The organism is Streptomyces sp. NPDC050164 (assembly GCF_044459945.1).
GTDB classification, from domain to species: Bacteria; Actinomycetota; Actinomycetes; order Streptomycetales; family Streptomycetaceae; genus Streptomyces; species Streptomyces coeruleorubidus_A.
In genome coordinates this window covers 113,322-215,830 of sequence record NZ_JBITJK010000010.1, presented here as the reverse complement: position 1 = coordinate 215,830, position 102,509 = coordinate 113,322, and the positions used below count along the sequence as shown (strand labels likewise).

Genomic DNA, 102,509 nt, shown 5'->3' with positions numbered 1-102,509 from the left:
TCCTCCGCCTTGCAGAGGCACGCACCAGACCCCGCTCGCCGGCACCGAGCAGAACAGTCGCTTCCCTGCGACCTGATCCAAACGACAGACCCTAGCGTGGCCCCATGACCGCACACCCGAAGCAGACACCGGCCGCGGGGGCCGTCACCGCCTTCGCCGAACTCCACCACGCCGACGAGCCCCTCCTGCTGCCCAACGCCTGGGACTGCGCGTCCGCCCGGGCCCTCGCCGGGCAGGGCTTCCGGGCGATCGCGACGACGAGCCTGGGCGTCGCCGCGGCCGCGGGACTGCCCGACGGCGAGGCGGCGACCCGGGAGGAGACGCTCCGGCTGGCCTGCGCCCTCGGCTCGGAGCCGTTCCTGGTGTCCGTCGACGCCGAGGGCGGCTTCAGCGACGACCCGGACGAGGTGGCGGAGTTCGCGCGCGAGCTGCACGCCGTGGGAGTCGTCGGCATCAACCTGGAGGACGGACTCGGGCCCGCCGACCGGCACGCGGCGAAGATCGCCGCGGTCAAGGAGGCTGTCCCCGGCCTCTTCGTCAACGCCCGCACCGACACCCACTGGCTCGGCGACGGCGACGCCACGGACACGCTCGCCCGGCTCGACGCCTACCAACAGGCGGGCGCGGACGGCGTGTTCGTCCCCGGCCTCACCGACCTGCGGCAGATCGCCACCCTGGTGCGCCACGTCCACGCCCCCCTCAACGTCCTCTATTCGCCGGGTGGCCCCTCCGTCCCCCACCTCGCCGATGTCGGCGTACGCCGGATCAGTCTCGGCTCGCTGCTGTACCGGCGGGCGCTGGGCGCGGCCCTGGAGGCGGTGGCGGAGATCCGGGCCGGCCGAACGCCGGCGGGGCCGACACCGTCGTACCAGGAAGTGGCCCGTCAGGTCGCTCCGTAGGTTGTTCCGTAGGTTGTTCCGCAGGTCGCTCAGTCAGGCGTCGAGCGCGGCGACCAGCAGCGACACGGCAGCGAGGTCCGGCAGGCCGCGCAGGCACGCGACGACCTGGTCGCCCGCGAACGCGCGCTGCGCGGCGGTCACGGCGGGATCGACGGCCGTCTCCGCCTGCACATGGATGTAGTTCAGGTCCGTGGCGAAGAGCATCGAGAACGACTCCGGGCCCGTGACCACGGCCCGGCCCCCGGCATCCCGGTAGGCCCGGGCCAGGCGTCGGGCGGACGCGATGCCCACCTCGTTGCGGCCCGACCACACGTAGACGGCCCGCGCGAACTCCCGTTCCGCCGAGATCGGCCCGGCGTTGTCCCAGTCGAGCAGGACCGGCCCGTCCGGGCCGACCAGGACGTTCTGGGGCTGGAGGTCGAGGTGCGAGGTCACGAGTTCGCCGGGGGCCGACGGTGTCACCCAGTGCGCCAGCCGGGGCGCTGACGTGGCGATGAACCGGCCCAGTTCGTCCGCCCACGGCAGGCCGGCGTCCCGCACCTTCTTGAGGACGTCCTCCCAGTCGGCGTCGTCAGGGCACCGCTCGTACCAGTCGCTGGGCGTCTCGACGGCGCCCTCACCGGCCTGGTGCAGCAGCGCCATGGTCCGGCCGAACCAGTCCAGGATGTCGGGGTCCGACGCGTCCGCCCGGGTGCCGTCGACCCAGTCGTACAGCTTCACCCAGGACCCGGCCGGGGAACCGAGCCGGGAGACGTGCGCGCCCTGCCCGTCGGGGTGGAGACGGGGCGAGGCGATGCCCAGGTCCGCGGCAAAGTCCCGGAGCGCGGCCTCGCGGCGGACCTGCGCTTCGTCGCAGCCGAAGAGGAGCTCCTTCACGGCCCACGAGGACCCGTTTCCGGTGAGTTTCCAGATCTGGCCCAGCGCGCCCCGGGTGACCGGTGTCATGGTCCAGGGCCCGGCGCCGAGTGCGTAGCTCCGCGCTATGGAGTCGGCTGTGTCACGCATCGGTCGTCCTCTGTTCGCGGGGCCAGTTCTGAAGAAGTACGTGCAGGGCGTCGATCGCCCTGTCCCAGGACGCCTGTACGTCACGGGGGGCGCCGAAGGCGCCGGTGGACTCCAGGGCGCAGTAGCCGTGGAAGGTGCTGCGCAGCAGGCGTACGGCGTCGGTGAGGTCGGGTTCCTCCAGGCCGTAGGCGCGGAGCATGCCGTAGGTGACGTCGGCCGTGCGGCGCATCGCGGGGGAGTCCGCGACCAGGTCCTGATCGATCGGGAGCTGGGTCGCCGCGTACCGGCCGGGGTGTTCCAGGGCGTAGGCCCGGTAGGCGCCGGCGAAGGCACCGAGCGTGTCCCGGCCGGCCTCCCGCCCCTCGACCGCCGCCGCGATCCGGTCGATCATCTCGCCGCCCGCGAGGAGGGCCATCCGGGTGCGCAGGTCCTTCAGGTTCCGCACGTGGGTGTACAGGCTCGCGTCCTTCACCCCGAAGCGGCGGGCCAGGGCGGAGAGGGTGACGTGCTCCAGGCCGGCCTCGTCGGCGAGGTCGGCCGCGGCGGCGACGAGGCGGTCGGGGGTGAGGCCGGCTCTGGGCATGAGGGAAGAGCGTAGTACGGGATCAGCGGATCGGCGCGTACACCACTCCCAGCTTGTCGATCTCACCGCCCGCGCGGCCCGTGAAGCCGACGATCTGCCAACCGGAGGGGGCCGTGAAGGTCTTCGCGTCGGACGTGGCCGTGCCGGCGGACAGGGTGCGGTTCTTGTCCGTCGTGAAGGACGCCGAGAAGATCCGGGTGCGGCCGTCCTTCTGGCCCTGCGTCAGCTTCACCGAGGTCAGGTGCTCACCGGAGGCCAGCGTCAGCGAGGTCGCCGTGCCGCCCGTGCCGCCGTGGGTGAGGGCCGTACCGCCGTCGTGGGTCAGGGAGACAGCGTCCAGTCGGGTGGCGCCGCGCAGGGTGAGGGTGCGGGGAGCGGGGTTGGCCGGCAGGTCGTCCGCGTCGTTGAAGGCGGTGCCGTGCGGGCCGCCGAAGAAGTCGCTGGCCCGCAGGGACGAGTTGAGCGTGTAGGAGAAGTCGACCGCGTGCGGGAAGTGGTCGGACAGGTGCTTGCCGTCGGAGCGGAGGAAGGCTTTCCAGTCGTTGGCGTAGCGGGTCGTGGTCAGGGTCAGCAGCTTGCTGCCCCGGTAGAGGACCTTGTCCACGACCTCGCAGTCGTTCGTCGGCGCCGCTTCGTCACAGACCAGCGCGTCGCCGCCCTGGGCCGGGGGAGTACCGCCCTTCACCAGCTTCACCCACGCGTCCGTCAGGCCGTTCTCGGACAGCAGGGTGCGGATGTTGTCGCCGGTGCGGGTGTACCGCGTGTTCGTGTCCCCCATGACGATCACCGCGTTGCCCGCGGAGTTCGCCTGGATGAAGTCCGAGAGCTGCTCGACGTTGGCCCGGCGGGCGGCCAGCGCGTCGTCGGTCGCGTCCGCGTTGGTGTGGACGTTGTACAGGTCGACGAAGACGCCCTCCGCTAGCCTCACCCGCGCCAGCGAAAAGCCCTTGGGCGTCAGGCAGTTGGTGCCGGTGCAGTTGTTCCACTTCACCCGCTGGAAGTCCTCGAAGGGGTGGTCCGAGAGGGTGTTGAGACCGTCACCGAAGGCAGCGCCACCGCTGGTCGAAGTGCGGTACGGGTGCTTGTCGTTGGCGTACAGCGAGGCGTGGTAGTTGAAGTCCTCCTGCACGTTCACGATGTCGTACGGCCCGAGCCGCTGCCCGATCAGCGGGGTGTTGGTCTCGGGGTCGCTGTCGCCGAGCCCGAGGGGCAGGCCCGCGATGTTGTACGTCAGCACGTTGAAGGAACCGGAGTCCGCGGCGGCGGCGGGCGTCGCGGAGGTCGCGGTCAGTCCGGTGAGGGCCAGAGCGGCGGCGGTGAGGGCGCCGAGGAGTCGTCTCATGGTGGGGGTGTCTCCGGTCGGGGGAGGCAGGGAGGGACATGAACGATGCTCAGGTTCGAGCCCAACTCGGTTGATGCGCAAGGGACACGGGGGAAACAGTGGGGGATGAAACGACGGACGGGGGCTACGACCACGCCCACGGCCGCAGCTTCTCCGGGTTGCGGACCGCCCAGATCCGGGAGACGCGCCCGTCGGAGACGTCGAACGATGCCACGGTCATGACGACGCCGGCACGCTGGGCCACCAGGCCCGGCACACCGTTGACCGACCGCTCCAGGAGCTCGAGCCCCGGCGCCTTGTCGGCGATGGCGACCATGTACTGGGCAATGCGCGCGCCGCCCTCGACCGGGCGCAGGACGGTGCCGACCATGCCGCCGCCGTCGGCGGTCATCACGGCGGCCGGGTCGAGGAGACCGACGAGGGCCGCGATGTCCTTGGTCTCCCAGGCCTCTTTGACGTGCCTCACCACGTCGGCCCGGCCGGTCGCCGTCACCGGAGCGCGTGCGACACTCACCCGCCGCCGGGCGGAGGCCGCCAGCTGCTTGCAGGCCGCGGAAGTCCGGCCGAGAACGTCGGCGATCTCGGCGAACGGGTACCGGAAGACGTCATGCAGGACGAACGCCACCCGCTCGGCGGGCGTCATCGATTCCAGGACGACGAGGAAGGCCATGGTCACCGACTCGTCCAGGACGATCTGTTCGGCGGGGTCCGCAGGGCCGGTGGGGCCGGCGCCTCCCGCGTGGTCCCATTCGGTTCGGTCGGGCAGCGGCTCGGGCAGCCACGCGCCGACATAGCGTTCACGGCGGGCCCGCGCCGAGCCGAGCAGGTCCAGGCAGATGCGGCCGGTCACCGTCGTCAGCCAGGCACCCGGGGACCGGATCTCCTCCTGCCGGTTTCGTGGCAGCCCGTACCAGCGGGCGTAGGCATCCTGCACGGCGTCCTCGGCCTCGGTCACCGAACCGAGCAACCGGTAAGCGACATTGATCAGTTGGCGTCGCTCGCCGGCTATCTCATCAGTGCCGCCCCCGACAGTCCCCATGCTTCCGGCCGCCCCCTCGCCTTACCTTTCGCAGGCCCGCGTCGTCGAGCTGGTGAGACCTTATCGACCAACTGCCCGAGGGCGGACAAGGGGAACTGTGACATGGCCACACAGATGACGGCGACCGCGAACGCACAACGCGGCTCCTCGTTCCTGCGGATCGCGATCGCCCTGCAGACCCTGACCATCTTCCTCCAGGCGGTCTCCGCCGGGCTGCTGCCGACCTCGTCCTACGGAGAGACGCTGCACGATGTCGGAGCCCGTGTGATGTACGGGGCGACGATGCTGTACGTGCTCGCGGCGGTCCTGGCGTGGAAGCCGGGCGGCGGTTCGCCCCGGCCTGTCTGGCACGCGTCGGGTTTCCTCGTACTCGCCTCGGTCCAGGTCGTGCTCGGCATCGCACACGTCCCGTCGGTCCATCTCCCCTGGGAGTCCTGATGTTCGGTCTGAGTGTGCTGGCGCTGGCCCGGCGCTGAGGTACGAGTGGGTCATGGCTGACGCAGCAGCTCCAGATCCGCGCCCCAGGAGTCGAGGACCCGGTCGTGGCCGGCCCGCCGTGCCGTCTCCTCGATGTCGGTGAAGAGCGCGCGCTGCGTGTGCGGGTCGCCGTCGGCGAGCAGACGGCGCAGCACGGGCAGGAGCCGATCCGCCTCCCACCGCCGGTCGCCCAGCGGGCTCCGCTCCAGCTCCCACTGGAGGTACTTGTTGTAGGGCCGGACGCGGCGGTGCAGGGCGAAGAGCACCTCCAGGGCGTAGGGGACGGACTCGGCGGCGTCCAGGTGGCCCATGGCGGGGCGGCCGTCGCGGAAGCTCTTCAGGGAGCGGTAGGTCTGGTTGACGTACGCGTCGAGCCAGCCGTCGACGGCGGCCCGGGCCTCGGTGGCGCCCAGCGTCCGTTTCTCGTCGAGGATCCGGGCGACGGTCCCGTCGAGCCGGTCGAGCAGTACCTCGGCGTGGACGTAGGAGTAGCGAGCGAAGCTGTCCGGGCGGCCGGGCATGCCGCGCGTACGGAACTCCGTCAGCGCAATGACCACGAGGTCCAGGTGGGCGGAACGGAACCAGTCCAACTCGGCGATCGGCGAGGCGTGCTCGTCCTCGAGGATCACATGCAGGTCGTAGTCGGAGTGGACCGTCGGCATGCCCTCGTGGACCCGGGAGCCGCTGAGGACCAGTCCGACGACGCCGGGATCGGCGGCCGCCCGTGCGATGAAGGCGGCCAGGGTGTCGTCAGGAGTGTTGCCCAAGGTGATGTGCATGGTGATCTCTCCCCGCGGAACGTCAGGGGTACGGGTCGGGTTCGCGTCTGCGGTGTCCGGGACACCGCGGGAGAGATCACCTCACGGTGCGGACGCTACTGCGTGCGCACCGCCCACCGGTATCGGTTTTCGCGGGCATCGGGATGCGGGCGGGTGCGGCATTCCTCGGTCGCGGCGGGGAGCCGTAAGGTTGCCGGGCCCAGGCAGCGGGGACACGGGGGAGGCGGCGGCATGACGCACGGGGCGGCGCGGCGTGAGGACGCCGCCGACGAGTGCTTACCCGGCACCCGCCCCCTGTGGCGGCAGCGCGACTTCGGCATCTTCTGGGCCGCGCAGACCCTCTCCGTGCTCGGCGACTCCTTCGCGCTGATCGCCCTGCCCCTGCTGGTGCTGGAGGTCACGGGCTCGGTCGCGCGGATGGGGCTGCTGACGGCGGTGGGCGGGGCGGCCTCGGTCGTGGCGGTGGTGTTCGCCGGGGCCGTGGTGGACCGGGTGGACCGGCGGCGGCTGCTCATCGCCTGCGACCTGGTGCGCATGGGGCTGTACGGGGTGATCCCGCTGGTGTGGCTGTTCGGCCCGCAGATCTGGCTGCTGTACGTGGTGCTGCCGCTGTGCGAGGCCGTGGGCATGCTGTTCGCGGTCGGCTACGTCACGGTCGTGCGGGGCCTGGTCGGCACCGGGCAACTCACGGAGGCCAACGGCCGGTTGAACGCGACGGCCGCCGCCGCGGGTGTCCTCGGACCGCTGTGCGCCGGTCTGGTCGCCGCCTGGTCCGGCCCGGCCGCCGCGGTCGGCGTGGACGCGGCCAGCTTCGGGGTGTCGGCCACGTGCCTGTTCTTCGTACGGTTGCGCAAGCGCACCCCGGACGAGCACACCGACCGGCGCACCGGCCTGTGGCAGGACCTGCGCACCGGCGTCGCCTTCCTCCACGGCCACCCCGTGCTGCGTTCGCTCACCGCCCTGCTGTTCGTCTTCAGCTTCCTCACGCTCGGCCTGAACGACCTGGTCATCTACCACCTCAAGCACGACCTCGGCCATGACGACGGCACGGTCGGCACCGTCATGGCGGTCGGCGCGCTCGGCACCATCACCGGCGCCCTGCTCGTGGCCCGGTTCCGTCGCCGTCTAGGCTTCGGGCCGACGTGGACCGGCTCGGTCGCGGTGTGCGGGCTGGCCTTCGTGGGGCTCGGCTGGGCCCGTGACGTGCCGGTCGTGGCGGCCCTGAGCGCCGCGTTCCTCGCCTGCGTCGGCATGGCGGGCACCTGCTCGATGTCGCTGCGCCAGGAGGTCACGCCCGAGCACCTCCTGGGCCGCGTCACCTCCGCCTTCTGGACGCTTCAGTACGCGGCGGCACCGATTGGCGCGGCCGTCCTCACCTGGGCCGCGGAGGAACAGGGCACGACACCGGTCGCCCTGGCCGCCGGAGCGACCTGCGTCCTGCTGGCCGTGACGGCCCTGTTCACCCCCATCCGCGGGTCGGGTCGGAACCGCACCCGTTGACACGGCGGATCGGCCCGGAATCTCACCCGTTGATCCCGCTGTAGTGCCCCAGACTCCACCTCCACAGCAGTCGCGCCCCCAGATACGCCAGCAGCCCGAGCAGCGGTGACGCCGCCGCCAGCCAGTACGGCACCCCCGTCGTGTGGCCGTGGCCCGTCAGGACCGCCGCCGGGAAGTAGGCGACGAACGCGAGCGGGAGACCGTAGGTGAGGAGGCCGCCCACCGCCTTGGGGAGGACGTTCAGTGGGTAGCTGCCGAACGTGCCGAGGAGTTCCTCCAGCCAGCGGCCCCAGTAGTCGGCGGCCGGGAAGCGCAGGGACGCGCTGGCCACGACCGTGAACAGCGCCGCCTCCAGGAGCATGCCGCCGAGCACGGCCGCGATGAGATACGTGATGCGGCCCGGCGTCCAGTCCAGGTCGCTGCGGGACAGCGCGCCCACCATCAAACCCGCCGCGACCGTGAGGTCCCCGATGGCGTTGGTGGGGAAGAACGCCAGCTGCATCTGCCGGTGGACCGGCATCGGCCGCATCAGGTAGATGTCGACCCGGCCTTCCTGGATCTGCCGGCCGGCCCAGTGCATCCGCCCCAGGAACAGCACGAACAGACCGTGCGCCAGCATCCGCGTCGCCGGGATCAGCAGCACGTCCGAGCTGTCCCAGCCGCCCATCCCGGCGAACCGGGACAACAGCACCGTGGCGAACACGATCACCGACACCTGCCAGATCGCCCCGATCGCGATCATCAGCAGGAACTCGGTGCGGTACTCCATCTGCGCGCGGAAGTTGAGCGCCGTGACGCGCCAGATGATCCGCAGAGCCTTCACTGACATCTCAGCCTCCCTGCGAGATCACGCGCCGGGCGGCCCGCCGCCACAGCAGCCGGGTGAACAACGCCAGCAGCACGACCCACGCGGCCTGGACGGAGAGCTGGAAGGCCGCGTCGGACAGGGGGATCCGCCCCACGTACAGCGACAGCGGCACGCTCAGCGTGGCCTGGAAGGGCAGGAAGGCGCTCATCGTCAGGAACCAGTCCGGGAAGAACCACAGCGGCGCGTACACCCCGGACAGCAGGTTCTGCGCGAACAGCAGGATGAGCATCGCGGCGGTGTTGCGGACCGTCCAGAAGCACAACTGGTCGAGCACGAGCATGACGTAGTACAGGACCCACTGGCCGAGCAGCATGCTGAGCACGAACACCCCGGTCACCGCGGCCGAGCGGGGCGGTTCGACGACGCCCGTGGCGAGGCAGATGACGTAACCCGTCAGCGCCCACGCGAGCCCGTACAGCTGCTCGCCGGCGGCCCGCAGGGCGTAGTAGCGCTGTGGCGGCAGCGGACGCAGGTACCAGTAGACGATGGTGCCGAAGTGCATGTGCTGGAGGACCGTGTCCCGGCCCGCGTACTGGTCCAGCTCCCGCAGCCGGGACGCCAGTACGGCCAGCACGGCGTAGGTCACCGCCTGGTCGCGGCTCAGCCCCGCGGTCGTGCCGATCTGCGCGTACAGGCCGCGCCACAGTGACCAGACCAGCACCACCTGAACGGCCAGCCGGAGCGCGACGGCGGTCATCCGGGGCGGGGCGTTCAGCTCGCCGAGCGGGGTGACGCGCGCGGCGCGCCAGGCGTGCGGCACGGCCACGTCAGACCTCCTCGGCGTGCACGTACGCGGCCCGCATCACGTCTTCCAGGTCCGCCTCGTCCAGGGCGATGTCCGTCACCTCGAACCGCTCGATCACGGCCTTCAGCGCCTGGTGGACGGTGGGCGCGTCCGTCCCGTCGGGACCGAAGACGACCTGCGCGCCGCCCCGCCGCAGCAGCGTGATGCCGGGCGGCGGGACGACCTCGGCGTGCGGGTCGGCGAGCGTGGCCCGCACCTGCCAGGTCGAGCCGAACTTCCGGCGGATCTCGTCGAGGGTGCCGTCCAGGACGAGCCGGCCGTGGTTGACCAGCACCACCCGCTCGGCGAGCCGCTCGACCTCCGTCATGTCGTGCGTGGTCAGCAGGACCGTACGGCCGCGCTGTTCGACCTGGTGGCGCAGGAACTCCCGCACCTGCTCCTTGACCACCACGTCCATGCCGATGGTCGGCTCGTCGAGGAAGACCACCGGCGGGTCGTGCAGCAGGGCGGCGGCCAGATCGCTGCGCACCCGCTGGCCGAGGGAGAGATGGCGGACCCGGGTGTCCCAGAACGAGGACAGGTCCAGGATGTCGTCGAACTCCTTGAGCCGGGCGGCGTGTTCGGCCTTCGGCACCTCGTAGATGTCCCGCAGGATCGCGAACGACTCGCGCACCGGCAGGTCCCACCACAGCTGCGTGCGCTGCCCGAAGACCGCGCCGACGTTACGGGCGTTGCGCTCCCGCTCCCGGTACGGCACCACGCCCGCGACCCGGGCCTCGCCGGACGTGGGCGTGAGGATGCCGGTGAGCATTTTGATGGTGGTGGACTTGCCGGCGCCGTTCGGGCCGAGCAGGGCGAGGAGTTCGCCCGGGGATACGTCGAAGCTGATGTCGGTGACGGCGTGCTTGGCCACCCGCTCCGGATTGACCAGTGATCTGACGGCGCCCAGGAAACCGGGGCGGCGGACGGTGGTGTGGAAGGTGCGGGACAGCCCGCGGACCTCGATGGCGACACTCAACCGACTCACCAACTTCCTTGTGGTGAACGCAGTCGCGGCCGGTCGGCTTCGAGGGCCGACCGGCCGCGGATGACGTCCCGACCCTGTCGGAATGTCGATCAATTGGTCAATCGATTAATCGAGTTCTTACAGCGTTTTCTTACCTGGTGGTCGAGAACACGAACGCGAACTGAGCCGGCTCCGCCTTCAGGAAGTACTGCGGCAGCGGACCCGGGCCGCACGACTGCGAGCCGATGCCGTGCTGCCCGTGGTCGAGGTTGACCCACACCGTGTCCCCGGGCGTGAGGTCGGTGCGGTGCCGCGCCGCGTCCAGCTGCTCGGTGGTCCAGCGCCGCGCGGTGAACCAGAACTCCGGATCGCCCTCGATCCGCAGACCGCCGAGCTCCACCCAGCGGACATCGGCGCGGGCGCCGTTCTCCTGCGGGCGGAGATACGGCGTCTGGAGCCCGTCCACCGTCGACTGCCAGCGGCCCACCATGGACGCCGTCCTGGTGTCCGGGTACGCCTCGCCGGGACCGCCGCCGAACCACTCCACGGAGTCGGCCTCCGACAGCCCGAAGCGCACCCCGAGCCGGGGCAGCGGCACCGTCCAGTCGCCCTCCGGCGTCACGGACACGGTCAGCTTCAGCCGCTCGCCGTCGGACGTCCAGCGGTACACCGTGTCCAGGCCCACCTCGCGGGCGGCGGGCGCCACCCGGGTGCGGACCGTCAGCGCGTCGTCGCCCGCCTCGACCGAGACCAGGCGGTGGCGCATGCGGTGCAGGCCGAGCGTGCGCCACAGCATCCCGTAGCGGGTGTCGGTCTGCCACTCCGCGCCGTCGTCGTTGTCGGTCGGCGCCCGCCACACGTCCAGCCGCGGGGCGCTCACCTCGACGTCGCCGATCGAGCGCAGCGCACCGGTGCGGGCGTCGAACGCGGCCGGGCCGAGGGTGAACCGGTCCCCGTCGCGCACGGGCCGGTCGTTCGCGGGGAAGGACGGCAGCGGCCGTGCCCCCGCGGCGAACTGCCCCCAGGCCACGACGTGGTCCTTCGCGGCCCACAGCGTGTCGTGGGCGAGCAGCGCCCGCACGGTCCACTGGCGTTCGCCGCCCCGGCCGTCCACGGGCGGCTCCGGCAGCTTCACCTCGGCGCTCTCGCCCGGCGCGAGCGCCGGCACCGACAGCGAACCCGACTCGACCGTCTCGCCGTCCACCTGGCACGACCACTCGAAGGCCAGCGCGGACAGGTCGGCGAAGTCCTGCTTGTTGGTGATCCGCACGATGCCGTTCGCGCCGTCGCCCTCGATGTGGACCGGCTCGATCACCTTCTTGTACTCGACGAGGCCCGGCGACGGCGTCCGGTCCGGGAAGACCAGCCCGTCGCAGACGAAGTTGCCGTCGTGCAGCTCCTCGCCGAAGTCACCGCCGTAGGCGTAGCCCAGCTCGGCGTGCTTGACGCCGTGGTCGATCCACTCCCAGATGAACCCGCCCTGGAGCCGCTCGTACTTCTCGAACAGCTCCTGGTAGTCGGCGAGCCCGCCGGGGCCGTTGCCCATGGCGTGGCCGTACTCGCACTGGATGAAGGGGAGCTCACGGCGCTTGTGCGTACCGCCGTCGAGCCGCTGCCCGATCTTCTCGACCTCGTCGTGGAAGGCGTACATCCGCGAGTAGACGTCCGTGTCGCGGCAGTTCCAGTCGCCCTCGTAGTGCACCAGCCGCTCGGGGTCCCGGTCGTGGATCCACTCGGCCATGGCGGTGAGCCCGCGCCCGGTGCCGGCCTCGTTGCCCAGCGACCAGAACACGATCGACGGGTGGTTCTTGTCCCGCTCGACCATCCGCGCGGCACGGTCCAGCAGGGCCGGGGTCCAGCGGTCGTCGTCGACCGGGTTGTCCCGCCAGTCCTGCTCGGTGAAGCCGTGGGTCTCCAGGTCGCACTCGTCGATGACCCACAGGCCGTACTCGTCGCACAGGTCGAGGAAGGCCGGGTGCGGCGGGTAGTGCGAGGTGCGCACCGCGTTGAGGTTGTGCCGCTTCATCAGCAGCACGTCCTCGCGCATGGTCTCCAGGTCGAGGGCGCGGCCCTTCTCGTGGTGCCACTCGTGCCGGTTGACGCCCTTGAAGAGGACGGCCTTGCCGTTGACCTTGACGAGTCCGTCCTCCAGGACGACCGTGCGGAATCCGATCCGCAGCGGCACCCGCTCGCCCTCGGTGGCCAGCACACCGTCGTAGAGCCGCGGCGTCTCGGCGGTCCACGGCTCGACGGCCACCGTCACCGACTCGCCGGTCGCGACGTCGATGTCCAGGGCAGGGACGGTCACCCGCCCGTCGACGTCGGAGTCGACGCGCAGGGTGCCCTCGCCGGTGGTGTGGTCGTAGGAGGCGTGCACGAAGAAGTCGCCCACACTGCCTGCCGGGCGGTGCAGCAGCGTCACGTCACGGAAGATGCCCGGCAGCCACCACTGGTCCTGGTCCTCCAGGTACGACCCGGCCGACCACTGGTGGACACGCACGGCCAGCACGTTGCCGCCCGGCTTCAGCAGGTGCCCGATCGCGAACTCGTGCGGCAGCCGGGAGCCCTTGAACTCGCCGAGCTCCGTGCCGTTCAGCCACACCCGGGCGCAGGACTCGACACCGTCGAACCGCAGCACCGCCCCGCCGTCCGACGGCCAGCCGGACGGCAGGTCGAAGACGCGCAGGTGGTCACCGGTCGGGTTCTCCGTCGGAACGTGCGGCGGGTCCACCGGGAAGGGGTAGAGGTGGTTGGTGTAGATCGGGGACCCGAACGCCCCGTCGCCCTGGAGGACCCAGTGCCCGGGGACCGTGACCTCGGCCCAGTCCCCGGCCTCGTAGCCCTCCTCGGCGAACGAGTCGTCCTCGGCGTCGATCGTCGCCGACAGCCTGAAGCGCCAGCTGCCGTTCAGGGACAGGGACCGCGCGTCCGAGGACGCGTACCAGGCGCGGGGCGGCAGGGCCCCGCTGCCCGGGGAGACGTCCTCGACGTAGTCGAGGGAGGTGGTGCGGAAAGACATCGGTCTCCTAGCTCAGCCCTTGATGCCGGTCTGGGCGATCCCTTGCACCAGCCAGCGCTGGAGGAAGAGGAAGACGAACACCAGGGGCAGGATGGAAATGGCCGTGGCCATGAAGATCAGGTGGTAGTTGACGGTCTGGTTGGTCATATACGACGACAGCGCCACCTGGACTGTCCAGGCACTCGGATCCTGTCCGATGACCAGGGGCCAGAGGAAGGCGTTCCAGCCGTTGATGAAGGTGATCGTGGCGATGGCCGCGAAGAAGTTCAGCGAGTTCGGCACGACGACACGCCAGTACGCGCCCCAGTAGCCGAGTCCGTCCACGCGCGCCGCCTCCTCGAGCTCCTTCGGGAACCCCAGGAAGTACTGCCGGAACAGGAAGCACGTGAAACCACTGAAGAGGCCCGGGATGATGAGACCCCGGTAACTGTCCACCCAGCCGAGGGACGAGACCAGCACGAAGCTCGGCACGAAGGTGACCGCCGTGGGGACCATCAGGGTGACCAGGACGGCGTAGAACACCTTGTTGGCGTGCTTGTACGGGATCCGGGCGAGGCCGTATCCGGCGAGCGAGCAGATCAGCAGGATGCCGACGGTGTGCAGGACGGCGACGACGACGGAGTTCCAAAGGGCACGCGCGAAGTCGACGGTGACGTCGTTGAACGGCTCGGTGATGTTGCCCCACTGGATGGTGGTGGGGAACCACTTCCACTCTTCGCCCGTGATCTCCGGGTCCGTCATCAGCGCGTTGCGGACGATCAGATAGAAGGGGATCAGGAAGAAGAGGGCCGCGATGCCGGTCGCGATGTACAGGCCGGTGTTGCCGATGACTCCGCCGCCACGCTTGGCCTTGACCGGCTTCGTGCCCTTGCTGATGTCGGGCGCTGTGGTGGTCACTTGGACTCCTCACCCCTTCCGAAGCCCATGATCTTGCCCTGGAACAGGGTCACGACGCAGATGAGCAGGGTCAGGACGACCGCGCCCGCGCTGCCCGCACCGTAGTTCTGGTTCTCGCCGAGGGCCATCTTGTACAGCTCGACCAGCGGGGGCTGGCCCCAGGTGGCCTTGGAGAGCAGGTTGAAGAACTCGTCGAAGGCCTGGTAGGCGGCGATCAGCAGGAGCAGAATCACCGCGGTGGACGTGGCCCGCAGCTGGGGCAGGGTGATGTGCCGGAAGGTCTGCCAGCCCGGCTTGGCGCCGTCGATGGCGGCGGCCTCGTACAGCTCCCGCGGGATGTTCTGCAGCGCCGCGAGGAAAAGGATCATGAAGAAGCCGGACTGGAGCCACAGCCGGACGGTCACGATGACCAGCCAGTACCAGGGCGGATCGGGGTTGGCCAGCCAGGCGATGTTCTCGACGCCGAACCAGCCGAGGAAGGTGTTGGCCATGCCGAAGCGGACGCCGTTGAAGATGGACATCTTCCAGATCAGCGAGGCCGCCACATAGCTGACCGCGGTCGGCAGGAAGAACACCGACCGGAAGAACGCCCGCATGAACCGCAGCCGGTTCACCAGCAGGGCGAGTCCCAGCGACATGGCCCAGGTGGCGGGCACGATGAACGCGGCGAACACGGTGAACGTGACGAGCGAGCCCCGGAAGTCCGCGTCCGTCAGGACCTGCTTGTAGTTGTCGAAGCCGACGAACTCGCTCGGCGTGACGGTGAAACGTGCTTCGAAGAAGCTGAGCCAGATGCTCCAGCCGATGGGCACGAAGACGAAGATCACCAGGCCGATGAGGAACGGGCCGGTGAAGAGCCAGAAGTTGAAGGTGCTGCTCGCCCGCAGGCCCCGCCGCGGCCGGGTCTTGGAGACCTTGGCCGGGGCGGGCTGGGCGACCCCGCGCGTGGTGGTGGTCGACATGTCGAGATCCGTCCGGTGGTCTATCCGAAGAGCTTCTTGAGCTCGGCGTTGACCTTCTTCTCGGCGGCCGCGAGCTGGGCCTTGGGGTCACCGTTCTTGCGGACGGAGTTGGCCATCACGTCCTCGAACGCCGCGATCATGGCCTGCGTCCAGCCGATGTTGTCGAAGTGGCCGAACTCGTTGAAGAGCTTCACGCCCTCGGCCGGCAGGCCGGACTTCAGCTTGTCCGCGGACTCGGCGAGCGAGGTGCGCGGCGGGATGTGGAAGCCGTAGGAGGTGGCGAAGTCCTCCTGGTACTGCTTCTGGTCGATCCACAGCCACTTCACGTATTCCTTGGCCGCCTCGACGTTCTTGCTCTTGGCGTTGACGAACATCGACCAGCCGCCGTTGTAGACCGACTGCTTGCCGGCCGAGCCGACCTTCGGGAAGGGGAAGATGCCGATGTCGTCGCCGAGCGCCTTCTGCATGGCCGGCATGGCCCACATGCCGCACCACTGCATCGCGGTGAGGCCCTGGATGAAGGCCGACGGGTCCCACGAGTCGGCGGGGGCGTCGAGGAGCAGGTTGCCGCTGGTGAACAGACCGCGCAGCTGCTTGAGGCCCTCGGCGACGGCGTCGGTGTTGAAGGCGGGCTTGTTGTCCGCGGTGAGGGTGTCGGCGCCGGCCGACCAGATCAGCGGGTTCTGCACCGAGGTCAGGTTGTTGCCGAGGAAGATGCCCTTGACCTTGCTGGTGGTCAGCTTGTCGGCGGCCTCGATCAGCTCCTCCAGCGTGGTCGGAACCTCGATCTTCGCCTTCTCGAACAACGAGGGCCGGTAGAAGAGGAACTGTGGGTCGTCGATCATCCGGACGCCGTATATCTTCCCGTCGACCGTGTGCGACTTGATGTCGGCCGGGTTGAAGTCGTTCTTGACCGGCTCGATGATGTCCGTCAGGTCGGCCACCTGGCCGCTCTTGACGAGCTGGATCTGCGGGTGGAACTCGAAGACGTCGGGCGCGTTCTTGGTGAGCAGCGCGGCGAAGAGCTTCTGCTCGTAGTTGTTGCCGGTGATCCACTGCGTGGTCACGTTGGCGTCCTTGTACGCCTTCGCGTACCGCTTGACGGCCTGCTCGACACCGGCCTCGCCGTACGCGTGGAAGTACTGGACCAGGTTCTTGCCCGACCCGGACCCGCCGCCCCGGCCGGTGTTGCCGCCGCACGCGGCAAGTCCGCCGGCGGCGGCCAGGCCCATCGCGGCCCGCAGTACGTTTCGGCGGTCCCAGTTCATGTTGCTCGATGCCGACATGCTGACGTCCTTGTCTCGAGTGCGGCTGCGGCTCTTCGGCCCACTGCCTGATGGCTCACGAGCTGGCGGCTGGCGCCAGACGGCTCAAAGAGAGGTGCGGTGCGGGACGCTAGAGCTTCGGCTAAGGCTTCGGCAAGGGGTTGGACGAAGTCTGTTCGAAGCGTTGTGTCCGGTTCGCGATTTCGAACACGCGGGGGTGGCGGAGGAGTTGCTTCCGCCGCTACGGGGGTGGAGCGGTGGTGCGGCTCCGCGCGAGGGCGGTGCGTTTGCCGTTCTTCTGCCCGACGGCCTGGAGCGCCCCTTCGAGCGCGAACGTCGCCGCGCCCAGGCACACCGGGTCGGTGGGGATCGGGGAGAGGACGATCTCGGTGGCGGCCAGCGGCCGCGGCAGCGCGTGCCGGGCGACGGCCTCGCGCACCTCGTGCAGCAGCGGTTCGCCCAGGGTGCGGGCGACCCAGCTGCTCAGCACGACGATCTCGGGGTTGAACAGGTTCACCAGGTCCGCGACGCCGGCGCCCAGGTAACGGGCCGTCTCCTGGACGACCTTGCGGGCCACCGGGTCGTCCGCCGCGACCCCGCGGGCCAGCGCGTCGATGGTCGCCGTCTGGTCGTCCGGGTGCAGCAGCGGGCTGTCGGGGCCGATCTCGCGCAGGTTCAGCATGATGCCGCGCGCGCCGACGTACGTCTCCACGCAGCCGTGGTTGCCGCAGCGGCACAGGCGTCCGTCCAGCACCATCGTGGTGTGGCCCCACTCCCCGGCGCTGTTGCTCACCCCGCGGTGCAGCCCGCCGCCCAGGACCAGCCCGGCGCCCACCCCGGTCCCGAGGTTGACCACCACGGCGTTCCCGCGCCCGCGCGCCGCCCCGAACCACAGCTCGGCCACCGCGCTGGCGCGCAGCGGGTTGTCCAGGTGCAGCGGATAGGCGATGTGCTCGGTGAGCAGGTCGAGCAGCGGTACGTCGTGCCAGTCCCAGTTGGGCGCGTACTCCGAGGTGCCGGTGGCGCGGTCCACCTGTCCCGGCACGCTCACCCCGACCCCGAGCACCCGGGCGCCCTCGATGCCGGCCTGGGTGACCACCGAGCCGACCGCGGTGGCCACATGGCCCACCACCTGCTCCGGCAGGCTCTCGCCGGCGCGCACGTCCTCCTCGGCGCGGGCCAGGACGTTCAGCCCCAGGTCGAACAGCTCGACATGGACGTACGTCTCGGCGATGTCGACGCCGATCAGCGCGCCTCCCGAGCTGTTGACCGCCACCAGGCCCCGGGGGCGGCCGCCGGCCGAGTCCTCGAAGCCGACCTCCGTGATCATGCGGAGGTCGAGCAGCTCGCCCACGAGGGTGGCGACCGTGGCGAGGCTGAGGCCGGTGGCGGCCGCCAGCTCCTGCCGGGAGGTCGGTGACTCGGCGATGATCTGGCGCAGCACCTCGTAGCGGTTCGCTGTGCGGATGTCACGTGATGTGCGCTTCACCAGGGTGCCCATCCCTTCCCAGACCGGCTCGGGCCGGGTCGACTTAGGCACCGGCGCGGCGCAAGGCTATGGGCTGCCGGGACTTTCGACAAGGGGTTAGGAAAGGGGCTTTATAAAGTGCGCTCCTGGTGAGAGCCGGTGGTGGCCGATCGCGGCCCGCTCGTGATGCCACCGGGCTCGTGGGGGTGCGTCAGTCCTCGACGGCTCCGCTCGCGGGGCACGCCGCCGCCTCGCCGTGGGGGCTCGTACTCGCGACGGCCGCCGCGAGTTGCTGCTGCACCGGCTCGGGCAGCGTGTTGCCGTGCACGGTGCCCACCAGGTCCCGGGCCAGGTGGTGCAGCTTGGTGTTGGTGTTCTGGGAGGTCCTGACCAGCACGCTCCAGGCCGCCTCGGGGCTCAGGCTGAAGGAGGCCATCAGGATCCCGCGGGCCAGGTCGATGGTCGGCCGGGTCTGCATGGCCCGTCGCAGCTGGGCGACTTCGGCGCGCAGGTCCTGGTCCTCGTCGGCCGTCCGCGGGCCGGGCTCCTCGCCGGCCGGACGTACGGCGTCCTGGCGCGGGCCCGAGACCGCGAACAGCTCGCGGGTGCCGGTCAGGTCGAGCAGGCGCTCGACCGCGAGGCCGCTGGAGCGGACGGCGACCGTCTTGCCCTGGTCGAGGGCGCGCAGGCGCAGGTCGAGCAGCATGTTGAGCCCGGAGCAGTCGCAGAAACCGACCGCGTCCAGACGCAGGTCGACGCCGCTGCCCGACAACGTCAGGATGTCGTGCAGATCCGGCAGCAGCCGCCGGCTGCCCAGGTCGAGTTCACCCCACACGGTGACGGTCATCCGGTCGCCGTCCGGTACGACGTCCATGGTCGCCGCGCATGGCGGGATCGCCGTCGCAGAGTGCGCAGGGTCCGGCATGGCCCCGTTCTCCCTTGTCTGTTCGCCCTGCCTCCGTTTTCCAGCGTTGCCTCTCTACCCCACACCCGTCAACCAATACATGAAACGCAGGACGTGTTTTTGAATACGTGTACGCCTGGTCGGTAGAGTTGAAGCATGGATGGAGTGCCCGAGCCACACACCGGATGGACGTTTCTCACCAACCATGCCCGGGTGCTGGCAGCCATCGCCGACAATCACAGCGCCCGTATCCGGGACATCGCGGCCCACTGCCGGCTCACCGAACGCGCCGTCCAGAAGATCATCTCCGATCTGGAGCAGGACGGTTATCTCTCCCACACCCGGGAGGGCCGCACCAACACGTACCGGATCCACCCCGGCAAGGTGCTGCGGCACCCCGCCGAGGCCGGTCTGACCGTGGCGTCGCTGCTCTCCCTGCTCGTCAAGGACGAGGCCGACCGCGCCACGGCCCCCAGCGAACCTGGCCGGCCGCACGCCACGACCTGACCCTTCGGCCGTCCGCCGCCGGACGACCGGGTCTGTCCTGTTACGCGTCCGTTCCTGCTACGCGTCTGTCAGCAGGTCCCGCACGAAGGCGTTGGCGAACGTCCCCTCCGGGTCCAGCTCCCGTGCCAGCGCCCGGAAATCGCCGAGCCGCCGATACAGCCCGCGCAGGACGGACGCCGGGACGGTGAACACCTTCCCCCAGTGCGGCCGCGCCCCGAAGGGCTCCAGCGCCTCCTCGACCCGCCGCACCACCGGCAGCACGGCCGCCGTGTCCTCGACCCAGGTGAAATGAGCCGCCACGGTGTCCCGGCCGTAGGAAGGGCTCAGCCACTGGTCGTCGCCGGCGACCGTGCGCACCTCGCAGGTCTGGAGGACGGGGGCGACGGTCTCCCGGATCGAGTCCAGCGCGTGCAGCATCTCGACGGCGTGTCCGCGCGGCAGCAGGTACTCCGACTGCAACTCCGCCCCGCTGCTCGGGACGAACTCCGCCCGGAAGTGCGGCAGCCGCTCGTGCCAAGGCCCCGGCACACCGAACTGCTCGGTGCAGTTGACCGCGGGCATACCCGGCACGGGGTGCAGCTTCTCGGTGGCGGGAGCGGCCCAGGGGAAGGCGGGCAGCGGCTGGTCGGAGCGCCGCTTGAGCCACACCTGCCTAAAGCCCGGCGCGCGCCAGTCGGTGAACAGGCTGACGCTGTACGCCGTCGCCATCACCGTCTCGAACGTCCCGGAGTCCAGCCCCTGGAAGGACAGTTCGGTGAACACGTGCTGCTCCACCTCGTACGCCGGCTCCAGGTCGAGGGTGAGCGCGGTGACGACCCCGAGCGCCCCGAGTGAGGTGACGGCTCCGCCGAACCGCTCCTCGTCCCGGCCTATGGTCACCATCGAGCCGTCCGCCGTGACCAGCTCCACCTCGCGCACGACCGCCGACAGCGGGCCGTTGAGCACCCCCGAGCCGTGGGTGCCGGTCGCGACCGACCCGGCCACCGAGATGTGCGGCAGCGACGCCATGTTGGGCAGCGCCAGGCCCTGGCCGTGCACCCGGCGGGCCAGCTCCGCGTAGCGCACGCCGCCGCCGACCCGGACCGTGCGGGCCGCCGTGTCGACGTCCACCTCCGGGGGCAGGTCGGCCAGCGACAGCAGGACGCCCTCGGCGCCCGGCTCGGCGATCTCGTTGAACGAGTGTCCGCTGCCCAGCACCCGCACCCGGTCGCTGTCCGCGACGAGCGCGCGCAGCGCGGTGAGCGAGCCCGGCCGGTGCAGCTCCTTGGCCGCGTAGGTGATGTTCCCCGCCCAGTTGGTCACGGTCCCGTTCATCGAGTCGTCCTTCCCCGAGACAGCGGGGACCGGGAAAGCCCCTGCCGGAACCTACCTCGCCCACCGTCCGTTGCTCCTGCCGCCCGGCTCGGCCTACCGTGGAGAAGTTGTAGAGAGCGGTTTCTGTCGTGGGCCGCCCATCCATGCGTGTGTCGCTGCTGTGTTGTTCCGCAGCGTGCCGCCGAGCCGGAAGGTCACCTCCTTGAGCCAGCGCCCCCAGGCACTGTTCGCCATGACCGCCCAGAACGTGCCGCAGGTCTTCCCGCCCGAGGTGCTGGCGCGGCTGCGGGAGTCCGTGGACATCGATCCGGCGCTCGTGGCGCAGGACTTCGCCGACCCGGGCGTGCGCGAGGTGCTGGCCCGGACCGAGATCCTGGTGACCGGCTGGGGCTGCCCCCGGCTCGACGCGGCGGTGCTCGACGCGGCATCCCGGCTGCGCGCCGTGCTGCACTCGGCCGGCTCGGTGAAGTCCTTCGCCACTCCCGAGGTCTGGCGGCGCGGCATCGCCGTCTCCTCGGCCGCCGCCGCCAACGCGCTGCCGGTCGCCGAGTACACCCTCGCCATGATCCTGCTGGCCGGGAAGGACGTCCTCGCCGCCCGCGACCGGATGCGCGCCACCCGCACCTCCTCCGGCTGGGGCGTCGTCCCCGGCATCGGCAACTACGGCCGCCGCGTCGGCGTCATCGGCGCCTCCCGCATCGGCCGCCGCGTCCTCGAACTGCTCCGCCCCTTCGATCTGCGGGCCGCCCTCACCGACCCGTACGTCGACGAGCAGGAGGCCGCCGCGCTCGGTGTCCCCCTGCTGCCGCTGGACGACCTGCTGCGCTCGTCCGACATCGTCACCGTCCACGCCCCCGAGACGCCCGAGACCCACCACATGATCGGCCGCCGCGAGCTGGCCCTGATGCCCGACGGGTCGGTGCTGATCAACACCGCGCGCGGCGCCCTGGTCGACCACGACGCCCTCGTGGCGGAGCTGCGCGCCGGGCGCCTGACCGCGATCCTCGACGTCACCGACCCCGAGCCGCTCCCCGCCGACTCCCCCCTCTACGACCTGCCCGGAGCCTTCGTCACCCCCCACCTCGCGGGCTCCCAGGGCAACGAGCTGGCCCGCCTCGGGCTGACGGTCTCGGAGGAGGCGCAACGGCTGCTGGCCGGGGGGGAACTCGCGTACGCGGTGGACCTGGCGGCACTGGAGCGCGAGGCCTGAGCCTCGGCAAGGAAGCCTTCTCGGTGCGGAACGGACTACGCCTGGATGGGAACGGGTGGTCGTACATCGAATGCGTGACCTTCATGTCGAGCGCTCGTTGTGGATGACGAGGGGATCTTCAAGGGGGCTAAGTGGGCGGGAAGTTCAGGCGGCGGTCCGGTTGCGTTGTACAGGCGTACGGGTTCGCCCTCGATCCGAACGTCGGACAGGAGCGGGCGCTGCGCTCGCACTGTGGTGCCGCCCGCGCCGCCTACAACTGGGCCGTGTCCTGGGTGACCGCTTCCTGGTGGCAGCGCAGAGCCGGAGCCACCTACGGCATCAGCGAGGAGGAGCTGACACCGTGGCGGTCCTGGTCGCTGCCGGCGTTGTCCAGGGAATTCAACCGGATCAAAACGACCGACCCGAAGTACGCCGACTGGTGGAAAGAGAATTCCAAGGAAGCCTACAAATCCGGACTGACCAACGCGGCCGCCGCATTCGACAACTACGTCAAATCGAAGCAGGGCAAGCGTAAAGGCCCCATGATGGGTGTCCCGCGCCTGAAGACGAAACGCAAGGCACGCCTGGCCTGCCGGTTCACCACTGGCGCGATCCGCGTCGAGCCGGACGGCCGGCATGTCACCTTGCCCCGGCTGGGGACGGTGCGCAGCCATGAACCCACTACCAAACTTCTGACGCGCATCCGGGCTGGGACTGCGCGCATCATTGCCGCGACCGTCCGGTACGAACACGGACGTTGGTTCGTCGCCTTCCAGGTCGAGATCATCCGGGAGATCGCCCGCGTAGCCCGGCCGGATGCGGTGGTAGGTGTCGATCTTGGGGTGAAGCACCTCGCGGTCCTTGCCGACAGCACCGGTATGGTCCGCTACGAACCCAACCCGAAACACCTGGACGGCGTGCTCAAGCTCCTGCGGTTCCACTCCCGTCGCGTCTCACGGCGACAGGGGCCCGACCGCAGGACCGGTCAGAGACCGTCGAAGCGATGGGAGAAGGCCAACCGCGAGCGCAACAAGATCCATCATCGGGTGGCGAACCAACGCACCGATGCACTGCACAAGCTCACCACCCGTATCAGGGACGAATACGGCACCGTGGTGATCGAGAACCTCAACGTCGCAGGAATGCTCCGCAACAAGCGCCTCGCCCGCCGGGTGGCCGATGCCGGATTCGGTGAGATCCGACGCCAACTCACTTACAAAGGCCAGTGGAACGGATGCCACACCGTGGTGGCGGACCGCTGGTACCCCTCCTCCAAGATCTGCTCGGCATGCGGCGCGGTGAAAGCCAAGCTGCCGTTGCACGTCCGAGTCTTCACCTGCGATGTCTGCGGCCTTGTCCTCGACCGGGATGAGAACGCGGCCCGCAACCTCGCCGCCCTCGCTGCGGCCTGCGCAACTGGTACCGGAGTGGCCGGAGACCAGGACACGCCCCGCGTGTCGAAGCCTCGTGGAGCCGACCGTAAGACCCGCCGTCAACGCCCCGACCGGGACATCGGCCGAGGCGGGCGGGCAGGTGGCGCAACCCTGCCGCACCAGCGACAGAAAGAAGCGAGAGATCGTCGTCAGGACACCGAAGCGCCCCGCTTTGGTGACACCGTCACGAACCTTTTCGGTAGAAATGCCGGGATTGATGAGGGGCGCTGTAAAACAGTTCCTCAGCAACGGATACCGTGAGGAGTCGTACATACGATCCAGAAGGAGAGTCGGGATGGGCAGCGGCAGCCGTACCGCACTGGTCGAGGATCTGATGGAGCGATTCCCGCATGTCCCGCGGGAGGCCGTCTTCAAGGAGGACCTGCTCCGCGGCGGCGTGGCCTTCGACCCCTCCGCGCTCAGCGACAACGAGGGCGGCGAGGTCAAGCCCAAGTCGTACTTCATCTTCTCCTTCGACCACGGCACCCTGCCCGAGCTGGGCGAGGCCGCGCTGCGCCGGCCGCCCGAGGAGATCATCCTCACCGGCGGCCCGTACGACCTGCGCCGGACCGTCGTCTCGGTGCGCGTGAACCCGGCCTCGCCGTACCGCGTCGCCGCGAACGAGGACGGCGTGCTCGGCCTCTACCTCGACGGCAAGCGGATCTCCGACGTCGGCGTGCCGCCGATGCCCGAGTACTACCGGCACACCCTCGCGAGCGGGAAGTCGGTCATGGAGGTGGCCCCGACCATCCAGTGGGGCTACCTGATCTACCTGACCGTCTTCCGGGTCTGCCAGTACTTCGGCGCCAAGGAGGAGTGCCAGTACTGCGACATCAACCACAACTGGCGCCAGCACAAGGCCGCCGGGCGGCCGTACACCGGGGTGAAGGACGTCGAGGAGGTCCTGGAGGCCCTGGAGATCATCGACCGTTACGACACGGCGAAGGCCTCCACCGCCTACACCCTCACCGGCGGCGCCATCACCAAGACGGTCGCGGGCCGCGACGAGGCCGACTTCTACGGCCACTACGCCAAGGCCATCGAGGAGCGCTTCCCCGGCCGCTGGATCGGCAAGGTGGTGGCCCAGGCGCTGCCGCGCGACGACGTCCAGCGCTTCAAGGACTACGGCGTGCAGATCTACCACCCCAACTACGAGGTGTGGGACGAGTACCTGTTCAAGATGTACTGCCCCGGCAAGGAGCGCTACGTCGGCCGCGACGAGTGGCACAAGCGCATCCTCGACTCGGCGGAGATCTTCGGCGCGCGCAACGTCATCCCCAACTTCGTGGCGGGCGTGGAGATGGCCGAGCCGTTCGGCTTCACCACGGTCGACGAGGCCATCGCCTCCACCACCGAGGGCCTGCGCTTCTTCATGTCGCACGGCATCACGCCCCGCTTCACCACCTGGTGCCCGGAGCCCACGACGCCGCTGGGCAAGGCCAACCCCCAGGGCGCGCCCCTGGAGTACCACATCCGCCTGCTCCAGGCGTACCGGCAGACCATGGAGGACTTCGGCCTCTCCTCGCCCCCCGGCTACGGTCTCCCCGGCGCCGGCCGCGCGGTCTTCTCGGTCAGCTCCTTCATGGACAGCCTGCCGGCGGACGAACCCACCGCTGTTTGATAACGCTTCGATGACATCCTTCATCATTGCGGTACGGCGTTGAGTCGCAGGGCGGTCGCACCCGTACGGCATGAAGACGCCGGAGTCGTGGGGGTGCGCCGCCCAGTACTGATATCTGAACAGGGCGCTTGTCAGTTGTGTGGGTGGCGTGAAAAGCTCTTGCCCTGCCTCGAGGTTCCCCCCAACTCCACTGCCAATACGGTGAGTTGACCTCGCTTGTGGATGCAGGAGACCCATGCCCGACCTGCCGACCCCTCAGGACGCCGCCGAGGCCGCGCTGTTCTCCGAGTGCTGGGACGCGGTCCTCGCTTACGCCGATCTGTGCACGTCCGGCTCGACCGCCGCCGCACAGCTGGGCCGCGAGGCGTTCGCACACGGCACGCGTGAGGCCCGCGCGGCCGAAACCGGCCCGGTGCGAAGCGCCGGCCGCCGCGCCGCCCGGCTGCCCCGGATACCCCTGCTGCTGACCGCCGTACGCACCACGGCCGCGGCGTGGGAAGAAGAGGGGCAGGGCCACAAACTCGACCCCGACCTGCGCCTGTGGCTCAACTCGGACAAGGCCGCCCGCTACACCGGCCCGCCCCTGACGCGCCCGCTCGCGCTGCGCGGCCTGCGTGACCTCCAGCAGGCCGACGCGGAACTGCTGTGGCTGGCCGAGGTGGAGGCGCTGCCGCTGCCCGTGGTCGCCCGCCGCCTGGGCCTCGACCCGGCCACCGCCGCCGACGAACTCCAGCAGGTGCGCACCCTGTTCCGGGACCGCTGCCACCGCAACCACCTCGACACCCCGATGGACGCCCAGTGCCGCAGCTACGCCCGGCTGCTGGACGCCGTCACCCGCTCCTCGGCCGCCGACACCCCGGGCGACCTCTCCCGGCACCTCGCCACCTGCGTCCAGTGCGCCGAGGCCGCCGCCTGTCTGCGGCTGCACGGCGGTGGACTGCCCGGGGCACTGGCCGGCGGGGTGATCGGCTGGGGAGGCCTCGCCTACCTGGAGCGCCGCCGCCGCGCCGCCGAGGTGCGGCTCGGCGCCGGCCGCCCCGACCGGGCGGACCAGGCGACCGGAGAACCGGAGGACGGGGAGCAGAAGGCGCGCGTCGCCCGCAACGGCCTCTTCGTGGCGGCCGTCCTGGTCTCCGTCCTCGCGCTCGGCGTCTCGCTGATGCCCTTCGGCGGCTCCGACGACGACTTCGGGGCACGTGACGACGCCGGCCGTCAGCCGGTGGCCGACCCCAACCCCGACCCACCCCTGCCGTCCGCCCCCACTCTGCCTCCCGCGACCTCGAAGCCGGCCGACGACGCCACCGAGGACACGAGCAAGTCGGAGAAGCCCGGCAAACCGGAAGACAGGAACCGTCACACCGAACCGCAGGGCACCTCCTCTCCCACGGAGGGCGGCGAGAGTGAGGACCCCGCCTGCCGGGTCGAGTACGACCTGGTCAACCAGTGGCCCGACGGCTTCCAGGCCACCGTCACCGTCACCAGCAGCAAGTCCCTCGACTCCTGGCGCGTGTCCTGGTCCTTCCGCGACGGCCAGCAGGTCGGCCAGATGTGGGACGCCTCCGTCTCCCAGGACGGCTCCCGCGTCAGCGCCACCGCAGCCGACTACAACAAGTCGGTCCCCGCGGGCGGCGACCTGGCCTTCGGCTTCCTCGCCTCCTGGCGCGGCAAGAACTCGCCGCCGTACGACTTCACGCTGAACGGCCAGGACTGCGTGAAAAGCAGTTGACGCGACTTGGCCGCGACGGGATACCGTGACGGCGGTTCCACGAAGAGTCGGGGGATCACGAAGAACCGAGGATCGAGGAGGTGTTGACCGATGGCTGTCATTGCGATGGGCGCTGCCCGCATCCAGGAATCCATCAAGTCCACCTCCGTGGCCGCCGGCTGATCCGACCGACTCTCGGGCCGGGGGCCGACCTTGGGAAGGGTCACCCTTGACTTCCAGCTCTGCCTCATCCATTTTCTCCGCGCTCGCCCCCTACGGCTGGGACGACGCGTGGGCGGACGAGTTCGCCCCCTACGCCACCGAAGGACTGCTGCCCGGACGCGTGATCCGGGTCGACCGCGGGCAGTGCGACGTCGCCACCGCCGACGGCGTGCTGCGCGCCGACACCGCCTTCGTCACCCCGCATGACCCCCTGCGGGTCGTCTGCACCGGCGACTGGGTCGCCGTCGAACCCGGCGGGAACCCGCGTTACGTCCGCGCGTACCTGCCGCGCCGGACCGCGTTCGTCCGCTCCACCTCCTCCCAGCGGTCCGAGGGGCAGATCCTCGCGGCCAACGTCGACCACGCCATCGTCGCCGTGCCCCTCTCCGTCGAGCTCGACCTCGGGCGTATCGAACGGTTCCTCGCGCTCGCCTGGGAGTCCGGGGCGCAGCCCGTCGTCGTCCTCACCAAGGCCGACCTCGTGCCGGACGCCGAAACCGTCGCCCACCTCGTCCAGGACGTGGAGACCAGCGCGCCCGGCGTGCCGGTGGTGCCCGTCAGCTCTCTGGGCGGGGACGGTCTCGACGTGGTCGCGGCGATCGTCGGCGGTGGTACGTCCGTGCTGCTCGGGCAGTCCGGCGCGGGCAAGTCGACCCTCGCCAACGCGCTGCTCGGCGAGGACGTCATGGTCGTCCAGGCCGCCCGGGACGTCGACGGCAAGGGCCGCCACACCACGACCACCCGCAACCTGCTCGCCCTGCCCGGCGGGGGTGTCCTGATCGACACACCCGGACTGCGGGGCGTCGGGCTGTGGGACGCCGAGAGCGGCGTCGGGCAGGTGTTCTCCGAGATCGAGGAACTGGCCGAGCGGTGCCGTTTCCACGACTGCGCCCACGAGGCCGAGCCCGGGTGCGCCGTGCTCGCCGCCATCGAGTCCGGTGAAGTGCCGGAGCGGCGACTGCAGAGCTACCGCAAGCTCCTGCGGGAGAACCAGCGCATCGTCGCCAAGACGGACGCCCGGCTCCGGGCGGAGATCCGCAAGGACTTCAAGCGCAAGGGCGCGATCGGAAGGGCCGCGATGGAGGCCAAGCGCGGACCGCACTGGCGTTCGTAGCCGCCCGGTGTCCGAAGCGCCGTGTCCGATTTCCGCCAGCGGCAGCCCCGCCGACGGCGGAGACTGGACCCCGTGAGCGACGAGGACACAAGGGACGAAGACACGGGGGAAGACCCCCGGTACGAAGCCGTACGCAGTCGTGACGGGCGTTTCGACGGCGCCTTCTTCTTCGCCGTCGAGACGACCGGCATCTACTGCCGGCCGAGCTGCCCCGCCCTCACCCCGAAGCGGGCCAACGTACGGTTCTTCGCCACGGCCGCCGCCGCGCAGGGCTCGGGCTTCCGGGCCTGCCGGCGGTGCCGGCCGGACGCCGTGCCCGGCTCCGCCGAGTGGAACGTCCGCGCGGACGTGGTGGGCCGGGCCATGCGGCTGATCGCCGACGGCGTGGTCGACCGGGAGGGCGTCGCCGGGCTGGCCGGACGGCTCGGCTACAGCGCACGGCAGGTGCAGCGGCAGCTCACCGCGGAGCTCGGCGCCGGGCCGGTCGCCCTCGCCCGCGCCCAGCGGGCCCACACCGCGCGCGTCCTGGTGCAGACCACCGACCTGCCGATCACCGAGATCGCGTTCGCGTCGGGCTTCGCCAGCGTGCGGCAGTTCAACGACACCATCCGGGCCGTGTACGCGTCGACCCCGAGCGGGCTGCGCGCCGCCGCCGCACCGAAGAGCAGCCGGGCCCGGCGTACGGCCACCCCGAACGCGGGGATCCCGCTACGGCTCGCCCACCGCGGCCCCTACCAGGCGGGCCCCGTCTTCGACCTGCTGGAACGCGAAGCCGTGCCCGGCATCGAAGAGGTCGGCGGCCCGCCCGGCGCGCGCACCTACCGGCGCACGCTCCGCCTCCCGTACGGCACCGGCATCGTCGCCGTCGACGAACGCCCCGGCACCGCCAGGACCGGGTCCGGCGCCCACCCGGGCGGCTGGCTCGACGCCCGGCTGCACCTCACCGACCCCCGTGACCTCACCACCGCCGTACAGCGGCTGCGGCGGCAGCTCGACCTCGACGCCGACCCCTACGCCGTCGACGAGCGCCTCGGCGCCGACCCGGTGCTCGCCCCCCTGGTCGCCGCCCGGCCCGGCCTGCGCTCGCCGGGCACCGCCGACCCGGAGGAACTCGCGGTACGCGCACTGGTCGGCCGGGCGGAGGCGGAACGGCTCGTACGGCGCTACGGCAAGGCCCTCGACGCCCCCTGCGGCGGCCTCACCCACCTCTTCCCCGAGCCGGCCGTCCTCGCCGGCGCCGAACCCGGTGGCACCCTCGGCGCGCTCACCGCCGCCCTGGCCGACCACGCCGTACGCCTGGACCCCGGCGCCGACCGGGACGACGCGCAGGACGCCCTGCGTGCCGTGGCCGGCCTGGACGCCCGCACGATCGCCGAGATCCGCACCCGCGCCCTCGGCGACCCGGACGTGGCCCCACCCGGTGCCGACGTCCCCGACAGCTGGCGCCCCTGGCGCTCGTACGCCCTGAACCACCTGCGCGCAGCAGGGAAGTGGGAGTTGTGATGACCTCGACGTACTGGACGAACGTGGCCTCCCCGCTCGGGCCGCTGCTCCTCACCGCCGCCCCGGACGGCGCGCTGACCTCGCTGTCCGTGCCCGGGCAGAAGGGCGGACGCGTGGTGCGGGACGACTGGCGGCAGGACCGGGGGCCCTTCCGCGAGGCCGAGGAGCAGCTCGCCGCCTACTTCGCCGGGGAACTGAAGGAGTTCCGGCTGACGTGGCGCACCGACGGCTCGGTCTTCCGGGAGAAGGTCTGGGCCGCGCTGGACGACATCCCCTACGGCTCGACCGTGACCTACGGCGAGATCGCCGCGCGCATCGGAGCGTCCAGGGCGGCCGTACGGGCCGTGGGCGGGGCGATCGGCGCCAATCCGCTGCTGGTGGTCCGCCCGTGTCACCGGGTGATCGGGGCCGACGGGACACTGACCGGCTACGCGGGCGGCCTGGAGCGCAAGGTACGGCTGCTCACGCACGAGGGTGTCCTCTAGCTAGGAGCCGAAAACGACCCCCACCCATGCCGCCGCGATCACCTGGCAGGTGAACAGTTCCACCAGCACGCTGGAGCCGCCCGAGCGCATCGCCGTGCGCAGGGCCGCGACGGCTTCGGCGTGCCGTCCGAGGCGGAGGCGTTCGGCGAGGTAGATGCCGGCCAGGAAGCCGGGGATCGCGCCGATGACCGGGAGCAGGACGAAGCCGAGGGTGGATCCCGCTCCGGCGTAGCCCAGCATGCGGTGGGTGGCGCCGCTCGCCCGAAGCCGCCGGGGTGGCAGGGCCCAGCGCACGCCCTGGGAGACGAACATCAGGGCCGTGGCTCCCACCAGGACCCACCATGCCACCGGCCGCGGATCCTTCAGCGCCCACCACATGACCGCGGCCCACACCAGCAACGACCCGGGCACCGCGGGCAGCAGCACTCCGTACAGACCGAGCAGGATGACCAGCCCGACCAGCAGGAGGTCCCACACTCCCATCTCACCAGCCTGCCGGAATACGGGAGAAGGCGCAGGTCAGAAGCGTGTTCGTGGTCCAGACCCGCAGGTCAGCCGGTCGCGGCCGCCGATACGCCCCATATCGCATGGCCGTTCTACGGCTCACTCGACGCGCCGTTCGCGGTGCCGTGGAAGGCCGGTTTTTCCACAAGCCCCGTTTTCATCCGGCCCGTGCGGTGGACAATTAGGGGCATGAGCCAGCAGGGGGGAAGGCCCACCGGTCCCGAGGACGACTGGTGGGGGCAGTTGTACGACGACTCCACCGGCGACACGGGTCCCGCACCCGCACCCGATTCCCTCGACGACCGCTTCGCCTCGGCGGCGGGGGCGGTGGGCGACCGGGGCGTTTCCGTCTCCGGACCGGTGGTTCCGGCGCCTCGGGCAGGGGCAGACGACACCATGGACACCCCACGTGCCCCCGGCCCGCCACCGCAGCGCGCCCCCTGGGAACCACCGCCCGCGCGGCCCACGGGCCCGGTGACCTTCCCGACCGCGGCGAAACGGCAGGGACGGGAGCGGGAACCCGGGGACGCTGAGCGGACACGGACGGGCGGGCGAACGCCCACGGGCGGTGCGGCCGGGTCGTCCAGGCCCCACAGCCAGTCGGACAGTCCGGGGCAGCCCCCCGCGGCGACGATCCCCACCGCGCGGACGCCCCCCGCCCCACCGACCGTCCCCCCGCCACCCCCGGCCCCTCCCTTCTGGCCGAGCCCCGAGGCCCGTTCCACCACGGCGGGCGCCCCGCCCAGGGGTCCCACAGCGCCGACAGCCGAGCCGGGCCCCCGCGAGGCTGCGGCAGGTGCCCCCGATCCGGGCGGCGCCGAGGCCGAGCCCGACGAGGCCGCGCCCCGCGTCCCCCGGCCCGGCGGTACCGCATCCCGCGCCGAGGCCGATCCGCCGCCCTCACCACCAGGCCCCGCCGATCCGCCACCGCCCGACCAACCCGAACCCGCCTTCGAGCGCCCCGCGTACGTCCCCCGGCCCCGTGGCTACGTGGGCTCGCGGCCGCCCACCTACGACGCCGAACCCACTGCCCTCCCGCTCGCCGATCCCGATGATCTGGACGACCTGGTCGCGGACACCGTGCTCGACGGGGCCCGGTACGGGACCTGCACGTTGCGGGCCGTGTCCGTGCGGGGGGACTCCGCGCGGTATCGGGGGGAGCCGCGGCGGGACTCCTTGCTGACCGCGCGGTTCGGCACCGGCGAGCAGGCGTTGCTGCTGGTGGCGATGGCGACCGGGGCCCGGGCCACACCGGGGGCGCACCGGGCCGCCGCCGAGGCCTGTCACTGGATCGGGCGGGCCGTCGGACGCAGTCACACGCGGCTCGTGGAGGACATAAGGGCGGGGCGGCGCGGCGACCTCAAGTCCGGACTGCACCGCCTCACCGACCGCAGCCTCGGCAAGCTCCGCGCCAGCGCCGCCGAACAGGGCGTCGACCCGGAGGAGTACGCGGCCGGCCTGCGCTGTCTGCTGCTGCCCGCCGACCCCGAGTGCCGTACGCGCGTCTTCTTCGGCGTCGGGCCCGGCGGGCTGTTCCGGCTGCGGGACGGCGAGTGGCAGGACATCGAACCGCAGGTCGCCGAGACCAGGGGCGAACCCGTCGTGGGATTCGGATCGCCGCCCTCAGAGACGCCCGAGGGCGACCGGCTCACCATGGACCTCGGCATCCCGACCCCGCCCAGCCCCTACGAACCGGCCCCGGAACCACCCCGCGAACCCTTCCGCTTCCGTACCTCCGTCGCCCGCCCGGGTGACACGCTCCTCGTGTGCAGCGGCGGCCTCGCCGACCCGCTGCGCGGCGAACCCGAACTGGGCGACCACCTCGCCGAGCGGTGGTCCCGCCCCCAGCCGCCCGGCCTCGCAGCGTTCCTCGCGGACACCCAAGTACGGATCAAGGGTTACGCGGACGACCGTACGGCCGCGGCCGTTTGGGAGGCGTGACGGCGTCCTGCGTGACCTGATCGCCCTGTTACGTGCCCCGGCTCCAGGACTTTGGAGATCTAGCGGTAGGGCGTCCACTGGCGTGTCAGGTGTCGTACGTGTGCCGGGGCAGTTGCTTGATGCCGCTGGTGCGGAACGGGCGGCCGTCGTCGTCGATGCGGACGGTTCCCTTGCGGCCCTGGGAGGACCACTCCAGCTCCAGGAACCAGCGGCAGTCGCACGTCCCCGTCCGGGCGGTCACCAGCAGCACCTCGGGGTCCTGCGCGGAGACGCGGTACGGCATGCGCACCGCCGGGTTCGGCGTGCCGGCGTCGCTCCCGGCGACCGCGTGGGCTGCCGCCGCACCCGACCTCGGCCTGGACCGCCGGACCGGTCACCGACGGGTTCCCGGAGGAGCTCGTCGGCTCCTGCCTGGGGGAGGGGCTGCCCGGCTACGACTACCGGCACCGGGCGTTGCGCACCGACCCGGAGGCCAGCGCCGTACAGGTCACCGTCGTGACCGGCTCCGCCGCCAAGGCCAAGGCTCTCGCCAAGCGTCTCGACGAGGAGATCCGCACCTGCGCCGACCGTGTCGAGGAGTCCTCCCCGGACGTCCGGGCCGAGGGCCGGGACCACGGCTCGCTGCCCGTAGAGGAGGGCGCCCGCGTCCGCGGACTGCACACCGAGACCTCCTGGGGGGGGCCACGGACATCACGCTGCTGTCCGTCGGGCGGGACGGCAGGACCGTCACCGTCGTGGAGTGGGGACAGATGGGCGACTTCGGCGACGCGCCCGTGCCCGCCTTCAGGACGTCCACGACCACCGCCGTCAACAAGCTGTACTGACCGGGCGGCCACCGGGAAAGGACCGGGGCCGTCCTCCCGCCACGGGGGTCGGGAGGACGGCCCCGTACCGGCCGGGAACCGGCGGGCAAGACCGTCGTACTTCGGCCAACTTCACCGGACCGCCGCGCAGGGATACCGGCTGCCCCAGCCCTTCGCCGTGTACGGAAGGATCGGCAGCCGGCCATCGGCAGTTCGTCCGATCTCCGGCGGTCAGGATCCACAGCGGGACGCCCACCGGCTACCCTCTTGTCCCCCATCTCCCCGCCGCCGTACCGCTCAGGAGCCCTCCGCCCGGCCCGCCGGTCCCGGCCACGTGGCCGAACACCCGGGTGTTGACGATTCGACATGACTGCCGCGTGCCCGACGGGGCATGGATCCCCGTGAACGTGTTCGAGCTGGAGGGGAACCGACATCGGCGCGCAGGCGGGGGTCATGGAGAGGCAGGCACGAGGGGGCGGTCCCATAACGATCGGGACCTTCTCGGCGAAAACGGCGGAGGACAAGGCCGAAGACGTCACGGAGCAGGTGCCGGCGCCTCAGTTGAGGCGCAGACTCGGGCGGGCGGACCTACGGGCCGTGCCGGAGGCCCGAAGGGCCCTGCGGGAGTTGCTCGGGCAGTGGGGGAGGACCGCACGATCGGACGTGGCGGAACTGCTCACCAGCGAGCTCGTCACCAACGCGATCGTCCACACCGACCACGACGCGGTCCTGACGGCCACCGTCGGACCGCGTGGACTACGGGTGGAGGTACGGGACTTCGTGGCCCGCCGACCCCGGCTGCGCGTACCGGTCGCCGACGACGGTACGAACGGCAGGGGCCTGTTCCTGGTGCAGTCCCTCGCGGACGCCTGGGGGGTCAGGGCGCACGGAGTGGGCAAGGCCGTCTGGTTCGAGCTGGAGGCCGAGGCGGCGTGAACGGGGAAGGGGCGCGGCCCGCAGGCCACGCCCCCTTCCCGGCTCTGTGCGGCTCGGTCAGCCGAACTGCTGCTCCAGGTCCTTGAGCTTGCGCTCCAGGGAATCGAGGCGCGGCAGCGCCATGGTGTCGTCCTCAGCGGTGAGGTCGACGGTCACCGGGTCAGCTCCGCGGCGAACGGGCTGAAGGGAGGGACGCGAAGGGACGGGCAGTTGCTCCGGCCCGGATATGGCAGGCTCCGCGGAGACCTGCGAGGAGCCGCGCTCCACCTGCACCTCCAGCTGCCGGCCGCCACCGCCACCGCGGCCGAGGTAGCCGCGGTGACCGCGGCTGATCGCCTTCAACTGGGCCCGCTCCACGCGCTGCTGGTCGCGGCGCCGCTGCCGGTCGGCGTCCTTCTTGCGCTTGTCCTCGCGCACCTCGTCGACGGCCTCGTCCAGGCTGCGCACACCCTCCAGGAGCATCAGCGACCAGGCCTTGTACGTCTCCCGGGGGGCCCGCAGCCAGCGCACGATACGGATCTGCGGCAGCGGGCGCGGCACCAGGCCCTGCTCCCGCAGGGCGGCCCGGCGGGTCTGCTTCAGCGCGCGGTCGAAGAGCACCGCCGCCGACAGCGACATGCCCGCGAAGAAGTGAGGGGCACCCGCGTGGCCGACGCCCCTGGGCGCGTGCACCCAGTTGAACCAGGCCGCGGCGAACGCGAACGTCCAGACCAGTATCCGGGAGCCGAGCGCGGCGTCACCGTGGCTGGCCTCGCGCACCGCGAGCACGGAGCAGAACATCGCCGCGCCGTCCAGGCCGAACGGGACGAGGTACTGCCAGCCGTCGGAGAGCCCGAGGTTCTGCTCGCCGAAGCCGACCAGGCCGTGGAAGGAAAGCGCGGCGGCGACGGCCGCGCAGCAGAAAAGAAGGACGTAGGAGACGGTGCCGTAGAGGGCCTCCTTGCGTCTGCGGCGTTCCTCGCTGCGCTCCCAGGAATCGTCCGCGCTCGTGTCTTTGACCGAGGAGCGCTTGCCGCGCGCGAGCACCGCCACCGCCGCCAGCATGCCCAGGAGAAGCACGGCGCCCGGAAGCAGCCAGTTCAGCGATATGTCGGTCAGTCTCATCTGGGTGGTCCTTGCATTGGGATAGGGCGTAACGCCCGCCATAGTGGCCCAATCCCACCGGCCCTCAGGGGGTTTCGGGGCAAGAGGCCGCCAAGGAAGTGCAAGGGATTGCCCAGGGCGGCATTCTGCTCGAACTGCCGCGTGAGGGGCGAGAGTTGAGTTCGAAGAAGACTACCCGCACGGGTGGTTCCACGGAAAGCTACCGTGACACGTGAGGAAGTTGTGAATCGGCTGCGCGCGTGTGGGTGGCCGATTCCGTGATGATCTTACGAGGTGATGGGGGCTGCTCGGCCTGTGTCTGCCCGTGGTGACTCAACCGGCCGTGGCCAGCAGCTTGGTGACCCGGTCGGCGTCGCAGGTGCGCGGGCAGGTGGCGCAGGTGTCTTCGGGGCGCAGGGTGTAGAACATGCAGCAGCTCGCGCGGTCCCGGGTGCGCAGCGGCTCGCCGCCGGGGCCGGTCAGCTGGCGGAAGGCCGCCGTGCCCACGTACGGCTTGGTCGCGCCCGGCAGGAGCAGCTCCAGCTCGCGCATCGCGCGCCGTTCCTCGATCTCGCCGAGCAGCTGGGCGACGTACCAGAGTCCCTCGACGATCTCGTCCGTCGCCATGCCCCACAGGGCCCGGCCGCGGCGCCGCATCCTGGGTCCGAAACCGGCCAGGACCGGCTCCATGTGCTCGGCGACCGCCGACCGCACCTCGGCCCGCAGCGCCTCCTCGTCCGGGACGACCCGGGCGCCGGGCAGCGCGGCGGCCTCGTCGCCGGGCAGGCAGGCGAAGCCGGCCGGGCGGACGGCGAGGTGGCCGACGGGGTGGCCGGGGGCGGTGCGGTCGTACGAGACGTGCGTCACGGGGTAGCGGGGCACGCGGTGGTGCAGGAACCAGGGGACGGTGATCAGGAGGCAGGCGGACCAGGCGTATCGGTGCAGGCCGAAGCTGGCGATCACGTCGGGGCGTGCCTGCCGGTCGTAGTCCCTGCGGATCTGGGCGTCGTCCCAGGACAGGAAGGCGTCGAGGCCGGGGCCGGCTTCCGCGAGCGCGGCGGCGGTGGTCCAGTTGCCGCCCTGGGGAGCCTCGTCCTCGGCGGTCAGTTCGGTGATGGCCAGCCCCGGGAGGACCTCGGCCAGACGGGCGTACGCGCCGGAGAGGGCCGAAGGGGGCAGGGGCATGTGATCACCGGTCCGCGTCTGTTGAACGGGTCGCTTGAAGGTAAGCCTTACCTTACCCAAGATCGCTGGGATTTGAACTGACGGCCGGTGCGCTTATGGTGCTTGACGGACGAGTAACAACCCGCCGTAATGACCCCAAGTACCGATACGTCCGGAGGAGGAGCCGTGAAGCAGGGCGCGCAGGGCTCTTCCTCCGAGGTGGGGGTGCCGAGTGCCGAGGTTCCGGGTGGGCAGGTCAGGGTGCCGCAGCAGCCTGGAGTGGCGGATGCGGGTCGGATGAGGCATGGGGCTGGTGGGGCCTGCGAGGTGGTCCGGGGGGAGCACACACACAGTGAGCCCGCCCTGCCGTCCCCTCCGCGAGGCCGGCCCGTCGTGCAGCGGTCGTCGGTGCGCGGGCAGATCGTGGACGCGCTGCGGGCCGCGCTGGTGGCCGGGGACCTACGGCCCGGGGAGGTGTACTCGGCGCCGGTGCTGGCCGAGCGGTTCGGGGTCTCCGCGACGCCGGTACGGGAAGCCATGCAGCAGCTGGCCATCGAGGGTGCCGTCGAGGTCGTGCCGAACCGCGGGTTCCGGGTGGTCGAGCGGGGCGTGCGGGAGTTGGCGGAGCTGGCCGAGGTGCGGGCGCTGATCGAGGTGCCGGTGATGCTGCGGCTGGCCCGGACCGTGCCGGCGGAGCGCTGGGCCGAGCTGCGTCCCCTCGCCGAGGCGACGGTCCGCGCGGCGTCCTCCGGCTGCCGCGCGACCTACGCGGAGTCCGACCGGGGGTTCCACCGGGCCGTGCTGTCCCTCTCCGGGAACGAGCAGCTCGTCCAGGTCGCGGAGGACCTGCACCGGCGGGCGCAGTGGCCGCTGGTGGGGAGCGGCCCGGGGATGCGAGGCCGGGCTGATCTGGTGGCGGACGCACATGAACACACGGCGTTGCTGGACGCGTTGATCGCCCGGGACCTGGACGTGGTGCGGGCGCTGGTGGGGGAGCACTTCGCGGGCGCGGGCTGAGCGGGGTCTGGTGCGTGCCTCTGCAAGGCGGAGGAGGGCGTCGACGCGATGGGGGTCCCCCCTTGCTCGAGCGAAGTCGAGAGCTTGGGGGAGTCGGCAACCGACGACAACGCCGCAGAGGTGCGTGCCAGACCCCGCGTCTGCGGCGTGATCCAAACGACAGGCCCTAAGGGCGGCACGGGTGGGCGCAGCGGCACCTCGTCGCGCCGAGCTGCACACCCACCCGGGCCCCAGCCTCAACGCCGGGCACCGTTCAGCGCCGTCAAGCCGTCGCCGCCCCCGCCGCCGGAGGCGACGGCGCCAACTGCCGCGCCAACCACGTCGGCACACCCCCGAGCAACCGGAACAACCGCCGAGCCTCCTCCCGCAGCCGGGCCGCCTCCGGCTCGGTCTCCGTGTCGGCGAGGGACACCAGCGCCGGCGCCGTACCGACGAGATAGCCCAGTTCCTCACGGATCCGCAGCGACTCCGTGAAACCGTGCCGCGCCTCCGCCAACTCCCCGTCCCGCAAGGCGAGTCCGGCCAGATGACGCCACGTGAAGGACAGCAGCAACGGGTCGGACTGCGCCGTCGCCCCCGCGTGCGCACGGCGGTACGCGGCACGCGCCGCCTGCGGGGAACGCGCCAGGTTCTCCGCGAGCAACCCGCGACGGAAGTCCAGCAGGGCCCGCTGCGCAGCCCCCGGAGGGATCAGCGCCGCGGCCCGCCCCAGCGCCGCCCGCGCCTCGTCGGCCCGGTCGCGCACCGCGAGCACCGTCGCGGCGTAGGCCAAGTACCCGCGTTCACAAGCGGCCGCGCCCCGCTCGTCGTCGCTGTGGGCCAGCGCCTCGGCGGTGCGCAGGGCGTCCTCGGCCTCCTCCCAGCCCTGCTCCGTGTACAGACACCGTTCCACCAGCAGCGACGCGCGTTGCAGCGCCGCCGCGGGGGTGTCCGGTAGCAGCAGGGCGGCCGCGTCGGCCCAGCACGCGCGTGAGCGCAGCCGCCATACCGCGGTCTGGAGGGGATCGTCACCGGCAGTCGTTCCGTTACCAGACATGGCGGTATGCGCCACGTTGCCCTCCCCGAGCACGCCATCGAGCTGTTGAGTGGTGGCGGCATCTCAGCACGAATCGGAGGGCCGGGCCAAGGGGGTGGGTGAAGGATTTCACAAAGTCGTGGGACCGGTGGCCTGATCGGTTGCTCCGGACGGCGCGGCGTGCTCTCAGGACCGCGCTTGCCGCGCGATGTAGTCGACGGCGTCGCGCACGGTCTGCAACTGGCTGACATCGTCGTCGGGAATCCGTACGTCGAAGCGCTCCTCGGCCGCGACGACCACCTCGATGAGCGACAGGGAGTCGATCTCCAGATCGCCGGTGAACGAGGCCCCCATGTGGATGTCGTCGATCGGTACCCCCGAGATCTCGTTGACGATGTCGGCCAGAGCGTCGAGGATCTCCCGCCGCCTGTCGGGCACGCTGTCGCCGACGTGCTCGGCCCGCTCGCCCACCCGTGCCGCCACGTTGATGAGGCGCTGGTCCGGGTGGTTGAGCAGCGACTGGATGATGAACCAGAAGGAGTCGGGATCCAGCCAGTGCAGTTCGTCGAGTGCCTCGTCGACCATCCTGCTGTCCCTCGACTCATGCCAGACGACCAGGGGCGCCAGTACCTGTGCGGGCTGCGTGGGTCCGCCGCGCAGCACCAGGCACAGTGCCTCCAGCAGATCGGCCAGCGGTCGCTGGGGCAGCTTCACGGGAGACTGGTACACCTCCAGCTCCTCGACGAGCCGGTCCACCGGAAGTCCTTCGAGGCGGGCGACCAGGGCGCCGATGCCGCCGCCGCGCTGGTGCCGCCTCTCCTCGCTGAGCCAGAGCCACAGCGCGAGCTGCTCCGGGTGGACGAGGCCGCTCGCCTCCGAGTCCGTGATGTCCAGGCCAGCGGAAGCGGCCACGTCGCGGCAGAACGACACCCAGGTCCTCAAGTCCGCCCGGGAGTCGGGCACTTGCTGGAGCGCTGCGAAGACCCGGTACGCGGCCTGCCACAGATCGCCGATCTTCCGGGCGTCCGTCCAGCCGGAAGCCTCGACCTCGCGGCGGATGAGGTGGGGTTGCGGTCCGGGCTCCTCCACCAGTCGCCGCCACACGCTTTCGGCTGGGGAGGGCAGCTCCCGGTACCGGTTCTGGTTGCCCTTGAGCAGCCTCCTGAACGGGGTACTCCGTTCCTGCACGGGCTCCAGGCGCGGCGTGACGAGGTGCCGCAGGGGGTCGAGCACTGCCGTGGGGGTCGCCGTCCGGAGTTGTTCGTCCAGCGCCCTGTACAGCCGCACGAGAAAGCGCCGGTCCTCCTCCAGCTCGGCCAGCCGCTTGTCGTGCTGTGCCTCGACCGCCGTGCGGTACTCGTCCGCGAGCGGTCCACGCGCGGCGGTGAACGCCTCTCGGCACCTGGCCAGCCACGGAAGCTCCGTGTAGGCGACAGCGCGGTTGGTCTCCAGGACGCGCAGTACCTCCTGGGGCAGTCGCTCATCGGGGCCGTGTGCCGTCAGCCAGTCGACGCGCCGGCTCAGCTCCTTCTCGTCGCCGGGGGCGACGATGAGCAGCCGTGCCGCCATCGTCGCGGCTTCCCGCGCGGGGTTGGCCAGAAGCAGCCGTACCTCCTCGGGCACTGCTGCGGCGGGCAGTCGCAGCAGTGCCTCCCGGGCCGCCTTCCGCACACCCTGGTTGCCGTCCCACAGCAGGCCGTTGAGGAGCTCCAGGCCCTGAGGGTCACCGTCCGCGGTGACGCGGTAGGACTGCTCGGCGACGATGCGGCGCACGAAGTCCACCTGGTGCCCGGCCAGTTCGCGCAGGAAGGCCCAGAAGGACGGGCCGTGGCCACGGTCGAGCTGGAACGCCAGCAGAGTCGCGATGCCCCGCCACTTCCAGCTGCGGTCGAGCATCGCGCGGACCACGTCGATGTGGACCAGCTCCGCGGGTCTGAGGTCCTCCAGCCGCAGCACGAGGAACTCCAGCGCACCGCGCAGGGAGGGGAACCCGTCCTCCTGGTCCATCAGCGCGAGCGCGTCGGAGACGATGAGGGAGCGGGACTTCACCGACCAGCCCTGGTCGACGTACAGGCTGAGTGCGAGCACGTACTCGGCGAAGCGGTCGTAGATGAAGACGACGTTACGTACGCCCAGCTCGTCGTCGACGCTCTCCTCGAGAATGATCTCCTCGTCGATGACCCGGCTGTAGAGCGAGTCGCTGCTGTCCAGTTCGCTCAGGGCACAGCGCAGCCGGGCTGCCACCGCGCTGCGGGGCACCGTCGTGCTGCGCGCCTCCCGCATGAGGCGGGCGACCTCCAGCACGAGGTCGGCGACCGCGCTGCGGCCCTTGAGCGATGTGGTGTCGGCCACCTGCTCGACCTTGCGCTCCCAGAACAGCTTGAACAGCCTGAAGAGACGGAAGTCCTCGACGACGCCGATGTCCTGGCCCCGATAGGCCTCGCACAGGATGCGCAGCACCAGCGCGTGCCTGCACCGCTCGGCGGCCTCGCCGCGCAACTCGCCCCGGATGCCGAAGGCGGCGAAGTAGTCGGTGGCGATCCGCGGGAAGGCGTCGACGGGGAACAGCGGCACGTCCTCCACGCGGGTGGACGACGGCCGGATGCCGGCCAGGGCCAGGGACCGCTGGCGGACGTAGCTGGACCAGAAGGACGTGCGGTAGAACTGCCAGAAGTCGGTACGGCAGGTGATCACGACCTTGACGCCGGAGCTCTCCGCCTGCCGCAGCAGCTCGTGCAGGGCCGCCTTCATGTCGTCGGGCTTGGCGGGGGACTCGTTGATGGCGTCGAGCAGCAGCAGGGGTTGCGGGCCCCGCGCACTGACCTCGCCCAGGTCCGCGAAGCAGCCGGGCCAGTCGGTGCCGTAGCCGAGGCGGACGGCGATCAGTTTCAGCAGGCCGTACGGCTCCGAGACCGGGACGCGGGCCGACATCAGCAGGACGACCGCGTCGTCGGCGGTCCGCTCGGCCAGTGCACAGAGCAGGCTGGTCTTGCCCCGTCCCGGCTTGGAGACCACCAGCAGGCACACACTGTCGTCGGCGAGGAACTCCTCCACGCGGGCCTCTAGTTCCTCGTGTCGGAAGTACAGCTCCGGCAGGTACTTGGAGCCGACCTCGGCGATCTCCTTCAGGGTGTTGTCGCGGGCGCGGGCACGCAGGGTGGCGAACGGGGTGCCCGGCGCCACGAGTCCGGCCATCCCGTCGGGCCCGAGCCGCCGGATCTCGTCGGCGAGGCCGTTCAACTGCTCCTTGCGGTCCACCCCGACCACGGTGACCCGCGCCAGCTCGGCGACGAAGCCGGCCATGACCTCGGGGCCCCTCGGCGCGAGTGCCCCGACCAGCGAGGTGAAGAAGCTGACGGCGCTGCCGCCGTGCACGTCCAGTTGCTGTGCGAGCTCTCCGTACCCCACGTTGTCCAGGAGGAACTCCCGCTGCCCCGGCTGGGTCATACCCGGCAGGGACGCGAGGCTCTGGACCAGTCTGCCGCGCAGGCTCCCCGGGTGTGGGTCGTGCATGGCTGTGTCCTCCGGTGAGTGATCAGCTGAGGCGGGAACGCGGGCCGGACGGGAGCCGGTCGAGGATCTGGCCGGTGCGGAAGCCCTCGTTGCGGTAGCAGTGGCTGCCGGTGGCCGGTTCCTCCAGGTGGCCTCCGGCGTGGTGGACCGCGCAGACCTGCCAGTCGTCGGTCAGTACCGGCGCGCCGGAGGAGCCGGGGAGCGTGGCCGTGACGTACTGGATCACGGTGTCGTCGACGTACTCGACGAAGTTGCTCTGCATCGCGATCTGCTTGGGCTGCCCGCCCGGGTGCTGGATGATGTTCACCCGCTCACCGACCAGGGGCGGTGAGTCGACGAGGCGCAGCCGGCCCCAGCGCTCGCCGGGCGAGCCGGCCAGCTCCACGAGCGCGAAATCCAGGCTCCGGTCGGCGAGGAAGAACCCCCCACTGGCCCGTACGGTCTCGACGGGCCGCGGCCGGCCCGCCGGATCGTCCTCGTAGTTGAAGAGGAAGCGGGCGTCCGCGAGCACTTCCTCGCTCGGCAGTACGTGCTCGTTGGTCAGCAGCAGATCGTCCGCCACCAGGAAGCCTGTGCCGGTCCATCCCGACATCCCCTGGCGGACCTCGATGTGGCACACGGACCGGGCGGCGGCCAGGGCCTGCTCGAGGAAGTGGACCGGCCGGAGCGTGTTGCTCGTGATGATCTTCTCTTCGACGCTCCGGGCGGAGTCGGGCCCTCTCCACGAGGCGACTGCGGGAGCCGGAGAGACCGGCACCATCATGCGGTGCCTCAGCAACAGGTCCGCGATGAAGTCCTGTTGTTCCTTGCCGGTGAGGGTGGCGACCAGATTGAGGAAAAGGCCCAGCGCCTCGTGGTCGCGGGAGAAGCGGCCGTAGGCCGAGAGATGGGTGACGATGCGGCTGGCCGCCACGAGCGGCGGACCGGTGATGTCGATATGGGGAACCAGCTGCCCGAGCCCGGCGAGCGTGAGCATCTCCGCCCGGCCGGACTCGGAGGACAGCACGGGCACGGTCGCCAGGAGCGTGACGATCCGTCGGCGTTCCTCCACCGTGAGTTCGACCATCTGCCCTCCCCCGAGACCCCGGCCCGCGCCGGGAATACCCCATGGTGCCAGCAGACGCACCGTCAGGCGCCGGCAATGCGCGTACTCGCGCTGGTGGGACCGGGTCCGGGTCAGCTCATCCGCAGTGCCAGGAAGAAGTCGAGCTTGTCCTCCAGGCGCGACAGATCGCGGCTCGTCAACTGCTCGATGCGGCCCACCCGGTAGCGCAGTGTGTTGACGTGGAGGTGGAGCCGGGTGGCGCAGCGGGTCCAGGAGCCGTCGCAGTCCAGGAAGGCCTCCAGAGTGGGGATCAGCTCGGCGCGGTGGCGGCGGTCGTAGTCGCGGAGGGGGTCCAGGAGGCGGGCCGTGAAGGCGCGGCGGACGTCGTCCGGGACGAAGGGCAGCAGCAGGACGTGGGAGGCCAGTTCCTGGTGGCCCGCCGCGCAGACCCGGCCCGGGCGGGCCGCCGCCACCCGGCGGGCGTGGCGGGCCTCCTCCAGTGCGCCGCGCAGGCCCTCCGCCGAGTGCACGGCCGCGCTGACGCCGAGTGTGAGGCGGCCGTCGTCGTTCAGGCCGGCCGTCAGGGGGTCCCGTACGGACTCCAGGAGTGCGTCCGCGAGGACGCCGGTCTCGGAGCCGTCGTGCTCCGTCGCGACGGCGGGGAGCGGGACGAGGGCGATGGCCTCGTCGCCCGTGTGGGCCACGGCGATGCGGTCGGAGGGCTCCGGGCCCGCCGACAGGGGGTCGACGAGGATCTCCTCCAGCAGGGCCTGGGCGACCGGGCCGCCCTCGACCTCGCCGCCGTCCCAGTCGACGCGGGCCACGACCACCTGCCAGTGCGGCGCGGCGCCGAGGCCCGGCAGCAGGACCGGGGCGGCCACCCGGAGGCGGGCGGCGATCTCGGCGGGAGCCGCGCCCGCCTGGACCAGTTCCAGGACCTCCTGGGCGAGGCGGCGGCGGACCGTGCGGGCGGCGTCCCGGCGGTCCCGCTCGACCGCGATCAGCTGGGTGACGCCGTAGAGGAGGTCGAGGCGCTCCTCCGCCCAGTCCCCGGCGTCCGCCTCGACCGCCAGCAGCCAGTCGGACAGGACGCTCTCGCGGGCGTCCCGGGAGGTCTGCGGGGAGCGGCCCGTCGAGCGGATCGGGAAGAGGGAGTAGGTGGTGCCGTCCAGGAAGAGGCGGTGCGGGGCGCGGCGGCCCGTGCGGGTGGCGGTCAGGTGTTCCGCCGCCAGCCGGGCGCAGGCCTCGGCGGGGAGGGCGGGGCCCTGCGTCTTCGGGCCCGCGATCGGGCGGCCGGTGGGGGAGAGCACCCAGGCGCGCAGGTCCAGGTCCGAGCCCAGCAGGTCCAGGACCACGTCCGGGCCGCCGCCCGCCGGGCCCGACGTCATCATCCGGCGGTGGCGGTCGACCACGGCCGCGAGGTCTCCGGCGCGCTCGCCCGAGACCTGCCGTACGACGTGTTCGGTGATCGTCGCGAACGCCACCGACTCGTGCACCGCGAAGAGCGGGAGGCGGTGGCGGGCGCAGGCCGCGACCAGGTCGTCCGGTACGTCCCCGAGCTCGGCCTCGCCCGCGGCGAGGGCCGTGACCCCCTCCTGCACCAGGATCCGGACGAACGGCTCCGAGTCCGCGGCGTCCCGGCGCCAGGCCAGGCCCGTGAGCACCAGCTCGCCGCCCGAGAGGTAGCGGCTGGGGTCGCGCAGGTCGGTGGTCATCACACCGCGCACGGTGCGGTCCAGCTCGTCCTCGCCGCCGAGCAGCTTGAGGCCCAGCGCGTCGGTGTCCAGCAGTGCGCGCAGCCGCATTCTCGTCGCCGCCGTTCTTTGTCTCGAAATCTATGGTGGATCTTGGTGGGGTATGCGGTGAACGTCTGATCGGTGGGCTGCTGAGCGATGTTTGTCGCCCTCCGAGCGTGTCCCGGCTGTGTCCCAGGTCACGCGGCTGTGTCGCGCGTTTCCACAGGAAAACGAGGAGGTTTCTGATGGCCTCCGTTCATACGAATCTACAAGATGCCCGTCCTGGCCAGCCAACTCCTTCATGGTTTCCGTGACTGACCCCGCCCGAGCACCGCCCTGTGTACTGAGTCCACTACGCGTTAACAGCACATGAACGAGCCGGGACCGCCGCACACGGATTGGCTCAATCTGAACGCCCCACACGAAGACGAAGAAGAGAGCCGGTCATGGACTTCCTTCGCCCCGCCAGCTGGGAGGAGGCGCTCGCCGCGAAAGCCGAGCATCCCACCGCTGTGCCGATTGCGGGTGGCACCGACGTGATGGTCGAGATCAACTTCGACCACCGCCGGCCCGAGTACCTCATGGACCTGAACCGCATCGGCGACCTCTCCGAGTGGGAGGTCGGCGAGGAGAGCGTGCGGCTGGGTGCCTCCGTGCCGTACACGAAGATCATGGACAACCTGCGCGCCGAGCTGCCGGGGCTCGCCCTGGCCTCGCACACGGTCGCCTCCCCGCAGATCCGCAACCGCGGCGGCGTCGGCGGCAACCTCGGCACCGCCTCCCCGGCCGGCGACGCCCACCCCGCCCTGCTCGCCGCGGGCGCCGAGGTGGAGGTCGAGTCGGTGCGCGGCTCGCGTCGTATCCCGATCGACGAGTTCTACACGGGCGTCAAGCGCAACGCGCTGGCCCCCGACGAGCTGATCCGGGCCGTGCATGTGAAGAAGGCCGACGGGCCGCAGCAGTTCTCCAAGGTGGGGACCAGGAACGCGATGGTCATCGCCGTGTGCGCCTTCGGGCTCGCGCTGCACCCCAAGACGCGGACCGTGCGGACCGGCATCGGTTCGGCCGCTCCGACCCCCGTTCGGGCCAAGGCCGCCGAGGAGTTCCTGAACGCCGCTCTGGAGGAGGGCGGCTTCTGGGACAACGGGAAGATCATCACCCCGTCGGTCGCCAAGCAGTTCGCGGACCTGTGCTCCGCCGCCTGCAACCCGATCGACGACGTCCGGGGCACCGCGAGCTACCGCCGCCACGCGGTCGGCGTCATGGCCCGCCGCACGCTGACCTGGACCTGGGAGTCCTACCGCGGCACGCGCCGCACCACCGAGGGAGCTGCGTGATGCGCGTCAACTTCACGGTCAACGGCCGTCCGCAGGAAGCCGACGACGTGTGGGAGGGCGAGTCCCTGCTGTACGTGCTGAGGGAGCGGCTCGGCCTGCCGGGCTCGAAGAACGCCTGTGAGCAGGGCGAGTGCGGGTCGTGCACGGTCCGGCTGGACGGTGTGCCGGTGTGTTCGTGCCTGGTGGCGGCGGGTCAGGTGGAGGGCCGCGAGGTCGTCACCGTCGAGGGCCTCGCGGACTACGCCAAGCGGCGCGCCGAGGGCGGCTGCGCGAGTGGCGCCTGCGGTACGACGCTCCAGAACGCCCGGCTGGGGGTCCCCCCGGGCGAAGCCTGGGGGAGGGAGGCCAAGGGCACCGACTCGCAGACCGGCGAGGGCACCGAGCTCTCCCCGATCCAGCAGGCGTTCATCGACGCCGGCGCCGTCCAGTGCGGTTTCTGCACACCCGGTCTGCTGGTCGCCGCCGACGAGATGCTGGAGCGCAACCCGACCCCGACCGACGCGGACATCCGCGAGGCGCTGTCGGGCAACCTGTGCCGCTGCACCGGCTACGAGAAGATCATGGACGCGGTCCGCCTCGCGGCCGCCCGCCAGTCCGAGGGGGTCTGAGCATGTCGCCCAACGGCGCACCCACGAAAATCACGCAGGGCTCCCAGACCAAGGGCGGCATCGGCGAGTCCACGCTCCGCCCGGACGGCACCCTCAAGGTCACCGGCGAGTTCGCGTACTCGTCCGACATGTGGCACGAGGACATGCTGTGGGGGCAGATCCTCCGGTCGACCGTCGCGCACGCCGAGATCGTGTCCATCGACACGAGCGAGGCCCTGGCCACGCCGGGCGTCTACGCCGTGCTGACGTACGACGACCTGCCGACCGACGTGAAGAACTACGGGCTGGAGATCCAGGACACCCCGGTCCTCGCCCACGGCAAGGTCCGCCACCACGGCGAGCCGGTCGCGATCGTCGCCGCCGACCACCCGGAGACCGCGCGCCGCGCCGCCGCGAAGATCAGGGTCGACTACCGTGAACTGCCCGTCATCACCAACGAGGCGTCCGCGACCGCCCCCGACGCGATCCTCGTCCACGAGGACCGCGACGACCACCACGCCGGCCACGTCCCGCACCCCAACATCGTCCACCGCCAGCCGATCGTCCGTGGTGACGTGGAGAAGGCCCGCGAGCGGGCGGACGTCATCGTCGAGGGCGAGTACACCTTCGGCATGCAGGACCAGGCCTTCCTCGGCCCCGAGTCCGGCCTCGCGGTGCCGGAGGAGGACGGCGGCGTCCACCTCTACATCGCCACCCAGTGGCTGCACAGCGATCTGCGCCAGATCGCGCCCGTGCTCGGCCTGCCCGAGGACAAGGTGCGGATGACGCTGTCCGGCGTCGGCGGCGCGTTCGGCGGCCGCGAGGACCTGTCGATGCAGATCCACGCCTGCCTGCTGGCGCTGCGCACGGGCAAGCCGGTCAAGATCGTCTACAACCGGTTCGAGTCCTTCTTCGGGCATGTCCACCGCCACCCGGCGAAGCTCCACTACGAGCACGGGGCCACCAAGGACGGCAAGCTCACGCACATGAAGTGCCGGATCGTCCTGGACGGCGGCGCCTACGCCTCCGCCTCCCCGGCCGTCGTCGGCAACGCCTCCTCCCTGTCGGTCGGCCCGTACGTGGTCGACGACGTGGACATCGAGGCCATCGCCCTCTACACCAACAACCCGCCCTGCGGCGCCATGCGCGGCTTCGGCGCGGTCCAGGCGTGCTTCGCCTACGAGGCGCAGATGGACAAGCTGGCGAAGAGGCTCGGCATGGACCCGGTGGAGTTCCGGCAGCTCAACGCCATGGAGCAGGGCACGATCATGCCGACCGGGCAGCCGGTCGACTCGCCGGCCCCGGTCGCCGAACTCCTGCGCCGTGTCAAGGCGATGCCGATGCCGCCGGAGCGCCAGTGGGAGTCCAGCGAGGGCGCCGACGTGCGGCAACTGCCGGGCGGCCTGTCCAACACCACGCACGGCGAAGGCGTCGTACGCGGTGTCGGCTACGCGGTCGGCATCAAGAACGTGGGCTTCTCCGAGGGGTTCGACGACTACTCGACCGCGAAGGTCCGGATGGAGGTCGTGGGCGGCGAGCCCGTCGTCACCGTCCACACGGCCATGGCCGAGGTCGGCCAGGGCGGTGTCACGGTCCACGCGCAGATCGCCCGCACCGAGCTGGGCGTCACGCAGGTGACCATCAACCCGGCCGACACCCAGGTGGGCAGCGCCGGTTCGACATCGGCCTCCCGGCAGACGTACGTCACCGGCGGCGCCGTGAAGAACGCCTGTGAGCTGGTCCGCGAGAAGGTGCTGGAGATCGGCCGCCGCAAGTTCGGCTCCTACCACCCGGCCTGGGCCACGGCCGAACTGCTCCTGGAAGGGGGCAAGGTCGTCACCGACGGCGGCGAGGTCCTGGCCGACCTGGTCGACGTCCTGGAGGGCGAGGCCGTCGAGGTCGAGGAGGAGTGGCGGCACCGGCCGACCGAGCCCTTCGACCTGCGCACCGGCCAGGGCAACGGGCACGTGCAGTACTCCTTCGCCGCGCACCGCGCCGTCGTCGAGGTCGACACCGAGCTCGGCCTGGTGAAGGTCATCGAGCTGGCCTGTGCCCAGGACGTCGGCAAGGCGCTCAACCCGCTGTCCGTGCTCGGCCAGATCCAGGGCGGCACCACGCAGGGCCTGGGCGTGGCGGTCATGGAGGAGATCATCGTCGACCCCAAGACGGCGATGGTGAAGAACCCCTCCTTCACGGACTACCTGATCCCGACCATCCTCGACACGCCGACCATCCCGGTCGACGTCCTCGAACTCGCCGACGAGCACGCCCCGTACGGGCTGCGCGGCGTCGGCGAGGCGCCCACCCTGTCGTCGACCCCGGCGGTCCTCGCGGCCATCCGGAACGCGACCGGGCTCGAGCTGAACCGGACTCCGGTACGGCCCGAGCACCTGACGGGTACGTCACTCTCCGAGGCCTGAGCAGGAGAGTTCCGTCCGGGGGACCGCGTCCCCCGGACCCCCTTCGTTCGTCTCGGGCCGTCCCCCGGGTCGTGCATCCCAACCCCCTATGAAACTTGGGAGTAGGCCCACATGACCCAGCAGTCAGTAGAGCCGAGGACCACAGCCGAAGACGCGGGCGAAGGCACCCGCGTCCCGGCCGGACGGTCCTGGCTCGACCGGTACTTCCACATATCCCACAGAGGGTCCACGGTCGCGCGCGAAGTGCGCGGCGGCGTCACCACCTTCATGGCGATGGCGTACATCCTCCTGCTCAACCCCCTGATCCTGTCCGGCAAGGACGCGGCGGGGAACACCCTCGCGCAGCAGGGCCTGATCACCGCGACCGCGTTCGCGGCGGCCCTCACCACCCTGCTGATGGGTCTCGTCGGCAAGGTGCCGCTCGCCCTCGCCGCCGGTCTCTCCGTCTCCGGAGTCCTCGCCTCCCAGGTCGCGCCCGAGATGACCTGGCCGCAGGCGATGGGCATGTGCGTGATGTACGGCGTGGTCATCATGCTGCTGGTCGTCACCGGCCTGCGCGAGATGATCATGAACGCGATCCCGCTCGCGCTCAAGCACGGCATCACCATGGGCATCGGCCTGTTCATCGCCCTCATCGGCTTCTACAAGTCCGGCTTCGTGCACCAGGGCGAGGCCACCCCCCTCGCGCTCGGCCCGGCGGGCGAACTGGCCGGCTGGCCGGTGCTGCTCTTCGCCGGCACCCTGCTGCTGATCTTCATGCTCCAGGCCCGGAACATCCCGGGCGCCATCCTCATCGGCATCGTCAGCGGCACGGTCGTCGCCGCGATCCTGAACGCCGCGGGCGTCATCGACCCCAAGCAGTGGGCGGCCGGCGCGCCCGAGCTGCACGGAAGCGCGGTGTCCATGCCCGACTTCTCGCTCTTCGGGGACGTGGAGTTCGGCGGCTGGGGCGAGGTCGGCGCGATGACCGTCGGCATGATCGTCTTCACGCTGGTGCTGGCCGGGTTCTTCGACGCGATGGCGACCATCATCGGCGTCGGCACCGAGGCCAAGCTCGCCGACGACAAGGGCCGGATGCCGGGCCTGTCCAAGGCGCTGTTCATCGACGGCGCCGGCGGCGCGATCGGCGGTGTGTCCGGCGGCTCCGGCCAGACGGTGTTCATCGAGTCGGCCACGGGCGTCGGCGAGGGCGCGCGCACCGGCCTGGCCTCCGTGGTCACGGGTCTGTTCTTCGCGGCCTGTCTGTTCTTCACGCCGCTCACGGCGATCGTGCCGCAGGAGGTCGCGTCCGCCGCCCTCGTCGTCATCGGCGCGATGATGCTGATGAACGCCCGGCACGTGGACTGGGCCGACCGGGCCACCGCCGTCCCGGTGTTCCTGACGGTCGTCCTGATGCCGTTCACGTACACCATCACCACCGGTGTCGCCGCGGGCGTCATCTCCTACGTCGCCATCAAGACCGCCCAGGGCAAGGTGCGCGAGATCGGCGCCTTCATGTGGATCCTGACGGCGGTGTTCCTCGTCTACTTCGCCCTCAACCCGATCGAGAGCTGGCTGGGCGTCCACTGACGCCCCGCCCGCCGCAACCCCAAGGAGACCGAGACAGATGCTGGACATCGCCGAGGAGTTGAACCGGTGGGTCGAGCAGGGCCGTGACTTCGCCGTGGCCACCGTGGTGGCCGTCGGCGGCAGCGCGCCCCGCCTGCCCGGCGCCGCGCTCGCGGTGGACGCCGAGGGCACGGCGATCGGCTCGGTCTCCGGCGGCTGCGTGGAGGGCGCGGTCTACGACCTGTGCGAACAGGCGCTGCGGGACGGCGAGACCGTCCTGGAGCGCTTCGGCTACAGCGACGACGACGCCTTCGCCGTGGGCCTGACCTGCGGCGGCGTCATCGACATCCTGGTCACCCCGGTCCGGGCCGGCGATCCGGTCCGCCCGGTGGTCGCGGCCGCGCTCACCGCCGCCGTGTCCGGGGAGGCGGCGGCGGTGGCGCGGGTCGTGTCGGGCCCGCGCGAACTGACGGGCCGGGCCCTGCTGGTCCGCCCCGACGGCTCCTGCGACGGCGGCTTCGGCGCCCATCCGGAACTGGACCGCACGGTCGCCGCCGAGGCGGGGGCTCTCCTGGACGCCGGCCGCACCGGCACCCTGGAGATCGGAGAGCAGGGCTCACGCTGCGGAGCACCGCTCACGCTCCTGGTCGAGTCATCCGTCCCCCCGCCCCGGATGATCGTCTTCGGTGCGATCGACTTCGCCTCGGCCCTGGTCCGCGTCGGCAAGTTCCTCGGCTACCACGTCACGGTGTGCGACGCGCGCCCCGTCTTCGCGACCCGGGCGCGCTTCCCGGAGGCCGACGAGATCGCCGTCGGCTGGCCCCACCGCTACCTGGAGCGCACGGACGTCGACGCCCGCACGGTCCTGTGCGTGCTGACCCACGACGCCAAGTTCGACGTGCCCCTGCTGAAGCTGGCGCTGCGCCTGCCGGTGGCGTACGTCGGTGCCATGGGCTCCCGGCGCACCCACCTGGACCGCAACGCGCGCCTGCGCGAAGTGGGCGTCAGCGAGCTGGAGTTGAGCCGGCTGCACTCCCCGATCGGCCTGGACCTCGGGGCGCGCACGCCCGAGGAGACGGCCCTGTCGATCGCCTCGGAGATCGTCGCGGCCAAGCGCGGCGGCAGCGGGGTCTCGCTGACCGGGGCCCATACGCCGATCCACCACGAGCCGGAGTCGAAGGCGGTGGGGCGGATCGGGTCGGTGGCCTGACCCACGGCCGGTCAGCGGGCCACGGACTCCAGAAGGGAGAACGGCTCCGCCTCCGGGAGCGGGGTGACGGAGGTGAGGGACAGGCCGGCGGCCTCGCACAGCTCCTCGAAGTCCTCGCGGGTACGCTCCCTGCCGCCCACGTTCACCAGCATGTTGAGGTCGCTGAGATACGTGCTCCCGTCACCGTCGGCCCCGACGACCTCGGGCAGCACCGGTTCCAGGATCAGGACCCGTCCGCCGGGCGGCAGCGCCGCGCGGCAGTGGCGCAGGATCGTGACCGCCCGGTCGTCCGGCCAGTCGTGCAGGATGCTCTTCATCAGGTACAGGTCCGAGCCCTCGGGCACCGACCGGAAGAAGTCCCCGGCGACCAGGGAGCAGCGTTCCGTGAGCCCGTGCCGCCGCAGGTTCTCCGGCGCCTGGGCGAGCCCTTCGCTCGTGTCGTAGACGACACCGGTGAGGCCGGGGAACGCGGCGAGTACGCCGGCCAGGAGCGTGCCGTCTCCGCCGCCGACGTCCGTGACCGTGCCGAACCGGCCGAAGTCGAAGGCGTGCGGCAGGGCGGCGGCGGTCTCCGCGGTGGCCTGGCTCATCGCCGCGTTGAACTCGGCGGACAGCTCGGGCTGCAGGGCGAGGTGGCTGAAGAAGTCCGTGCCGAAGACGGTGTCGAACGCGACGTCGCCGGTGCGGACGCTGTCGTCCAGGTACTCCCAGGCGCGGATGATCGCCGGCTCGGTGAACATCCGCACGAAGGAGGTGAGCGAGTCGGGGCGGCCCGGGTCGAGGAGTAAACCCGCGGGGGCCACCGCGAAGGTGCCGAAGCTGTGTTCCCTCAGCAGGCCGAGACCGGCCAGGGCGCGCAGCAGCCGGGTCATGGGCTGGGGCTCGGCTCCGGCGTCGGCGGCCACGTCGGCTGCCGGGCGGGTCGTGTCGCCGATCAGCTCGACGATCCTCAGCCGGACGGCCGCGCGCACGGTCTGCGCGGCCATGCCGCCGAAGACGAGCCGCACGAGCAGGTCACGGTCGGTCATGTCCGGTGCCAGGGCATGGGTGTTCGCCACAGGTCTTCCCCTCCTACGTTGTTTCGTCCGGTCAGCCGGCGGAGTTCGCCCTGCCGGCCAGGGCGGTGGGCGTGCAGCCCGCGAACGCCAGTACGTCGCGATGGAGATGGGGCTGGTCGACGTAGCCGCAAGCAAGTGCGACGTCGGCGGCGTTCGCGCCCGCGGTGAGTGCGCGGGCGGCGTGGTCGAAGCGGACCAGCATGGCGGCGCGCTTCGGGGTGAGACCGATCTGCTCGCTGAACCGGGACCACAGCCGCTTGCGGCTCCAGCCGCAGGCGTCGGCCAGTTCGCCGACCCGTACCCGGCCCCGACGGGCCACGATGGTGTCCCAGACGGCGGCGACCTCGGGCGTCATCGCCGGTGCCCGCGCGGCCCGTTCGGCGAGGAACCGGTCCACGAGCGTGAGGCGCTGCTCCCAGGTCGACGCCTCGGCCAGCCGCTCCCGCAGGCGCGACTCGGCCCGCCCCCAGAGGTCTTCGAGCCCCCTGACCGATCCGTCCAGCTCGCGCGGGGAGACACCCAGCAGGGCATAGGCGGCCCGGGGCGACAGACGCATCTCGACGCACTCCACACCCTCGGCGCGGATCCGGGCCGGGCCGGGCGACAGCGCGGCGGCGAAGCTCGACAGGTCCTGGTGCCCGTGGGCACCTTCCACCGAGAACGGGCTCTCCCCGAGCCCGATCACGACGACCACCGCCGGCCGCGGCAGCACCCGCATGTCCAGCCCGGCTGCGTCCCGCTCACGGAACCCGGCCATCCGGACGCCGTCGAGCGACATGCCGTCGCGCGGCAGGACGACGTCCCAGCCGGGCTCGCTCTCCGCTTCGTCACTGCGCATGCCTCTACGGTCGCCGACTTCTCCGCTCCTGTCTTGGACGAAAGTTCCCCTCCCAGGCGCCGCAGAGAAGACGCCTATGGACGTCTGAGCAAACGGTTCAGCGCACGGCCGAACACGTATCGCGCCGAGGGCCGCAGTACGCCGTCGAAGAGCGACGGCAGCAGCCTGATCCGGATCTCCTCCCGCCAGACCACACGCGTACGACCCCCGGGCCCCGGCCGCACTTCCAGCTCCGCCCAGCCCAGCACCACCCGGCCCCGCTTCTCCAGACGGCACATCCCCGGCGCCCCGTCCTGAGGCGGCTGCCACACCGTGACCTCCATCGGGTCGTCGAAGGACAGCGGCCCGACACCCGACCGGATCACGACGACGGTCCCCGGGCCGGTGGGCGCGGGCGGGACCACCGAGACGCGCGTCAACGGCACGACCTCACCGTGCCGTTGCCACTGAGTGATCCGCCGCCACGCCTCGTCGAGGGGAAGCGGGGCCGTACGTTCGAGCAGGATGTTCACCACGGCACGATCGTAGGGCGGTCAGGAGCCCAGGAGTCGGTGCACGGCGCGGCGGGCGCGGGCGGCGGCGGACGGGTCGTGCCGGAGCTGCAGGAAATGGTTGAGGGCCAGCATGACGCCGACGAGTTCGTAGACCAGCTGGTCGACGTCCGTGTCCGCCGACAGCTCTCCGGCCCCGACCGCACGCTGGACGTGCAGACGCAGGTCGCGCTGCCACAGGGCGCTCATGCCCGCGACGGCGTCCCGCACGGGGCCGGTGCGCCCGTCGAACTCCGCCGCCGCGGCGGTGAAGAAGCAACCGCCGGGCAGCACGTCCCGCTCCAGGTACGACACCCACGCCTCGCACACGGCACGCAGGTGCGCCAGTCCGGGCGGCACCTCCCGCACCCGCTGCGGGACTTCCCGGGCGAACAGCTCCGCCGCCGCGTCGACGACGGCGAGCTGGAGGATCTCCTTCGTGCCGAAGTGACCGAGGACGCCGGCCTTGCTCATGCCCAGATCGGTGGCGAGCCGGCCGATGGTCAGGCCCTCCAGCCCTTCCACCGAGGCGAGCTCCAAGCTGCGGTCGACGATGCGCTGCCGCGTCCGGCGCGTCTCCAGGACCGAGTTCCGAGGGCTCATGGGAGTCGATGATAGCCGTCCTCAGCCCCTTTAGCTTCCGATCGTTCGGTTGCTATATTCCGGCTCTGCCGTTCGGCTCGATCGAAGGAGAGCCCCTTGTCCGGGTCCCGCATCACCGCCCTGGGTCACCATCAGCCCGCTCGCGTGCTGACCAACACCGAACTGGAAGGCATGGTCGACACCAGCGATGCCTGGATCCGGCAGCGCACCGGCATCGCGGCCCGCCGGATCGCCGGCGCGCAGGAGTCCGTCACGGATCTGGCCTCCAAGGCGGCGGCCAAGGCGCTGGCCGCCTCCGGACGGGAGCCGGCCGAGATCGGGCTGGTCACCGTGGCGACCTGCACGGCCGTCGACCGCTGCCCGTCCATCGCCGCACAGGTCGCCGCCCGCCTCGGTATCCCCGCCGCTGTCTGCTACGACCTCAACAACGGCTGCGCCGGCTTCTGCACCGCGCTCGCCTGCGCGGACCACTCGGTGCGTGCGGGGGCCGCCCGGCACGCGCTCGCCATCGGCGCCGAGAAGATGTCGGACGTCACCGACTTGACCGACCGCTCGACCTGCGTGCTGCTCGGCGACGGCGCGGGTGCCGCCGTGATCAGCGCCACCGGGCAGGACGGCGCCGGGATCGGCCCCGTCGTCTGGGGGTCCGACCCCACGCGCGGGCATGCCGTGCGGCTGGTGGACGCCTGGCAGCCGCGATTCGCGCAGGAGGGGCAGGCGGTCTACCGCTGGGCCACCGGCGAACTGCCCGCCGCGGCCCGGGAAGCCTGCGACCGCGCAGGGATCAAGCCCGCCGACCTGGCCGGTGTCGTCACCCACCAAGCGAACCTGCGCATCGTCGAGTCCCTGGTGCGGCAACTCGGCCTGTGCGAGGACGCGGCGATCGCCCGCGACGTCGTCGACTCCGGCAACACCTCCGCGGCCTCGGTGCCGCTCGCCCTGTCCAAGCTGGTCGAAGGCGGCGAACTTCCCACCGGTGCACCGGTGTTGCTGTTCGCCTTCGGCGGCGGCCTGTCCTGGGCCGGCCAGGTCGTCACCTGCCCCTGAGAGGACGAGCGATGCTCTACCGCTGCACCCGGCTGCTGCTCGCCCCGCTGATCCGGCTGGTCTACCGGCCCGTCGTCCGCGGCCGCGGCAACGTCCCGCGCCACGGGCCGGTCATCCTCGCCAGCAACCACCTGTCCTTCATCGACAGCATCGTCATCGCCCTGCTGGCCCCGCGCCCGGTCCACTTCCTCGCCAAGGACGCCTACTTCACCGGCCGGGGCCTCAAGGGCGCGCTGGTGCGCTGCTTCTTCACCGCCTTCGGCTGCATCCCCGTCGACCGTGCCGGGCACCGCAGCGCCCAGGCGTCTCTGGAAGCGGCCGAACGCGTCCTGGCCGACGGCCGCGCCTTCGGCATCTACCCCGAGGGCACCCGCTCGCTCGACGGCCGCCTCTACCGCGGGCGCACCGGTGTCGCCTGGCTCGCCCTGACGACCGGCGCGCCCGTCGTACCGGTGGCGCTGACCGGCACCGACCGGCTCCAGCCCGTCGGCCGCCGCCTGCCCCGGTACCACCGCATCACCGTCGAGTTCGGCATCCCCCTGCACTGCCCCGCCCCCGCCCGGGACAGCCGCCCCGCCGAGGCCCGCCGAGCCGCCACGGACGAGATCATCCGGGCGATCGGCGACCTCTCGGGACAGGAACGCGCCCACGTGTACGCGCCGCCGCCGACCCGTACGTAGCCACTCGGGGCACCGGGATCGGCGCCGTCACGGATTCGCCCGGGCGACCGATCCCGTCTCCAGGGCCATCCACGCCCTCCCGTCACCGGAAGGGTGTGTTCGGTGAGGTCGCCGGGCGGGGTGAGGTGGGCGCCGCGTCAGCCACAGGGCGCCGCCGGGTCCTGCCTTCGACGCCCTCACGCCCTCCCCGCGCGCGACGGCGGCCGCGACGCCCTTTCCCGGCGGCGGGTCACCGGTACACCTTCCCCGGCTCGGCCTTCCCCGGTGCCAGCAACTGCGGCACCGTAACGAACACATACCCCCGTTTCTAGTCCTTCGCCGTCACACTCCACAGCACCTCGGCGAGGCCCGGCTCGCGGCAGATCTCGTGGACGATGTCGTCGGTGCGGCCCTGCGGCGGGCGCATCAGGGTCGGGCGCCGGCCGGTGAGGCGTTCTATCTCCTGGTTGGGGCGTTCCAGCTCCTCGCGTATCTCCTCGGGTCTCAGGCGGGTCAGGATCTTGTGGTCCCACGTGTGGCTGGCCACCTCGTGGCCCTCGTCCGCCATCCGCCGCACCAGCTCCGGGTACTTCTCGATGTGCCGCTTGCCCAGGAGGAAGAAGCTCGGCCCCGCGTCGAAGGTGAGCGCGATGCATTTCACCTCACGGCAGTCGACGGTGCCGAAACGGGCTGCCTGGAGGTCCGCCGCCTGTGCGCGGACGGCGCTGGGAGCCGTGGTGTCGGGCCCTGAGCAGCTGCTAAGGGTCAAGAAGGCATGCCGGGACTATGCACAGTGTGTGTAGTCCGGACCCGCTGCGCAGCGAGTTGTCTCCAAGTGTTTGAGACGGCCACACCACGGCACCCGCGAGAAGCCGGAGTACGCCACACAGCTCGGGACGGAGGACATGCGCTTCCTTGGTATCAACGCCCTCTTCCACGACCCGGCCGCAGCCCTCGACGTCGACGGCAGGACGGTGAGGGCCACCGAGGAGGAGTGCTTCAGCCGGCGCAAGCACGGCAAGCGTCCGCTGCCGTTCTCCGCGGGGGAGCTGCCCGAGTCGTCCGCTCGCTGGTGCCTGGAGCGGGCGGGCATACGCCGGGGGCGGGCGTCCGACGCAGAAAGGGCAGCAGCATGACCTCGTACGCCGTCGTCATCCCCACCCTCGTACGGGACACCCTCGCCGACTGTCTCGCCGCGCTCGCCGCCGCGACCGGGCCGCGCCCCGAGGAGATCGTCCTCGTCGACGACCGGCCCGACCCCGAACCCGGAAAGCTGGAGCACCCGTTGAGCGTCCTCGGCGACCTGCGGGAACGCACCACCGTGCTCACCGGCGGCGGGCGCGGGCCCGCCGCAGCCCGCAACACCGGGCTGCGGGCCGTGACCGCGCCGTGGACCGTGTTCCTCGACGACGACGTCCAGATCGGGCCGCACTGGTGCGACCAACTGGCCGAGGACCTCGCCGAGGCGTCCCCCGACATCGCGGGTGTCCAGGGCGTCATCGCCGTCCCGCTGCCCGGCGAACGCCGCCCCACCGACTGGGAACGCGGCACCGCGGGACTCGCCCGCGCCCACTGGATCACCGCCGACATGGCCTACCGCACCGAGGCGCTCAAGCAGGTCGGTGGCTTCGACGAACGCTTCCGGCGCGCCTTCCGCGAGGACGCCGACCTCGCGCTGCGCGTCCTCGACTCGGGCTGGCGCATCCGGCAGGGCCGCCGGACCACCCGCCACCCCGTGCACCCCGCCTCCCGCTGGGTGTCCGTGCGCCAGCAGCGCGGCAACGCCGACGACGCCCTCATGCGGCAGCTGCACGGACCCGACTGGTGGGACAAGGCGGTCGCGCCGCGCGGCCGGATCCGCAAGCACGCGGCGATCACCACCGCGGGCGTCGCCGCGTGCGCCCTCGCCGCCACTGGACACGGCCGGGCCGCCGCGGCCTGCGCGCTCGGCTGGGCGGCCGGCACGGCGGAGTTCGCCCGGGCCCGCATCGCGCCCGGCCCGCGCACCCCCGACGAGGTGACGACGATGATGGCGACCAGCGTGCTCATCCCGCCCGCCGCTACCTGGCACCGGCTGACCGGCGCCGTGCGCCACCGCCATGCCCGCGCCTGGCAGGAGGAGGTGGCCCAGTGAACCCCACGAGTCCCGTGAGCCCGACGACCCCGGCGAACCCGGTGAAGGCCGTGCTGTTCGACCGCGACGGCACACTCGTCGAGGACGTCCCCTACAACGCCGACCCCGACTGCGTACGCCCCGTCGAGGGCGCCCGCGAGGCGCTCGCCCTGCTGCGCGAACGCGGCATCCGCACCGGCGTCGTCACCAATCAGTCCGGTGTCGCGCGCGGAGTGCTCACCGACGCCGACGTCCGCCGCGTCAACCACCGTGTCGACGAACTCCTCGGCCCCTTCGAGGTGTTCGCCGTATGCCCGCACGGCCCCGACGACGGCTGCCACTGCCGCAAACCCCAGCCCGGCATGGTGCTGTGGGCGGCCGGGCGGATCTGCACCAGCCCCGCCGACCTCGTCGTCATCGGCGACATCGGCGCCGACGTGGAGGCCGCCCGCCGCGCCGGCGCCCACGGCATCCTCGTCCCCACCGAGCAGACCCGCCCCGAGGAGACCGCGGCCGCGGACCACGTCGCCCCGGACCTGCTGACCGCCGTCCGCGCCGTACTGGACGGACCGCCGAGGGGCCGCGTCCTCGCCGACGAACGTCCGATCCAGGAGGCCTACACGTCCGGTCCGGGGTCGGGGAGGGACCTGTGAAGGCACTCGTCGCCCATCTCGACAGCGTCGGCGACGTCCTGCTCGCCGGACCCGCGATCCGCGCGGTCGCCGCCCGCGCCGACACCGTCACCCTGCTGTGCGGACCGCGCGCCGCGCCCGCCGCCTGGCCGCTGCCGGGCCGAGGGCGCCGAACCGGCATCGCCACCCGACGATGACGACCCGTACGCCCTGGCCGCCCGGGGCCGCGCCGCCCACGGCGCAGTCGCCGTCGGCGGCTCGGCGACTGCGCCGACGTACAGGAAGCCGCCGTCCCGCCCTGCCTCGACAGCCCTCATGGAACGGGCGGCGGGAGGAGCACGATGACGGGCGGTGCGAGTCGGGTGCCAGGACGGCACCCGATGAGCGCGGCTGCGGGGGCAGAGGCGGAGGGCACACGGCAGTCTGCTGGCATGGCACAGGACAAGACGGACAAGACAGCGAGGACAGCGGACCAGACTGCGAAGGCCGCGGACAGGGCGCCCGGGGAACCGACGACACCCCGCCTCCTCGTCCTGCGCGCCCTGGGCCTGGGCGACCTCCTCGCCGCTGTCCCCGCGCTGCGCGCTCTGCGGCGGGCCTACCCCGGGCACGAGCTCGTGCTGGCCGCGCCCGCCGAGCTGGAGCCCGTGGCAGAGGCGACGGGGGCCGTGGACCGGCTGCTGCCCGCCTCCGCGCCGGGGCGGGGAGTGCCGCGCGCGCTCGACTGGAGCGGTCCGCCGCCGGACGTCGCCGTCGACCTGCACGGCAACGGACCGGCCAGCCACCGGCTCCTCCAGGGGCTGCGCCCGCTGAAGCTGCTCGCCTTCGCCCACCCGGACATGCCCGAGATCGACGGCCCGCCCTGGTACGCGGAGGAACACGAACGCGACCGCTGGTGCCGACTGCTCCAGTCGTACGGCATCGACGCCGACCCGGGCGACGTGTGCCTGCCCCGCCCGCGCACCGCCTCCTCGGCACCCGGCGCGGTCGTACTGCATCCCGGCGCCGGGTCCCCCGCCCGCTGCTGGCCCGTCGAGCGGTACGCGGCCGTCGCGGACGGGCTGCGCGCCCGGGGCCTGCGGGTCGTCGTGACCGGCGGCGCGGATGAGAGCGACCTCGTGGCCCGGCTCGCCAAGCAGGCCGGCCTGCCCGACACCGACGTGTTCGGCGGGGGCCTCCCGTTCGGCCGGCTGTCCGCCCTCGTCGCCGGCGCGTACGTCGTGATCAGCGGTGACACCGGCATCGCCCACCTCGCGGTCGCCCACGCCACGCGCTCCGTCACCCTCTTCGGCCCGGTCGCACCGAGCCGCTGGGGCCCGCCGCCCAGCCCGCGCCACCGCGCCCTGTGGTGCGGCCCGGAGGGCGACCCGCACGGCCGCCGCACCGACCCCGCGCTGCTGCGCATCACCCCCGACGACGTCCTGCGCGCCGTCGACGAACTGCCCGGCACCCGACATCTGTGAGGGGAGGCACCCGCCGATGACCGTCCGAGCCCGGATGCCCCGCTCGCCGGCATCGTCAGCGGCCCCCCCGCAACCGTTCCGCCGCCCGCACGCTCGTCGTCCCCGACTGCGGACCCTCACTCCGTCGTCTGCCGCCGTACCGCCGACGCGCCTCGAAGGCCCGCCGCTACACGGGCTGAACCCGCACCGGCCGGTGCGGGTCCGGTCGTCGGATCAGCGGCGGACGCTCAGCCCCCGCACCAGCGGCACATCAGCCGGAACAGGGCGAACAGCGTCAGCGGCCACATGACGGCGAACGCCCAGATCACCCCCGGCTCGGAGGTGGCGATCCCGGCCACCATCAGCCCGACCGACACCGCGAGCAGCACCGCCACGGTCCGGACGCGGGGGCGGTAGGAGCCGAGGCGGGCCAGCAGCCGGGCGGGGTCGGGGCGGCGGCTCAGTCGCAGGGTGCGCAGCCGGCGGTCGAGGCGGCGGTCGCGGCGCAGCGCGCGTTCCATCTCGTCGAGGATGCGCTGCTCGTTCTCGGGAAGTCGGCCGATGGACACGCGCTTTCTCCTTCCGGGCGGCCGGAGGCGTCTTGCGTCCCGAGGGGGACGTGCGGCCAAGGACGTACAGCGGGGATGTAAAGCGGGTGCCCCGTGAGGTTCCGGAGCTAACCGGGGACGGGCCGTGCCAGCGCCTCGACGAGCCGGTCGGCGCTGTCCGGCACGGTGCCCTCACGGAACCCGTCCCGGATCTGGCGGGCGGTCACCCGGCCGCCGGTCAGACACCAGTCCCACCAGCGATCCAACTGCCGCACGTCCAGCCGCTCGGCGGGCACCAGCGCGGGCCAGCCGCAGGCCCGGGCCTGTGCGGTCACCTTCGCGCCGCCGGTGACCGGGTCGACGGCCAGAACCGGGGTGCCGACCCGCAGCGCGATCACCAGCCCGTGCAGCCGGTCGGTGACGACGAGGTCCAGCCGGGCCAGCACGGACTGGAGCTGCGCGGGCGTGGCACTGAGATGCCAGTCGTGCGTGTCGAGCCGCGTCTCCAGCTCCAGCCGGCCGCAGTCCTTCCCGGCCAGCCAGCGCGTCACCTCCTCGGCGACCTGCCCGTGCCGCCGCAGCTCCCCGTACTCGTGCTGCCCGTGCGTGAGGATCACCCCGACGACCGGCCGGGCGGGCGCGTCCGGGGCGCGGGCCGCGAGGTCCTCCACCGGCTCGCTGTCCGGCCCGTCCCGGGGCAGCACCCGGTGGAAGCCGGTCACGGCCGCGCTGGTGGGGTCGATGACCGAGGTGCCGACGGCGATCCGCACACAGTGCGCGAACCGCCGGTGCAGCTCCTCGATCTGCGGCCCGTGCAGCGGGCCGCACACGAACACCAGGTGGGAGTAGTCCTCGGGCCACAGCCGGTCCAGGTGCAGCGCCTCCGGACGGAAGCCGGGACTCCAGGCGACGTCGTAGGGGATGCCCGTGCCGAGCAGTACGTCCTCGACCCGGCGCAGGGCCAGTACGTCCCCGGCGGTGGCCTCCCCGTCCCGGAAGCTGAACCACCCGGTCAGCAGAACCCTGCGCGGTCGCATGCCGTCTTGTGTGTGCACATGCCCTGAGTGCCCGCCCACCGGGAAGACAATCAGGGCATTACCGGCAACCGCGACATAGTCACTGGGCGTAGAAGGTGGCGTCCGCACGGTCGGCCGCCGTGCTCACCGCCTGCACGTTCAGCAGGTACTCCCAGTGGCGGACGTATCGCCCCGGGTAGTTGTACGACTCGTAGGAGACGCCCGCCGAGTCGGCCAGCCCGGCGCGCCGGTGGAAGGTGGCGTCGGAGGCGAACTGCGCGCTGCCGTCGTTCCTCTCCAGCCACACCTCGAAGTTCTTGTGCCGCAGGTAGTAACCGGGGAAGTTCGCCGACTCCAGCGAGACGGTACCGCTGCCGGCCAGTCCGGGCACGGCCCGGAACTGGGAGTCGGCGAGCTTGGTGACGTTCGCCTCGATCCGGGCCCGGTAGTCGTAGTGGCGGATGAACCGGTCCGGGAAGTTGTACGAGGAGAAGCGCTGCGGGGTGATCCCGTCGGCCACGGGGATGCCGAAGTTCGGGGTGCCGTCGGCGTTCCAGTAGACCTTCTGCACGCGGGTGCGGCGGTTGGGGTCGTTGAGCGGGTCGCCGCTGATGTCCTTGTAGCTGCGGTCGTGGTAGACGAGGATGTCGCTCTTGCCGTCCTCGGACACGGTGAAGGAGTTGTGGCCCGGCCCGTACTGGCTGGTCGCGGCGCTGCTGGCGAACACCGGGGTCGGGCTCTTGCTCCAGGACGCCTGGCTGAGCAGGTTCGCGCTCGCGGAGGCGGTGAGCATGCCCAGGCAGTAGTTGCTGTCGGTGGCGCTGGCGGAGTACGTCATGAACACCTTGCCGCCGCGCTGGATGACCGCCGGACCCTCGTTGACCTTGAAGCCGACGGTCTCCCAGGAATAGGTGGGCCGCGACAGCATCACCGGAGTACCGGTGATCGTCCAGGGGTTGGCCATCCTCGCGAGGTAGACGTCGGTGTTGTTGTTCACGGACGGGTCGCGCTGCGCCCAGGCCAGGTAGCGCACGCCGTTCACGACGAAGGTGGTGGCGTCCAGGGAGAAGCTCTCCCACTGGGTCTTGATCTGCCCCTTCTCGGTCCAGGCGGCGGTGAGCGGGTTGGCGCCCGTGCCCTCCAGGACGTACATGCGGATCGCCCAGATGTCGTTCGTGGCGCCCGCGGCGAAGTACACGTACCACTTGCCGTCGATGAAGTGGATCTCCGGCGCCCAGATGTGGGCCCCCATCACGCCGCTGGCGTGCTTGGTCCAGATGGTCGTCTCGGGGGCCGACTTCAGCCCCTGGATGCTGGTCGCCCGGCGTAGCACGATGCGGTTGTACTCGGGGACGGTCGCGGTGAAGTAGTAGTAGCCGTCGGTGTGCTTGAAGATGTGCGGGTCGGCCCGCTTCTCCGCGATCGGGTTGGTGTAGGTGACGCCGGGGGAGTCGGGCACGGCGGCCTGCGCGGGCGCGCCCGTGAGGCAGGTCGCGAGGGCGACGAGGACGGCCAGGAGCAGCCGCAGCGCATTGCGTCTCTTACGTCTCAAGGGAGTTCTCCGGATCAGAGGGGGCGATCAGGTGGTGGGGACGAGCTTCCACTGCTGGCAGTTGTTGTTCAGCCAGGTCCACTGCCGTACGTCGGTCCCGTTGGCCGTGCCGCAGCCGGCCACGTCGGCGACCTTGCCGCTGCTCTCGTTGACGATCCGGACGTGATCACCGGTCGCGGTGAACACCAGCCGGTAGCGCTGGCACTTGTTGTTCAGCCAGGACCACTGCCGCAGATCGGCGCCGTCGGCGGCGGAGCATTCGGCGGTGTCCAGCACCTTGCCGGTGGCCACGTTGACGAGCCGGCTCGTGTCGTCGCCGAGGTCCACGACCCTCCACTTCTGGTTGGCTCCGCCGGTGCAGGTCCACTGGTGGACGTTCGTACCGTCGGCGCTGCTGCCGCCCGCCACGTCCAGGCACTTGCCGCTGTTGCGGTTGACGAGGGCGTACGACGTCGGGGTCGCGGCCGTTTCCCCGGACGGGCCGGGGCGTGTGCTGCCGAGGGCGACCGGCTTACCGAAGTCCGGAGTGCCGTCGGCGTTCCAGGTGAACTTCTGGGCGCGAGTGGTGCGGGCGTTGCCGCAGCCGCCGCTCGCCGAGGAGTTGGCGTGGTAGACGATCCAGTTCTCGGTGCCGTCGGGCGAGGTGAAGAAGCCGTTGTGTCCGGGGCCGTACACACCGGCCGCGTCGTCGCGCTGGAAGACCGGGGTCTGCTTCTTCGTCCAGGACGCCGGGTTCAGCGGGTCGGCGCCGGTGAGCTCCAGCAGCCCGAGCTTGTAGTCGGCCGTCTGGCACGAACTCGCGCTGTACGTCAGGAAGGTGCGGCCGTTCCGGTAGAGCGGCTCGGGCGCTTCGTTGACCGGGGACCCCGACCGCTCCCAGCTCAGCGTCGGGCTGGAGACGACGGTGAAGGTGCTGCTCGCGAGGGTGTACGGATTGCTCATCGGCGCGATGACCAGGCTCTGCGTACCGCCGTTCACGAAACCGCTGCCGACGAGGTACAGCCGCCCGTTCGCCTGGAGCACGCTCGCGTCGATCAGCCAGCCGCCCGGCGTGAGGTTCGACCCGGTCAGCGACGCCTTGTAGGTGTAGGGCCCCATGGGGTCGGAACCGGCGCTCTCCAGGACGTGGGTGCGCTGCGAGTCGCAGCAGGCCACGCCGCTCCGGCCGGCGGAATAGTAGAGGTACCAGCGGCCGTTCAGGAAGTGGATCTCCGGCGCCCAGCTGTTGGTGTTGCGGGTCGCGGTGGTGTCCGACCAGACCTGGACGCTGGGCGCGGTGGCGAGCCCGGCCAGGGTCGGCGACTTCCGCATCGCGAGGACACCGGTGAACGTCGTGGTGATCAGGTAGTAGTCGCCGTCGTGGTACGTCAGCCAGGGATCGGCGCCCTTGGCCGACTTGAGCGGGTTGGTGTAGGGGCGCCCGTCCGCCGCGGACGCCGGGAGCGTCGCCCCCGCGAGGGCGAGAAGCAGGGCGAGCACGCAGACGAGCAGGGGACCGCGGCGCCTGGCCGCAGGGGGAGTCCGGAGCATACGAGCCGCCTCTGTCCGAGTCGATGTCCGTCATTTCGAACGTAGTTCGTGAATTCGATCAGAAGATAAGTGCGGCTCTTACCTCCGTCAACGGTGTGTGCAGGCGCGGCACGCGGCGGGCGGGTCGCTCATCGACGTGAAAACCATGTTCATCTAGCATGGTGTGCCGACGAACGCGCCGGTCGAGCGAGGAGTCCAGTGGTGGGCGAAGTGGAGGGGAGCCCGGCCGTGGAGCGCATCCACACGCCGGGGCTGCGCAGTACCTGGCAGCGCCGGGCCGTGCTCGACACCCTGGGCCGCTGCCGCGAGTTCGTCTCCGCACAGGAACTGCACGCGTTACTGGCCGACTCCGGCAGCACCGTCGGGCTCACCACCGTCTACCGCACCCTGCGCGAACTGGACCGTGCCGGGTTGGTCGACGTCGTACGCGACGAGGGCGGCGAGCGGCTCTACCTCGGGCGGCCGGCCGGCGAGCACCGCCACTACCTCATCTGCCGCCGCTGCGGCCGCAGTCGGCCCGTGGACGCGGAGGCCGTCGAGGAGTGGGCCGCCCGGCTCGCCGAGACCACGGGCTTCACGGAGCTGGAGCACACCCTCGAACTGAGCGGCGTCTGCGGCCCCTGCGGGCGCGGGCCGGTCACGGCGTCCTGCCCGCCGCCCCGTCCGTCCGGCCGGTCAGCCGGGGAAGAGGGCCGTGCCCGTCAGGACGCGTACGTCGAGGTCGGTGACCGAGTCCGCGGTGAGCCGGGCGGTGAACTCGGCCCGAACCCGCTCGACGGCGGCCGGTGACAGCCCGTCCAGCATCCGGCGCGCCCCGCTGCCGGTGGCCAGCTCCCAGCCCGTCTGCGGGGACAGCGGGGCGTCGAACCGCCGCTGGACGACCCGGGGTTCGCTCCCGCCCAGGTCCGTCAGCCAGGCCGCGAGGGTGTCGGCGGTGTCGATCCGGGCCAGCTGCTCCATCTGCGGCGGGCGGGGCAGGTCGCGCTCCGTCAGAACCGCGCCCCGCAGCGCCGCCTGCCAGCCGCCGAGTGCGCCCTTCTCCCAGACCGTCACGACGAACCGGCCCCCGGGGCGCAGCATCCGCGTGAGCGCGGCTGAGTCCCGGTCCATGTCCGGGAAGAAGAACACCCCGAGTCCGCACTGCACCACGTCGTAGCCCGGGCCGGGCACGGGCCACGAGGTGACCTCGTGGTGGTGGAAGCGGATGTTCGCCAGGCCCTCCTCGCGCGCCCGGCGCTCCCCGATCGCCAGCAGTCCGTCCGCGAGATCCACGGCGTCCACCCGGCCCGCCGCCCCCACGGCCCGCGCGGCCGGCAGCGCCGACGCCCCGGCCCCGCAGCAGGCGTCCAGCACCGACTCGCCGCCGGCCAGGGCGGCCACGTCCGCCGTCTCCTCGCCGACCGGGTCCCACAGCACCCGGGACCAGCTGTGGAACTCCTCCGCTCCCGCGCTGAAGACGTCTCCGACGGTGTTCTGTCCGGTGGTCATACGCAACCGCCCCCTCGTTTTCGGCCGAGTCTAGGTTCCGGGTGTCCGGGGGTACACGGCGATTTCCGTCAGCGCAAAGGCAGTTGAGGCAGCTCCTCGGGTGCGCTCCGTGGGGCGGGAGGCGGGGCGGTGGTGGTCCGGGGGATCACATGGGTGGGCAGCACGACGTGCCGTGCGCGGTCCCCGCCGGGGTCGTTGACGAGCGACAGCGCGAGCGCGCCGGCCTCCCGGCCGATGGCCGAGGGCGACTGCGCCACGGTGGTCAGATCGAACCACTGGGCCACCGGCTGGTCGTCGAAGCCGACGACGGACACCTGCCCGGGCACCTCGACGCGCGTCGCGCGCAGCGTCCAGATCACGGCGACGGCCACCTCGTCCTGCTCGGCGAAGACCGCGGTGGGCGGCTCCCGCAGTCCCAGCAGCCTGCCGACCGCCTCGGCGGCGCCCCGCTTGTCGCCCGCCGGGGTGGCGACCACGAGATCGTCGTCCAGGGGCAGGCCCGCCTCGGTCAGCGCCTGCCGGTAACCGACCAGCCGCTCCTGCGAGCTGAAGGAGAATCCGCCGGTGCCCACCGTCCGCACGTAGGCGATCCGGCGGTGGCCGAGGTTGAGCAGATGCCGGGTGCCGCGCAGGGCGCCGGCCACGTCGTCGACGTAGACGCTCGGGCGCCCGTCGACGTGCTGGCTGACGTACACGACCGGCATGCCGAGGCTGTCCAGCCGGGCGGTCTCCTCCTCGGTGAGGTCGAAGGAGAACACCAGCAACGCGTCCGCGTTGCGCCGCGCGGGGAGATGCTCGAAGAACGCCGTGCGCTCGGCCATGCCGGGGATCACATAGACCGTCAGTTCCATGCCGGCCGCCCGCAGGACGAGGGCGAGACCCGACAGGGCCGCGCCCACGAACCACGAACTGAGCGTGGGCACCAGCACCGCGACGTTGCACGTCCTGCCCGTCACGAGGCTGGCGGCGTGGCGCGAGACCGCGAAGTTCAGCTCCCGGGCGGCCCGTTCGACGCGGGCGCGGATCTCCGGCGAGACGGTGGACAGGCCGCGCAGGGTGCGCGAGACCGTGGAGGTGGAGACCCCGGCCCGTTCGGCGACGTCAGCCATCGTGGGGTGCCGCTGACCTGGTGGCATGCGCCGGACGCTAGCACAGGAACACCGCCGTGCCCGGCGCTTGGTGACAGCGCTGTCTCACCAACTTCTTGCCTTCTTACCAGGTGCGACGCATTGACTTCCCGGCGGAGCGCTCCTAGCGTGCAAACGTTGTCTCGACAGGTTCGAAGTCGCCCCGGGTGGACGCCTCTTATCCGCCGTGACCTGCATTTTTTATCAACGGAATGCCGTGGCAACGCAATCTCATGACCAAAGCCATTTCGGGGGAACAGGCACGACTTCGGTACATCACGACCAGGAGAGACAGTGAAGACCAGCACCGCCAGAGCGATTCAGTGTTCCGCAGCGCTCGCCGCCGCCGGACTCCTCCTCACCGCCTGCGGCTCGTCAGGCGGCAGCGGCTCCGGACAGTCCGAGCCGGCCGCGCCGGTGTCGTTCAAGGGCCGCGGCCCCATTTCGTACGTCGCCGGCAAGGACACCACCGGCACCGTCCAGACGATCATCAACCGCTGGAACAAGGCACACCCCAAGGAGAAGGTCACCTTCATCCAGCTGCCGACGGACGCCGACTCGCAGCGCCAGCAGATGATCCAGAACGCGGAGACGAAGTCCGACGCCTACACGGTGCTCGCCACCGACGTCGTGTGGACGTCGGAGTTCGCCGCCCACCAGTGGATCGAGCCGCTGCCCGCGAACCAGTTCCCGCTCGGCAAGATGCTCCAGCCGGTGGTGGAGACGGGCAAGTACCGCGGCAAGCTCTACGCCGTCCCCGGCAGCTCCAACGGCGGCCTGCTGTTCTATCGCACCGACCTGCTGAAGAAGGCGGGCGTCACCCAACCCCCCAGCACCTGGGCCCAGATGACCGCCGCCTGCGCCAAGGTGAAGAAGCTGCCCGAGGCGAAGAACATGTCCTGTTACGCCGGGCAGTTCCAGAAGTACGAGGGCCTGACGGTGAACTTCGCCGAGGCCGTGAACTCCGCCGGCGGCCAGATCGTCGACGCCAGCGGCAAGCCGGACGTCGACACCCCGCAGGCGAAGAAGGGCCTGGACTTCCTCGTCCACTCCTTCAAGGACAAGACCATCCCCAAGGAGGCCATCACCTACCAGGAGGAGGACGGCCGCCAGGCGTTCCAGGCAGGCAAGCTGATCTTCCTGAACAACTGGCCCTACGTGTACTCCCTCGCCCAGAAGAGCGCCATCAAGGGCAAGTTCGCCGTCGCACCCCTGCCCGGCTTGAACGGCCCCGGCGCCTCCAGCCTCGGCGGCTCCAACCTGGCCCTGTCGTCCTTCGCCAAGAACAAGGCCACGGCGCTGGACTTCATGAAGTTCTTCACCAGCGAGGAGAGCGCGACCTACTTCCTCAAGAACGCCTCCCTCGCCCCGCCCTACGCCGACCTCTACGACAACGCGTCCCTGGACAAGCAGTATCCGTACCTGCCCGACCTCAAGCAGTCGATCACGAAGGCCGTGCCGCGCCCGCGCGTCGTGCAGTACGGCGACGTGACCGCCGCGATCCAGAACGAGGTCTACGCCGCGCTCACCGGAAAGAAGAGCAGCGCACAGGCGCTGAAGGACCTCCAGGGGGACCTTCAGAAGCTGACGGCACAGTGAGGCCGCGGGTCATGGCCGACACCGCGATCCCGCCCGACACCGCCCCGCACCAGCCCGGGACGGCGGCCCCCCGCCGCCCCGGGCGGCCCCCGGCACCCCAGCGCCCCCGGCGTCGTCCACGCTCCCGGGCCACCGCGGGCACCGGCCGCCTGGCCGCGCTGCTCGTCTCCCCGACGCTCCTGGTGCTGACGATCGTCGTGCTCTACCCGACGCTCATGGCCCTCGACGAGTCCCTGTACGGGCCGAAGGGGCTGGACCCGAAGACCGGATTCATCAGCGCCACCGAGCCGTTCGTCGGGCTGAAGAACTACACCGACATCTTCACCCAGGCCGGCGACCGCTTCTGGAACGCCTTCTGGAACACCACCTTCTTCACCGTCGTCACGGTGTCGCTGGAGACCGTGATCGGCGTGGCCATGGCACTCATCATGCACCGGGCCTTCCGGGGCCGGGCCGTGGTGCGGGCCAGCATCCTGGTGCCCTGGGCGATCCCCACGGCCATCTCCGGACTGCTCTGGAAGTGGATCTTCAACGCCGACGGGATCGCCAACGTCCTCCTCGGCCGCCAGGTCCTGTGGACCGCCGACGGCTTCTCCGCCAAGATCGCGGTCGTCATCGCCGACGTGTGGAAGACCGCCCCCTTCATCGGCCTGCTCGTCCTGGCCGGCCTCCAGGTGATCCCGAAGGAGGTCTACGAGGCGGCCCGGCTCGACGGAGCGAGCGCCCTCCAGCAGTTCTGGCGCATCACCCTGCCGCTGGTGAAGCCCGCGCTGCTGGTGGCGGTGCTGTTCCGCTGCCTGGACGCGCTGCGGATGTTCGACCTGCCCTACATCCTCATCGGCGCCCAGAAGGGCTCCGTCGAGACGCTGTCGATGCTCGCGCAGAACGAGGCGTCCAACGTCCGCTTCGGACCGGCCTCCGCGTACGCGGTCCTCCTCTTCCTCTACGTCTTCCTCATCGCGCTCGCCTTCGTCCGGCTGCTCGGCGCCGACCTCATCGGGGGCGTCGGCGGGACGAAGAAGCACAAGAGCCACGCGGTCAGGGTGCCGCGCCGCCGCGTCCGGGAGGTGACGGCATGACCCTCACGGCCAAGTGGCGGCAGTGGCTGCCCCATCTGGGCATCGCCGTGGTGGTGGCCTACTGCCTGGCCCCCTTCTACTGGATGCTGGTCTCAAGCCTCCGCAGCACCGGCGACATCTTCAGCACCTCCCTGTTCCCCTCCACGGTGTCGTTCGAGAACTACCGGTCGGTGTTCAGCCCGGGCCAGGGCTTCACCAGGGCGCTGCTCAACAGCCTGATCGTCGCCGGCATCACGACCGCGATGTCGCTGCTGCTGGCCACGTTCACCGCGTACGCGATGGCCCGGCTGGAGTTCCGTTTCAAGCGCCTGATCCTCACGCTGATCATCGCCACCTCGATGTTCCCGGTGGTCTCGATCGTCGTCCCGCTGCTGAAGCTGTTCACCGACATCGGCTGGATCAACACCTACCAGTCCATGATCGTGCCCAGTATGTCCTTCACGCTGCCGCTGGCGGTGTGGAACCTGACCACGTTCTTCCGGCAGATGCCGGACGAGCTGGAACACGCCGCCATGGTCGACGGCTGCACCCGCGGCCAGGCCTTCCGCAAAGTCATCGTCCCGCTCGCCGCGCCGGGCATCTTCACCACCGCGATCATCACCTTCATCGCCGCCTGGAACGAGTTCCTCATCGCCCTGTCGATGACCAACAAACCCAACATGCAGACCGCGACCGTCGCCATCTCCAAGTTCTCGGGAGCGACGACGTACCAGACGCCGTTCGGCAGCCAGATGGCGGCGGGGGTCGTGGTGACCATTCCGCTGGTGGTCATGGTGCTGGTCTTCCAGCGCCGTATCGTCGCCGGGCTCACCGCCGGCGCCGCGAAGTAGACACGCCCCCCGCATAAGGAGTCACAGCAGGTGTCTTTCACCGCACCCTGGTGGCGCAGTGCCGTCATCTACCAGGTCTACATCCGCAGCTTCGCCGACCAAAACGGCGACGGCGTCGGCGACATCGCCGGCATCCGCTCCCGACTGCCCTATCTGAAGTCCCTCGGCGTGGACGCCATCTGGATCAACCCCTGGTACAAGTCGCCCATGGCCGACCACGGTTACGACGTCGCCGACTTCCGCGCCATCGACCCGCGCTTCGGCACCCTGGCCGACGCCGAGCGGCTCATCACCGAAGCCCACCAGCACGGCATCCGCGTCATCCCCGACATCGTGCCCAACCACACCTCCGACCAGCACGCCTGGTTCCAGGCGGCACTGGCGGCCGGGCCGGGCAGCCCCGAACGCGAGCGCTACGTCTTCCGCCCCGGCCGCGGCCCCGACGGCACCGAGCCCCCGAACGACTGGGTCTCCTGCTTCGGCGGCCCGGCCTGGACCCGGCTGCCCGACGGCGACTGGTACCTGCACCTGTTCGCACCCGAGCAGCCCGACCTCAACTGGCAGCATCCCGAGGTGCGGGCCGAGTTCGAGTCGATCCTGCGGTTCTGGTTCAGCCGGGGCGTCGACGGCTTCCGCATCGACGTCGCCCACGGCCTGATCAAACACCCGGAGCTGCCCGACCTGCCGCCCCGCGCCGAACCTGCGGTGACGGGCCCGCTCACCCGCCGGGACGAGATCCGGCAGCACCTCGACCACCCGCACTGGGACCGCGACGAAGTGCACGAGATATACCGCGCCTGGCGCAAGGTCGCCGACGAGTTCCCCGGCGACCGCTGCTTCGTCGCCGAGGCCTGGGCGGACACACCGGAGCGGCTGGCGGCGTACGTCCGCCGGGACGGACTGCACACGGCGTTCAACTTCGACTTCCTCATGTGTGGTTGGGACGCCAAGGACCTGCGCGCGGTCATCGACGACTCCCTCACCATGCTCGGCGCGGTCGGCGCACCCGCCACCTGGGTCCTGTCCAACCACGACGTCATGCGCCACCCCAGCCGCTACGGCCGTACCGCCGCGCGGAGCTGGATGGCCAACGCACGGTACGAACCCGGCGGCACCCTGGACCTCGACCTGGGCGCCCGGCGTGCCCGGGCCGCCGCCCTGCTGATGCTCGCCCTGCCCGGCGGCGCCTACGTCTACCAGGGCGAGGAACTCGGCCTCCCCGAAGTCGAGGACCTGCCCGAATCCGCCCTCCAGGACCCGATCTGGGAGCGTTCCGGGCACACCGATCGAGGGCGTGACGGCTGCCGCGTCCCGATCCCCTGGTCGGGCCAGGCGGCCCCCTACGGCTTCAGCTCCGACGACGCCACGGCCGAGCCCTGGCTGCCGCAGCCTTCCGACTGGGCCGGACTGAGCGTCGAGGCCCAGACCGGTGACGCGAACTCGATGCTGGAGCTTTACCGCACGGCCCTGCGCATCCGCCGCGACCACCCCGCCCTCGGCGTCGGCACCATGACATGGCTGGACGCCCCGGAGGGGGTGCTGGCCTTCAGCCGCGAGCCCGGCTTCGTGTGCGTCGTCAATCTCTCCGCCGAGCCCTACGAACTGCCCGCACACTCCGAGCTCCTCCTGGCCGGCGGCCCGCTTGAAGACGGCGTGCTGGGGCCCGACCAGGCGGTGTGGCTGACGGTGTAGCGGAGCTCCTAGGCTGGACATATGGCTCGCACGGCGCAGGAGAGTCCCGTCTCGCTCACGGTCCGGCCGTCGGCGCCGGCGCTCGCGCCGCTGATCGGCGCGCTCGGCTATGTCGAGGGACGGTTCACGCACTCCGCCGAGCTGTCCCTGCCGACGGGCGGGGCGCAACTGCTGGTGAACCTCGACGGGGACGCCCTGGGTTCGTCGGACCGGCGGACCCGGGGTGCGGCTCTGCAGGGGCCGTACACGGAGCCGGCCGTCATCGACCCGGCGCAGCAGCGCGCCGTCGTGTGGGTGGCGTTCCGTCCTGCGGGGGCGTATCCGTTCCTCACCGTCCCCGTCAGCGCGGTCCGCGATCGGCTCGCCGGGCTCGACGAGCTGTGGGGCACGGACGGCGCGGTGCTGCGCGAGCGGCTGCTGGAGGCCATGTCCGCCGGTGGCCCGCGGGCCTGCCTGCGGGAGCTGGAGACGGCCCTGCTGCGGCGGGCGGAACGTCCCCTGGAGCCCGACCCGGCGGTCCGTCTCGCCGTGGTGCTGCTCGATAGCGGAACGCCCGTGGGCGAGGTCGCCGACCGGCTCGGCTGGACCTCCGGGCGGCTGGCTCGCAGGTGCACCGAACAGCTGGGACTCCCGCCGAAACGGTATGCGCGGGTACGGCGCTTCCAGCGGCTGCTGAGCCGTGTGAACGCCGGGTCCGGGAAGCCGGACTGGGCGGTCCTCGCCGCGGAGTGCGGCTACCACGACCAGGCGCATCTGATTCACGAGTTCCGCGCGCTCGCCGGGATCACCCCGACCGCGTACGCGCCGCGCTCGCCCCTGGAACGCAACCACGTTCCGCTCGGCGGGTGACGGGGCCCGCCCGGCCGACCGTTTTCTACAATCCACGGCCGCCCGGACCGGCGATCGTGAAGGCATGACGAACACAAGCGACAAGCCCTCCCTCACCCGGCTCTACGCTCGGCTCGTGGTCTCCGACGGGCCCCGGGCGATCGACTTCTACCGGGCCGCGTTCGGCGCCGAGGAGATCGAGCGGTACACCGACCCCGACGGGAAGATCGTGCACGCCATGCTGCGGCTCGGCGACGCGGTGATCGCGGTCAAGGACGCCGACGAGAGCGACCCGGCGCCGCCGTCGCTCGGCGGCAGCCCGGTGATCATGGCCCTGGACGTGTCCGACGCCGACACCGTGGCCGAGGCCATGCTGCGGGGCGGGGCGAGCGTGGTGTATCCGGTCGCCGACCAGCACTACGGACAGCGCGGCGGCCGTCTCGCCGACCCGTTCGGGCATCTCTGGATGATCTCGCAGGCGATCGAGGAGCTGACCCAGGAGGAGATCCAGAAGCGCACGACCGACCTGTTCACCTGACGAGTGCGCCGCACGGTCGCCTTACGGTCGCGGCGTGGCCGTCAGTGCGCCTGCGTAACCGGCTCCTTTGCCGCCGCGGTCGTGACCGCCCGGCGGCCCGCCACGGGCACGTTGACCCAGAACACGGCCCGCCGGGTCCAGGCGGTGAGCCGGCCGCCCAGCAGCGGGCCGAGGGCGGTCAGGGCGCCGGAGACGCCCAATAGCAGGGCGAGGGAGCGTCGGCGTCGCTCGACCGGGAAGACCGCGACCACCACGGCGAGTGCCGCGGGGAAGAGCAGTGCCGCGCCGAGCCTCCGGGTGGCGCGGAACACGATCAGCCAGGTCTGCGCGGCACCGCCCGGCCGCCCGCGTGACGCATCAGAAGACCTCCTCCCGTCCCGGGCGTCGCAGTGATACTCCCGAAAGCGTCCCAGGACAACCCTTCGGCGGTGTGAGGACGACCTCCTCGGCCATGTGACCACGGCCCGCCGCCGATGCGGCGTCGAAGGTGCAGGATGCGGGCACGAAGGAGAACAGGCAGTCGAACGACGGAGAGGCAGACGATGGTCGAAGCGGAACCGGAACCCCAGCGGATCGGCATACCCGCCGAGTCCACCGCGGGCGAGACCAGGGTGGCGGCGACGCCGGCCACCGTGGGGAGACTTGCCGCGCTCGGCTACGAGGTGGTGATCGAACCGGGGGCGGGAGCCTCGTCCCGCTTCTCCGACGCGGCCTACGAGGAGGCAGGCGCCCGGTTCGGCGATCCGTGGCAGGCGGAGATCGTGCTCAAGGTGAACGGTCCGTCGAGCGAGGAGATCGGCCGGCTGCGGGACGGGGCGACGCTGATCGCGCTCATCGGCCCCGCGCTGCACCCGGAGCTGGTCGACGAGCTCACGCGGCGGCCGATCACCGTCCTCGCCATGGACGCCGTGCCGCGTATCTCGCGCGCCCAGTCCCTGGACGTCCTCAGCTCCATGGCGAACATCGCCGGATACCGGGCCGTGGTCGAGGCCGCGCACGCCTTCGGCCGTTTCTTCACCGGCCAGGTGACCGCCGCCGGCAAGGTGCCGCCCGCCAAGGTGCTGGTGGCCGGTGCCGGTGTGGCCGGACTCGCCGCGATCGGCGCCGCCCGCAGCCTCGGTGCCGTGGTCCGCGCCACCGATCCCCGGCCCGAGGTCGCCGAGCAGGTGCGCTCGCTGGGCGGGGAGTTCCTGACGGTGGGCGTCGAGCAGGAGGTGAGCACCGACGGCTACGCCAAGGCCACCTCGCAGGACTACGACCGGCTCGCCGCGCAGCTGTACGCCGAGCAGGCCGCCGACGTCGACATCATCATCACCACCGCGCTCATCCCGGGCCGCCCGGCGCCGAGGCTGATCACCGCCGAGGACGTGGCGCGGATGAAGCCCGGCAGCGTGATCGTCGACATGGCCGCGGCCCAGGGCGGCAACGTCGAGGGCACGGTCGCCGGGAAGGCGGTCGTCACCGACAACGACGTGACGATCATCGGCTACACCGACCTGCCCGGCAGGCTCCCGGCCCAGGCCTCGCAGCTGTACGGCACCAACGTCGTCAACCTGATGAAGCTGCTCACCCCGGGCAAGGACGGCCGGCTCGTCCTCGACTTCGAGGACGTGGTGCAGCGGTCGATGACCGTCGTCCGCGACGGCGAGAAGACCTGGCCGCCGCCCCCGGTCCAGGTGTCCGCCGCGCCCGCCCCCGCCGGCGGCACGGAACCGGCCGCGCCCTCCGCCCCGCCGGCGAAGCCCGCCCGCCCCGCGTGGTCCTCGTACGCCCTCGTCGGTGCCGGGGCGCTCGCGCTGTTCCTCGTGACGGCCTTCTCACCGAGCGAACTCATCGGCCACTTCACGGTGTTCGTGCTGGCGATCGTCATCGGCTTCTACGTCATCGGCAACGTGCACCACGCGCTGCACACCCCGCTGATGTCGGTCACCAACGCCATCTCCGGGATCGTCGTGGTCGGCGCGCTGCTCCAGATCGGGCACGGGAACACCGCCGTCACCGTGCTGTCGTTCGCCGCGATCCTGCTGGCGAGCATCAACATCTTCGGCGGATTCGCCGTCACCCGCCGCATGCTCGGCATGTTCTCGAAGGGCTGATCACGGATGACCACAGTCACGGCCTCAGAAGCCGCCTACGTCGTCGCCGCGCTGCTGTTCATCCTCAGCCTCGCCGGGCTCTCGCAGCACCGGACCTCCCGTTCGGGAGTCGTCTGGGGCATCGCGGGCATGGTCGTCGCCCTGGCCGCCACCGTCGGTCTCGCGTCGAAGAGCATCACCGCCACCGGACTCGTGCTGATCGTCGTCGCCACCGCCGTCGGAGCGGGCATCGGACTGTGGCGGGCCCGGGTGGTCGAGATGACCGGCATGCCGGAGCTGATCGCCATCATGCACAGCCTCGTCGGTCTCGCCGCCGCGTTCGTCGGCTGGAACGGCTACCTCGACGTCGACGCCGGCAGCCACGGCGGTGAAGAGCTCACCGGTTCGCTGCTCGGCATCCACCACGCCGAGGTGTTCATCGGGGTGTTCATCGGCGCCGTCACCTTCACGGGTTCCGTCGTCGCGTACCTGAAGCTCTCGGCGCGTATCGACTCCCGCCCGCTCACGCTGCCCGGCAAGCACGTCCTCAACGTGGGCGCCCTGGTCGCGTTCGTCGCGCTCACCGTCGCGTTCGTGGCCCGCCCCCACATCGGCCTGCTCATCGCGGTCACCGTCATCGCCCTGGCCCTGGGCGCGCACCTGGTCGCCTCCATCGGCGGCGGTGACATGCCGGTGGTGGTCTCCATGCTCAACAGCTACTCCGGCTGGGCCGCCGCCGCCTCGGGCTTCCTGCTCGCCAACAACCTGCTCATCGTCACCGGCGCGCTGGTCGGCTCCTCCGGTGCCTATCTGTCGTACATCATGTGCAAGGCGATGAACCGCTCCTTCATCTCGGTGATCGCGGGCGGCTTCGGGACGCCTGCGGCAGCGGCCGACGACGGCGAGCACGGGGAGCACCGGGAGATCAGCGCGGAGGAGACCGCGGAACTCCTGCGCGAGGCCTCCTCGGTGATCATCACGCCGGGCTACGGCATGGCCGTCGCGCAGGCCCAGTACCCGGTCGCCGAGCTGGCGCGCAAGCTGCGCGAGCGGGGCGTCGAGGTGCGCTTCGGCATCCACCCCGTCGCCGGCCGGCTGCCCGGGCACATGAACGTGCTGCTCGCCGAGGCGAACGTGCCGTACGACATCGTCCTGGAAATGGACGAGATCAACGACGACTTCGCCGCCACCTCGGTCGTCCTGGTCATCGGCGCCAACGACACCGTCAACCCGGCCGCCACCGACAACCCGGCCAGCCCCATCGCCGGGATGCCGGTGCTGCACGTGTGGGAGGCGGCCAACGTGGTCGTCTTCAAGCGGTCCATGGCCGCCGGGTACGCCGGTGTGCAGAACCCGCTGTTCTTCCGGGAGAACAGCCAGATGCTCTTCGGCGACGCCAAGCAGCGTGTGGAGGACATCCTGCGCAGCCTGGACGCCCTCGACACGCCCGTCCCGGAGATGGCCGGCACCACGCGCTGAAGGACGCCACCTCAGTCCGCGGTCTGCGCCGGGTCGGCCGTCACCCTGCGCAGCAGCGGCCTGCTGCCGCCGATCGCGGCGAGGATCGCCAGCGCGCCGACGCTCACGCAGACGGCGAGCAGGAGCGCGCCGGCGCCGTTCATGGTGGAGCCGGCCGCCTCGTTGACCTGGTAGCCGCCGAAGACGCCCATGGCGGTCGTGCCGCCGGCCAGCACGAGCAGGGGCAGGACCGTCTCACGGACCCGCGCCCGGTCCAGCACCTTCAGCGGGGCGCCGGACAGCCGCAGCAGTCCGTAGACGCGACGCCGGTCCAGGACGTTCGCCGCCGCGGTCAGTCCCGCGGAGGCCGTCGCCACGAGGAAGCTGAGGATCAGCGTGGCGGTGCTGACCGTGGCGATGCGGTCGAGGACGGTGGCGTCGGGCGCGGACACGTAGTCCTGCGAGACCGGGAACCGGCCTTTCCCGAGCGGCGTCAGGGCGGTGGCGGCGGCGTCGATCCGCTCGGTGCCGCCGGAGACCCGGGCGACCACGCCCGGGTTGCCGAGCAGCACGCTGTCCAAGAAGTCGTCGTCGCTCACGGTGCTCACGGTCGCTTCGACGTCCGCCCGGTCCAGCAGCGCACGGGCCTCGGTCGCGGTGTGCCGGGCGGCGGCTGTGTTCTCGGTGATCACCGCGACCTGGTCGGGGTGCTCGGGGAAGCCGCCGCCCAGCTGGCTGACGGAGAAGAACCCGGCGACGAAGCCCGCGAGGACCAGGCCGCTGACGGTGCGCCAGGCGCCGCGCGGGTCGTCGCTGAGCCTGCGGGCCGCCAGCAGGGTGGCCGGCCGGCGGGCGAAACGGCCCACGACGCGTCCCAGCCGGTCCACGACCCACGGGCCGAACAGCCAGAACGCCCCGTAGAACAGCGCCAGCAGCGCGATCATCTGGCGGTTCGTCATAGTTCCGCCCGCGCTCGCCATGATGTAGACGAGGGCTGCGGCGAACAGCACGAGCCGGACCATGCGCGTGCGGCGCGGGTTGGCCTGCTGGGCCACGCCGAGGGGCGACATCGCCACCTGACGCAGCATCGTCACCGCGCTGACCGTGAGCAGGACGGTGACTCCCAGCACCACGGCCGCGAGCCACGGCAGACCGACCCACAACTGGCCGGTGTACCAGGCGCCGACGCCGTAGGGGATCTCGGCGAGGGCGGGCAGCAGCACCGCATAGGCGAGCGCGCCCGAGAGGGCACCGGCGGCACCCACCGCCGCCGCCTCGGCCGCGGTCATGGCGAGGATCTGCCGCGGGGTGGCCCCGGCCAGCCGCAGTGCGGCGAGCCGCTGTTCGCGCCGGGCCGCCCCGAGCCGTCCGGCCGCGGCGGCCAGCACCACGACGGGCACCACCAGCAGCACGGCTCCGAGCAGTGCCGTCTGCTGGTCGCCGACCGTGAACATGCTCGGCTTGGAGCCGGCGAAGCCGGTGATCCCGGCACGGGCGGTCTGGCCCTCGTCGTACCAGCCGTTGCTCTCGGCCGACTTGGAGACCGCGGGGTCGCCGGGCGCGCGTCCGACGACGGCGACCAGTTCGTCGGGGGAGGCGAGCCCCGCGGCGCCGATCGTGCCGTACCGCCCCGGCTTCGGGAGGCGGTCGGCGAGCTGCCGCGCGGGCAGTTCGCGGATCAGCCCCGCCAGGGCGGGGGAGACGTACACCTCGCCCTTCCTCGGGAAGGCGCTCAGGCCGGGCGGTGCGGGAGTGGGCCGCCGGTCCGGGAGCTGGGCGAGACTGACGACGGTGACGGGCCGGTGGCGCACATAGGTCGTGGTCATGGCCTGGACGGCGGTCGCCGACCCGGCGGGTGCCGCGTCCGGGACGCGCCAGGCGGTGCGGTCGGCGCGGGCGCCGGAGCCGAGGCACGCGGCGATCATCACCAGCAGCACGAAGGCGCCGACGGCGGCGGCCCCGGCGGCGAGCAGCTGGCTCTGCAGGCCGCGGCGGCCTGCGGACCGGGCGAGATGCCAGGTCAGGGGAAGAACGGGGGAACGCATCGAGGTCTCCGGTGGCGTGCGCTGAGGTCAGACGACCGTGTACTGGCTGTGGCTGCTGATCCGGCCGTCACGGACCTGGAGGATCCGGCCGCAGTGGGCGGCGACGTCGGCGTCGTGGGTGACCATGACCAGGGCGGCGCCCTGCTCGCGGGTGACGGAGGTGAGGAGCCGTACGACCTCCTCGCTCGTGGTCTGGTCCAGGGCGCCGGTGGGTTCGTCGGCGAAGACGACGTCCGGTTCGATCACCAGGGCGCGGGCGATGGCGACCCGCTGGGCCTGTCCGCCGGAGAGCTGTCCGGGCCGGCGCTTCTCCAGGCCGTCCAGGCCGAGCGGCGCGAACCAGCGGCGGGCGCGGGTGACGGCTTGCTTGCGCGGGACGCCCTCCAGCATCAGGGGAAGCGCGACGTTCTCCTCGGCGGGCAGCTCCGGCAGCAGCTGGCCGAACTGGAAGACGAACCCGAACCGCTTGCGGCGCAGCGCGCTGAGCCGGTTCTCGCCGAGACCGTCGATGCGCCCCCAGCCTTCGGCCGGGGGGACCCCCATCTCGCTTCGCTCGCCCCGCAGCAGGACTTGCCCGCCGTCGGGCCGGATGATCCCGGCCAGGGTGTGCAGGAGGGTGGACTTGCCGGAGCCGGACGGGCCCATGATCGCCAGCGAGTCCCGCTCGCCGACCTCGACGTCCACGCCGTCCAGCGCGGTGGTGGAGCCGTATTTCTTCGTGAGGCCGTGGCCGGCCAGGACAGTGCTCATGACTGGGTGTGCTCCCGGGTGCGTGTCAGCGCTCGAACTTCCAGGTCACCCGCGGTGTCGCGGGGTCTGCCTCGACCCTGATCACGCGGACGGGGATCGATACCCGCTCGCCCCCGGCCCGCGCCGTGCACGTCCCGGTCGCACCGGCCACTGCCTTCAGATGCGCCGGGCAGGACACCTTGCCGATGTCCTTCCCGACCCACGGCAGCGGGTGGTACCAGCCCTCGATACGGGCCTCCAGGATCGTCCTCTCCACCGCCGGATGGCCGTCCACCTTCACGTGGGGCTGCCCGGGGTAGGGGTCGATCGTGGTGTGCTGCACGTCCTTGTCGGCCAGGAGATGGGTGAGGACCCCGCCTGCGGCGGCCATGGCGGCCACGCCGCCGACGGCACCCACGAGGAAACCGCGCTGCATCTCGTACTCCTGGGGGAGATCTGGGTGATCGGGTAGAGGAAGTGGCTCCACTCTCACCCGGGCACGCGGGCGCGCGCCTCGGCCATTCGGCCAGAGCACGGAGACTGCCGCCGCACCGGCCCTCGGCCGTTCGGCCGATCACTCGCCGACGGCCGCGAGGCCCTGGACAGAAAAGGAGTCTCGGGGCAGACAAAGGGCCGGCCCGGCACTGTGGGTGCCGGGCCGGCCTTCTCTGTGACGCCCTGTGTCACGGGGCCCCGAAAGCGATCAGTCCGTGCCGGAGTCCATCGCGGCGCGGTCCAGCCACGCGTCCTGCTCGGAGACCTCGCCCCGCGAGGCGATGGCCTCGGCACCGCCCTGGGGCAGCTCCGGCATGGTGCCGATCAGCCCGGTCGCGGCCGCCTGGGAGGCGCCGATGGTCGGGCTGCCGGTGCCGATCAGGCCGATGCCGGCGTACTGCTCCAGCTTGGCGCGGGAGTCGGCGATGTCCAGGTTGCGCATGGTGAGCTGGCCGATCCGGTCCACCGGGCCGAACGCGGAGTCCTCGGTGCGCTCCATGGACAGCTTGTCCGGGTGGTAGCTGAACGCCGGGCCGGTCGTGTCGAGGATCGAGTAGTCCTCACCGCGCCGCAGCCGCAGCGTCACCTCGCCGGTGACGGCAGCGCCGACCCAGCGCTGGAGCGACTCGCGGATCATCAGCGCCTGCGGGTCCAGCCAGCGGCCCTCGTACATCAACCGGCCGAGCCGCCGTCCCTCGGTGTGGTACTGGGCGAGGGTGTCCTCGTTGTGGATCGCGTTGACGAGGCGCTCGTAGGCCGCGTGCAGCAGGGCCATGCCGGGCGCCTCGTAGATGCCGCGGCTCTTGGCCTCGATGATCCGGTTCTCGATCTGGTCCGACATGCCCAGGCCGTGGCGGCCGCCGATGGCGTTGGCCTCCATCACGAGGTCGACGGGGGAGGAGAACTCCTTGCCGTTGATCGTCGTCGGCCGGCCCTGGTCGAAGCCGATGGTGACGTCCTCGGTGGCGATCTCGACCTCGGGGTCCCAGAACCGCACACCCATGATCGGCTCGACGGTCTCCACGCCGGTGTCCAGGTGCTCCAGGGTCTTGGCCTCGTGCGTGGCGCCCCAGATGTTGGCGTCGGTGGAGTACGCCTTCTCCGTGCTGTCGCGGTAGGGCAGCCCGTGGGCGAGCAGCCACTCCGACATCTCCTTGCGGCCGCCGAGCTCGGTCACGAAGGCCGCGTCCAGCCAGGGCTTGTAGATCCGCAGGTGCGGGTTGGCGAGCAGGCCGTAGCGGTAGAACCGCTCGATGTCGTTGCCCTTGAAGGTCGAGCCGTCGCCCCAGATCTGGACGTCGTCCTCGAGCATCGCCCGGACCAGCAGCGTGCCCGTGACGGCACGGCCGAGCGGGGTGGTGTTGAAGTACGCCCGCCCGCCCGAGCGGATGTGGAACGCGCCGCAGGTCAGCGCGGCCAGGCCCTCCTCGACCAGCGCCGCACGGCAGTCGACCAGACGCGCGATCTCGGCGCCGTAGGTCTGGGCACGGCCGGGCACCGAGGCGATGTCGGGCTCGTCGTACTGGCCGATGTCGGCGGTGTAGGTGCACGGGACGGCGCCCTTGTCGCGCATCCACGCGACCGCGACGGAGGTGTCGAGACCGCCCGAGAAGGCGATGCCGACGCGCTCGCCGGCGGGCAGGGAGGTGAGGACCTTGGACATAGAAAGAGTATGTATCACTTTGCATAGTCATGCAAGCCGGGTATGCGGAATCCCGGAATCGCCGTCCCTGCCGCTTCGGCTCAGGAAGTCTCCGGGCCGGACCCTCCGAGCGCCCCCAGAATCCGCTCCGCCGCCAGCGTCGGTGTCAGTTCTCCCTCCCTGACCCGCTGCTCCAGCATCGGCGCCAGTGCCCGCACCGCCGGGTCGGCCCGCAGGCGGCCGAGGAGTTCGTCGCGGACCATGGTCCAGGTCCAGTCGACCTGCTGATCGCGGCGCTTGGCGGTGAGGCGGCCGGTGGAGTCCAGCAGCGTGCGGTGCTGTTCGAGCCGCTCCCACACCGTGTCCAGGCCGCTCGACTCGCGGGCGCTGCAACTGAGCACGGGCGCGGTCCAGAACGCGTCCTTGCCGTGCATCAGCCGCAGCGCGCCCGCCAGTTCCCGCGCGGCGGCACGGGCGTCACGCTCGTGCGGGCCGTCCGCCTTGTTCACGGCGATCACGTCGGCCAGTTCCAGGACGCCCTTCTTGATGCCCTGGAGCTGATCGCCCGTGCGGGCGAGGGTGAGCAGCAGGAAGGAGTCGACCATGTTCGCGACCGCCGTCTCGGACTGCCCGACGCCGACCGTCTCCACCAGGACCACGTCGTAGCCCGCCGCCTCCATCACCACGATCGACTCACGCGTCGCCTTGGCGACCCCGCCCAGCGTGCCCGCGGTGGGGGAGGGGCGGACGAACGCCGCCGGGTCCACGGCCAGCCGTTCCATGCGCGTCTTGTCGCCGAGGATCGAGCCGCCCGTACGGCTGGAGGACGGGTCGACGGCGAGCACCGCCACCCGGTGCCCGAGCCCCGTCAGCATCGAGCCGAACGCGTCGATGAACGTCGACTTGCCCACGCCCGGCACCCCGCTGACCCCGATCCGCCGGGCCCGGCCGCTGTGCGGCAGCAGCTCGGTCAGCAACTCCTGGGCCAGCACCCGGTGCTGAGGGCGGGTCGACTCCACGAGCGTGATGGCCCGGGCGATGATCGCCCGTTTCCCGTCGAGTACGCCCTTCACATACGCGTCGACATCGATCACAGGTCGTGCCCGAGTCCGTCCGACAGTCGCTTCACCAGGTCGTACGCAGCGTCCGGGATCACCGTCCCGGGCGGGAAGACCGCCGCAGCGCCCATCTCCAGCAGCGTCGGCACGTCCTGCGGCGGGATCACCCCGCCCACCACGATCATGATGTCCTCGCGCCCCTCCTCGGCGAGCTGCTCGCGCAGTGCCGGTACGAGGGTGAGGTGACCGGCCGCCAGCGAGGAGACTCCGACGATGTGCACGTCCGCCTCGACGGCCTGCCGGGCCACCTCGGCCGGGGTCTGGAACAGCGGGCCGACGTCCACGTCGAAGCCGAGGTCGGCGAAGGCGGTCGCGATCACCTTCTGGCCGCGGTCGTGGCCGTCCTGGCCCATCTTCGCGACCAGGATGCGCGGACGGCGGCCCTCGGCCTCCTCGAAGTCGCAGACCAGTGCTCGGGTGCGGTCCACGGACGGGGACTCCCCTGCTTCGTTGCGGTACACGCCGGAGATCGTACGGATCTGGCTCGCGTGCCGGCCGTACACCTTCTCCAGGGCGTCGGAGATCTCCCCGACGGTCGCCTTCGCGCGGGCCGCGTGCACCGCCAGCTCCAGCAGGTTGCCCTCGCCGCCGGCGGCCCGGGTCAGCGCGTCCAGCGCGTCCTGGCACGCCGTCTCGTCCCGCTCCGCCCGCAGCCGCCGCAGCTTCTCGATCTGCTGCGTTCGCACGGAGGAGTTGTCGACCTTCAGGACGTCGATCTGCTCGTCGCTGTCCACGCGGTACTTGTTGACTCCAATGACCGGCTGGCGACCGGAGTCGATCCGGGCCTGCGTGCGGGCCGCGGCCTCCTCGATGCGCAGCTTCGGGATACCGGCGTCGATGGCCTTGGCCATGCCGCCCGCCCGCTCGACCTCCTGGATGTGCTGCCAGGCCCGCCGGGCGAGGTCGTACGTCAGCCGCTCGACATAGGCGCTGCCGCCCCACGGGTCGATCACGCGGGTCGTGCCGGACTCCTGCTGGAGCAGCAGCTGCGTGTTGCGGGCGATGCGCGCCGAGAAGTCGGTGGGCAGGGCCAGCGCCTCGTCGAGGGCGTTGGTGTGCAGCGACTGCGTGTGCCCCTGCGTCGCCGCCATGGCCTCGACACAGGTGCGCGTCACGTTGTTGAACACGTCCTGCGCGGTCAGCGACCAGCCCGAGGTCTGCGAATGGGTGCGCAGCGACAGGGACTTGGCGTTCTTCGGGTCGAACTGCCTCACCAGCTTCGCCCACAGCAGCCGCGCCGCCCGCAGCTTGGCGACCTCCATGAAGAAGTTCATGCCGATCGCCCAGAAGAACGACAGCCGGGGCGCGAACGCGTCCACGTCCAGGCCGGCTTCACGGCCCGCCCGGATGTACTCCACCCCGTCCGCGAGCGTGTACGCCAGCTCCAGATCGGCCGTCGCACCCGCCTCCTGGATGTGGTAGCCGGAGATGGAGATGGAGTTGTAGCGCGGCATCCGCTGCGAGGTGAAGGCGAAGATGTCGGAGATGATCCGCATCGACGGCTTCGGCGGATAGATGTAGGTGTTGCGGACCATGAACTCCTTGAGGATGTCGTTCTGGATGGTCCCGGCCAGCTTCTCGGGCGGTACGCCCTGCTCCTCCGCGGCGACGATGTACAGCGCCAGCACCGGCAGCACGGCGCCGTTCATCGTCATCGACACCGTCATCTTGTCCAGCGGGATCCCGTCGAACAGCTGCCGCATGTCGTAGATCGAGTCGATCGCCACGCCCGCCATGCCGACGTCACCGGTCACGCGCGGGTGGTCACTGTCGTAACCCCGGTGCGTGGGCAGGTCGAAGGCGACCGACAGGCCCTTCTGCCCGGCCGCGAGGTTGCGCCGGTAGAAGGCGTTCGACTCCTCGGCCGTGGAGAAACCGGCGTACTGGCGGATCGTCCAGGGCTGGTTGACGTACATCGTCGGGTACGGGCCCCGAAGATACGGCGCCGCGCCCGGGTACGTGTCCAGGAAGTCCAGGCCTTCCAGGTCACGCCCGGTGTACAGCGGCTTGACCGCGATGCCCTCCGGGGTCTCCCAGAGCAGGTCGTCACCGCCGGAGGCGTTCTTGACCGCCGTACGCCACTCGTCGGGGCCGCCGTCGCAGGCCGGGGTCCCCAGCTCGATCCCGGAGAAGTCGGGGACGGAACGGTCGGAGGGGGCGGTCATCAGGACACTCCCATGCGGTCGAGGGTCGCGGAGAGCACGGCCACGGCGTCGCAGCCCGCGAAGACGTACGCGTCGACACCGGCGTACTGGCCGGGACGGCCCGCGAGGAACACGTGCGAGGCGCCGGCCGATCGCAGTTCGGTGGCCACCTGTGCCGCCTTCTCCTCGTACAGCGCGTCGCTGGAGCACAGCACGGCCTCGGTCGCGCCGCTGTCCTCGAAGGTGCCGTCCGTGACGGGCTCGATGCCGCCCGCCTGGAAGAGGTTCGAGGCGAAGGTGAGGCGTGCGGTGTGGGCGGCGGCCGGGCCGACCGCGGCGAGGAAGATCCGGGGCCGGGAGCCGGTCTTCGCGAGGTGGGCGTCGGAGCGTGCGCGCAGCGCCTCGTACTCCTCGTCGCGGCGCACCCGCGGCAGCCCGCCGGACGGCGGCTCGGGCGCGCTCTCGCGGGCGACGGGCTTCTCCGCGAGATACGGGAACTCGCTGACGCCCGTGACGGGTTCGCGCCGCTTCGCCAGCTTCGTACGGCGGACCTGCCAGGTGTCGGCCAGGTCCTGTGCGAGGTCCCCCGACCGCAGGGCCGCCGCCTGGCCGCCGAGCCGCTCGATCCGCCGGAAGAACTCCCAGCCCGCGTGGGCGAGTTCATCCGTGAGCCGCTCCACGTACCAGGAGCCGCCCGCCGGGTCGATCACGCGGGACAGATGCGACTCCTCGATGAGGATCGTGGAGGTGTTGCGGGCGATACGGCGCGCGAACGCGTCCGGCAGGCCGAGGGCGTGGTCGAAGGGCAGCACGGTGACCGAGTCGGCCCCGCCCGCCCCGGCGGCCAGCGTGGCGATGGTCGTGCGCAGCATGTTCACCCACGGATCGCGGCGCGTCATCATCACCTCGGACGTCACGACGTGCTGGAGCTGCGCCCCCGCACGCGGCGCCCCGCAGACCTCGGCCACCCGCGCCCACAGCCGGCGCGCGGCCCGCAGCTTGGCGATCGTCAGGAACTGGTCGGCGGTCGCCGCGTACCGGAACTCCAGCTGCCCACAGGCCTGTTCGACGCTCAGCCCGGCCCCGGTGAGGTCCCGCAGATACGCCACACCCGTGGCCAGCGAGCAGCCCAGCTCCTGGGCGGCCGAGCCGCCGGCCTCGTGGTACGGCAGCGCGTCCACGGTCAGCGCCCGCAGCCCCGGGTACCCCTCGCCACACAGCCGCGCGAGCTCCGCCGCCGGAGCGAAGTCGCCCTCCTGCCCGCTGAGGGCCTCCTGCCCCAGCGGGTCGGCGCCCAGATTGCCGCGCGCCGCCTCCCGGGCGACACCGCGCTCCTCGTACAGCCGCAGCAGCTCCCGCGCGGCGGGCTCGGTGTCACGCCCCGCGTCGAGGACGACGGGGGCGAGGTCGAGATGGACGCCGTCGAGGACCCGGCCGAGCTCCGGCACCGGAATGCCGCCTTCCCCCACTGCCAGCCACAGGGAGGTGACACCGTTCTCCAGATCCGCGAGTACCGCGCCGCCGTCGGCCACCGTGTGCCGCTGCCGTACGTCCCAGCCGCCGAGCGTGTTCCCCTCGGCCCGGCCGCCCCGCACGAAGGGTGCGAATCCGGGCAGGCCCGGCTCGGGCGCGGTGTCGTGCGCGGTGTAGAGAGGCCGGGTGCGCAGCCCGTCCTCCAGCGCGGTGGACAGGGCTTCCTCGGCTTCGGCGCCCTCCACTTCCTTGCCCGACTTGCGCAGCACGCCCGCCACAAGGCGCTGCCACTGCTCATGGGGCACATCAGGGAATTCGCCGGCCAGCTCGAGCCCGTCGTCAGGCAGGACCGTCATGCTCGGATGCTAGGACACGGACACAGAGGAGCAGCAGAGGTCACGGCTGTGACCTTTCCCTCCCCGTTTCTGTGATCCCGATCTCCCCTCCGCCCGCCTGTGCCCGGGATCGTCGCGCATGCCGACGCGGGGCGTCAATGACCCGTTGGCAGGGGGCCGTTGGCCGCTTTCATCGCCCTGCTGGAGGCGGCCCGCGTCGGCATCGAGTCGGCCGTCCAGCCGGATCCCGGACGACTTCGGGCAGGGGCGCCTCGCGTCAGGACTGCGCGGGCCGCTGCCGGCCGGGCTGTGCGTCGGGGTGCCTGGCGGGCTCCGGTGCGGTCATGTCGAGCAGGAGCATCGCGTCGTGGTCGGGGGTGCCGGGTTCGGCGGTGTAGACGCAGAGGCGCCGGCCGGGCGTGCCTTCGAGGTGCATGTTCTGGCCGCTGAGGGTCAGGACGCCGACCTCGGGGTGGTGGAAGGTCTTCTGGGCCTTCTTGCGGCCGATGACCTCGTAGCGTTCCCACAGCTTGGCGAAGTCGGGGCTCTTCATCACGAGTTCGCCGACGAGGCTGGTCAGGTCGGGGGCGTCGGGGCTGGTGCCGGCCTGGGCGCGGAGCCGGGCGACGCAGGCACGGACCAGGGGCTCCCAGTCGGGGAACAGCTCACGAGCCGTGGGGTGCAGGAAGAGGTAGCGGGCGAGGTTGCGCTGCTTGGCGGGCCAGTCGGCGAGACCGGCGTACAGGGCGAGGCCGCCGGGGTTCCAGGCGAGCAGGTCCATGCTGCGGCTGACGATGTAGGCGGGGTTCGGCCGCATCGTCTCCAGGAGCAGTTTCAGGTGCGGCCGGACGGTCCGGCTGGGCGGGGGAGGCGGCTCGTGGGCGTAGTTGGCGGCCCGGGCGGCGAGCTCGCGCAGGTGGTGGTGTTCGTCGTCGTCGAGGCGCAGGGCGCGGGCGAGGGCGTCGACCACACCGGGGCTCGGCCGGGTCTCCTTGCCGCGTTCCATGCGGACGTAGTAGTCGATGCTGACCCCGGCGAGGGAAGCCAGCTCCTCGCGGCGCAGGCCGGGCGTGCGGCGTACGCCCGCGCCCGGGGTGAAGCCGACGCTCTCGGGGCTGGTCTGGGTGCGGCGGGCGCGCAGGAAGCGCCCCAGTTCGTCACCGCTGGTGTGCTGCTCGGCTGCCATGGAGCCAGTGTCGCAACGCTGCCACCAGGGCGGTATCCGCGAGGGGGGCCCTGTCATACCCACCGCTGTCCACCCCCCGGAAGGGCCCGGTCTCCCTGGCGGGTCTGCGGGGGCGCACGGTGGATGACGTCGGGGAACTGCTCGGCCGGGCACTGAAGGGCCACCGCGCCGCGGACGGCATCCGGCTGACCGCCGAGCGGCTCGACACGCTCGGCAGCCTGCCCTCGGCCGCCGGGGAGACCCACAGCCAGGAACCTGCGAAGAAGAGGAGAACTCCATGCGTGCCGCCGTGATGTACGGCGCCGGCGACGTCCGGACGGAACACCGGCCCGACCCGGAGATCCAGCTGTCCACCGACGCCGTCGTGCGCACCGTCCTGTCGTGTGTGTGCGGCAGCGACCTGTGGCCCTACCAGTCCCTGCCCGCGACCGGCACCGGCCGCCCGATGGGACACGAGTTCCTCGGCGTGGTCGAGGAGACCGGCCCCGAGGTGTCCGGCATCAAGGCCGGCGACCTGGTCGTCGCTCCGTTCACGTACTGCGACAACACCTGCGACTACTGCGCCAAGGGCCTGCACTTCTCGTGCCGACGGGGTGGCCGGTACGGCTTCGACGGCGTGGACGGCGCCCAGGGCGAGGCGGTGCGCGTCCCCCAGGCCGACGGCACCCTGGTCAAGCTGCCCGCCGACGCCGACTCCGCACTGCTGCCCTCCCTGCTGACGCTCTCGGACGTGATGGGCACCGGTCACCACGGCGCCGTCACCGCGGGCGTCGGCCGCGGCGACTCGGTCCTGGTCGTCGGGGACGGCGCGGTCGGCCTGTGCGCGGTCATCGCGGCCGAGCGGCTGGGCGCCGAACGGATCGTCCTGATGGGCCGGCACAAGGCCCGCACCGACCTGGGCCGCGACTTCGGCGCCACCGACGTCGTCGCCGAGCGCGGTGAGGAAGGTGTCGCCCGCGTGCGCGAGCTGACCGGCGGCGACGGGGTGGACAAGGTCATCGAGGCCGTCGGCACCCGCCAGACGCTCCAAACCGCCCTGGCCGCGGTGGTGGACGGCGGCACCATCAGCCGGCTGGGCGTCCCGCAGTACGAGGAAGGCCCCCTCGGCCCGTCCACGATCATGCGGAACATCACCCTCACCGGCGGTGCGAGCCCGGCCCGCGCCTACATCGAGGAGCTGATGCCGGACGTCCTGGACGGCGCCATCGAACCGGGTCGCGTCTTCGACCGGAGCTTCACCGTCGACCAGGTCCAAGACGCCTACCGGGCCATGGCCGACCGTCGCGTCCTCAAGGCGCTCATCACTTTCTGACCACTCCCCGTACGGCAAGAAGATCCCCATGCAGACCGGCACCCGCCCGCCGCTGTCGCGGCCAGAACCTGTCCGCAACTCTCGTTACCGTGCCCCCATGACGAACACCAAGCGGAGCGTCGCCGGCACGGCACTCCAACCCCACCTCGGTACCCGGGCCCTCAACCGCGCCACCCTCGACCGGCAGTTGCTCCTGCGCCCGGCCCGGATCTCCGCCGCCGCGGCCGTCGAGCACCTGGTCGGCCTCCAGGCGCAGAACGTCAAGCCTCCGTACTACGCGCTCGCCGCCCGCCTCGACGGTTTCGCCCCCGAGGCGCTGTCCCGGCTGACGGCCGACCGCGAGGTCGTCCGGATCGTCACGATGCGCTCCACCATCCACACCCACACCGCGGACGACTGCCTCACCCTGCGTCCGTTGGCGCAGCCCGCCCGGGACCGGGAGCTGACGAACTTCCGCAAGGGACTCGCCGGTGTCGACCTGGACCGGCTCGCCGCCCTCGCCCGCGACCTCGTCGAGACCGAGCCCCGCACCATGAAGCAACTGCGCGAGGCCCTGCTCCAGGAGTGGCCCGACGCCGACCCGCAGGCCCTGGCCGTCGCCGCCCGGTGCCGTCTCCCGCTCGTGCAGGTGACCCCGCGCGGCCTGTGGGGTCAGAGTGGGCAGGTCAGTCTCACCACCGCCGAGCGCTGGCTCGGCCGTCCCACCCGACCGGCCGCCACACCCGACGAGGTCGTCCCGCGCTACCTCGCCGCCTTCGGCCCGGCCTCCGTGCGGGACATGCAGACCTGGGCCGGACTGACCCGCCTGCGCGACGCCTTCGAACGTGTCCGCCCGCGACTCGTCACCTTCCGCGACGACAGCGGCACCGAGCTCTTCGACCTCCCCGACGCCCCGCGTCCCGACCCGGACACCCCGGCCCCGCCGCGCTTCCTGCCCGAGTTCGACAACCTCCTGCTCTCCCACGCCGACCGCACCCGCGTCGTCCCGCCCGAGCACCGGGGCCGCTCCTGGCAGGGGAACATCGCCTACTGCACGCTCCTGGTCGACGGGTTCCTCGCGGGCCTGTGGCGCCTGGAGGAGCACGCGCTCGTGATCGAGCCCTTGGGCCCGCTCACCAAGGCCCAGCGGGACGAGGTCACCGCCGAGGGGGAGCGGATGCTGCGGACGATGCACCCGCAGACGTCGTACGACATCCGCTTCGGCGCCGTACGGAGGTAGGCAACGCGGTGTTTTCAGTCCGCCCGGCCCGTCAGCGCCACCGTCACGCCCAGCCCGACCATCGTGCAGCCGCCCGCCCCGCCGATCAGGGAGAGGCGGCGGTCCGAGCCGGCGAACCAGGTGCGGGCCGCCGACGCGGTCAGGCCCCACAGCGTGTCCGTGACGAGGCCGATCGAGATCGGTACGAGGCCCAACAGCAGCATCTGCACGGGCACATGGCCCGCCGAGTGGTCCACGAACTGCGGCAGGACGGCGGCGAAGAACACCACGCCCTTCGGGTTGGTGACGCCGACGAGGACCCCGTCCAGGAGCGTCCGGAGATCGCCGCGAGCCGGCCCCGCCGACCCGGTGCCGATCTGTGACGCCTTCAGCTCCCCGCGGTGCCGGAACGCCTGCACGCCCAAATACACCAGATACGCGGCACCCGCCAGCTTCACCGTCAGGTATACCGTCACCGATCGCTCGACCAGCGAGCCGACCCCGACCGCGACCGCCACGACCAGCAGGTAGGAGCCGACCACGTTGCCGAGGGCCGTCGCCACGGCGGTGCGGCGGCCGTGGGCGAGGGCCCGGCCGATGACGAACAGGACGCTGGGCCCCGGGATCACGATGACCAGGAGCGACATCACGGCGAAGGCGAGGAGACGGTCGGCGGAAACCATGAGCATCACTCCCATCCGCCGTCATTCAAGCACCCGAACCCGGCCGGTGGCAGGAGAGATGGAAAGGGGGCGTTGCGGGCCGCTCGTGGAGGCCCGCAACGCCCCCTGGTATTTCACCTGAGGGGTGCTCAGGAGCTTTGCCCGGTTACGAGTTGACCTGCGTCGTGACCAGGTTGGAGAAGGTGGTCAGCCGGGTGTAGACACCCGGGTAACCGGCCTGGGCGCAGCCCTCGCCCCAGGAAGTGATGCCTGCCAGGACGCCCCCGATGAGCAGGGGGCCGCCGCTGTCGCCCTGGCAGGTGTCCACGCCGCCGGAGGTCTTTCCGGCGCACACCATGTCGCTGCGTACGAAGTCGGAGCCGTAGGAGCTGCCGCAGCTGGAGTCGGACACGGTCGGTACGGTCGCGGTGCGCAGCTGGTTGGAGGCGCTGCCGTTCGAGGCGGTGGTGCCCCAGCCGAGGATGCGGGCGGTGGTGCCGGCCGCGTACACCGAAGTCTGGGAGGAGGAGACGTACTTCGCCGGGGTGTACGGCATCGACGTCGACAGCGTCAGCACGGCCACGTCGTCGCCCTTGGTGACGTCGGTGTAGCTCGGGTGCATCCAGATCTTGCTGACTCTGCTGACCGTGCCGTTGGTGCCGTTGCGGTAGGTGCGGCCGCCGACGACGCGCACGCTGCTGGTGGTCTCGCCGACCATGCAGTGGGCGGCGGTGACGACCTTGGTGGGCGAGACCAGCGTGCCGCCGCAGAACTGGGTCTGCGAGGCGTCCGTGATCTGCATGACGAACGGGTACGCGGTCGTCGTGGTCGTCGTACCGCCGACGATCGGCTGGGGCGCGGCGAGGGCGGCGGGAGCGGCGAGCAGCGCGGTCGCGGCGGCGGCAGCGGTCGCCGTGGCGACGGCAGCGGCCTTCTTGACACGGTTGAACCCGAACATGGGTCTCCTCGGGGAGTTGCCGGTGGGGGTCGCGCGGGTGGGTGGTGCACGGTGACCCTGACTCCGTTGTTCGGATCTCCGTGTGCCCCGGCGAGCGGCACGCGACAAAGCTAGAGCCCGGAAGGGCGGGCTCCCAATGAGGGAACCCCCTAAGGGAGTTGGGCAGGGATAACCCTCGGTCGGGCCCTGTAGACCCTGGTGGACGCAGGTCGGGTCAGGTCGGGCGGCGGCCCGCCGCAAGCCGGACGATGTCCACCCGTGAACGGATCCCCAGCTTCCGGTAGACCCGGGTCAGGGTCGCCTCGACGGTCTTGACGCTGATGAACAGACGGGCCGCGATCTCCCGGTTGGTCGCGCCCTCCATCACCAGTGAGGCGACCTGACGCTCCATCGAGGCGAGGCCCTCCAGCGCGTCGAGCGCGACGGGCGGTGCGACGGAGGCCGGCTCCACCGCCGCGGGGCCGGCCGCGGCGGCCGCGTCGACCTGCCGCAGCCAGGGCAGCGCCCGGCAGCGCCTGAACAGCCGGGCGGCCTCGTCGTACGACGCCGGTCCCGGCAGGGGAGTCCCGCCGCCGCGGGGGAATGCGGCTGCCTGGGTGCGCAGCCGGGCCAGCACGAAGGCGGCCCGTGCCTCCTCCAGGCCGTAGCCCAGCCGGCCGAGCCGGTCCTGGACGGACGTCAGCCGGACCAGGGCGGCCTCGTGTTCGCCGCGTGCCGCCCGCACCAGTGCCTCGGCCCGGTCGAGGACCGCCAGCACGCTCTCCCGGCCCAGCCGCAGCGCGTGCACCCGGGCCGTGTCGATGACGTCCTGCGCCTCGCCCGGTTCGCCGATGCGGACGAGGGCCTCGGCGAGGTCGCCGTGCCAGCGGCCGCGCGCCGGGTCGTTGATGCCGAGACCCTGCTCCAGCTCGCGCACCCGGCGCAGCGAACGGACCGTGGCCGCCGGGTCCCCGGCCACCAACTGGGCGTAGCCCAGCGCCGCCAGGGCCCGGGACAGGTACATCTGGTCGCCGTCGACCTCGGCGTGGTCGGCCGCCTCCCGGGCGAGGACCAGCGCCCGGTCGACGTCCCCCGCGCAGGCCTCCGCGAGGGAGGCGAGCATCGCCGAGGCGCCCTCGCCGATCCCGGAGTCCCGGGCCAGCCGCAGGCTCTCGCGGGCCAGTTCCAGGGCCCGGCCGCAGTGCCCGGAGCGCAGTTCCGTGTCGGCGAGGAAGCGCAGGAAGTGCACCTCGCTCTCGACCATGCCGCGCCTGCGCACCTCGCGCAGCAGCGCGGTGATGGTCGCCCGCGCCTCGGGCAGCTGGTCGCTCATGATCAGCCAGCGGAACCGGGCCGAGCCGGCGCCGTTGTGATGGCAGGCCACATACGGGTCCTGGGGTTCCTTCAGGGCCCGTTTGACGGTCTCGGGGGCGCCCGGGTGGCCCATCAGGGTCTCGGTGGAGGCCTGGAAGGACAGCGCCATCAGCTCGGTGCGCCGGTCCTTGCCGCGGGCGGCCAGCTCCGCCGCGTGCGCGGCCTCCTGCCGGGCCTCGGCGAAGTCGCCCTCGACGACCAGGCCGCGCCAGGCCAGCTGGTAGTGGACCAGGGCGAGCAGGCGCGGGTCGTCGCCCGCGTCGGCCAGGACCTGCGGGAAGACGGCGTCGACCTCGCCGAGCGCCTGCCCGGCCGCCTCGATGACCACCATCCAGGCCCGCACCCGCTCCGCGGGCACGGCGGCCCGGGTCAGCACGTCCCGGGCGATGTCCCGCGCGAGGTCGGCCTCGCCGGCGGTGATCGCGTCCTCCGCGGCCTGCAGCCGCCGCTCGTCCGGGCCGGGCGTACTGTCCGCCGGGGTGTGCCGGGCCGCGAGCAGCCCGAGCGAGGCGGCCACGGACGGCGCCCCGCGATCCCGGGCCAGCGCACCGGCCTCCGCGAGCCGGGCCGCCACCTCCGGGTCGGTGCCGGTGGTCGCCAGGGCCAGGTGCCGGGCCCGCTCGATCGGGTCGGAGGCCGCCGTGGACAGCGCGGCGTGCACGGCCCGCCGCTCCCGCGCGGGGGCCTCCGCGTACAGCGCGGCCGAGATCAGCGGGTGCGCGAACCGTACGGCGGGGCCTTCCGGATCCGTCGCCAGCAGTCCCAGCGCGGCGGCCTGGGCGGTCTCCGCCTCGGCGTGCTCCCGGCCGGCCGCGTGCAGCAGCGCCAGTGTGGGACGGGCACCGGCACTGGCCACGAGCAGGGTGCGGCGCGCCTCGTCCGACAGCATCTCCAGCCGGCTCAGCACCAGCGCCCGCAGCGAGGTGGGCACCGGCAGCGGCTCGCCGGGCCGGGGCCGGGTCGGGCTCTCGGCGAGGGCGCGGCCCAGCTCCAGGGCGAAGAGCGGGTTGCCGCCGCTGGTGCGGTGGATGTCGCGGATCGTGGAGCGGGACAGGGGGGTGTAGCCGCGGTGGTCGAGCAGCGCGGAGACCTGCGTACGGGACAGCGGGCCCAGCCGGACGGCGAGCGTGTCGGGCGGGGACGCGCGTAGATGGCGGTCGTACTCCTGGCCCTCGGTCCGCACCGCGCACAGCATCTGCACGGGCGTGTCGCCCAGCCGGCGGGCGGCGAAACCGAGCAGTTCGGCGCTGGCCGCGTCCAGCCACTGGAGATCGTCGGCGACGACCAGTACCGGGCCCTTGGCGGCGAGGGTGCGCAGCGCCGACAGCACCGCGAGGCGCAGCGCGAGCCCGTCGCGCTGGAGGGTGGACTCGCCGCGCCCGGTGAGCGCCGACTCCAGGGCGGTGCGCTGGGCGGCGGGCAGCGCACCGGAGACCTCGTCCAGGACCAGGCCGAACAGGTCGGCCAGCGCCAGGAACGGCAGGTGGGATTCGGACTCGGTGGCCGAGCAGCGCAACACGGTCCGGGCCGCGCCGGCGTAATCCGCGGCCAGCGCCCGCAGGACCGTCGACTTTCCAATTCCCGCGGGGCCGTGGAGCAGGACACTGCCGCCTCGGCCGAGCTGTTCACGGGCCGACGTGAACAGGTCCTCCCGGCCGATGACCACGTCGGGGCGGCTCCTGGGAGGCTCCTGGAAGTCCCGTGGCACGGTCACCGCTCCCCTCCGTGTGTCGTGTCCTGGCCAATATTAGGCAACAGCTCTTTGAATTTCGGACGGACGGCGTGGTGAGGGAAATAACAACGGAGGTCCGCGCGCGAATTCACCGGGCTCCCGAATGCGGCGGAACACGACGGTGGCGCCCGGCCGAGGAACCCGTCGGCATATCGAACGGACAAGGGTAACGGAAAACATCGCAAACCTACGGCAACCATCCCGCCCGGCGCGCGGCGACCACGGCCTCGCCCCGGGTCCGGGCCCGCAGCTTCCGCATGGCCGACCTCAAATACCCCTTGACGGTCTCGGGCGTCACCCCAAGCCGCTCGGCCGCGACCCCGTTCGTGGCCCCCGCCGCGACACACACCAGCACGTCCACCTCGCGCGGCGCGAGCCGGACCCGCTCCGAGGGGGTGGAATCGGCCGTCAGCAGGGCACAGGCGTCGAGCAGTTCGGCCCGCAGTTGCGGATCCGCGATCTTCGGGGCCAGCGCCCGCAGGGCCGCGTGCGCCTCCCGCACCTGCTCCCGCCCCGCGCCGGCCCCGCCACCGGCGGCGAGCGTGCGGGCCTCCTCCCGCAGGACCAGCGCCCGCTCCACGTCCCGCGCCGCCTCGACGGCCTCGTCCAGCATGCGCCCGCCCAGCGGCTGGGCCGTCCGCAGCGCCCCGTACAGCACTCCGCGCACCTCGTGCCGTACGACCACCGGAACGGCCAGCACCGAGCGCAGCCCCTCCACCGCGACCGGGGCGTCGTACTCGTGGCTGATCTGCCGCGACGCCGAGTAGTCCGTCACCACGCACGGCCGGGCGAGCACCACCGTCTTGCCGCCCAGCCCGATCCCGGACGTCACCACCAGCGAACGCAGGGCGTGCGTCGCCGTGCCGCTCAGTTCGCTGATGCGCATCTGCCGCCCGGCCTCCATCAGCCCGCCGAAGGCGACCGGAAGGCCGGTGGCGCGCCGCAGCCGGAGCAGCGCGTTGCGTATCTCGACCGCGTCGGCCGCGTCTGCTGTCACCTGCTCGCCCCTTCACTACGGCTCCCGCGCGGGCGCCCCCCCGTTCGGGGGTAGTGAGACCTGCAACACGGATTACACGATGGTTCGGAGCCGCCCGGCAATGGTCCGGCACCAAGGAGGACGAATGGCATCGGCGACGGAGGTGTTCCGCAGCGCGCGGGACTTCCTGCTGGAACACCGCGAGGACTACGGCACGGCCTACGAGGGCTTCCGCTGGCCCCGTCCCGACCGCTTCAACTGGGCGCTCGACTGGTTCGACGAGATCGCGCACGGCAACGCCCGCACCGCGCTGCACATCGTCGAGGAGGACGGCCGCGAGACACAGCTGTCCTTCGGGGAGATGTCCGTACGCTCGGCCCAGTTCGCCAACTGGCTGCGCGCCCGGGGCGTGCGCGCCGAGGACCGGATCCTCGTGATGCTCGGCAACCAGGCCGAACTGTGGATCATCGCGCTCGCGGCGGTGAAACTGCGGGCCGTCGTCATCCCGGCCACCCCGCTGCTCGGCCCGGCCGACCTGCGCGACCGCGTCGACCGCGGCCGGGTCCGGCACGTCATCGCGCGCCGCGAGGACACCGGCAAGTTCGCCGAGGTCCCCGGCGACTACACCCGCATCGCCGCGGCAGACGCGGGAGCCGTGCCCGAGGGCTGGCTGCCGCTGGACGACGCCTACGGCGCCTCCGCCGACTTCACGCCCGACGCCCCGACCCGGGCCGACGACCCGCTGATGCTGTACTTCACCTCGGGCACCACCGCCCGGCCCAAACTCGTCGAGCACACCCACACGTCCTATCCGATCGGGCACCTGTCGACCATGTACTGGATCGGCCTCAAGCCCGGTGACGTGCATCTGAACATCTCCTCGCCCGGTTGGGCCAAGCACGCCTGGTCCAACCTCTTCGCCCCCTGGAACGCCGAAGCGACCGTCTTCCTGTACAACTACACGCGTTTCGACGCCGTCCGTCTCATGGCCGAGATGGACCGGGCCCAGGTCACCACCTTCTGCGCCCCGCCCACCGTCTGGCGCATGCTCATCCAGGCCGACCTGACGCAGCTGCGCACCCCGCCGCGCGAGATCGTCGCCGCCGGTGAGCCGCTCAACCCGGAGGTCATCGAGCAGGTCCGCCGGTCCTGGGGCGTCACCATCCGGGACGGCTTCGGCCAGACCGAGACGGCCGTGCAGGTCGCCAACAGCCCCGGCCAGCCGCTCAAGACCGGCTCGATGGGCCGGCCGAGCCCCGGCTACCGCGTCGAGCTGCTGGACCCCGTCTCCGGCGCGCCGGGCGCGAGCGAGGGCGAGATCGCGCTCGACCTGTCGCACCGCCCCGTCGGCCTGATGACCGGCTACCACGGCGACGCGGACCGCACGGCCGAGGCGATGGCCGGCGGCTACTACCGCACGGGCGACATCGGCGCGCGCGACGCCGACGGCTACATCACCTACGTCGGCCGCGCGGACGACGTCTTCAAGGCGTCCGACTACAAGATCAGCCCCTTCGAGCTGGAGAGCGCGCTGCTGGAACACGAGGCGGTGGCCGAGGCGGCCGTCGTGCCCGCGCCGGACGAGCTGCGGCTCGCGGTGCCGAAGGCGTACGTCGTCCTGGCGGCGGGCTGGGAGCCCGGCCCCGACACCGCGAAGGTGCTGTTCGAGCACTCCCGTGAGGCCCTGGCCCCCTACAAGCGCATCCGCCGCCTGGAGTTCGGAGACCTGCCCAAGACCGTCTCGGGCAAGATCCGCCGCATCGAGCTGCGCGAGGCCACGGCGGCCGGGTCGGACGCCGAGTACCGCGAGGAGGACTTCCGGTGACCTCGTACAGCCATGGAGCCGGCGAGACGGCTCTGCTCGGCGACACCATCGGAGCCAACCTGGACCGGGCTGTGGCCACCTGGCCGGACCGCGAGGCGCTGGTCGACGTCCCGTCCGGGCGGCGCTGGACGTACGCGCGGTTCGGCGCGGCCGTCGACGAGCTGGCCTCCGCCCTGCTCGCCTCCGGGGTCGCCAAGGGCGACCGGGTGGGCATCTGGGCGGTCAACTGTCCCGAGTGGGTCCTGGTCCAGTACGCCACCGCCCGCATCGGCGCGATCATGGTGAACATCAACCCGGCCTACCGCACCCACGAGGTCGAGTACGTCCTCAACCAGGCCGGTATCTCCCTGCTGTTCGCCTCCCTCGGCCACAAGACGAGCGACTACCGGGCGATGGTCGAGCAGGTGCGGGGCAGATGCGCCGAGTTGCGCGAGGTCGTGTACTTCGGCGACCCGAGCTGGGACGCGCTGCTCGGGCGGGGGACCCCCGGCGCCCGGTTCGCGGACGACGGCCTGTCCTGCGACGACCCGATCAACATCCAGTACACGTCGGGCACGACGGGCTTCCCCAAGGGAGCCACCCTCTCCCACCACAACATCCTCAACAACGGCTATTTCGTGGGCGAGTTGCTCGCCTACACCGAGCAGGACCGGGTGTGCATCCCGGTGCCCTTCTACCACTGCTTCGGCATGGTCATGGGCAATCTGGCCGCCACGTCCCGCGGCGCCTGCATGGTCATCCCGGCCCCGTCCTTCGACCCGGAGGCCACGCTGGAGGCGGTCCAGCAGGAGCGCTGCACCTCGCTCTACGGCGTCCCGACCATGTTCATCGCGGAGCTGAACCTCCCCGGCTTCGCGTCGTACGACCTCTCCTCCCTGCGCACCGGCATCATGGCGGGCTCGCCCTGCCCGGTGGAGGTGATGAAGCGGGTGGTCACCGAGATGAACATGGCCGAGGTGTCCATCTGCTACGGCATGACGGAGACCTCGCCCGTCTCCACGCAGACCCGGCGCGACGACGACCTGGAACACCGCACCGGCACGGTCGGACGCGTGCTGCCGCACATCGAGGTGAAGATCGTCGACCCGGCGACCGGGGTGACCCAACCGCGCGGTAGGGCGGGCGAGTTGTGCACCCGCGGCTACAGCGTGATGCTCGGCTACTGGAACGAGCCGGACAAGACCGCCGAGGCCATCGACGCGGGCCGCTGGATGCACACCGGCGACCTCGCGGTGATGCGCGAGGACGGCTACGTCGAGATCGTCGGCCGCATCAAGGACATGATCATCCGGGGCGGGGAGAACATCTACCCCCGCGAGATCGAGGAGTTCCTCTACGCCCACCCCAAGATCCAGGACGTCCAGGTCGTGGGCGTCCCGCACGACCACTACGGCGAGGAGGTCCTCGCCTGCGTCATCCCCCACGACCCCGCCGACCCGCTCACCCTGGCCGAACTCCACGCCTTCTGCCAGGGCCGCCTGGCCCACTACAAGATCCCGAGCAGACTTCAGCTCCTCGACTCCTTCCCCATGACGGTCTCCGGGAAGGTACGCAAGGTGGAACTGCGGGAGAGGTTCGGGGGCGGGCAGAGATAGAAGAGCTCGGGGTCGCCGTCGTCGAGGCCGTGGACCAGACCGGCGGGTTGCCAGCCCGCCCGCTGCCGGCGTGCGGCGGGCGCGACCGTCAGCAGGGTGAGGAAGCCCTGTTCGAAGAAGGTGTACTCCAGCACGTCGTAGCCCACCGGCCCGCGCGCGTCTTCGGCCGGCAGCGCCCGGCCCTGCTCGCACCAGCGCCGGATGCTCGCGCGGCGCGCCCGGTCTCCCGCCGCCGCGATCGGGTCGGTCTCGGTCAGTGCCGTGCGGTCCGACGCCTCGGCGCGGCGCACGACGAGCGTGCCGGGTTCGATGTCGCCCATGGAGCGCATCGTGGCAGCAGCGCGGGCCGGGCCGCGCGCGGATTGCCGCGGCTCGGTCACAGTGGTGCGCGCATGCACACACGAGGCCGGCGGTCCAGGCCCTGTCGGGCCTCCGTCGCGCGGATCTCGCGCAGGCCGGGGGTGAGGTCCGCCTCCGTCAGACTGCGGAAGCCGAGGCGGGCGTAGTAGGGGGCGTTCCACGGGACCTCCGCGAAGGTGGTCAGCGTCAGGGCGGTCAGGCCCTCCTCGCGGGCGCGGCCGGCGGCGTACGCCAGGAGGGCCCGGCCCACGCCCCGGCGGGCTGCGCGCGGGTGGACCGAGACCTGCTCGATGTGCAGGGCGCCGTCCACGGGTTCGGCGACGAGGTACGCGACCGGGTGGTCCCGCTCGTCCACCGCGACCCAGCAGCGGCCCGCCCCGCGGTAGCGCTCCAGCACGTCGAGCGCGGGCGGTTCGTCGTCGGCGATCTCCGGCATGCCGAGGTCGCGGAAGGGGGCACCGGCGGCACGTTCGATGTCCTGGAGGGCGGGGAGTTCGGCGGCGGTCGCGGGGCGGATACGCATGGGGTGAGTATGCGGCGCGGTCGGCACCGGGATCCGGTGGATACCCTCGTTCCTTCACCGACTTGGACCGCAAGGGGAGCAGCCTGTGCGCAGGGTCGCCGTGACGCCCGACGGCGTCGGATCCGCTGGGTCGAACTGCCGGGGCAGGAACCGGCGCGCCTCTACGTGCACGGCCTGGGCGTCCCGTCGCCCGCCCACTTCACCAAGATGGCGGTCCATCCCCTGCCGGCCGGTCACCGTTCGCTGCTGATCGACCTGCTGGGACCCGTCTCGTCCTGGTCGACGCCAACCTCGACCCGATACCGCGCGTCCCCGGATCGTCGGGCAGCAGCGGGATCACCGCCTACACCGAGCAGCAGTTCCTGGCCGGCGGGTGGGAAGAGGTCCGCGACCGGGTCGGCCCCCACTGGTGGTCCACGATGCGTCTGGCCGGCCGGGAGTCCCTGCACCGCAGCGCGGTCCGCCTCGTCCGCGGCACCGTCCCCACCATGCGGGAACTCCTGCTGGAGATGAAGATCCCCCGCACCTTCCTGCTGCCCGGGGCCGACGGCCCGCTCCCGGGAACCGACGCGCTCACCGGGTCCGGGGTGTCCGTCGTCGCGGTCCCGGACTATGGACACGACATCATGCTGGACAACCCGGAAGCCTTCGCCCGCGCCACCGCGGCGGCACTCGCGGACCACGACCGGGACCGGCCCGGCCGTCAGGCGGGCACGGGCTCCGGGGCGGCGTCGTCGAAGGGCGGGTAGGTGCGGCTGCCCATGCGCTCGGCCGCGTCGATGTAGTCGGCGAGGGCGTCCCGGGACCGGGCGAGCGCGGCCATCTGGTCGTCCAGCCGGCGCAGCCGCGACCGCAT

84 protein-coding genes and 8 pseudogenes (1 of these 92 only partly in view) are annotated in these 102,509 nt (G+C 71.6%); 42 read left to right on the top strand and 50 right to left on the bottom strand.

Annotated features, from left to right (window positions below; translation table 11 throughout):
* Positions 1–104: 104 nt before the first annotated feature.
* The gene (locus ACIBNA_RS17420) at positions 105–899 is read left to right on the top strand and encodes an isocitrate lyase/phosphoenolpyruvate mutase family protein (protein WP_399166058.1); all 795 of its coding nucleotides are present in this window, start codon (positions 105–107) and stop codon (positions 897–899) included.
* Between the two features lie 33 nt (positions 900–932).
* On the opposite strand, the gene ACIBNA_RS17415 is transcribed toward ACIBNA_RS17420, so the two are convergent.
* The 4 genes from ACIBNA_RS17415 to sigJ form a co-directional block, all read right to left on the bottom strand.
* Positions 933–1,904 (bottom strand): phosphotransferase enzyme family protein, encoded by a 972-nt coding sequence (locus tag ACIBNA_RS17415; RefSeq protein WP_399166057.1) that lies wholly within the window; start codon positions 1,902–1,904, stop codon positions 933–935.
* A complete protein-coding gene (locus ACIBNA_RS17410; RefSeq protein WP_399166056.1) occupies positions 1,897–2,487 on the bottom strand; it encodes a TetR/AcrR family transcriptional regulator in 591 nt (196 codons plus the stop codon). Before ACIBNA_RS17410 ends, ACIBNA_RS17415 begins: the two co-directional genes overlap by 8 nt.
* 22 nt (positions 2,488–2,509) lie before the next feature.
* The gene (locus tag ACIBNA_RS17405) at positions 2,510–3,829 is read right to left on the bottom strand and encodes a jacalin-like lectin (protein ID WP_399166055.1); all 1,320 of its coding nucleotides are present in this window, start codon (positions 3,827–3,829) and stop codon (positions 2,510–2,512) included.
* A gap of 124 nt (positions 3,830–3,953) precedes the next feature.
* On the bottom strand, positions 3,954–4,868 hold the full coding sequence (sigJ, locus tag ACIBNA_RS17400; protein WP_399166054.1) for an RNA polymerase sigma factor SigJ: 915 nt from the start codon (positions 4,866–4,868) through the stop codon (positions 3,954–3,956).
* 102 nt (positions 4,869–4,970) lie between these two features.
* On the opposite strand from sigJ, the pseudogene ACIBNA_RS17395 reads away from it, so the two are divergent.
* Positions 4,971–5,344 (top strand): annotated as a pseudogene (locus ACIBNA_RS17395) (hypothetical protein).
* 12 nt (positions 5,345–5,356) lie between these two features.
* Here the strand turns inward: ACIBNA_RS17395 and ACIBNA_RS17390 are convergent.
* Positions 5,357–6,124: a hypothetical protein gene (locus ACIBNA_RS17390; RefSeq protein ID WP_399166053.1), complete on the bottom strand. Its 768-nt coding sequence runs from the start codon at positions 6,122–6,124 to the stop codon at positions 5,357–5,359.
* Between the two features lie 231 nt (positions 6,125–6,355).
* Between ACIBNA_RS17390 and ACIBNA_RS17385 the strand changes: the two genes are divergently transcribed.
* The gene (locus ACIBNA_RS17385) at positions 6,356–7,624 is read left to right on the top strand and encodes an MFS transporter (RefSeq protein WP_399166052.1); all 1,269 of its coding nucleotides are present in this window, start codon (positions 6,356–6,358) and stop codon (positions 7,622–7,624) included.
* 22 nt (positions 7,625–7,646) lie between these two features.
* Here the strand turns inward: ACIBNA_RS17385 and ACIBNA_RS17380 are convergent, their stop codons facing one another.
* The 9 genes from ACIBNA_RS17380 to ACIBNA_RS17340 form a co-directional block, all read right to left on the bottom strand.
* A complete protein-coding gene (locus ACIBNA_RS17380) occupies positions 7,647–8,453 on the bottom strand; it encodes an ABC transporter permease (RefSeq protein WP_399166051.1) in 807 nt (268 codons plus the stop codon).
* Position 8,454: 1 nt separating this feature from the next.
* Complete coding sequence (locus ACIBNA_RS17375) at positions 8,455–9,258, bottom strand: ABC-2 family transporter protein (protein ID WP_399166050.1); 804 nt, start codon at positions 9,256–9,258, stop codon at positions 8,455–8,457.
* 1 nt (position 9,259) lies between these two features.
* Positions 9,260–10,255 carry an ATP-binding cassette domain-containing protein gene (locus ACIBNA_RS17370; RefSeq protein WP_399166067.1) on the bottom strand — a complete coding sequence of 332 codons (996 nt, stop codon included), beginning with the start codon at positions 10,253–10,255 and terminating at the stop codon, positions 9,260–9,262.
* A 139-nt stretch (positions 10,256–10,394) separates the two neighbouring features.
* Positions 10,395–13,262 (bottom strand): glycoside hydrolase family 2 TIM barrel-domain containing protein, encoded by a 2,868-nt coding sequence (locus tag ACIBNA_RS17365; protein WP_399166049.1) that lies wholly within the window; start codon positions 13,260–13,262, stop codon positions 10,395–10,397.
* A gap of 12 nt (positions 13,263–13,274) precedes the next feature.
* A complete protein-coding gene (locus ACIBNA_RS17360) occupies positions 13,275–14,159 on the bottom strand; it encodes a carbohydrate ABC transporter permease (RefSeq protein ID WP_399166048.1) in 885 nt (294 codons plus the stop codon).
* Positions 14,156–15,121 carry a carbohydrate ABC transporter permease gene (locus tag ACIBNA_RS17355; protein ID WP_399166047.1) on the bottom strand — a complete coding sequence of 322 codons (966 nt, stop codon included), beginning with the start codon at positions 15,119–15,121 and terminating at the stop codon, positions 14,156–14,158. The genes ACIBNA_RS17360 and ACIBNA_RS17355 overlap by 4 nt, the downstream gene beginning before the upstream one ends.
* 20 nt (positions 15,122–15,141) lie before the next feature.
* Complete coding sequence (locus ACIBNA_RS17350; protein ID WP_399166046.1) at positions 15,142–16,407, bottom strand: ABC transporter substrate-binding protein; 1,266 nt, start codon at positions 16,405–16,407, stop codon at positions 15,142–15,144.
* 220 nt (positions 16,408–16,627) lie between these two features.
* Positions 16,628–17,887, bottom strand: coding sequence for an ROK family transcriptional regulator (locus ACIBNA_RS17345; protein WP_399166066.1), 1,260 nt, complete (start codon positions 17,885–17,887; stop codon positions 16,628–16,630).
* Between the two features lie 178 nt (positions 17,888–18,065).
* Positions 18,066–18,779, bottom strand: a complete 714-nt coding sequence (locus tag ACIBNA_RS17340; protein ID WP_399166045.1) for an ANTAR domain-containing protein — start codon at positions 18,777–18,779, stop codon at positions 18,066–18,068.
* 135 nt (positions 18,780–18,914) lie between these two features.
* On the opposite strand from ACIBNA_RS17340, the gene ACIBNA_RS17335 reads away from it, so the two are divergent.
* Positions 18,915–19,265, top strand: coding sequence for a helix-turn-helix transcriptional regulator (locus ACIBNA_RS17335; RefSeq protein ID WP_399166044.1), 351 nt, complete (start codon positions 18,915–18,917; stop codon positions 19,263–19,265).
* Positions 19,266–19,322: 57 nt separating this feature from the next.
* On the opposite strand, the gene ACIBNA_RS17330 is transcribed toward ACIBNA_RS17335, so the two are convergent.
* Entirely contained in the window at positions 19,323–20,579 is a 1,257-nt protein-coding gene (locus ACIBNA_RS17330; protein ID WP_399166043.1) for an FAD-binding protein, read from the bottom strand.
* Between the two features lie 202 nt (positions 20,580–20,781).
* On the opposite strand from ACIBNA_RS17330, the gene ACIBNA_RS17325 reads away from it, so the two are divergent.
* From ACIBNA_RS17325 to ACIBNA_RS17295, 7 genes are all read left to right on the top strand, one after another.
* The gene (locus tag ACIBNA_RS17325) at positions 20,782–21,789 is read left to right on the top strand and encodes a hydroxyacid dehydrogenase (RefSeq protein WP_399166042.1); all 1,008 of its coding nucleotides are present in this window, start codon (positions 20,782–20,784) and stop codon (positions 21,787–21,789) included.
* A 131-nt stretch (positions 21,790–21,920) separates the two neighbouring features.
* Positions 21,921–23,462: an IS607 family element RNA-guided endonuclease TnpB gene (tnpB, locus tag ACIBNA_RS17320; protein WP_399166041.1), complete on the top strand. Its 1,542-nt coding sequence runs from the start codon at positions 21,921–21,923 to the stop codon at positions 23,460–23,462.
* Positions 23,463–23,496: 34 nt separating this feature from the next.
* Positions 23,497–24,822, top strand: a complete 1,326-nt coding sequence (locus tag ACIBNA_RS17315) for a radical SAM protein (RefSeq protein WP_399166040.1) — start codon at positions 23,497–23,499, stop codon at positions 24,820–24,822.
* 235 nt (positions 24,823–25,057) lie between these two features.
* Positions 25,058–26,548, top strand: a complete 1,491-nt coding sequence (locus ACIBNA_RS17310) for a cellulose binding domain-containing protein (RefSeq protein WP_399166039.1) — start codon at positions 25,058–25,060, stop codon at positions 26,546–26,548.
* A 208-nt stretch (positions 26,549–26,756) separates the two neighbouring features.
* A complete protein-coding gene (gene rsgA / locus ACIBNA_RS17305; RefSeq protein WP_399166038.1) occupies positions 26,757–27,863 on the top strand; it encodes a ribosome small subunit-dependent GTPase A in 1,107 nt (368 codons plus the stop codon).
* A gap of 72 nt (positions 27,864–27,935) precedes the next feature.
* Entirely contained in the window at positions 27,936–29,366 is a 1,431-nt protein-coding gene (locus ACIBNA_RS17300; RefSeq protein WP_399166037.1) for a DNA-3-methyladenine glycosylase 2 family protein, read from the top strand.
* The gene (locus ACIBNA_RS17295; RefSeq protein ID WP_399166036.1) at positions 29,366–29,851 is read left to right on the top strand and encodes a methylated-DNA--[protein]-cysteine S-methyltransferase; all 486 of its coding nucleotides are present in this window, start codon (positions 29,366–29,368) and stop codon (positions 29,849–29,851) included. The genes ACIBNA_RS17300 and ACIBNA_RS17295 overlap by 1 nt, the downstream gene beginning before the upstream one ends.
* Here ACIBNA_RS17295 and ACIBNA_RS17290 read toward each other — a convergent pair whose 3' ends face one another.
* Positions 29,852–30,334, bottom strand: coding sequence for a DUF456 domain-containing protein (locus ACIBNA_RS17290; RefSeq protein ID WP_399166035.1), 483 nt, complete (start codon positions 30,332–30,334; stop codon positions 29,852–29,854). It lies immediately after the preceding gene.
* Between the two features lie 210 nt (positions 30,335–30,544).
* Between ACIBNA_RS17290 and ACIBNA_RS17285 the strand changes: the two genes are divergently transcribed.
* Positions 30,545–32,296 (top strand): protein phosphatase 2C domain-containing protein, encoded by a 1,752-nt coding sequence (locus ACIBNA_RS17285; RefSeq protein ID WP_399166034.1) that lies wholly within the window; start codon positions 30,545–30,547, stop codon positions 32,294–32,296.
* A 59-nt stretch (positions 32,297–32,355) separates the two neighbouring features.
* Here ACIBNA_RS17285 and ACIBNA_RS17280 read toward each other — a convergent pair.
* Positions 32,356–32,630 (bottom strand): annotated as a pseudogene (locus ACIBNA_RS17280) (transcriptional regulator); the annotation flags it as partial.
* On the opposite strand from ACIBNA_RS17280, the pseudogene ACIBNA_RS17275 reads away from it, so the two are divergent.
* Together ACIBNA_RS17275 and ACIBNA_RS17270 are read left to right on the top strand one after the other, a co-directional pair.
* A pseudogene (locus tag ACIBNA_RS17275) lies at positions 32,627–33,120 on the top strand (hypothetical protein); the annotation flags it as partial. The pseudogenes ACIBNA_RS17280 and ACIBNA_RS17275 overlap by 4 nt on opposite strands.
* A 432-nt stretch (positions 33,121–33,552) precedes the next feature.
* Complete coding sequence (locus tag ACIBNA_RS17270) at positions 33,553–34,035, top strand: ATP-binding protein (protein ID WP_399166033.1); 483 nt, start codon at positions 33,553–33,555, stop codon at positions 34,033–34,035.
* Positions 34,036–34,092: 57 nt separating this feature from the next.
* Here the strand turns inward: ACIBNA_RS17270 and ACIBNA_RS17265 are convergent, their stop codons facing one another.
* Both ACIBNA_RS17265 and ACIBNA_RS17260 read right to left on the bottom strand, forming a co-directional pair.
* Positions 34,093–35,139 carry a DUF2637 domain-containing protein gene (locus ACIBNA_RS17265; protein WP_399166032.1) on the bottom strand — a complete coding sequence of 349 codons (1,047 nt, stop codon included), beginning with the start codon at positions 35,137–35,139 and terminating at the stop codon, positions 34,093–34,095.
* Positions 35,140–35,451: 312 nt separating this feature from the next.
* Positions 35,452–36,303 carry a (2Fe-2S)-binding protein gene (locus ACIBNA_RS17260; RefSeq protein ID WP_399166030.1) on the bottom strand — a complete coding sequence of 284 codons (852 nt, stop codon included), beginning with the start codon at positions 36,301–36,303 and terminating at the stop codon, positions 35,452–35,454.
* Between the two features lie 165 nt (positions 36,304–36,468).
* Here ACIBNA_RS17260 and ACIBNA_RS17255 point away from each other — a divergent pair, with 165 nt between their 5' ends.
* The gene (locus ACIBNA_RS17255; protein ID WP_399166029.1) at positions 36,469–37,299 is read left to right on the top strand and encodes a GntR family transcriptional regulator; all 831 of its coding nucleotides are present in this window, start codon (positions 36,469–36,471) and stop codon (positions 37,297–37,299) included.
* Positions 37,300–37,561: 262 nt separating this feature from the next.
* On the opposite strand, the gene ACIBNA_RS17250 is transcribed toward ACIBNA_RS17255, so the two are convergent.
* The 4 genes from ACIBNA_RS17250 to ACIBNA_RS17235 form a co-directional block, all read right to left on the bottom strand.
* A complete protein-coding gene (locus ACIBNA_RS17250) occupies positions 37,562–38,335 on the bottom strand; it encodes a hypothetical protein (RefSeq protein ID WP_399166028.1) in 774 nt (257 codons plus the stop codon).
* Positions 38,336–38,500: 165 nt separating this feature from the next.
* Positions 38,501–38,752 carry an acyl carrier protein gene (locus ACIBNA_RS17245; protein ID WP_399166065.1) on the bottom strand — a complete coding sequence of 84 codons (252 nt, stop codon included), beginning with the start codon at positions 38,750–38,752 and terminating at the stop codon, positions 38,501–38,503.
* Positions 38,753–41,849: 3,097 nt separating this feature from the next.
* The gene (locus ACIBNA_RS17240) at positions 41,850–42,893 is read right to left on the bottom strand and encodes a trypsin-like peptidase domain-containing protein (RefSeq protein ID WP_399166027.1); all 1,044 of its coding nucleotides are present in this window, start codon (positions 42,891–42,893) and stop codon (positions 41,850–41,852) included.
* Positions 42,894–43,003: 110 nt separating this feature from the next.
* A complete protein-coding gene (locus ACIBNA_RS17235; protein ID WP_399166026.1) occupies positions 43,004–44,677 on the bottom strand; it encodes a PucR family transcriptional regulator in 1,674 nt (557 codons plus the stop codon).
* 377 nt (positions 44,678–45,054) lie between these two features.
* Here ACIBNA_RS17235 and ACIBNA_RS17230 point away from each other — a divergent pair, with 377 nt between their 5' ends.
* The 5 genes from ACIBNA_RS17230 to ACIBNA_RS17210 all read left to right on the top strand — a co-directional run bounded on the left by ACIBNA_RS17230 (position 45,055) and on the right by ACIBNA_RS17210 (position 51,710).
* On the top strand, positions 45,055–45,945 hold the full coding sequence (locus ACIBNA_RS17230) for an FAD binding domain-containing protein (RefSeq protein WP_399166025.1): 891 nt from the start codon (positions 45,055–45,057) through the stop codon (positions 45,943–45,945).
* Complete coding sequence (locus ACIBNA_RS17225; protein WP_399166024.1) at positions 45,945–46,553, top strand: (2Fe-2S)-binding protein; 609 nt, start codon at positions 45,945–45,947, stop codon at positions 46,551–46,553. Before ACIBNA_RS17230 ends, ACIBNA_RS17225 begins: the two co-directional genes overlap by 1 nt.
* Before the next feature lie 2 nt (positions 46,554–46,555).
* A complete protein-coding gene (locus ACIBNA_RS17220; protein WP_399166023.1) occupies positions 46,556–48,952 on the top strand; it encodes a xanthine dehydrogenase family protein molybdopterin-binding subunit in 2,397 nt (798 codons plus the stop codon).
* 111 nt (positions 48,953–49,063) lie between these two features.
* Complete coding sequence (locus tag ACIBNA_RS17215) at positions 49,064–50,521, top strand: NCS2 family permease (RefSeq protein ID WP_399166022.1); 1,458 nt, start codon at positions 49,064–49,066, stop codon at positions 50,519–50,521.
* A 37-nt stretch (positions 50,522–50,558) separates the two neighbouring features.
* Positions 50,559–51,710 carry an XdhC family protein gene (locus tag ACIBNA_RS17210; RefSeq protein ID WP_399166021.1) on the top strand — a complete coding sequence of 384 codons (1,152 nt, stop codon included), beginning with the start codon at positions 50,559–50,561 and terminating at the stop codon, positions 51,708–51,710.
* An 11-nt stretch (positions 51,711–51,721) separates the two neighbouring features.
* Here ACIBNA_RS17210 and ACIBNA_RS17205 read toward each other — a convergent pair whose 3' ends face one another.
* From ACIBNA_RS17205 to ACIBNA_RS17190, 4 genes are all read right to left on the bottom strand, one after another.
* Positions 51,722–52,738, bottom strand: a complete 1,017-nt coding sequence (locus ACIBNA_RS17205; protein ID WP_399166064.1) for a methyltransferase — start codon at positions 52,736–52,738, stop codon at positions 51,722–51,724.
* Positions 52,739–52,799: 61 nt separating this feature from the next.
* Positions 52,800–53,606 carry a helix-turn-helix domain-containing protein gene (locus tag ACIBNA_RS17200; protein ID WP_399166020.1) on the bottom strand — a complete coding sequence of 269 codons (807 nt, stop codon included), beginning with the start codon at positions 53,604–53,606 and terminating at the stop codon, positions 52,800–52,802.
* A gap of 74 nt (positions 53,607–53,680) precedes the next feature.
* Positions 53,681–54,121 (bottom strand): SRPBCC family protein, encoded by a 441-nt coding sequence (locus tag ACIBNA_RS17195; protein ID WP_399166019.1) that lies wholly within the window; start codon positions 54,119–54,121, stop codon positions 53,681–53,683.
* Positions 54,122–54,139: 18 nt separating this feature from the next.
* A complete protein-coding gene (locus ACIBNA_RS17190; protein WP_399166018.1) occupies positions 54,140–54,739 on the bottom strand; it encodes a TetR/AcrR family transcriptional regulator in 600 nt (199 codons plus the stop codon).
* Between the two features lie 96 nt (positions 54,740–54,835).
* On the opposite strand from ACIBNA_RS17190, the gene ACIBNA_RS17185 reads away from it, so the two are divergent.
* The gene (locus ACIBNA_RS17185; RefSeq protein ID WP_399166017.1) at positions 54,836–55,786 is read left to right on the top strand and encodes a beta-ketoacyl-ACP synthase III; all 951 of its coding nucleotides are present in this window, start codon (positions 54,836–54,838) and stop codon (positions 55,784–55,786) included.
* An 11-nt stretch (positions 55,787–55,797) separates the two neighbouring features.
* A complete protein-coding gene (locus ACIBNA_RS17180) occupies positions 55,798–56,466 on the top strand; it encodes a lysophospholipid acyltransferase family protein (protein ID WP_399166016.1) in 669 nt (222 codons plus the stop codon).
* A gap of 229 nt (positions 56,467–56,695) precedes the next feature.
* Here the strand turns inward: ACIBNA_RS17180 and ACIBNA_RS17175 are convergent.
* Positions 56,696–57,214: pseudogene (locus ACIBNA_RS17175) on the bottom strand (polysaccharide deacetylase family protein).
* 136 nt (positions 57,215–57,350) lie between these two features.
* On the opposite strand from ACIBNA_RS17175, the pseudogene ACIBNA_RS17170 reads away from it, so the two are divergent.
* From ACIBNA_RS17170 to ACIBNA_RS17150, 5 genes and pseudogenes are all read left to right on the top strand, one after another.
* A pseudogene (locus ACIBNA_RS17170) lies at positions 57,351–57,542 on the top strand (carbamoyltransferase); the annotation flags it as partial.
* Between the two features lie 35 nt (positions 57,543–57,577).
* Positions 57,578–58,579 carry a glycosyltransferase family 2 protein gene (locus ACIBNA_RS17165; protein WP_399166015.1) on the top strand — a complete coding sequence of 334 codons (1,002 nt, stop codon included), beginning with the start codon at positions 57,578–57,580 and terminating at the stop codon, positions 58,577–58,579.
* Positions 58,576–59,211, top strand: a complete 636-nt coding sequence (locus tag ACIBNA_RS17160; protein WP_399166014.1) for a D-glycero-alpha-D-manno-heptose-1,7-bisphosphate 7-phosphatase — start codon at positions 58,576–58,578, stop codon at positions 59,209–59,211. The genes ACIBNA_RS17165 and ACIBNA_RS17160 overlap by 4 nt, the downstream gene beginning before the upstream one ends.
* Positions 59,208–59,351, top strand: a pseudogene (locus ACIBNA_RS17155) (glycosyltransferase family 9 protein); the annotation flags it as partial. The gene ACIBNA_RS17160 and the pseudogene ACIBNA_RS17155, both read left to right, overlap by 4 nt.
* Before the next feature lie 270 nt (positions 59,352–59,621).
* Positions 59,622–60,653 (top strand): glycosyltransferase family 9 protein, encoded by a 1,032-nt coding sequence (locus ACIBNA_RS17150; protein WP_399166013.1) that lies wholly within the window; start codon positions 59,622–59,624, stop codon positions 60,651–60,653.
* Positions 60,654–60,880: 227 nt separating this feature from the next.
* On the opposite strand, the gene ACIBNA_RS17145 is transcribed toward ACIBNA_RS17150, so the two are convergent.
* The 4 genes from ACIBNA_RS17145 to ACIBNA_RS17130 form a co-directional block, all read right to left on the bottom strand.
* Positions 60,881–61,201: a DUF3040 domain-containing protein gene (locus ACIBNA_RS17145; RefSeq protein WP_399166012.1), complete on the bottom strand. Its 321-nt coding sequence runs from the start codon at positions 61,199–61,201 to the stop codon at positions 60,881–60,883.
* A gap of 107 nt (positions 61,202–61,308) precedes the next feature.
* Positions 61,309–62,217, bottom strand: coding sequence for a polysaccharide pyruvyl transferase family protein (locus tag ACIBNA_RS17140; protein WP_399166011.1), 909 nt, complete (start codon positions 62,215–62,217; stop codon positions 61,309–61,311).
* Positions 62,218–62,296: 79 nt separating this feature from the next.
* A complete protein-coding gene (locus ACIBNA_RS17135; RefSeq protein ID WP_399166063.1) occupies positions 62,297–63,712 on the bottom strand; it encodes a family 43 glycosylhydrolase in 1,416 nt (471 codons plus the stop codon).
* A gap of 63 nt (positions 63,713–63,775) precedes the next feature.
* The gene (locus ACIBNA_RS17130) at positions 63,776–65,278 is read right to left on the bottom strand and encodes a family 43 glycosylhydrolase (RefSeq protein ID WP_399166010.1); all 1,503 of its coding nucleotides are present in this window, start codon (positions 65,276–65,278) and stop codon (positions 63,776–63,778) included.
* Between the two features lie 201 nt (positions 65,279–65,479).
* Here ACIBNA_RS17130 and ACIBNA_RS17125 point away from each other — a divergent pair, with 201 nt between their 5' ends.
* Complete coding sequence (locus tag ACIBNA_RS17125) at positions 65,480–66,067, top strand: Fur family transcriptional regulator (protein ID WP_399166009.1); 588 nt, start codon at positions 65,480–65,482, stop codon at positions 66,065–66,067.
* On the opposite strand, the gene ACIBNA_RS17120 is transcribed toward ACIBNA_RS17125, so the two are convergent.
* Positions 65,954–66,766: a class I SAM-dependent methyltransferase gene (locus tag ACIBNA_RS17120; RefSeq protein ID WP_399166008.1), complete on the bottom strand. Its 813-nt coding sequence runs from the start codon at positions 66,764–66,766 to the stop codon at positions 65,954–65,956. The genes ACIBNA_RS17125 and ACIBNA_RS17120 overlap by 114 nt on opposite strands.
* Before the next feature lie 68 nt (positions 66,767–66,834).
* The gene (locus tag ACIBNA_RS17115) at positions 66,835–67,875 is read right to left on the bottom strand and encodes a LacI family DNA-binding transcriptional regulator (protein WP_399166062.1); all 1,041 of its coding nucleotides are present in this window, start codon (positions 67,873–67,875) and stop codon (positions 66,835–66,837) included.
* A 312-nt stretch (positions 67,876–68,187) separates the two neighbouring features.
* Between ACIBNA_RS17115 and ACIBNA_RS17110 the strand changes: the two genes are divergently transcribed.
* The 6 genes from ACIBNA_RS17110 to ACIBNA_RS17085 all read left to right on the top strand — a co-directional run bounded on the left by ACIBNA_RS17110 (position 68,188) and on the right by ACIBNA_RS17085 (position 74,459).
* Complete coding sequence (locus ACIBNA_RS17110) at positions 68,188–69,492, top strand: ABC transporter substrate-binding protein (protein WP_399166007.1); 1,305 nt, start codon at positions 68,188–68,190, stop codon at positions 69,490–69,492.
* 11 nt (positions 69,493–69,503) lie between these two features.
* Positions 69,504–70,571, top strand: a complete 1,068-nt coding sequence (locus tag ACIBNA_RS17105) for a carbohydrate ABC transporter permease (protein ID WP_399166006.1) — start codon at positions 69,504–69,506, stop codon at positions 70,569–70,571.
* Positions 70,568–71,401 carry a carbohydrate ABC transporter permease gene (locus ACIBNA_RS17100; RefSeq protein ID WP_399166005.1) on the top strand — a complete coding sequence of 278 codons (834 nt, stop codon included), beginning with the start codon at positions 70,568–70,570 and terminating at the stop codon, positions 71,399–71,401. The genes ACIBNA_RS17105 and ACIBNA_RS17100 overlap by 4 nt, the downstream gene beginning before the upstream one ends.
* 30 nt (positions 71,402–71,431) lie before the next feature.
* Positions 71,432–73,093: a glycoside hydrolase family 13 protein gene (locus ACIBNA_RS17095; protein WP_399166004.1), complete on the top strand. Its 1,662-nt coding sequence runs from the start codon at positions 71,432–71,434 to the stop codon at positions 73,091–73,093.
* Positions 73,094–73,114: 21 nt separating this feature from the next.
* A complete protein-coding gene (locus ACIBNA_RS17090) occupies positions 73,115–73,942 on the top strand; it encodes a helix-turn-helix domain-containing protein (RefSeq protein ID WP_399166003.1) in 828 nt (275 codons plus the stop codon).
* Between the two features lie 64 nt (positions 73,943–74,006).
* Positions 74,007–74,459 (top strand): VOC family protein, encoded by a 453-nt coding sequence (locus ACIBNA_RS17085; protein WP_399166002.1) that lies wholly within the window; start codon positions 74,007–74,009, stop codon positions 74,457–74,459.
* Positions 74,460–74,518: 59 nt separating this feature from the next.
* On the opposite strand, the pseudogene ACIBNA_RS17080 reads toward ACIBNA_RS17085, so the two are convergent.
* Positions 74,519–74,797, bottom strand: a pseudogene (locus tag ACIBNA_RS17080) (MFS transporter); the annotation flags it as partial.
* Positions 74,798–75,001: 204 nt separating this feature from the next.
* Here ACIBNA_RS17080 and ACIBNA_RS17075 point away from each other — a divergent pair.
* Positions 75,002–76,555 (top strand): Re/Si-specific NAD(P)(+) transhydrogenase subunit alpha, encoded by a 1,554-nt coding sequence (locus tag ACIBNA_RS17075; protein WP_399166001.1) that lies wholly within the window; start codon positions 75,002–75,004, stop codon positions 76,553–76,555.
* A gap of 6 nt (positions 76,556–76,561) precedes the next feature.
* Positions 76,562–78,013: a Re/Si-specific NAD(P)(+) transhydrogenase subunit beta gene (gene pntB / locus ACIBNA_RS17070; RefSeq protein ID WP_399166000.1), complete on the top strand. Its 1,452-nt coding sequence runs from the start codon at positions 76,562–76,564 to the stop codon at positions 78,011–78,013.
* 11 nt (positions 78,014–78,024) lie between these two features.
* Here pntB and ACIBNA_RS17065 read toward each other — a convergent pair whose 3' ends face one another.
* The 8 genes from ACIBNA_RS17065 to ACIBNA_RS17030 all read right to left on the bottom strand — a co-directional run bounded on the left by ACIBNA_RS17065 (position 78,025) and on the right by ACIBNA_RS17030 (position 89,159).
* Positions 78,025–80,037: an FtsX-like permease family protein gene (locus tag ACIBNA_RS17065; protein ID WP_399165999.1), complete on the bottom strand. Its 2,013-nt coding sequence runs from the start codon at positions 80,035–80,037 to the stop codon at positions 78,025–78,027.
* Positions 80,038–80,064: 27 nt separating this feature from the next.
* Positions 80,065–80,787, bottom strand: a complete 723-nt coding sequence (locus tag ACIBNA_RS17060) for an ABC transporter ATP-binding protein (RefSeq protein ID WP_399165998.1) — start codon at positions 80,785–80,787, stop codon at positions 80,065–80,067.
* Positions 80,788–80,812: 25 nt separating this feature from the next.
* Complete coding sequence (locus ACIBNA_RS17055) at positions 80,813–81,202, bottom strand: DUF4333 domain-containing protein (protein ID WP_399165997.1); 390 nt, start codon at positions 81,200–81,202, stop codon at positions 80,813–80,815.
* Between the two features lie 267 nt (positions 81,203–81,469).
* On the bottom strand, positions 81,470–82,924 hold the full coding sequence (argG, locus tag ACIBNA_RS17050; protein ID WP_399165996.1) for an argininosuccinate synthase: 1,455 nt from the start codon (positions 82,922–82,924) through the stop codon (positions 81,470–81,472).
* Between the two features lie 80 nt (positions 82,925–83,004).
* Positions 83,005–83,997: a methylmalonyl Co-A mutase-associated GTPase MeaB gene (gene meaB, locus ACIBNA_RS17045; protein WP_399165995.1), complete on the bottom strand. Its 993-nt coding sequence runs from the start codon at positions 83,995–83,997 to the stop codon at positions 83,005–83,007.
* Entirely contained in the window at positions 83,994–86,186 is a 2,193-nt protein-coding gene (gene scpA, locus ACIBNA_RS17040; RefSeq protein ID WP_399165994.1) for a methylmalonyl-CoA mutase, read from the bottom strand. The genes meaB and scpA overlap by 4 nt, the downstream gene beginning before the upstream one ends.
* Positions 86,186–87,994 (bottom strand): methylmalonyl-CoA mutase family protein, encoded by a 1,809-nt coding sequence (locus ACIBNA_RS17035; RefSeq protein WP_399165993.1) that lies wholly within the window; start codon positions 87,992–87,994, stop codon positions 86,186–86,188. Before ACIBNA_RS17035 ends, scpA begins: the two co-directional genes overlap by 1 nt.
* Before the next feature lie 256 nt (positions 87,995–88,250).
* Positions 88,251–89,159 carry a helix-turn-helix transcriptional regulator gene (locus ACIBNA_RS17030; protein WP_399165992.1) on the bottom strand — a complete coding sequence of 303 codons (909 nt, stop codon included), beginning with the start codon at positions 89,157–89,159 and terminating at the stop codon, positions 88,251–88,253.
* Between the two features lie 119 nt (positions 89,160–89,278).
* Here ACIBNA_RS17030 and ACIBNA_RS17025 point away from each other — a divergent pair, with 119 nt between their 5' ends.
* The 3 genes from ACIBNA_RS17025 to ACIBNA_RS17015 all read left to right on the top strand — a co-directional run bounded on the left by ACIBNA_RS17025 (position 89,279) and on the right by ACIBNA_RS17015 (position 91,690).
* Positions 89,279–89,452, top strand: coding sequence for a hypothetical protein (locus tag ACIBNA_RS17025; protein WP_399165991.1), 174 nt, complete (start codon positions 89,279–89,281; stop codon positions 89,450–89,452).
* Positions 89,437–90,471, top strand: a complete 1,035-nt coding sequence (locus tag ACIBNA_RS17020) for a zinc-binding dehydrogenase (protein ID WP_399165990.1) — start codon at positions 89,437–89,439, stop codon at positions 90,469–90,471. Before ACIBNA_RS17025 ends, ACIBNA_RS17020 begins: the two co-directional genes overlap by 16 nt.
* Positions 90,472–90,568: 97 nt before the next feature.
* Positions 90,569–91,690: a winged helix DNA-binding domain-containing protein gene (locus tag ACIBNA_RS17015; RefSeq protein ID WP_399165989.1), complete on the top strand. Its 1,122-nt coding sequence runs from the start codon at positions 90,569–90,571 to the stop codon at positions 91,688–91,690.
* Between the two features lie 14 nt (positions 91,691–91,704).
* Here ACIBNA_RS17015 and ACIBNA_RS17010 read toward each other — a convergent pair whose 3' ends face one another.
* The 4 genes from ACIBNA_RS17010 to ACIBNA_RS16995 form a co-directional block, all read right to left on the bottom strand.
* Complete coding sequence (locus tag ACIBNA_RS17010) at positions 91,705–92,352, bottom strand: LysE family translocator (protein WP_399165988.1); 648 nt, start codon at positions 92,350–92,352, stop codon at positions 91,705–91,707.
* Positions 92,353–92,497: 145 nt separating this feature from the next.
* Entirely contained in the window at positions 92,498–93,289 is a 792-nt protein-coding gene (locus tag ACIBNA_RS17005) for a S1 family peptidase (RefSeq protein WP_399165987.1), read from the bottom strand.
* A 214-nt stretch (positions 93,290–93,503) separates the two neighbouring features.
* Complete coding sequence (locus ACIBNA_RS17000) at positions 93,504–96,356, bottom strand: AAA family ATPase (RefSeq protein ID WP_399165986.1); 2,853 nt, start codon at positions 96,354–96,356, stop codon at positions 93,504–93,506.
* Positions 96,357–96,561: 205 nt separating this feature from the next.
* Complete coding sequence (locus ACIBNA_RS16995) at positions 96,562–97,371, bottom strand: LuxR C-terminal-related transcriptional regulator (protein WP_399165985.1); 810 nt, start codon at positions 97,369–97,371, stop codon at positions 96,562–96,564.
* Between the two features lie 124 nt (positions 97,372–97,495).
* Here ACIBNA_RS16995 and ACIBNA_RS16990 point away from each other — a divergent pair, with 124 nt between their 5' ends.
* On the top strand, positions 97,496–99,175 hold the full coding sequence (locus ACIBNA_RS16990; protein ID WP_399165984.1) for an AMP-binding protein: 1,680 nt from the start codon (positions 97,496–97,498) through the stop codon (positions 99,173–99,175).
* Positions 99,172–100,770 carry an AMP-binding protein gene (locus tag ACIBNA_RS16985; RefSeq protein WP_399165983.1) on the top strand — a complete coding sequence of 533 codons (1,599 nt, stop codon included), beginning with the start codon at positions 99,172–99,174 and terminating at the stop codon, positions 100,768–100,770. The genes ACIBNA_RS16990 and ACIBNA_RS16985 overlap by 4 nt, the downstream gene beginning before the upstream one ends.
* Here the strand turns inward: ACIBNA_RS16985 and ACIBNA_RS16980 are convergent.
* The gene (locus ACIBNA_RS16980; protein ID WP_399165982.1) at positions 100,683–101,090 is read right to left on the bottom strand and encodes a GNAT family N-acetyltransferase; all 408 of its coding nucleotides are present in this window, start codon (positions 101,088–101,090) and stop codon (positions 100,683–100,685) included. The two genes, ACIBNA_RS16985 and ACIBNA_RS16980, sit on opposite strands and share 88 nt — an antisense overlap.
* Positions 101,091–101,146: 56 nt before the next feature.
* Positions 101,147–101,653 (bottom strand): GNAT family N-acetyltransferase, encoded by a 507-nt coding sequence (locus ACIBNA_RS16975; protein WP_399165981.1) that lies wholly within the window; start codon positions 101,651–101,653, stop codon positions 101,147–101,149.
* Between the two features lie 85 nt (positions 101,654–101,738).
* Here ACIBNA_RS16975 and ACIBNA_RS16970 point away from each other — a divergent pair.
* Positions 101,739–102,402 (top strand): annotated as a pseudogene (locus ACIBNA_RS16970) (alpha/beta hydrolase).
* On the opposite strand, the gene ACIBNA_RS16965 reads toward ACIBNA_RS16970, so the two are convergent.
* On the bottom strand, positions 102,357–102,509 hold the end of the coding sequence (locus ACIBNA_RS16965) for a MerR family transcriptional regulator (protein ID WP_399165980.1). It continues 255 nt past the right edge of the window; 153 of the gene's 408 nt are visible here — the last part of the coding sequence; the start codon falls outside the window, past its right edge — the gene reads right to left on this strand; the stop codon is at positions 102,357–102,359. The pseudogene ACIBNA_RS16970 and the gene ACIBNA_RS16965 sit on opposite strands and share 46 nt — an antisense overlap.

Bases quoted from the DNA above. Each gene is read 5' to 3' on its own strand.
- ACIBNA_RS17105 (WP_399166006.1), top strand. From the start codon at position 69,504: ATGGCCGACACCGCGATCCCGCCCGACACCGCCCCGCACCAGCCCGGG.
- ACIBNA_RS17055 (WP_399165997.1), bottom strand. From the start codon at position 81,202: ATGCAGCGCGGTTTCCTCGTGGGTGCCGTCGGCGGCGTGGCCGCCATG.
- ACIBNA_RS17060 (WP_399165998.1), bottom strand. From the start codon at position 80,787: ATGAGCACTGTCCTGGCCGGCCACGGCCTCACGAAGAAATACGGCTCC.
- ACIBNA_RS17020 (WP_399165990.1), top strand. From the start codon at position 89,437: ATGCGTGCCGCCGTGATGTACGGCGCCGGCGACGTCCGGACGGAACAC.
- ACIBNA_RS17405 (WP_399166055.1), bottom strand. From the start codon at position 3,829: ATGAGACGACTCCTCGGCGCCCTCACCGCCGCCGCTCTGGCCCTCACC.
- ACIBNA_RS17380 (WP_399166051.1), bottom strand. From the start codon at position 8,453: ATGTCAGTGAAGGCTCTGCGGATCATCTGGCGCGTCACGGCGCTCAAC.
- ACIBNA_RS17350 (WP_399166046.1), bottom strand. From the start codon at position 16,407: ATGTCGGCATCGAGCAACATGAACTGGGACCGCCGAAACGTACTGCGG.
- ACIBNA_RS17390 (WP_399166053.1), bottom strand. From the start codon at position 6,124: ATGCACATCACCTTGGGCAACACTCCTGACGACACCCTGGCCGCCTTC.
- ACIBNA_RS17295 (WP_399166036.1), top strand. From the start codon at position 29,366: ATGACCTCGACGTACTGGACGAACGTGGCCTCCCCGCTCGGGCCGCTG.
- ACIBNA_RS17085 (WP_399166002.1), top strand. From the start codon at position 74,007: ATGACGAACACAAGCGACAAGCCCTCCCTCACCCGGCTCTACGCTCGG.
- ACIBNA_RS17265 (WP_399166032.1), bottom strand. From the start codon at position 35,139: ATGAGACTGACCGACATATCGCTGAACTGGCTGCTTCCGGGCGCCGTG.
- ACIBNA_RS17035 (WP_399165993.1), bottom strand. From the start codon at position 87,994: ATGACGGTCCTGCCTGACGACGGGCTCGAGCTGGCCGGCGAATTCCCT.
- ACIBNA_RS17200 (WP_399166020.1), bottom strand. From the start codon at position 53,606: ATGCGCAGTGACGAAGCGGAGAGCGAGCCCGGCTGGGACGTCGTCCTG.
- ACIBNA_RS17075 (WP_399166001.1), top strand. From the start codon at position 75,002: ATGGTCGAAGCGGAACCGGAACCCCAGCGGATCGGCATACCCGCCGAG.
- sigJ (WP_399166054.1), bottom strand. From the start codon at position 4,868: ATGGGGACTGTCGGGGGCGGCACTGATGAGATAGCCGGCGAGCGACGC.
- ACIBNA_RS17225 (WP_399166024.1), top strand. From the start codon at position 45,945: ATGCGCGTCAACTTCACGGTCAACGGCCGTCCGCAGGAAGCCGACGAC.
- ACIBNA_RS17140 (WP_399166011.1), bottom strand. From the start codon at position 62,217: ATGCGACCGCGCAGGGTTCTGCTGACCGGGTGGTTCAGCTTCCGGGAC.
- ACIBNA_RS17270 (WP_399166033.1), top strand. From the start codon at position 33,553: ATGGAGAGGCAGGCACGAGGGGGCGGTCCCATAACGATCGGGACCTTC.
- ACIBNA_RS17340 (WP_399166045.1), bottom strand. From the start codon at position 18,779: ATGCCGGACCCTGCGCACTCTGCGACGGCGATCCCGCCATGCGCGGCG.
- ACIBNA_RS17205 (WP_399166064.1), bottom strand. From the start codon at position 52,738: ATGACCGACCGTGACCTGCTCGTGCGGCTCGTCTTCGGCGGCATGGCC.
- ACIBNA_RS17420 (WP_399166058.1), top strand. From the start codon at position 105: ATGACCGCACACCCGAAGCAGACACCGGCCGCGGGGGCCGTCACCGCC.
- ACIBNA_RS17180 (WP_399166016.1), top strand. From the start codon at position 55,798: ATGCTCTACCGCTGCACCCGGCTGCTGCTCGCCCCGCTGATCCGGCTG.
- ACIBNA_RS17355 (WP_399166047.1), bottom strand. From the start codon at position 15,121: ATGTCGACCACCACCACGCGCGGGGTCGCCCAGCCCGCCCCGGCCAAG.
- ACIBNA_RS17010 (WP_399165988.1), bottom strand. From the start codon at position 92,352: ATGGTTTCCGCCGACCGTCTCCTCGCCTTCGCCGTGATGTCGCTCCTG.
- ACIBNA_RS17215 (WP_399166022.1), top strand. From the start codon at position 49,064: ATGACCCAGCAGTCAGTAGAGCCGAGGACCACAGCCGAAGACGCGGGC.
- ACIBNA_RS17220 (WP_399166023.1), top strand. From the start codon at position 46,556: ATGTCGCCCAACGGCGCACCCACGAAAATCACGCAGGGCTCCCAGACC.
- ACIBNA_RS17235 (WP_399166026.1), bottom strand. From the start codon at position 44,677: ATGCGGCTGCGCGCACTGCTGGACACCGACGCGCTGGGCCTCAAGCTG.
- ACIBNA_RS17365 (WP_399166049.1), bottom strand. From the start codon at position 13,262: ATGTCTTTCCGCACCACCTCCCTCGACTACGTCGAGGACGTCTCCCCG.
- ACIBNA_RS17030 (WP_399165992.1), bottom strand. From the start codon at position 89,159: ATGGCAGCCGAGCAGCACACCAGCGGTGACGAACTGGGGCGCTTCCTG.
- ACIBNA_RS17230 (WP_399166025.1), top strand. From the start codon at position 45,055: ATGGACTTCCTTCGCCCCGCCAGCTGGGAGGAGGCGCTCGCCGCGAAA.
- ACIBNA_RS16975 (WP_399165981.1), bottom strand. From the start codon at position 101,653: ATGCGTATCCGCCCCGCGACCGCCGCCGAACTCCCCGCCCTCCAGGAC.
- ACIBNA_RS16990 (WP_399165984.1), top strand. From the start codon at position 97,496: ATGGCATCGGCGACGGAGGTGTTCCGCAGCGCGCGGGACTTCCTGCTG.
- ACIBNA_RS17260 (WP_399166030.1), bottom strand. From the start codon at position 36,303: ATGCCCCTGCCCCCTTCGGCCCTCTCCGGCGCGTACGCCCGTCTGGCC.
- ACIBNA_RS17150 (WP_399166013.1), top strand. From the start codon at position 59,622: ATGGCACAGGACAAGACGGACAAGACAGCGAGGACAGCGGACCAGACT.
- scpA (WP_399165994.1), bottom strand. From the start codon at position 86,186: ATGACCGCCCCCTCCGACCGTTCCGTCCCCGACTTCTCCGGGATCGAG.
- ACIBNA_RS17290 (WP_399166035.1), bottom strand. From the start codon at position 30,334: ATGGGAGTGTGGGACCTCCTGCTGGTCGGGCTGGTCATCCTGCTCGGT.
- ACIBNA_RS17015 (WP_399165989.1), top strand. From the start codon at position 90,569: ATGACGAACACCAAGCGGAGCGTCGCCGGCACGGCACTCCAACCCCAC.
- ACIBNA_RS17335 (WP_399166044.1), top strand. From the start codon at position 18,915: ATGGATGGAGTGCCCGAGCCACACACCGGATGGACGTTTCTCACCAAC.
- ACIBNA_RS17415 (WP_399166057.1), bottom strand. From the start codon at position 1,904: ATGCGTGACACAGCCGACTCCATAGCGCGGAGCTACGCACTCGGCGCC.
- argG (WP_399165996.1), bottom strand. From the start codon at position 82,924: ATGTCCAAGGTCCTCACCTCCCTGCCCGCCGGCGAGCGCGTCGGCATC.
- ACIBNA_RS17190 (WP_399166018.1), bottom strand. From the start codon at position 54,739: ATGAGCCCTCGGAACTCGGTCCTGGAGACGCGCCGGACGCGGCAGCGC.
- ACIBNA_RS17210 (WP_399166021.1), top strand. From the start codon at position 50,559: ATGCTGGACATCGCCGAGGAGTTGAACCGGTGGGTCGAGCAGGGCCGT.
- ACIBNA_RS17250 (WP_399166028.1), bottom strand. From the start codon at position 38,335: ATGTCTGGTAACGGAACGACTGCCGGTGACGATCCCCTCCAGACCGCG.
- ACIBNA_RS17165 (WP_399166015.1), top strand. From the start codon at position 57,578: ATGACCTCGTACGCCGTCGTCATCCCCACCCTCGTACGGGACACCCTC.
- ACIBNA_RS17285 (WP_399166034.1), top strand. From the start codon at position 30,545: ATGAGCCAGCAGGGGGGAAGGCCCACCGGTCCCGAGGACGACTGGTGG.
- ACIBNA_RS17120 (WP_399166008.1), bottom strand. From the start codon at position 66,766: ATGACCACCGGACAGAACACCGTCGGAGACGTCTTCAGCGCGGGAGCG.
- ACIBNA_RS17310 (WP_399166039.1), top strand. From the start codon at position 25,058: ATGCCCGACCTGCCGACCCCTCAGGACGCCGCCGAGGCCGCGCTGTTC.
- ACIBNA_RS17130 (WP_399166010.1), bottom strand. From the start codon at position 65,278: ATGCTCCGGACTCCCCCTGCGGCCAGGCGCCGCGGTCCCCTGCTCGTC.
- ACIBNA_RS16980 (WP_399165982.1), bottom strand. From the start codon at position 101,090: ATGGGCGACATCGAACCCGGCACGCTCGTCGTGCGCCGCGCCGAGGCG.
- ACIBNA_RS17115 (WP_399166062.1), bottom strand. From the start codon at position 67,875: ATGGCTGACGTCGCCGAACGGGCCGGGGTCTCCACCTCCACGGTCTCG.
- ACIBNA_RS17315 (WP_399166040.1), top strand. From the start codon at position 23,497: ATGGGCAGCGGCAGCCGTACCGCACTGGTCGAGGATCTGATGGAGCGA.
- pntB (WP_399166000.1), top strand. From the start codon at position 76,562: ATGACCACAGTCACGGCCTCAGAAGCCGCCTACGTCGTCGCCGCGCTG.
- ACIBNA_RS17005 (WP_399165987.1), bottom strand. From the start codon at position 93,289: ATGTTCGGGTTCAACCGTGTCAAGAAGGCCGCTGCCGTCGCCACGGCG.
- ACIBNA_RS17410 (WP_399166056.1), bottom strand. From the start codon at position 2,487: ATGCCCAGAGCCGGCCTCACCCCCGACCGCCTCGTCGCCGCCGCGGCC.
- ACIBNA_RS17385 (WP_399166052.1), top strand. From the start codon at position 6,356: ATGACGCACGGGGCGGCGCGGCGTGAGGACGCCGCCGACGAGTGCTTA.
- ACIBNA_RS17090 (WP_399166003.1), top strand. From the start codon at position 73,115: ATGGCTCGCACGGCGCAGGAGAGTCCCGTCTCGCTCACGGTCCGGCCG.
- ACIBNA_RS17240 (WP_399166027.1), bottom strand. From the start codon at position 42,893: ATGGTCGAACTCACGGTGGAGGAACGCCGACGGATCGTCACGCTCCTG.
- ACIBNA_RS17065 (WP_399165999.1), bottom strand. From the start codon at position 80,037: ATGCGTTCCCCCGTTCTTCCCCTGACCTGGCATCTCGCCCGGTCCGCA.
- ACIBNA_RS17345 (WP_399166066.1), bottom strand. From the start codon at position 17,887: ATGGGCACCCTGGTGAAGCGCACATCACGTGACATCCGCACAGCGAAC.
- ACIBNA_RS17330 (WP_399166043.1), bottom strand. From the start codon at position 20,579: ATGAACGGGACCGTGACCAACTGGGCGGGGAACATCACCTACGCGGCC.
- ACIBNA_RS17100 (WP_399166005.1), top strand. From the start codon at position 70,568: ATGACCCTCACGGCCAAGTGGCGGCAGTGGCTGCCCCATCTGGGCATC.